Source organism: Sulfitobacter sp. S223, from assembly GCF_025143825.1.
Taxonomy (GTDB): domain Bacteria; phylum Pseudomonadota; class Alphaproteobacteria; order Rhodobacterales; family Rhodobacteraceae; genus Sulfitobacter.
In genome coordinates this window covers 3,660,066-3,773,484 of sequence record NZ_CP083560.1, presented here as the reverse complement: position 1 = coordinate 3,773,484, position 113,419 = coordinate 3,660,066, and the positions used below count along the sequence as shown (strand labels likewise).

The following is a 113,419-nucleotide window of genomic DNA, read 5'->3' as shown; positions in this document are numbered from 1 at the left end:
TTGATGCAAACGCTTCGACGGTTGCCCGCACCTATCACTGCCTCGGCTTTGGTGGATGAGACAGGTGTGTCGCTGCGGACGATCTACCGCGATATTGATGCCTTGCGCGGCTTGGGGGCGGTGATCGATGGCGAAGCTGGTTTTGGATATACTTTGATTGAAGACGCGGCCCTGCCGCCGTTGGGTTTTACCGACGATGAACTTGAGGCGTTGGTGCTGGGCCTGCGCGAAGTGGACGTGATCGGCGATCCGGCGCTGGCATCCGCAGCGCGGACCGCGTTGGCCAAGCTGAAGGCGCGGCTGCCCGCGCGCCAGACCCACCGGTTGCAACATGCGGTTCTTGATGCTGGCCGTTTTGTGCGCCCTCCTGAGCCGTCGATTGACGTCAAAGCGTTGCGCGCAGCCACGTGGGATGAGGCGACAATTGCGTTCAGGTATGAGGATGCAAAAGGCGTAGTATCACACAGGCAGGTCGATCCGCTGAGTATCATGTTTATGCAGAACGCGCATATGCTGGTGGCATGGTGCCATCTACGTCAAGATTTCCGGTCCTTCCGCCTTGACCGGATGGCGGAATTGTCCCTCACAGGTTCGAGCTTTCGACCGCAGCGTGTGCCAATGCTGCGTGACTTTGTGGCGCGGCTGCGCAGCGACGCAATTGAGCGGGCTGAAGATCGCCGGTGAGCAATCTGACCACTTTGCGCCCTGGCTGATTGTCGATAAATTGGAAGCAATTGCAGCAGATAAAGGGCTAGCGATGCGCGGTTTTACTTTTGTTTTGACGATGTTCATGGCCATTCCGGCCTTGGGCGATACCCTAGTATCAGCAGGATTGCGCAGCGAAGCGGGGCTTCAGCAGTGGATTGCAGACTTCAAGCCCAAAGCCTTGGCTGCGGGGATTGAGGTGGGCACCTTTGACGAAGCGATGGCGAATGTCACGTATGCGCCCAAAGTGGTGGAGCGGGACAGGAACCAATCCGAGTTCACAAAGACGATTTGGGACTACCTCAGCACAGCAGTCTCCGATCTGCGGGTAAGCAATGGCAAGGCGGCGATGAAGCGCCAGCAACAAGAGCTTTCAGAGATCGAGTCGCGCTATGGCGTTCCTGCAAGCATCCTTACTGCGATTTGGGGATTGGAGAGCGCCTACGGCACGTTCCGCGGAGGTGATCCGGTGCTGACCTCGATGGCCTCCCTTGCGTATGATGCACGACGCGCAGATTTTTTCGAAGAGCAGGTGATTGCAGCCCTGCGGATTGTCCAAAGTGGGGATACCTCCTTGGAGAACCTTAAGGGAAGCTGGGCAGGTGCCATGGGCCATACGCAGTTTATGCCTGGTTCATTTATCCGCCATGCAGTTGATTGGACCGGTGATGGCAGGCGGGATATCTGGGGGGATGATCCTCTTGACGCGCTTGCGTCTTCAGCGGCCTATCTCAAGGATAACGGCTGGATAACTGGGCAGCCCTGGGGGCGTGAGGTAATTCTGCCCGAAGGTTTCGATTATCTTCTGGCCAACCGTGATGTCTTGAAATTGCCAGCCGAATGGGCGGCGAAGGGTATTCTGGATGTTGATGGACAGCCTGTACCCGATCACGGCCCCGCGTCCATCTTGCTGCCAGCAGGAGCAGAGGGCGCCGCATTCATGGTCTTCAAAAACTTCGAGGTTCTGGAAAGCTACAATACGGCAGATGCATATGTCATCGCGGTTGGCCATCTGGCAGATCGCATCATGGGGGCCGCGCCGTTACAGGGAGATTGGCCACTTGAGGATCGCGCGCTTAGCTATGTTGAGCGGATCGAGTTACAGGAGCGGCTGACAGCGCAGGGGTTTGATACGCAAAAGATCGATGCAAAGATCGGGCCGCTTACCGTGAATGCAGTACGGGGATGGCAGGTGGCGCAGGGAGAGGTGCCTGACGGCTATGCCTCCCCCCGCTTGTTAGAGCGTTTGCGATTAAGTCGGTGACATACCGCGCATCCGCTCTGAACGGCGCCGCAGAAGTTCGACCACTGTCAGCAGACAGATTGAGATACCTACAAGGATCGTCGCCACGGCGAGGATCGTTGGGCTGATCTGTTCGCGCAGACCGATGAACATCTGCCATGGCAGTGTCTTCTGCCCTGCAGAGCCCACGAACAGCACAACCACAACTTCATCAAACGAGGTGATGAAGGCGAACAGGCCACCGGAAATCACGCCCGGCAAGATCAGCGGCATCTGAACGCGGAAGAAAGTGGTTACAGGGTTCGCGCCCATATTGGCGGCAGCACGCGTGAGAGAGTTGTCGAAGCCGACCAGCGTGGCCGTTACTGTTATAATCACGAACGGAATGCCCAAGGCGGCATGCGCCAGTACCACACCAACATACGTCCCCTGCAACCCTACGCGGCTGTAGAAGAAATACATGCCGGCCGCTGAGATGATCAGCGGTACGATCATTGGTGAGATCAAAATCGCCATGATCGCACGTCGGAAGGGCACATGCGGTTGGCTCAGACCGATGGCGGCCAGTGTACCAAATCCGACTGACAGAAGTGTTGCCACTGGCGCGATACGCAGCGAGTTTTTCATCGCATCCTGCCAGGCATCATTCGTAAAGAAGTCGCGATAATGCTTGAGTGAGTAACCTTCAGGATCAAAACGCAGCATTTCCGGTGTGAAAGTAAAGAAATCTTGCGCGTTAAAGCTTAGCGGCATCACCACCAGAATAGGCGTGATCAAGAAGACAAAGATCGCACCGCAAATGGTCCGGAACGCAAAGTGCCAAAGCACCTGAGCGGGGGTGAGATAGGGCGGGATTTTGGCGCGGTACCGGCCCTCATACAGCCAGAAAGTCAGGAATCCGAAGAACCAGCCAAAGAAAATGCCAATCAAAAGCCCTGGTATGCCTGCAAGAGCAAACCCGCCAAGGGCAACAAGAACAGTTACGGCCCAACGACCGGCACGTTCGTTCTTGATCACTTTTGTAAGTACATAGGCGACAATGGCCATCAGGATGGCGCCGGCCAAGACGCCGATGATCAGGCTCCCCTGACCGGTCCCAATGAATATGCCAAAGAATGCACCGAAGGCCGCGACGACAGGCACGTAAAACGACGGTTCAGTGCGCGAGATGGGTGTGAGTGCTACCATGGGTCCGCTCCTTATCCGAGTTTCACGTTATCGATGCCGACAATCTTGTCGTAGGCGTAGTACAGCAGCAGAACGGCCGCCAAGAGGATCGCACCCAACGCGGCACCCAAGCCCCAATTGAGCGAGCTTGAGATGTGATAGGCGATCCGGTTCGAGATGAAAGTACCTGACGTACCGCCAACAATTTCCGGCGTGATGTAATAACCGATGGCCAGAATGAACACGAGGATACTGCCCGCGCCGATGCCCGGAATGGACTGTGGAAAGTAGACCCGCCAGAACGCGGTCCAGTTCGTAGCACCAAGGCTTTTGGCGGCGCGCAGGTACGTTGGCTGAATGGTCTGCATCACGGAATACAGCGGCAAAATCATAAACGGCAGCAGAATGTGTGTCATTGCGATGATCGTACCCGTTTGGTTGTTGATCAGCGCCAGACGATCATCTGTGCCGACAAGACCAAGCCAAACAAGTGTGTCGTTGATCACACCTTGTTGTTGCAGCATCACTTTCCATGCAGATGTACGCACCAGCAAAGATGTCCAGAAGGGCAGAAGTACAAGGATGAGCAGCAGGTTGGCTTGTCGTGCAGGCAAGTTCGCCAAGATCCATGCAACAGGATAGCCCAGCAGGATACATGACAGGGTAATCGCCACGGACATGACCATCGTACGCCAGAACAGAATACCGTAAATCTGCTGGTTCTCTGGCCGCATTTCGACGCCGTCTACAGATTTCTGCATATCGACAGCGTTCAGGAAATAGCCGTTGGTGTATTTCGGGCTGTAGACCTTGATGGTCTGCCAGACATCCAAATCATGCCAGTCTTTATCGACCTTCTGGAAGGCTTTGGTGTAGTTCACCGTCTCGAACGTTGATGCTGCGGCGGCAGCGGCGGTCAGCTCTGCTGCGGCGGGGCCGTCATAGGACGAAAGACCGTTTTCACCGGTAAGATCGTTGTACAAGGATGAGTAGATAATCGCCCAAGGATCTTCTTTATAGAGATTGTCTTCGTCTACGGTCTGAACGAATTTTGCGAATTGTTTATAAGCGGCAGCAGTTTGCGGGAGTGCTGCTGCGATACCATCGCGCATAACAAACGTCGGCTGTTTGCCATCTGCCTTCTTCCATCCCTCCATAGAAGCAAGCCATTTGTCGCTAGCCATGAAGCTGTTCCAGTTCTCACCAGTCTTCCAGAACCCATCAAGATCCTCAAACTGGTCCTGATAAACTTCACCCATATCCTCGACCCTGCGGCCCGATTTGCGGAACAGGGATGAAACGCCTGTGAGTTCATAGTTCAGGCGGGAACCAAGACGTGTGTGGAGCTTTGCCTCCTGGGCAAAGAACATATCTTTATAAAGCGCCTCAAAGGTCTGCTCATCCGGGATTGTGGTCCCTTTTTCATCCCAGTCTTCCAGCAATTCGACGGTGCGTGGCAGCGTCTCTGAGACGATCTGGTTTTCGACAGAGCGGAACAACATGTCAGCAATGGGTGCGATGAATGTGACAAGCACAAAGATCAACAAAGGCGCGATTAGCGCCAATGCACGCATCTTTTGCAGTCTGAGCGCGCGGTTAAGCGATTTCTTCAACGGTGTGCCGTCGGCGGCCAGCATGGGGCCGGTGTGGGCGGCATCTGCAATTCGCGCTTCGGCGGCAGATGATGATGCTGTCTGGACTGTTGGTGCGTCGCTCATGGTGTCCCCATCGGCTTGGTCGAATTGGCAAATTGACTAACGAATAAAGTGAGGAGAGGGCCGCAATGGGCCCTCTCCCTAAGCCGTTAGAGGCTTATTGTACCAGCCACGCCTGGAATTTGGCGTCGATGTCGTCACGGTAGTCAGCCCAGAACTCGTAGTTGTAGAGGAACGTGTTCTTTGCGTTTTCTGGGTCTGTTGGCATGTGTGGCGCCATATCGATGCCCAGCTCTGCGTGCTTGCCAACCAGTGGTGCGGAAGACTTACGTGCAGGACCGTAGGAGATATACTTTGCCTGATCCGCCAGACGCTGTGTGTCTGTTGCGAACATGATGTAATCCATTGCGCGTGCTTTACGCTCATCGGACAGACCTGTTGGGATGATCCAGCCATCAAGGTCGAACACCTGAGCGTCCCAAAGCATGCCAACTGGCTGCTCTTGCTCAACGATCAGAGAGAAGAGGCGACCGTTGTATGTGGAACCCATGACGACTTCGCCATCAGCCAGCAGCTGTGGCGTGTCGGCACCGGCGGACCACCAGATCACGTCGTCTTTGATTGTCGCAAGCTTATCGAGCGCTTTCTGCTGACCTTCTGCTGTTTCCAGCACGTCATAGATCTCGTCCTTTGCAACGCCGTCACAAAGCAGAGCCCATTCCATGTTGCCAATCGGACGCTTTTCGAGCGAACGCTTGCCTGGATATGCATCGGTGTCGAAGATCGCGCAGATGTCTGTTGGAGGTGTGTCGCCAACTAGGTCGGTGCGGTAACCAACAGTCGTGGAATACACGATTTGTGGGATAAAGCAGTCGCCTACCAGCAGGTCGCCAAAGTCTTCGGAGGCTTTTGTGCCATCAGGCGCATCTGCCAGCATTTCGTCAGGGTCGATTTCCATCGCCAGGCCTTCGTCGCACAGGCGCAGGGCGTCAGATGCAACAACGTCTACGACGTCCCATGTCACGTTGCCCGCTTCGTTCATCGCGCGCAGCTTAGAAACGGCTTCGGCGGAAGATTCATCGTTGATGATCTTTACGCCGGTCATTTCGGAGTAAGGGGTGTGGTAAGCGTTCTGCTGTGAAGCGGAGTATGCGCCGCCCCAGCTGACGATTGTCATCTCGTTTGCCATGTGGCTTTCAGCAAAGGACATGCCGGCTGCTACTGTCAGCGCGGTGGATGCCATCAGTGTTTTTGTGAGGTTCATTAGTATCTCCCAGTTTTTTCCCGTTGGGGTATTTCAAGGCGGCAACAACGGGTTTGGCCGCCGCCTCTTATAGATCACGGCACGCGAAACGTGCCGCGATATGACACACGCGAAGAACCTTAGGCGTCCAGCGCGCGGCAATCTTCGGGCAACCAGCCGATTTCGATCTGGGTCCCGGGTGTCAGGCGTGCCTGATCGGGGGCGTTACGTGTTTTAATGACAAAGTCATCTCTGCCAGCGACCCGCAGGCGCGTCCGGAAAATATCACCCATATAGATGAATTCGAGGACTTCGGCCTTCAGGGTAAAGGCGCCTTCGCGCATACGCTCTTTGTTGTATTCAACACGCTCTGGGCGGATGGATACACGCGTGCGATCACCCGCTTTGTTAACGTTGACTGGCTTGGCTTCAATGATCTCACCGCTGTCCAGCTGGACAAGGGCAACACCGCCTTTGATTTCTTTCACCACGCCTTCAAGGGTGTTATTTTCGCCGATAAACTGCGCGACGAAGCTGTTTTCAGGCTCTTCATATAGTTTGTCTGGCGGCGCGAGCTGCTGAATGCGGCCATCGTCAAACACAGCAACGCGGTCAGACATGGTCAGCGCTTCGGTCTGGTCGTGGGTCACGTAAACAACTGTGATCCCCAGATCATGAGCCAGTTTCGTAATTTCAAACTGCAGTGATTCGCGCAGCTGTTTGTCCAAAGCGCCAAGCGGTTCATCCATCAGAACCAGTTCTGGTTCGAACACAAGCGCGCGCGCCAAAGCGATACGCTGCTGTTGACCGCCCGAAAGCTGCGCGGGACGGCGACCTGCAAAGTCGTTCATCTGCACCATGCCTAGCGCACGCGTGATTTTTTCTTCGCGCTGGGATTTGCCCATCTTGCGGACTTCTAGCGGGAAGGACAGGTTCTCGGCCACTGTCATGTGCGGGAACAGGGCATAGTTCTGAAATACCATGCCAATTCCGCGTTTGTGCGGCGGGATGTTGTTAATGGATACGCCGTCCAGACGAATATCGCCGTAGGTGGCAGTCTCAAAACCGGCCAGCATCATAAGGCAGGTCGTTTTGCCTGATCCCGAGGGCCCGAGCATCGTAAGAAACTCACCCTTTGGCAGACTAAGGTTCAAATCTTTGACGACTAGGTTTTCGCCGTCATAGCTTTTTTGCACACGTTCAAACTCGACGAATGCGTCGCTGTTCTTAGTATTGGCCAAATTGATGGCTCCCCGTGGTCTTTATTTTTTACATTGCCGTAAACTAAACGCAAGGAAGGCCACGTTTGCAACTGGATAAAGACGAATTCGAGGGAAACTATTAAATTCAGGGCGTTTTTACTGAATTTCTGACGATTTCAGTCGATCTGCCTGCTTGATAAGTGTGCTGGACGCAAATTTTTACGTCCAGCAATGTCTTATGAAGCTGCTTTTAGCATGTCGTCATCTTTGAGCGCTTTGTATGTGTCGTCCAGCGCAAGCTTGGCACGCTTGTGGAAAATACTGATTTCTTCGGGTGTAATTACCAGCGGCGGAGAGATGATCATCCTGTCGCCAACATGGCGCATGACCAGATTATTGGCGAAGCATCGTTCGCGACACATGAAACCTGCGGTACCTGCCTCCATCGCGAATTTCGCGCGTGTCTCTTTTTGTGGCGAAAGCGGAAGCGAGGCCATCATACCTTGCACATTCACACCGCCGACCAGAGGATGTTCCGCCAGTTGGTCAAGCGCTTCGCGCAGGGCGGGGGCTGCCACGTTGTTCACGTGATCCAGAATTTTATCGTCTTGCATGATCCGCAGGTTTTCCAGCGCGACAGCGGCGCAAACCGGGTGGCCCGAGTACGTGTAACCGTGGTTGAATTCGATCGCGTTGATGACCTCGGCGATCTCGTCACACACAATCGAGCCGCCAATCGGCATGTAACCGGAGCTGAGACCCTTGGCGATTGTCATGATGTGCGGTTTGATCCCCATTGTGGTTGAGCCAAACCAGTTGCCGGTTCGCCCGAAACCGCAGATCACCTCATCCGCAATGATAAGCACGTTATGCTTCTTACAAATTCGCTGAATCTCTGGCCAATAGGTGCTTGGCGGCACAATCACACCACCAGCGCCCTGTATCGGCTCTGCGATAAACGCGGCAACCTTGTCAGCGCCAAGCTCAAGAATCTTTGCTTCAAGCTCTTGGGCCCGGGCAAGGCCGAACTCTTCGGGTGTGTGGTCACCGCCTTCAGCCCACCAATCAGGTTGGCCGATGTGATGGATGCCTGGGATAGGCATGCCGCCTTGGGCATGCATATAGCTCATCCCGCCCAATGATCCTGAACCAACAGTGGATCCGTGGTAGGCGTTTTTACGGCTGATGATATGGGATTTTTCAGGATGCCCTTTTTCGGCCCAGTATACACGGACCATACGCAGGTTTGTGTCATTTGCTTCCGAACCGGAACCAGCAAAGAAAACATGATTCAGACCTTCAGGAGCAAGCTTGGCCAACTCAGCGGCCAAGGCGATAGCGGGTGTATGTGTGGTGTTGAAGAAGGTGTTGTAGAAGGGCAGTTCTTGCATCTGGCGCGCAGCTACTTTCACCAGTTCTTCGCGTCCGTAACCCAGATTCACGCACCACAAACCGGCCATCGCGTCCAGAATTTCGTTCCCTTCACTGTCACGCAAGTAGATGCCCTTGCCGCTGGTAATCACCCGCGCGCCACGGCTTTCTAGCTCGTCGTTGGTTGTGAATGGGTGCATGTGGTGGGCGGCGTCCAACGCCTGAAGTTCGGCTGTTGGGAGGTGGTTTGATATAATGGTCATGAAGGGCCCCTATCAGGCTGGAGGGATGGCTGTGCCCAAAATATGATCAAATTGCTTTGGGGTCAATCAAGCAGTGTCTAAAGTCGTCGATGCAGCGGCTGTTTTGCACTTATCAACGCTGCAGGAAAGGCGATGCAAATGAATTAGCTTGGCAAGGCGTTCAAAATTTGATCACATCTTTGCCAATGTCGGGGCCAACCCGTCTTCACTCAAGGGAGTACCACAATGATCAAGACACTCTTTACCGGCACAGCCGCTGCCGCTTTGATGGCCAGCGCAGCGCTTGCCGAAGAAGTTCGCGTTTATAATTGGTCTGACTATATCGATGAAGATCTTCTGGCGAAGTTCGAAGAAGAAACCGATATCGATCTGATTTACGACGTGTTTGACAGCAACGAAGTGCTGGAAACTAAAATGCTTGCTGGCGGATCTGGTTATGATGTTGTGGTGCCGTCCGGCACGTTCTTGCAGCGTCAAATCACGGCTGGCGCGTTTCAGAAGCTAGACATGACCAAATTGCCGAACATCACGAACATGTGGGATGTCGTTACAAGCCGCACAGAACAGTATGACCCGGAAAACGCATACTCCATCAACTACATGTGGGGCACCACCGGCATTGGCGTGAACCTTGGAAAGGTGAAGGAGATTCTTGGGGAAGACGCCCCCGTAGATTCACTTGAGCTGGTGTTGAATCCTGACAACATGTCCAAACTTGCCGATTGCGGAGTGCATTTCCTTGATGCGCCTGCCGAGATGCTGCCGATGACGTTGAAGTACATCGGCGAAGACCCCGACAGCCATGATCCAGAGGTCATTGCGAAGGCCGAAGAAGTGATGATGAAGGTGCGCCCTTACATCCAAAAGTTCCACAGTTCTGAATATATTCAGGCACTGGCAAATGGCGATATTTGCGTTGCTGTTGGCTGGTCCGGCGATATCCTTCAGGCGCGTGATCGCGCGGCCGAGGCGGATAACGGTGTTGAAATAGCCTATCATGCCGCCAAGGAAGGTGCGCAGATGTGGTTTGACCAAATGGCCATTCCAGTTGACGCCCCGAACACTGACGGCGCGCACAAGTTCTTGAACTTTATTATGGACGCGCAGAACATGGCGGCTGCTTCTAACTATGTCTACTACGCCAACGGCAACAAAGCTTCGCAAGAGTACCTTGTCGAAGATGTTATTGGCGATCCGGCGATTTACCCTGATGAGGCGACGCTGAACAACCTGTTCACGACCACGCCTTATCCGCCGAAAGTGCAGCGCGTTGTGACCCGTAGCTGGACCAAGATTAAATCCGGTACCTAAGTCCGGAATAATCGGGGCAGGGCCAGTCGGCCCTGTCCTGTTCTTTAAGTTCAACGTGGGGTGGCCCTGTGGCAAAACCGAAATCTGATACTTGGGATAAGGATTTTTCACCTTGGGAGAACCCGAATGAAAAACCCCTGATCCGGTTCAAGAATGTCACCAAACGCTTTGGTGACTTTGTTGCCATCGATGATCTGACCCTTGATATCTACACGCGCGAATTCTTTGCCCTGCTTGGCCCGTCCGGCTGCGGTAAAACCACGATGATGCGCATGCTGGCAGGATTCGAAAACGTGACAGAAGGCTCGATCGAACTTGCCGGTCAGGACATTGCGAACGTACCGCCCAACAAGCGTGCCGTGAACATGATGTTCCAGTCTTACGCACTTTTTCCACACCTGAGCATCTATGAGAATATCGCGTTTGGTCTGCGCCGCGACAAACTGTCAAAAGACAAGATTGATGCACGCGTTGCCGAGATGCTTAAACTTACGCGGCTTGAAAAATTCGCGCGCCGCAAACCTCACCAGATTTCCGGCGGTCAACGCCAACGAGTCGCCTTGGCCCGTAGTCTTGCGAAGGGGCCTAAGCTGCTCCTGCTGGATGAACCTTTGGGCGCGCTCGACAAAAAGCTGCGGCAGGATACGCAGTTTGAGTTAATGGATATTCAGGAAACAACCGGCACAACCTTTGTGATCGTGACCCATGACCAAGAGGAAGCGATGACAGTTGCTTCGCGCGTTGCGGTGATGGACGAAGGGCGGATCATTCAGGTCGCAACCCCCGGAGGCATCTACGAAGCGCCAAACAGCGTTTATGTGGCGGATTTTATCGGGGATGTGAACATCATCAAAGGGACCGCCAAAGCGGCTGGTCCGGATAAATATTTTATAGATTGGGGCGTCAATCAGGCCCCGATCCTTGCTGTGTCTGACCGGCCTTTTTCAGAAGGGCAGGATTGTCACCTAGCCATCCGCCCCGAAAAAATCAGCATCACAAAAGAAATGCCCGAAGAGGCCGAGAATGCGGTGCAAGGTAAAGTGCTTGATATCGCGTATCTGGGTAATCTCAGCACCTATTACGTAGAGCTACCGGGCGGACAGATCATCAAGGCGCAGACAGCCAATACGCGCCGTCTTTCGCGCCGGAACATAACATGGGAAGATCCCGTCTGGATCCGCTGGAACGCAACCGCTGGCGTTTTGCTGGCCGAATGACCCGCCGCATTTCCCTTTTGCATATGCATGATTTCGCACAAATCCCTCTAGGGGAGGTACGCTGATGCGCAGATTTGCACTGATCGCAGTGCCATACACATGGTTGTTGGCGCTTTTTCTTGTTCCGTTTCTGATCGTTTTCAAAATCTCGCTATCGGATATTGATCTCGCGATCCCGCCCTATACGCCCACGATGAAAGATGGCTTTGCTGCGCTGATACAAGGTCTGGATTTCGAGAACTTCGTATTCCTCACCACAGATGATCTTTACTACAAAGCCTACCTTAGCAGCCTCAAGATAGCGTTAATTTCGACGTTCCTGACGCTGCTGGTGGGCTATCCGATGGCCTATTCCATGTCCCGCGCGCCGGAGGAGTGGCGTGCCACGCTGATGATGCTTGTAATTTTGCCATTCTGGACCTCGTTTCTCATACGGGTCTACGCGTGGATCGGGATCCTGAGTAACGAGGGACTGCTTAACCAACTGCTTCTATGGTTAGGGGTGATTTCTGATCCTCTTACCATCCTGAATACCAACACAGCCGTCTACATCGGGATCGTGTATACCTACCTTCCGTTCATGATTCTGCCAATCTATGCAGCACTCGACCGGATGGATGACAGCCTGATTGAGGCCGCCGAAGACCTTGGTTGTTCGCGTCTGTCTGCCTTCTGGCTGGTGACAGTACCGCTGTCGAAGAACGGCATCATTGCGGGCTGCTTCCTTGTCTTCATCCCGGCGCTGGGCGAGTTTGTTATCCCTTCGCTTCTGGGCGGTTCAGGTACGCTGATGATCGGCAAAGTGTTGTTTGAAGAATTCTTCAACAACCGCGACTGGCCGGTCGCATCTGCTGTAGCAGTGATCTTGCTTCTGATCCTGATTATCCCGATCGTATTGTTCCAGCGTAACCAGCAAAAACAAGCGGAGGCAGAAGCATGAAACGTCTCAGTACGTTCAACACCACGGCTCTTACCCTTGGATTTGCTTTCCTTTATCTGCCGATGATTTTGCTGGTGATCTATAGCTTTAACGCATCCAAATTGGTGACCGTTTGGGCAGGTTTTTCAACCAAATGGTACGGCGAATTGCTGCGCGACGAAGCCTTTCTGGATGCAGCTTGGGTTACGATCAAGGTTGCGGTCATGTCGTCTACCCTAGCGACAGTGCTTGGAACGATGGCAGCATACGTACTGGTCAATTCAGGGCGCTTCCTTGGCCGAACCCTATTCTCCGGCATGATCTACGCGCCTTTGGTTATGCCCGAAGTTATCACCGGCCTCTCACTGCTCTTGCTATTCATTGGGATCGGATTGGATCGTGGTGTGCTGACGATTGTTCTGGCTCACACCACTTTTGCCATGTGTTATGTCTCTGTCGTGGTGTCATCACGCCTGGTCAGCTTCGACCGGTCGCTTGAAGAAGCGGCCCTCGATTTGGGCTGCACTCGGTTGGAGGCATTTCGTTTGGTAACCCTTCCTATCATTGCACCAGCGGTTATTTCAGGCTGGCTATTGGCTTTCACCCTTAGCCTTGATGATCTGGTTATTGCTTCTTTCGTTTCAGGCCCATCTTCAACCACCCTACCGATCAAGATTTGGAGCGCGGTGCGCTTGGGCGTGTCGCCAGAGATCAACGCGCTGTCTACGATGATGATAGGCGTTGTAACCATCGGGGTCATCTCGGCCTCGCTCGTCTCGAAGCGTAACTCGGTTCGCGCGCAAAAAGATGCTCAAGCTGCAGAACGCGCGGCGTGAAACGTCTTTTTGATGATTACGCTTACGGTGAAGGGCCGCGCGCGAACTGTTGGTGGGATGCCTCACACGACATCGGTCCGCGTCCGTCATTCAGCGAAAACGGACGCACGGATGTTGCTATCATCGGGGCAGGGTTTACAGGTCTTTCTGCGGCTTTGCATCTTGCACGCGCGGGGATCAGCGTCACGGTACTGGATGCCCAGCGGATCGGTTGGGGTGCATCAGGTCGCAATGGTGGTTTTTGCTGTTTGGGCGGCGGGATGGCGGGCGATTCTTTGCTTGATCGGCGCTTTGGTCGTGACGGGCGCATTGCATTTCGCCGTACTGAACGTGCTGCGATTGAACTGGTCGAAAGCATCATCCAGCAGCATGATATAGAGGTTGATCGCCATTCCAAAGGCGAAACCATGTTGGCGCACCGTCCCAAAGACATGGCCGAACTAGAAGCCCACGCAAAAGCAATCGACGAAAACTACGGAGTTCCTTACCAGCTTCACAAAGCAGAGAGCCTTGCCTCTCTTGGTATGGCGGGGCCATTCCACGGAGGCCTCACGATTGAGACAGGATTCGGGCTTAACCCGCGCAAATACCTTGCTGGACTAACGCAGGCTGCAGAGGCCTCCGGAGCCCGAATTTACGAGCAAAGCGAAGTCACGGGGTTGCGATCTCAGGTAGATGGTTGGGTGTTGGAGGCAAATGGCCACAAGTTACGTGCCGACCGCGTTATTATTGCGACCAACGGATATTCTTCTGAAAATCTACCGAACTGGCTGGCGGGACGCTATCTGCCTAGTCAGTCAAATGTCATCGTCACACGGCCGTTGGATGATAACGAACTGGCTGCCGCTGGATGGTCTAGCGACCAAATGTGTTACGATACGCGCAATCTGCTCCACTACTTTCGCCTTCTACCAAATCGTCGCTTTCTTTTTGGCATGAGAGGCGGCGTGTTTACCGGTGCTGCGGCTGAGGCGAAGGCCACGCAGTGCATCCGGACAGATTTTGAGCGTATGTTCCCAGCTTGGTCTGGTGTCGAAGCGACTCACGGTTGGTCGGGAATGGTCTGTCTCTCCCGTGACTTAATGCCGTTTGTCGGCGAGATTCCGGAACAATCAGGGCTGTACGCAGGGCTGTGTTATCACGGTAATGGCATCGCCACGGGAACCTATAGCGGGGCGTTGCTTGCGCAACTTGTTCAGGATCAACCACCAACGCTGATCCATCCACAGGCGATGCGCGCGCCCTTACGCCGTTTCCCTTTGGGTCGATGGCGCCGTGCGCTACTTCCATTTGCGTATGGTGCTTACGCAATAGCTGACCGCTAGATTGCTTTGCGCAGCGCTGTAATGGCATTTGCTGATGCTTCTGCCCCTCCAGCGAAGATAACCCGCGTTTCATTGCCGTTGTTTTGCACTTCGGTAATACGTGCGTAGGTGGATGCCGTCGCGGCCGGTAGTGGGTTCCCAGCCGAGTCGACTGCCTCCACCTCGAAGCGGTATTGACCAGCGGGCACCGCAGAGCCGTCTTGGCGGACACCTGCCCAAATTACTGGGTTGCTGGAGACCGGAAGTGCACCGCGGTCAACCTCACGACCCTGGGTGTCGTAGACCACCAGCTCCATAGACTTGGCGCCAATCGGAGGATCCGGCAGAATTTCTATAGGCGTGTTCTCAAATGCAACGGGAGCAGTTGTACGTCCTTCCATCCCGATCCATCCGGCCATTTGCCCCATCGTGCTGTTGCCCAACGAATTTGCGAGCGCGGTGAGCAGATCGTTTGACAGTACTTGCTGTTCAACCATCGAAAACTGCGCCAACTGTGCCGCGTACTCTGAACTGTCGAGTGGTTCCAGAGGATCCTGATATTTCGCTTGAGTCGTCAGCATGTTGATAAACGTCTCGAAGTCGGACGACAGGACTGCTTGTGCTTGCGGTGAACTGGCTGCGGTTCCTGCAACACTGTTGTTGGTTGAGTTTGTCAGAGTGGGAGAAATCATATCGGTTCCTTACAGACGGATATCGACACCGCTTGCGGTGGTGGGGGCTACATTGATGATCACAGGAGATTGGTCCTCGTCCGGATGCGCCAGAACTGTTCGGGCTGAGGCATTTTGATCCTTGGGATCAACATCTGCCTGATCCCCATTCCCGGTCCCCTGTCCAAATAGAAATGACACCTGTTCATAGCCTAAACTGCGGAATGACTGACCTAACTGATCTATATGGCGGCGCATCAAGTCCAATGTTTCGGGACGTTCGGCCAGAATGCTAATGGTGATTTTGCCTTCATCGGTCGTGATCCCCATACGTACGCGACCAAGTTCTTCGGGAGAGAGGGCGATCTCAACCGGGCGGCTAGCAGCCGATGGCATCACTTCGGTCAATTGCCGTGCAATCTGCGATACCATTTCCGTACGCTGCACAGGAAGAGGCCCTTGTTGCGCCGAGTTGATGCGATTTGAATTACAATCAACTATTTCGGGCGTCTCGGCTGCGACAAGCAGCGAAGTTGCGGCGTCAGACTTCGCCCCTAATTCAAGCATCAGTTGGGCAGAGCTGGAGGGGTCTGAAATCGGTGCCTGAACTCTTGCGGTTTTCGGGCTCGGCGGGGCCGCTATTTGCGATATGACTGGGGCCGCAACTCTGGTTTCACTATGTCTAGGGTTTGGCCCCTGATTTAAGCGCACACTTGTTTCAGGAAATAGAGAGGACTCTGGTTTGTCACCCATTGCGGTCGACACGGCGGCTGGTTCAACAGGAGAGGCAATATTTCCAATAGACTTGAGGTTGTGGGTGTCCGATGCCGAAAGCGCGGAAAATCCCGATTGTGTTGCCGGCTTGCCTGTTGTTACCGGAGCCGATTTATCGGGCAAAAGTGCCGATGCTTGTGATGGAAGTTGTGGCAATGAAGCCGGGTTGCCACGTATAGGCAAAATACCATTTTCTTGGAGAGCCGCATCAGCTGCCGCCATGCCTTGCGGCAACTTCGCGCGCGCGTTTTCGCTTGAAGCAGGACCACCGAGTAGTTCACGGCCCGTGCTCAACGTTCGACCTTCATTGCGCGCGTTATGGTTTCTTTCTTCAGTCAACTGGACTGCGACCAATTCTAACGGCTCTCCGGCTAATTTATCATTGGTGCGCGCATGGTGTATTCCACCCGTTAGCGGAGCTTCAGCCTGATGCTGAACACCGGGAGCCTTATTTCGCGATTGAGATGGAAGATCAGATGCGGCACTCAGTGCAGCCGTTTGCTGTTCATTCAGGGGTGAAGTGTCCGAACCACGCTGGGGCTGCACCGGTTCCGCAGCAGTACCTGCGTCAGGATTTATGCTGCGGCCCGGCAGATGGAACGCATCTGGGGTAAGATGCTGAGCAACCCTGCTGGGACCTCGATTGGAAACTGCGTTCAGGTCCGAGGGGGTTTTCTTAGCCAAAGACAAAGGCAGGTCTATGTCCACTGCTTCTCTGTCTGTTGACATAGCGGAGCTGTCAGTAACGTCAGCGTCTGTCGACGTTCCAGCACCATCTGGCACTGTTATCTTCTGAAACTGCGTCGGTTCACCGCCAGTACGCGCGGGGTCCGGTAGCGCCGCAAGCAAGCTGGCAAAATCCAAGAGGCCAGTTCTTTTCTCACCATCGTATGTTGGAACTGAGATGTCGTGGCTGTGCGGCGCTACCTTGAGCTGCTCAATTTGGCCACCTTTTCCAATGGGGATATTCATGTGCGCGCCTTTCGGGGGTCTGCCTCGATCTAGGGGGACTATCCGCCTTTTTCCTTACCAGTTGTTTACCGCTTTGCGCTCATGTTCGGGAAAGTCCACGCAATTTGAGGAGTATTTCGAATGATTCTGAACCCCGGCGCTCTACCCGTTGCTGCAGATCACCCGCGCGAAAAGGCGTTGTTGCAAGCCGCGCAAAACCTAGAAGCTTCATTCTTGGCAGAAATGTTGGAATCGGCTGGCCTTGGACAAACGAGCGAAAGCTTCGGCGGGGGCGCTGGCGAGGACCAGTTCAGTTCATTCCTGATCGAAGAACAAGCCAAACACATCGTGCAGACCGGCGGTATCGGGCTGGCACAATCATTATTTGATATCCTGAAGGAGCGCTCCGATGACACGTGAAGTTGTTGATTTCACCAAACTCGATGCCTTGCTAGAGCAGGAGCGTGCGCTCCTGTTAGAAGGCGATCTGGAGGGGTTGGGGACACTCCTCCCGCTCAAGGAGAAAATGGTCGATTTGCTGTTAAGCGATGAGACTTCAAATCGTGCGAAGATTAAGCCGCTTGAGGGCAAACTTCATCGCAACCAATTGCTGCTGGATGGTGCTCTCGAAGGGATACAGACAGTTGCGAACCGCCTTGCCGCATTGCGAGAAGTGCGCAGTAGTTTGGAAACTTATGATGCGCTTGGGCGCAAAAACAGTGTTCCGACACCGACGGCACCTAAAGTAGAGAAAAGAGCGTAACAGTCCGTATTATGGGAGTAAGTCTCCAGTTTTACTGCGTTTGGTGCCAGTTGAATAAAATGCGCAACAGAGCAAACGGGCCACTTAAGACTTTTGTAAGGAGCAACGAGCATGTTGGCCATGCGTCCGATCCCGGATGGCACATTGCCCCTGAGGGGCCGATGTAAAGGTCAGAATGGCATTCCTGTCCGACGTTTGTTCGGGCTTAAACCGGCGTAAAGCGCCGACACGAAAAGGAACATGCTTCAATGTCGAGCATTATCACAAACAACAGTGCAATGGTTGCGCTGCAAACTCTGAAAAGCATCAATTCTAACTTGGCGGATACGCAAAGCGCAATTTCGACAGGTAAGGATGTCAACAGTGCCAAAGACAACGCATCTGTCTGGTCGATTTCCAAAGTGATGGAATCTGATGTGTCTGGTCTGGACGCTGTCAAAGACAGCCTTGCGACAGGCCAGTCAGCGATTGCTGTGGCCAGCGCTGGTGCCGAATTGATCGTTGAAACGATCAAAGAGATGCAGGCACTGGCGGTTTCTGCGCAATCCGAGGGCGCGAACTTTGCCCAGATAAACACGGAGATGACAGCAAAGAAAGAGCAGCTTGATTCGATCGTTGCGGGGTCTCAGTTTAACGGTGTGAACCTGTTGAATACGGACGTTGACGGTGCAGGCGCCGGTACGACATCCATGACTGTCGTGGGCTCCATCAACCGGGTCGGGGCTGCCGCTGCTACAGCAACCACGATCGCTGTGCCTTCAGCTAACCTTGAGGCGACGGTCACCGGCATTACGCTGACAGGCACTGCAACGACCGCTGATGCGTCAGATACCTATGACGAACTGACCACAATGCTGACAGCTGCGATTTCAGGTGCTGCATCTTTGGGCACGTCCGCCAAACGTCTTGATGATCAGTCAAACTTTGTCTCGAAGCTGTCGGATTCTCTGACATCCGGTATCGGTGCGCTTGTCGATGCGGACATGGAAGCAGCATCCGCCAAACTTCAGGCGTTGCAGACACAGCAGCAGCTGGGTGTTCAGGCGCTGTCGATTGCCAACCAGGCACCACAGAGCATCCTGTCTCTCTTCCGTTAAGGATTGGGTTCAAAAAAGGTGGTGGCGCGCGACAGTGCGCCACCAGTACTGTTTTGATGAGTAGGGACACCCATGGATACAATACAACTTGCCCAGCGCGGTTATTCGCCAATAACGGCCCCGCTGAAGTCAGCGCGAAAAGTCGAATATGACGTCATAGCACGTATCACATCGCGGTTAACTTCGGCGATGAAGGCTAAAGATTTCAATAAGCTGATACATGCCTTGCATGAAAACCGTACGCTTTGGCGTAAATTTGCGATGGATGTCGCTCATCCCGATAACTTGCTGCCTGATGAGCTGCGCGCACGCCTGATTTATCTGTCAGAGTTTACAGAACAGCACACCCGTAAGGTGATCAGCCGGGAAGCTGCAGCTACCCCGCTAGTTGAAGTAAACACCGCGATTTTGCGCGGCTTGAAATAGATTGGAATCCAAAATGAGCGGTCTTGTTCTGAAGCTTGGTCCAAAAGAGCGTGTACTCATAAACGGTGCGGTCATTGAAAACGGTGACCGCCGTAGTCGGCTCGCTATCATGACGCCGGACGCTAAGATATTGCGCCTTCGGGATGCAATTCATCCCGAAGATGTGAAGACACCAGTTAGGCGCGCGTTATTCGCTGTGCAGTTGGTTTTATCCGGTGATAAAGACGGGGATAGCGCGCACATTCCTCTGCTGCGGCAGATCGAAGAGCTAAGTCAGGTGTTTACTGACCCAGATAGTCGCCAAGTGCTTGGGGAGGCCAGCCAAGCGATTATTGAAAAGCAGCACTACCGTACATTAAAGGCTTTACGTGCGTTATTGCCTCGTGAGGAGCGGCTGCTGGCCGTGCGGCCGAGCTGATGTTTCAGCCCGTCATCCCTGTTAGCGGACTTGGCGGCTGGCGCTTTCTGCAACAGACCTATGATAGCCAGTTTAAAGCCTTCTCTGAAAGCACACAACTTCAGCGCGACGCAGACTATTTTCGTGAGAATATAGAGCAGGTCGAAACAGCAGACCAACTGGTGGCTGACAGGCGGCTTTTGACTGTTGCGCTGGGGGCTTTCGGCCTTCAAGACGATATCAATAACAAGTTCTTTATTCGAAAAATTCTTGAAGAGGGCAGTGTGAACGATGACGCTCTAGCAAATCGTTTTTCTGACCCTCGGTATAAGGAAATGTCGCAGGCGTTCGGCTTTGGGCCCGGTGAGTATCTGAAGGTAGATCAACCTGTTTTTGCAGAAGCTATCATAGATCGTTTTCGCACGATTGAATTTGAAATAGTAGCGGGTGAGCAGAACGAAGCTATGCGATTTGCCCTTTATGCAGAACGTGAAATGGGCAGTCTGGCTGCAGAAGACATGTCTAATGATGCCAAATGGTACACGCTGATGGGCGAGCCTCCTTTGCGCAATCTTTTCGAAAAGGCGCTGAACCTACCGACTGCATTTGGACAGATCGACTTGGAACAGCAATTGGGGGTTTTTAAAGACCGGGCTAAGAAGGAGTTTGGCTCAGATGATTTGAGCATTTTCGCCGATCAAGCCAAGGTTCAGGATCTAATCACAAAATATATCGTGAGAGATCAAATCTCTCAATTTAACTCCAGCTACTCATCTAATGCGATCGCGTTGACGCTTTTGACGGGCGTTTAGGTCGCGCTTAGCCCTGCGCGCCGCAAGATAAGCTCGAGTTGGCTAAAGCTGCGCTGTGCATCGTCCGGCTCCAGTTTGGCCAAAAACGCTTCAATTTCTGGAAACAGGATGATCGCCTTGTCAATCTCGGGGTCACTTCCGTGAGTATACAGGCCAGCCCGGATCATCATTGCGTTGGTATCATAGAGACTCAGCATTTTCCGTGTCAGGCCCAACAGCTTGTTTTCCCGTGTGTCGGCTGCAGCAGGAAGGCTACGTGAAACTGATCGCAGAACATCAACGGCGGGGAAGCGACCGCGCTCGGCTATGGCGCGATCCAGTACCATATGCCCATCCAGAACGCCGCGTAGGATATCGGCAATAGGCTCGTCCATATCGGACCCAGCCACCAAAACGCTAAACAGAGCTGTGATGTCTCCCTGCGTTGCAGATCCAGGACCAGCACGTTCACATAGGGAGGTAATCAGGTGTGTTGTAGACGGAGGATAGCCTCGCAAGACGGGGGCTTCTCCGGCCGCAACGGCGACTTCGCGGTGCGCCTCGGCGAATCTCGTAATTGAATCCGCAAGAAAGAGAACTGAAAGCCCTTCGTCACGGAAATGTTCGGCGACGGCCATGGCTGTCCAAGCGCAGCGTCGTCGCAACAACGGAGATTGGTCCGAAGTCGCAGCCACCACCACCGCACGTTCCAACCCCTTGGCACCCAACACTTCATCTACGAAGTGACGCAGTTCGCGCCCACGCTCGCCAATCATAGCGATAACAACAACATCGGCAGTCATGTGGCGGGCAAACTGACCAAGCAATGTAGATTTGCCAACGCCGGACCCAGCGAACAAGCCCATGCGTTGCCCCTTAACGATGGGGAGCATCGTATTTGTCACTGCCAGACCTGTACTGAGCCGTTCACCAAACGGGCGTCTATCAGCCGCGTCAGGCGGCGGAGAAAGCAGTCTTCGCGCATAAGGCCCGCGCAAAAGCGGTTTGCCGTCTAGCGGTGCGCCGGCAGGATCAACAATCCGGCCCAGCCATTCATTGGAAGGCGCGATTATACCCGGCGAAAGCAAGGTTACCCTGTCATTTAAGCTGACGCCCTCCGGGGGTTCTTCAGCAAGCATGACAAGCGTATCACCGATTATTTGCACGACCTCACCACGCAATGGTGCACCCCGCTTGCGGTAAACTTGCAGGCCGTCCCCGATAGAGGCGTCTTGCGTAAGCCCCGTAATATGAAGCGATGAACCGTTGGCGCTAGTTATTCTTCCAACAGGCCGCACAGCACGCAAATCGGCTATATGCGCGACAAGACCGTCAATAAGCGAAGCATCTGTCATGGTGTTCCTTTGTCTGCTGCTCACTGTTTCTAAAGGAATCACCATTAAGCCTTCATGAAACCGCAGCAGGGAGAATCCCGATGTTCGAAAATTTAACCATCTTTCAGACCTCCGCAGCCATGGCGCGTTATGCTGGGCAAACGCAGGCGCTGATCTCTCAGAACGTGGCGAATGCAGATACGCCGGGGTACGTCGGGCGGGAAATGCCGCCGTTCTCTACAATGCAACCTGCTGAAATGGCCGGTACCCAGCGTGCCACCCGTTCAGGCCACCTTCACGGGAGTACAACCGTGCATGAGATGGCATCGGTTGAGATGCGCGGCAGTGAAAATCCCAACGAAAACACAATCTCGCTTGAAGCTGAAATGCTGAAAGCTGCCGACGCCAAAAGCGATCATGACCGCGCACTCGCAATATATAAGTCCGCGCTCGATGTGTTGCGAACAGCTGTGAGCACCAGATAGGAGACACCCCAATGACTGATTTTTCTTCAGCTAAATCCGTTTCTGCCAGTGGTATGCAGGCGCAAGCGCAGCGCTTGCGTCATCTGTCAGAGAACATTTCAAACGCCGACACGCCCGGCTATCGCCGCAAGCTCATTTCTTTTCAAACAGCTTTGGGGCAGGGAGAGCAAATTTCCCCGGTGCAAGTTGGGCGCGTCCGGCTGGACCAAAGCGATCTTTCAACAATCTATGATCCTTCTCACCCTCTGGCAGATGAAGCGGGTGAATACGAAGGGTCCAATGTGAACCTTTTGATTGAACTGGCTGACGCACGTGAAGCGCAGCGCAGTTATGAAGCAAATCTCAAAATGTTTGATCAGGCCCGCAATATGTCGAGCAGCCTGATGCAGCTGTTGCGCCGCTAAGGCGCCTCCCGACCCTTTGGTCACACAATAAAAGGAGTTCCAGAATGGAATTGAAGTCTCTCTCAGCGGTTCAAAACTATACCTCGGCCAAGCCGGCGACATCCCCCATAGACGGGGAAGGAGGTGCAGGTGCTACGCTAAAAGGCATCGCCGGCGACTTCGCTGCAACATTGGCAAAGTCCGAACAGACAGCGCAAGAAACGATGATGGGTAACGCTGATCCTCATGCGCTTGTTCAGGCGCTGGCGCAGACGGAACTGGCTGTAGAGACTGCCGTCAACGTTCGCAACAAAGTTGTCGAGGCGTATCAAGAAATTTTGCGGATGCCCGTCTGATGCTGGACGAATTGGTGTTCTTTGACACCATGCGGCAAGGGCTTTGGGTTGCATTCATCATATCATTGCCAATCCTTGTTGCTGCTTTGGTGACAGGCGTTTCGATTGGTTTGGTTCAAGCACTGACATCGGTTCAGGAAATGACACTGACGTTTGTGCCTAAGCTAGCGGCGATTGCCGTCGTGTTCTGGATGTCCATGCACTTCATGACCAACACGCTTGTCGCCTTCTTCCACAACCAGATCATCCCGCTCATCATCGGAGGATAAAGATGGAAAGCACCGGTTATATCACCCTAAGCCGCCAATCCGGTCTGCAACGTGAAATGCAGGTCGTGGCCAACAATATCGCCAATGCCGCAACTACCGGATATCGCGCCGAGGGCATGATTTTCTCCGAGTATGTCAAGCCGGTTGATCGCGCGAACTCCTTGTCCATGGGGCAAGGCAACATCGGCAAAACATCATTTGAGCAGGGCGGCCTTACGCAAACAAATGGCACATTCGATTTCGCTATCGAGGGGGATGGCTATTTTGTGGTTCAGACACCGATGGGCGACAGGCTCACCCGGGCAGGGGCGTTTTCGCCCAGCGCTGAAGGGCAGTTGGTTACACCAGACGGATTTCCGGTACTGGACGCAGGGCGCGCACCGTTGTTTGTGCCCGCCGGTGCAGGCACGCTTGCTGTTTCTTCGGATGGTACGCTTAGCATTAATGGTGCGCCTCTGGGTCAGATGGCGGTCGTGCGCCCGTTAGATCCCCTTAACATGGTCCGTGAAGACGGCGTCATGTTTCGCGCCGATGCCGGTGATGAACCAACTGAAGAGGCGCGCGTTTTGCAGGGTTTTGTTGAGGGGTCAAATGTGAATCCCCTGCTTGAACTTTCGCGCATGATCGAAGTGCAACGAGCATACGAGATGGGTCAAAGTTTTTTACAGACTGAGGACGAGCGTATTCGCGCTGCCGTCAAAACCCTCACCGATTCCAAATAAAGGAGACCGCCCATGCGCGCCCTCAAAATTGCCGCTACCGGAATGAGCGCCCAGCAAATGCGGGTAGAAACGATTTCCAATAACCTCGCTAACATGAGTACCACAGGCTACAACGCCCGACGTGCAGAGTTTGCCGATTTGCACTATCAGCAGATGGCGCGCGCCGGATCGGTGAATGCTTCTGATGGCACAGTGCTGCCAACCGGCGTGCAACTGGGCCTGGGCGTTCGGCCCGCAGCCGTCAGCATGCATCTTCAGCAAGGGTCGCTTTCGGCCACGCAAAGCGATCTTGACGTTGCGATCGAGGGCTTGGGCTATCTCGAAGTGACGTTGCCCAATGGTCAGACCGCCTACACCCGTGATGGCAGTCTGAAGCGAACAGGCGAAGGTCTGATCGTGACGTCCGAGGGTTTCCCTGTTGGGCCGGAAATTACAATACCGGCGGATGCCCGCAGCATCTCCATCAACGCAGATGGAGAGGTTTACGCATACTTTGACCAAGCCGCCGCAGGCCAACTTTTAGGTCAATTCAATTTGACAGGATTCACCAACGCCAAAGGTCTTGAAGCGATTGGCAGTAACATGTTCCTCGAAACCGAGGCGTCTGGTCCCGCTTTGGTGGCAACTCCGGGACAAGACGGCTTGGGCACCCTTCGGCAAGGCTATCTCGAAGACAGCTCGGTTGATGCTGTGCGAGAGATAACAGAGCTGATTGAAGCGCAGCGTGGATATGAAATGAACGCCAAAGTCATCTCGGCAGTGGACCAGATGATGGGCGCGACGACGCAGGTGCGCTGATGAATATTTTTCCTGTAGTTGCAGTGTTGATACTGGCGTCTCCATGTTTTGCCGATACGGTCATTTCGACACGAACAATCCGGCCGAACCAGATCATCACAGAAATGGATGTCGCCTTCGCCGCAGGCGATCTTGCGACAGGATTCTCGCGTCTATCTGATGTGATCGGCCAAGAAGCACGGGTCGCGCTTTATGCGGGTCGTCCAGTTTTGGCGGGTGATATTGGTCCCCCAGCTGTGATCACGCGGAACCAGATTGTACCGCTGAGCTTCAATGCCAACGGTATCAGTATCTCAACCGAAGGACGTGCGCTGGAGCGAGGCGCAGTCGGTGATCGCATCCGTGTCATGAACCTTGGTTCCCGCGCAACGCTATTCGGTCAGGTTTTAGACGATGGCACGATCAAAGTTAGGAATTGAGCATATGCATACACCTTTCAAAATCGGCGGCTTGTTCGCCCTTAGTTTCTCCCTTGCTTGCGCGCGTGCAGATCACATCGGAAGTCCACCAAGCTTTACACCGGCGCAAGAGGCGCCAGAGGCCCGCGCGATGATTGAACCCGGTTTGCCACCAGTCATTCTTGAGCGACGGCCAGTTGATGCAGCGTCCCTTTGGTCGCCCTCCCGTGTTTCGTTGTTGGGTGATCGGCGTGCAGTTATACGTGGCGATATCCTAACTGTGGTGATCGAAATTGATGAACGCGCGGAAATTTCGAATTCAACTGATCGAAGCCGGTCCGGCTCCGAAAACCTTAGCGTTCCAGGTTTGTTTGGTTTGCCTCAACGTCTGGATAACAAGTTGCCCGAAGGCGCATCGTCTGATGAGCTTGTTGGTTTGAGTTCACAAAGCAATTCCTCCGGTGACGGTTCTGTCAAACGTAATGAAAAACTGGAGCTAAGGATCGCAGCCACTGTGATTGACGTTCTACCCAATGGGGTTTTGTCTATTTCGGGCAGCCAGGAATTGCGTGTTAATTTTGAACTGCGCGAATTGTTGGTTACGGGCTTTGTCCGACCTGAAGATGTCTCCCGGCAGAATGAAATCACCTATGATAAAATCGCATCCGCCCGTGTGTCCTATGGTGGGCGCGGGCAGATCAGCGACATGCAGCAACCGCGTATTGGCCAGCAGGTCCTTGACGCCGTACTGCCCTTTTAATCAGGAACTGCGCAGATGAAAAAACTAATACCTCTTCTCTTTTTGCTGGTCGGAGCAGGTGCCGGAGTAGGTGCAGGTATCATGCTTCGACCCGAGGCTGCGCCGGAAACGGCAGGCGCAGCGGACGGCGTCGCGTCTGATAATTTGGCTGCTATTGAGGGCATGGATGAAAATGCAGGCCATGATGGAAAAGAACAGGATGCGGAGCACGAAAACTCAACGCATGACGATGAGAATAGTAGTGAATACGCGAAGCTCAATAACCAGTTCGTAGTACCTGTTGTCTCGGGAGAAAAAGTCACGGCGCTTGTGGTACTGGCGCTTAGCATAGAGGTGGCAGCCGGTCAGACCGATACAGTCTACTTGGGTGAACCCAAACTGCGGGACAGCTTCTTGCAGGTACTCTTTGACCACGCGAACATGGGCGGTTTTGAGGGCAATTTTACCAATGCTCAGGTTTTGAACCGTCTGCGTACAGCCTTGCGGGAAGTGGCGCAAAGAGATCTGGGAAAGAAGCTTATCAAAGATGTCTTGATTATCGAGATCGCCCGTCAGGACTATTGAAAGGATCAGAACATCATCGCAGATATGGCGCGGTCCAGTTGGGACTGCGCTTTTTTCTGTTTATGGGCTTTGCGTAGGTTGCAATGGAGTGCATCGGTAACCAGCACCTTTCCATACGCTTTTTTGACCTGGTCGATATGACGCTCTTTGATTGCTAGTACCTGAGAAAGCTGAATGTTCAATGCACGTTTCTTGCGTCCGATCCAGGACTGCCAGACAACATCAGCTCCTATCGCCTTTTGATATGTATCAGTGTTGCTTCGGCTTTCGGCCAAGTGAAGGTCCAACTGTTGCAATGAATTTCGCAGCCGGTTCTCCTGTTCCATTAATCGCGCGAAGCTTTCCTGCTGCTGGCGGTACTTTACTTCGACCAGCTTCTGCATCATCGCCAGATCATCTATCGTACTCATCTAGAACCTTTCGCGCGTTGCCGCATGTTTTCAGCGAACCTTATAGCCGCTGCGACAGGGGCGTAGTCCTCATGGCGAATCTGATCTCCGATCTCTACCGATGCATGAAGTGCGCGCGCAGTTGGCGGGTCCGAATGGATCGGAACGGCAGCTTCTGAGGCGATGCGCCTGATTGTGGCCGCGATCTCGTCCACGCCTTTGGCAACACAAACCGGTGCCTCGCCCGGCAGGCGGCTCCATTTCAGGGCAACGGCATAGTGGGTCGGATTGACGATGATCACATCAGCTGCCGGCACCTCTTTTATCATCTGGTTTTGCGAAGCCGTCAGAGCGCGCTGACGGCGTTCTTGTTTCAGATGCGGATCGCCTTCGCTTTCCTTGTTTTCATCGGTCAAGTCCTTGCGAGACATCCGGTTCTTGCGCATGTGAGAGGCATGCTGCCACATGGCATCAATACCGCCGATAACGCCTGATACGACAACGACTACGCTTAGAAAACCAGTACAGATTTTGGCAAGCAAGGTGATGGTTGCTTGTGGAGTTGTTTGTAGGGCGCCGATCATCTGGGGAAGCCACGCTCGAATAAATAGTGCAAGACAGGCCGAAAAAATTAGCAGTTTTACAAAGCTCTTCAGAAACTCGAACAGACCGTCACGTCCGAATTTGTTTTTGGCGTTCGAGATCATAGAAATCCGGCTAAGCTTTGGTTCAAGCTTGCTAGGGGCAAACACCCATGCGTTTTGCGCAAAGAGTGCTAGAATCACACCAATCGCAGGAAGAGCAAAGATCGGCGCCATACCCCAAGCTATAGATTTTAACAGCCCGCCAGTTGGTGCTGCCCCACGACCTTCAAAAAATATGGGTCCCAAACTGTCTGACTGATCAATCAGGGTCATCATTGCCGTACCAACTTGATCGAGGCTGCTGGCGCCGACCGTCAGTAATGCAACCAGCAAGCCAAAGTAAGCAGCAGCAGTCAGCAGGTCATTTGACTTGGCGATATCTCCCTTTTTCCGCGCATCAAGAAGCTTTTGTGGCGTGGCGTCAAAGCTCTTGTCCGAGGAATCTTCTGAATCGCTCATGGGACAGAATTTAGTGGATTTTGGATAAAGGTATTCAGGGCATCAAGCCATGTCGCTAGCAAAATAGGGGCTGCAAGACAAAGCAACAAAAGGCCCCCAGCGGTGATGACTGGCGCCCCGACAAAAGCAACCATCAGTTGCGGCATCGCTTTATTGATCACACCAAGGGCGACATTGTAGAGCACCGATAAAACCACGAAAGGTGCGGCCAGCGTGAAGGCCAGCGAAAAAGCACGGCGGATTTGGTCAACTCCCCACTCTGACACATCCGCCCCACTGGGCAGGCGCCCCATAGGCAGCATGTCGTAGGATAAGATCACCATTTCCGCAACGCGGACATGAAGGCCGCCCATCAAAGCAAGGGCAAGCCCCCCCATTACAAGAATATGGCCCATCGCGGGCACGGGTTCTGCCATGGCACCACCCAAAACTTGGGCAAGTGAGGTGGATTGCGCAGCAATCGAGCCGGCGGTCTGAAGCGCCAAGACAAATAACCTGAGCCCGATCCCCAGCAAGATGCCCGCCGTAATCTCGGTCAGGATAAACCAGACTATACTGTCGAATTGTGGTGCCATGGCTGGCGGAGAAACGGCGGGCGTAATGGCCATCGTAAATGCAAATGCAAGCCCGAGCTTTACCCGTGCAGGAACAGTTCGTTCTCCAAAAGCCGGCAAAAGGCTGACCAACGCGCTGACGCGAAGGAAGACCGCGAACCCCTGCCATAGCAGGGAATTCGTTAATTCCATAATTTGTCCGAGGTCCTGCATCATGCTGGCACGACGCCCACCAGAGATGGCCGCGCGTCCAACCCGATTTCCTCGAATGACAAAACTGGAGAGCTAATCCCTTTTGCCCGCATCACTGTGTGCACAAAACGTCGACGCCGAGTGTTTGTTACAATGGCAGGGAAAATGCCATTTCGGTTGGCATCATTGAGTTTCTGCGAAACACCATCGGCCAGCTGATTGAAAAGATCCGGCGGCAGCGCGATGTCTAACCCCCGATCGGCGTCCACTTGATATGCGCTAAATGTGTCCTCCCATTCTGGTGCGAGCTGAACCAATGGGAGCGTTCCGTCGTCACGCCGGATTTCTGCTACCAATTGAAAGCCCAAGCGCTGTCGCACCAGCTCACAGATAGCTTCTGGTTGAGAGTTTTGGCCCCTTGCTTCTGCCGTTGCCTCAAGGATGAGCGGTAGATTACGGATCGAAACCTGCTCGGCCAACAGCAACCGCAGGACAGAGTGAAGCACGTCTATCGGGACTTTGTCCGGGATTAGTTCATCTAGAAGTTTACGGTTCGCCTCGGCGCGTGCGGGAGAAGAAATATTGACCATCTCCTCCAGTATTCTGCGTAAAGATTTAAGTGTCAGCAGACGGGGGAAGTTGCGCTTGACGATTTCTAGCAGATGCGTTGCCAGTACTTCGGCAGGGGTCACAAGGGTGATGCCGCCAATCGCTGCATCCTCTTGATCCTTTTCGTTGATCCAACGCGCAGGGGCGCCGTAGACAGGTTCGACCGTGTCGATGCCTGCAGGCAATGCGTCAGGATTGTCTGGGGCAAGTGCCAGTATCTGGTGCGGACTAAGAACAGCGCGCGCCTGCTCAACACCCTGTATGCGCAGCAGATAGGTTCCATGTGGTAAACTCGGGCTATCTGTCAGCCTGATTTCGGGCAGTATGATGCCGTAGACCGACGCGACATGCGTGCGCATATTTGTAATACGCGCATCAAGTCCGGTACCGGGATCAAGGACCATGCTTACCAGATCGGGGGCGAATTCTACGTGGATATCATCGAGCTCAAGCAGATCCCCAAGGGGTTTCTCACGCACGACCTGATCGGTTTCTTCAGGTATGGCCTCAAGCGGGACCAGACTCTGTTTGCGATACATCCGATAAGACAAATATCCCAATGCCAACGCACCTGCCATAAACGGCACAAATGGCATACCGGGAACCAATGCAAACAAAGTCATCAGGCAGGCCACAGTTGCTAATGCCGCGGGGTGTTTGCTCAACTGGGCAAAGACCGCCAGATCAGTTGATCCTTGCGCCCCACCGCGTGCCAACAGAAGCGCGGAAGCAATGGAAATGATGACAGCAGGAATTTGGGAAACCAACCCGTCGCCTACAGTAAGAATGGCATATGTTTCAAACGCATCACCAATTGGCATACCGTGAACCAGCGTACCCATGATTAATCCGGCCACCAGGTTCAGAAGAGTGATCAGCAGTCCAGCAATCGCATCGCCTTTGACAAATTTCGAAGCGCCATCAAGAGAGCCAAAAAACGTGGTCTCCTGTTGCTCACGCGCGCGACGCTCTTTGGCTTCTTCATGACTAATCGCGCCAGCGGACATATCGCTATCGATTGCCATTTGTTTCCCGGGCATACCGTCCAGCGCAAACCGCGCGCCAACTTCTGCCATTCGGGTCGCGCCTTTGTTGATCACCATGAAGTTCACGATCAACAGGACACAAAAAACTACCAGACCCAGAAAGACAGAGCCGCCCATGACGAACTGCGCAAATCCCTGAATGACATCGCCTGCTGCATCTGTGCCGGTATGACCTTCCCCGATTATCAACTTTGTCGAGGACACGTTGAGAGAGAGCCGCAACATCAGTGATGCCAACAAGATGGTCGGAAAGGCGGAGAAATCCAGCGGCCGTTCGATAAACAAGGTGACTGTAAAAATCAGAATAGCTAATGCGAAAGAAGCGGCCAGACCAGTGTCAAGTATCCAGGCGGGCATCGGTAAGATCATCATTACAATGACCATCATCAAAGCAACGGCAAGAAGGACCGTGGGTTGATAAAGCGCGCGCAACGAGAAATTCATCTCAGCCACCCTGAAGAGAAGTCACGTGGTTGAAAAAATGTCGGTTGGACATCACTGACCGCCCACGGAAACCGATCAAATCGCCTAATGATATGCATTCTGCACCTTTCAATTCCCGCATTCTGCGGATCAGGAACAGATTATGGGTAGGGTGTTTATTTTTCGTCACCAAACATATGGGAAATTTCAGGAATCTGGTGAAATCTGTACAAGGGGATCATTCAGAAACTGCTCTAACGTGCTGCGCGCGTTTCCGCTTTCTTGCAGTGCCTTATTCGCACGACCAAGAGGTCCAAGATTTGTGTCTTTTATCACTGGTTCGACTTCGGCTAATGCTGCTACTGGGCCAAATCCTGGTGTTTGAGCCGAGGTGAGTTCACGCCAATCTTCCGAAAGCCAAGCAGCCTGCGCGGCCTGTGTGGTTGCATTAGAGTTGGCGAATATCTCTGAGGCCTCTCGATACGCTCCAGACATTTCTTTGGCTTCGGCCAGTAGTAGCTGCACTTCTTGTCCATCTATTCCAATAAGAGCTGCTTGCGCTTGAAATGGTTGGCGCAAAGCAAGTGCTGCCCGTGCCGCAAGCAGCTGTCTCGTTTTGTCGTTCCGGGTTTCGGTAACCATTTCGAGCATTAGCTGAACCTGCGCAGCAAAACCCAAATCCATCAGTCGCTTCGCGAGCTGAAGCTTTGTTTGGCTCGGTAGCTTTGCCAACGCTTCTTCACGATGCGCAAAAAGGTGTTCGAGAAAAGTGAAGTCTGCTGCTTTTTGCGTAAGCCTTTCCAAGGCGATCTGTCGCAATTGAGTTGTCGCCTCAGGGGATAGAGATGGACTCAAGGCGTCCAGCGCGGTGAAAGCTTCCTCGAATCGTTCAGACTGGCTTAGTGCAAGTATTTGGGTGCGGCGCAGTTGATTGCCCAACTCGGTACCGCGTAGCTCCTGTGCGTACGCCTCTATCAAAGTAGCTGTCTCGTAGGATAGCTGTTCGTCATTGCTGAGCTTACCTTCCACAAGTTTGATCAACGCTGCGGGTGACTCGAGGCTGTTCGTTTCTATCACGTCCTCAAGGAGGGCTTCAGCAGGTTGCCCCGCGTCGATCGCAATTCCCGCTTGCGCCATGGCGCCCTCTGGCGAAAGGGCTTCTGGTAAGCGTTCAATGCTTCGCATCGAAGCGGCCGCTGCTTCTTGATCACCGTACTGTAAGAAACGTTCACTCAATTGTGGAGCGATAATGGAGCGTAAATTTTTAGGTAGTTTGTTCAACGCACGAAGCACAGCGTTTGTGTCGATCATAATGCCCTGCGGTAGCTGGCGAAAGCTAAGCATTGCCCAGAGTGCAATATCTGATTTGCAATCGGTATAGCTCCCGATCATGTTGTGGCCGTTTACGGCGCCAAACTCCAATATACTGGCGACATTCGCCAAATATCCATTGGCTTCTAACACCGAAGGGTCGAGGCGGAGGGCATCAAGCGCTTCAGCTCCGAAGCCAAAGTAAAGATACAGCTGTGCGAGAGTTCTTGCTGCGTTTATATTGAGCTGATCGCGGGCATTCATGATTGCAGTCCGGGCGGGGCCAATCTGAGCCGAAAATTCGTCTTCGGTTCCCCAAGTGTCTAGCGCCAGCACATCAGCATCAGGGCAAGCCATGTCTGATAATGGCGCTACGCCTAAATGGTTTGGGATCCAGCTAGGCAGGTCCATGCTGCTGGTTATACGCAGGTTCTGGGAAGTCGATTGAGCAGTCTCAGGCAGTTCGGTGCTTGGGGTGTCGGGATTGACATCTGCTTCGCCCATTGGCCTAAGTTGTTTTATGGGGGCGGCATAGCTATTTTCAAGCAAACCAGTGCTTGCAGCAGAGGCAACGCTTTCGCCCAAGTTCTTTTGAATCTCATTGAGAAGAGCAGCACGCTCCTCAATGTTTGGAGCGAGGATTGTTTCGTCGTGAACCGTTCTTGTTGTGCCGTCCGCTATTGCGCTGGCTTCAAAAGAAGAACCGCTGCCGATCCATGGTAGGGATACAGGGCGCACCTTGGCGCTACGCACAGCAGCGTTGGGCCTTTGCACATTAAAAAGTGGGGCACCCATCAGGGGCGGACCAGCGAGCTTTGTGCCTTCATCTGCTACGTCGATAACCAGCAATTCTCCACTGCGAAATGCGGTTCCTCTGCACGCACATTTGACGTGCAATGTAAGCGACTCTTTGGTTGTCGTAATGTGACTGATCCGGTCTCGGGGCATGCGCAAGAACACTTCCGAGATATCGAAACCATCGGAATGCTCAGAGAGCGTCAACTGTATCCCATTTTTAGTTTGGCGGGCTTCCCAATTCTGTGAGGCAGGAACAGGCAGGGTTATGCGACTGAATGTAGGGTGATCTCCCGAACGTAACGACAGCTGTTGTGCCTGCGCCTGCACCGCCGAGATGCACAGCAGCGACATGATAAGACAAAACCTTCTCATGCTGCGTTTTGCTTGAGAGCTTTAAGGGCCTCCTCAAGCTCTCCATAATCAGGCCTGCAGTGCGAAGGTGTATTCTGGCGACCAACCTCTATGCATATGTTGGTCGCGTGGTTGTGAAGGTTTGCGATCAAAACCTCGCGAATGAGTTGGTAAAAGTGCGCCTCATCCTTTGTGACATCGCTCACTTTCGTGGCGAATGGGCCGACCAGCCCGTATGCGAGAAACACACCAAGAAATGTACCAACCAGCGCGCCGCCGATCAATTTCCCCAAAACTTCCGGCGGTTGGTCAATAGATGCCATTGTCTTGATCACACCCAATACCGCAGCCACAATTCCCAAAGCAGGCAGACCGTCAGCCACCACTTGAAGCGCATGGCTTGAGTGCATTGCATGTTCAAGATTCGCTTCCATACGCTTATCAAGTACTTCTTCCACCTGATGCGGATCGTCGTAGTTCATCGAGGCGGAGCGCATGGTATCGCAGATCAATGCAATGGCTTCCTTGTCTTTAAGAATTCTCGGGTATTTGCTGAAAATTGAAGACTCATCAGGCCCTTCGATGTGCTCTTCGACAGCGACTGGATTCTGTCTTGCAAGACGAATTAATTCGAACAGGAGGCACAGAAGGTCAAGGTAATCATCGTGTTTCCATTTGGGCCCTTTGAACACTTTCCCCATGTCTTTCATAGTGTGCTTGATTGCTGGTCCATCATTACTGATTAGAAAGGCGCCCAATGCCGCGCCGCCGATCATGATCATCTCAAATGGTAGAGATTTCAATATGATACCCATTTTGCCACCAGCAAGAAGGTAACCACCAAATACCATGACGAAGATAGTGATAACGCCGATAATGCCGATCATGTCAGCCCCCGATTGTCTATTTGTGACAGTGTTGCATATGGTGGTTAAGGAACTCTCTGCGTGGGCTCAGGTTTTTGGAACATTCGCATTCCGCCCTGCAAGAATCACGCTGATTGAATAGGCCACTTCCGGCGAAAGCCCGGATAGGATTTCGGCGGCGATGTCGGGACGCATGCGGCCCAGAAAACCAGCGGCAAAATTGGGTTCCATCTGTTCAAAAAGGATAGCGGCATCTTTAGGTTTCATATTCTCGTATACCGACGTCAGGCGCAGGATGTCTTTTTCGGATGCCTCATCCGCAAGAGACAGGGTTGCACGCAAAGCTGTCTCTGTTTGTGTGAGTGCTCCAAGGCGTTTCTCGATTTCAGCGTCTGCGACGGACAGCGCACGCATCCGCAGTTCAATTTTCTTTTCCCGCTCTGACACCTGTATCTCGCGTTCGGATAGTGCCGCGATGAGGCCCGATAACTCGCCCCGGTTGGTGGTAGTCGCAAGGAGCGGACTCGTCCCAAAAGAGGCTGAATCTTTCTTCTCTGAGTCGCTTGATGCTCTAGGGTGTTTTGGCGCTGCTGATGGTGCAGACAGAGTAGTAGGCAATTGGCTGTCCTGTGCCCAAACGCTATTTGCGCTTGTGACCACTCGAATTGTCGCAGAGCTGACCAATAACAGAGCGATGACGAGAACGGAGCCGCGGCCAACAGGCCCGGCTGACCGTTTGGATCTGAAAAGAATCATGCTGCGTCTCCTGTCGCCGGGTGGGATCGGCGGGCAAACATCGGAGTGTTTGGATTTGTCGTGACAGGCTTTGAAGCTGGCGGACTAGCTTCTGGACGGGTAGACTGGGGCGCGGGTGTTGACGGTATGTCATGAAGCGCCGCCATCTGTAGTTCCAACCGCCGCGACATATCCTCTGCGCGTTTGGTTAGCTCTGTCAGAGATTTCGCGGAAGTAGCCGCTGTTTGTTGGGCTGCTACAAGGGTGCGGTTGAGGTCATCTACCTGTGCTGACAAAACGGCCACGGCCCCCCCAACGCCTTTTTCGAGATCGTTGAAACGGTTGAGCCTGCGAGCAAGCACGAAACAGTATACACCTGCTCCAATGGCTCCTGCTGCTAGTAGGATATCTGCAATTAGTTCCATGACATGCTCCTTTTAAGTTAGTACAAATTCCATGATCAGGAAGTCATTGACACGGTCCTGACCTGTAACAACCTGAACACGACGCAGCATCTGCGCACGCAGTCGTGTCAGTGCTGTTCGATCTTCCAAATCCGCGACTTCCAATGCTCGCAAATAGCTGTTGAGCACATCAACAACCCGTGGAAGCAGCTTGGTTACGTCTTCTTGATAGTCTTGAGGCACTTCAAGCTGAGCACGAAAGCGGAGAATCCTTCGTTCCGGGCGTGCGTCTACCGAAACCATCATCGGTTCAATTTCTACAAATGCGATATTTGCAAAAGGATTTTTGGCTTTCTCTTTCCCATCGTCCGTATGGATTTCGGCGTCGCCGCCAAGAATCATACCTGAAAGAGCCGCATAGAACCCCCCGCCAGCACCGACCAGCGCCAACATAAGTCCAATGATTAAAGGCGCCTTGGATTTTTTCGGGGAAGCGTCTTCCAACGCTGCTTCATCTTCTGACATGGTGTCTCCAACCTCTGCTATGCAAAATGGTATAGCCGCGATTGCACTAACGGGTTGTTAAGCCCAATCGGTCATTTCTGTTGGAGAAGCCGGACAGAACGTTCGGTGCGACGGAGGCGATTGTGCAGCAGTACCTGAATGTCTGGATGAAGCTTGGGATCAAGCGGCAACTTATTGTAATCGCGGCGACCAGTGCGATGTTCTTTGCGATTCTCGCAATGGCGCGCATGACCACGGCCCCTAGTATGACTCTCCTGTATGCAGGGCTTGAAAGCAGCGCAGCAGGGGACGTTGTCCGTTCACTGGAGCAACGCGGTGTGGTTTTTGAAGTGCGCGGTGGATCAATATTTGTGGACAGTAAGGCACGCGATGAATTGCGCCTTACTTTGGCCAGTGAAGGTCTCCCTGCGAACGGGAACCGCGGGTATGAATTGCTTGATCAGTTGACCGGTTTCGGCACAACAAGCCAGATGTTCGATGCTGCCTATTGGCGCGCGAAGGAAGGTGAACTGGCCCGAACGATCGTAGCAAACCCGGCAATATCTATGGCGCGTGTGCATATCGCAAGTACGGGATCAAACCCGTTTCAGCGAGGGATTACGCCAAAAGCGTCTGTATCTTTGACCCCGAATGGCGGAACCATTTCCCCAGCCCAGGGAAAAGCTGTTCGCTTTTTGGTCGCATCCGCTGTTGCCGGGCTCGCCCCTGAAGACGTGGCGGTGATTGATGCGAATGGGTCTCTCATAGGTGCGACCGAAGAATCGGCCCCCTCTGTCGGAGGTGATGATAAAGCTCAGGTTCTTCGTGATCGGGTACAGCGGTTGCTCGAAGCGCGGGTTGGTTTCGGCAATGCAGTCGTTGAAGTTAGCGTCGATACCGTCACAGAGAGCGAGGCGATTCGCGAGCGTAGTTTCGATCCCGATGGACGGGTTGCTATTAGCAGCGATACCGAAGAGCGCACAAATACCGCCGAGGGTACTGGTGGCGGTAATGTGACCGTTGCAAGCAATCTACCAGATCAGAAGGGCGGCGCGGGCGGCGACAAGTCTTCTTCGCAAAACAGCGAAACGCGAGAACGTATTAACTATGAAGTGTCCGAGACCGAGCGGGAGATCATCCGTGTGCCCGGTGCAGTGAAACGGCTATCTGTTGCTGTATTGGTGAATGAGACCACTGTTTTGAATGATGTTGGTGAGCCTGTCTCGCAACCGCGGGATCCGGCTGAAATGGACGCATTGCGCGAACTTGTCTCATCTGCTGTTGGCTTTGACGCAGAGCGCGGGGATATCATCACACTTAAATCCATGGCGCTGCAAAGCGTGGCGCCTTCGGGCACGGCTGCCAGCGTGTCGCTAGTGGATCAGTTTGATCTCGATCTCCTGTCAGCGATCCAGATGTTAGTCCTTGCGGTCGTTACGTTGATCTTAGGCCTTTTCGTAATCCGGCCTGTTCTGACCAAGCAGCCCGCCGAAGTCCCTGCAATGATTGGGTCTCAATATCTGGAGAATTCTACCAGCGAGGGCGGTGCTATTGCTGAGCTTAGCAGTCTTCCGGCGATGATTGATGCCGAAGACATCGGAAACGCCCAGATGACCGCTGGTTCGGGCGACGTAATAGCGATGCAGAATAGCGACCTTGAGCGTTTGCCCCCCGAAGATCCCGTTGAACGTCTACGCAATATGATTGGGGAGCGTCAGGAGGAGACTGTCGAAATTTTGCGCGGATGGCTTGAGGATAAGGAGGAAAAAGTATGACTTCGATTGCGCATCGCTACGCTGATTTCAGCCCATTGGGCCTAGAAGGAGAGCTTACAGATTCTGTCTCACCCGAACATATAGAAGATCAAAAGCTCAAGGCTTTCGAGGAAGGGTATCAGGCCGGCTGGAGTGATGCTGACAAAAACCATTCCAATGAAAATAGAAATATCGAAGCAGAATTTGTCCACAACTTGCACGATCTTTCTTTTACCTATCAGGAAGCGCTGACCAGGTTGAACCGAGGATTGAAGCCTCTGTTTGAACAAGTGATGACCACTCTGCTTCCCAAAACGATCAGCGCTGCTTTGCGTGGTCATGTGATTGAAGAATTGCTTCAACTAGCGGCAAATCAGACGAAGGCGCAGATCCTTCTCAAGGTGTCAGAGGTCAGCCTACCGATGATTGAAGAGCTGCTAGAAGACGTTGAGTTAAGCATTCCAATCTCTTTGAGTTCCGATCCTACCTTTAGCAGTCATCAACTTTTTGTCGCCCTTGAAACACAGGAGCGTGAGATCAATCTTGATGCGGTGTGTCAGGAAATCACGACAGCCATGACCGCTTTTAATTTCCATACACAATCGGAGTGCCCTGATGCCTGACCAGACAACGCTTGCCACTGATACCTCAAATCCGTTCACTTCTGTCCCAATCGAAATCACTGTTTGCGTTGGAAAAGCACGTCCGTTGTTAAGGGACTTGGTCATGTTGGGCGAGAACGCTGTGCTGACCCTAGACCGGCGTGTGGATGATCCGGTTGAGTTGTACGTCGGCGATAAATTGATTGCGCGTGGCAATTTGGAAGAGGCGGAGGGCGATGGTGCAGGGCAACTTATCGTTCGGCTGACCGAAGTGGTTGATATGCAGCAGGGTCTTTGATGCTGAGACTAATGCCAGTTTGGATTTGGATCGTTATCTTTCTGTTTTTGCCTCAAGTGGCAGAGGCCCAGGAGTTGTCAATTCCGCTAGGAGATGACGGCTCTATCTCAGCGCGGACGATACAGTTGTTCGTTCTAATTACGGTGCTTAGTCTCGCACCGGGACTGGCCATAATGGTGACGTGCTTTCCATTTTTAGTGACGGTTTTATCGATCCTGAGACAAGCCATTGGACTGCAACAATCGCCTCCCAATATGCTTATTGTCAGCTTGGCACTTTTTTTGACCTATTTCATTATGGAGCCGGTATTCACCGCCGCGTGGACGAACGGCATCGGCCCTCTTACACGTGAAGAAATAGGAGTGGAGCAGGCATTTTCTCTGACTTTGGAGCCTTTTCGCAATTTCATGGCAGCGCGGCTGAACCCCGAAACTTTTTTTGCCATGGCAGAGTTGCGACCGGACACAATCGCCGCACAGCCAACACCGGACGCTCCCCTCTCGGTTCTGGTGCCCAGTTTTATGCTGTCCGAGATATCGCGAGCGTTCCAGATCGGTTTTCTGATCTATCTCCCGTTCCTTATTATTGATTTGGTGGTCGCAGCGATCCTGATGTCCATGGGGATGATGATGGTTCCACCCGCTGTGGTGTCGCTGCCCTTCAAGCTAGCCTTTTTTGTAGTGGCAGACGGCTGGGCGCTTATCGCGGGCAGCTTGGTGCGCAGCTATTTTTAGAAAGTTGCGGCAAGAACAAGAACTAAATGCGTTCTACTCTACTCTCTCCAGTTAAGGTTCTGGCCACTCCCTTGTCTTATTCCTGACCCTAATGTCAGGGGTGGCATATAACATGGAGTGGGTTGATGGGTCAGCGATTAAGGCTGTTATTGCAAAGACAGCCGCGCGTGCGCGGTGGCGAATGGGGCGGGGTGTTTCGGTTTGTAACCCGGTTCGTTGATTTGCTTATTTTGCCTTGGGTTCTCGATCCAGAAGTGCTCTGGATTTATCTGGCTGCGCGCTTTGCGTCGTTAAGTATTCCGCTGATACTCATTTTATTTGACGCCAGAGTGGCGCGCGAGCTTTCAAATCTTGCTCAAATTCGAGATAAAAGCCGATTTCAGTCGGCAGCCGCACGTGTGAATATTTGCTATCTTCTGGTTTGTGGCGCCACGGGGGTATTCGTAATTGTTGGCGCACCGAGCTGTGCGATTATTTTGGGCATTCAGGCGACGCCATTCAGTGCGATATTGACTTGGCTGGTAATCGGTCAGTCTGCGCCAGTGTTGTTTGGCGCGACAAGTCTCTTGATGCACGCGGTAGAACGGGGAGCATTTTCTGATTCGCTCCTCGGGCTTACATCACTTTTGTTTCTGATTACGGTTGCAACGTCCGACATGCGCGATGGTGTTGTAATTGCCCAGACCCTTGTTGCAGCGCAGCTGACTCAGGCTGGGTTGTGTGCGCTGTTGCTAACGCAATGTGGCGTATGGCCGGGTGCGACCTCTCTCCTTCACAAAGAGATCAAGCTTTTCTGAAGCGTCATTACCTGACGACAAATTCAGCATGAAGAGCGCCTGCTGCCTTAATGCTTTTGAGTATGTCAATCATATCGCGGGGTGAAACGCCAAGCGCATTCAGGCCAGCAATCAGTTCGGACAATGACGCCCCAGCTGGTATTTCTGCAAGACCGATGCCGGGTTCCTCTTCAATTGCAGCGCGGGTGCGTGGCACCACTACAGTTTCACCTTCAGCAAAGGGGTTAGGCTGAGAGACAAGCGGCTCTTCCTGAATTCGTAAGGTCAAATTCCCCTGACTGACGGCGACACGAGAAATTTGCACGTCTTCGCCCATAACGATCGTGCCAGATCTTTGATCCACAACAACACGAGCTTTCCGTTCGGGCTGGACCTCGATATTCTCGATCCTACCGAGTGCATGAGCAACTGAACGCATTCGGGTCGCTGGTACATCTAGAATAACGGTGCCGCTATCCAGCATCAGTGCCACTCCGCGCCCAAAATCGCGATTTATTGCCTGCTCAATTCGTCCGGCAGTTGTGAAGTCCGCTTCTCTCAAGGCCAGGCGCAAATCGCTAAGAGAGCTAAGCTGAAATTCGATTTCCCGCTCTACTCGCGCGCCGGAAGGGATCGTGCCCGAAGTTGGTACGCCTTGCGTGACCTGCCCGCCGTCTCCTTCTGCGGTGGCCCCACCAGCAATAATGGTCCCTTGGGCGACAGCATATATTTCACCGTCGGCCGCGTTCATTGGTGTCATAATAAGCGTCCCGCCGAGAAGGCTTTTAGCATCGCCGATAGCTGAGACGGTTACGTCAATCTGGCCCCCCGCCCGCGCAAAGGGGGGCAGTGTTGCGGTGACTAATACGGCTGCAACATTTTTTGGGCGAAACTGCTCACCTGTTACGTTCACGCCGAGACGTTCGAGAATATTTGTCATAATATCTTCGGTGAACGGTGCATTTCGTAGCCCGTCGCCAGATCCATCAAGGCCGACGACAAGCCCATAGCCCACCAAATCATTGCCTCGTACACCGTCAAAATCAACAAGATCTTTTATTCTGACAGGGGCTGCATTAGCCGACCCGAAAAGCCCCAGTAGCAGAGTCAAACAAACTGAAAAACACATCAAACCCTTCATAGGTAATTTACCAGTGAAAGCTGGGATGAGCGTGCGGTAATCGCGTAAAGACTTTGTAGTTGAAATTGGACTTGCTCCAGTTCTGTGGCGGCTTCAAACGGATCTACGGACAACAGATTGTTACGCGCCATTTCGAGCGCGCTGCGTTCACTGCTATTTCGTACACTGACAGCCTCGATGTGGGCTTCGGAAGTTCCGATTGAGCCACGTAATTGCGTAATGTCGTCGACGTTAGTGAAGACAGTTATCATCGTCTTTTGCAGCAGTTCACTCTTTTGCGTATTGCTGAGGGCCAAGGCTGGGTCGTCTGCGATTGATATCAGCGCTAGATTGCGAAGCGTGTCTCGAAAAAGAGGGTCGTTTGCCCGAAGCTCAAATTCGACAGCGTCCGTATCGGACAGTGCGACCGGCGCGAGGGGTGTGTCCGAACCAAAGTAAACATCAGTTCCAAACCCTGCCGGATCATCAAACCAAGCTTGTGCTGCAGTGAGGATATCATCGACACTACCCGCACCTGCAACTGCGGCGCTTAGCCCCGCAAGGAGATCTTCAGTTGAGGCAATCGGGTGTACGTCAGTTGCAGTGCCGGCAAAAAGGGTCCGGCCGGAAACTTGGGTATTCAGTGTACTCACGGTCTGACCAAGAAAATCCCTTGCGGTATTCTGAACACTTTCTGTGTTTACTCCTAACGCGGTATTGGTCGCACCTATTAAAGTATCACGGAAGGTCGTGTTTAAATCACTAATTCGGCTCAATGCGGATTGAACGCCATCGGCAAATTGCTGTGCTTCTGATCCAGCCAGTTCATAGCCGGTCAATTTGGTGAGGCTGCGATCTAAGTCGTTCAAATACGCAACATTACCAGCCAGAGCTGTACGAATGTCTGCCACCTGACCTGTTGAGATTTCAAGAGTGAGGCGCTGCATGTCTTGTTTGAGTGCCGCATTTCGGGATTGCATTGCATAGGAGTGGGCCATGTCGCCCCGTGAGCCGATGTTCATAGTCACAACCTCGTCAGTGTTTCAATCATATCATCTGCTGCCTGAATAACACGTGCATTGGCAGCATAGGCCTGCTCAAGAATAAGCAGGTTCTGAAGTTCCTGATCAGTATCAACACCCTGAGACAGCTGTAGGTCAGTCCATTCAGTCAATCGTGCAGCGCTAAATGTTAAGTCCCTTTCCGCGCCCGCACGGGTCGAGGAAAGCACGCCAGAGAAAGAAGAAAACAAATCCGACATGCTTTGGTTGCCGGTGCTGAATCCACCCGAAGCGGGTGCGCGCTGCGCATCTAAAGCATCGCGCATGTCATTGAGTAATGCGGCGTCCCCTGCTGGGCCGGGAGTAGTTGCGGCCAACCCGTCACGTAGGCGCCAGACCTCACCACCTGCGGCAGGATCAACAGCTGCATTTAGGGATAACCTCGCGCTCAAACCGACTTCGTCGATAAGGGAAAAAGCGCCGCCCGCATCTGTGAACAGCCCCGGATCGCCTGTGCCGCGGGTTGCATCAAGTGCTGGATCGGCAAACCGCTCAACCAAGTCGCGGGCGATCGCATCTAGCTGGGTTTGGGCCTGCACGCCATATGTATCCCGAACAGTAAATTGACCGCCCAAGCTACCTCCGGCGAGCGCGCTCATGCGCAAGTCCTGACCATTGAGAGTCAGCCCTGATAAAGTGCCATTATCTATGGTTTGATATGCGGTCACGGTGTTCTGTCTTTGAAAGCCGACGGTTGCTGCGCTGATGTCCAACAAGACCGCGCCCCCGTCGGTGTAAATCGCAACGGAATTGTTATCGCGTGGGACAACATTGATAGGGACAATCGCACCAATCGTGTCCAGCACCGCTTGTCGTTGGTCGAGCAAGCCCGGGGTGCTTCCGCCGCGAGCCTGCGCAGTTATGATTTGTTTATTCAGCTGTTCGACCTGCTGCAAAGCCGTGTTGAGCGTATCAACCTCTTTGGCAATTTGCCCGTCCGCGCGCGTGCGCATATCCTGCACGTCGTTTGACGCGCGCACCAGCCCTTCGATCAGGCGCTTGGCATCAATCACGGTATCCGTCAAACGTTCTGGCGCATCAGGCCTGCTTGTCGCAGTGATCAGGCTTTGCTCAAAGGCGGCAAGGCGCCCGCTCAGACCTTCTGAATCGCCCGCAACTCCCGTCACATTTTCCAATGTTTGAAAGAAATTGACTGCCGTTTGTATGTTCTGATGTGCGGCGTCCGCGAACCGGCGGTCGGCCAGAACGCCTTCGTTAACGTGTCGTGTGGTCCCGTCAATCCTCACACCGCCATTCGCGCCGTAGTTCATAGAAGACAGAGCCAGCTCCCGGCGACCATAGCTTTCTGTCAGCGCGTTCGAGATATTGTTTGAAACAAGCTCTGTCCCCCGCGCGGCGGCGCGCAGGCCTGACATGGCTGCGTTCATGGCTCCGGTTATCGACATAATGTACCCCTTGGATCAGGTGGGGAGGTGCGCCATGCTCCTCCCCCGTGTGGTCTTATCAGCGCTTGATGTTGGTGGTTTCCTGCAACATTTCATCAACAGTCTGGATGACTTTTGCATTGGATGAATAGGCCCGCTGGGTCTGGATCATTGATGTCAGTTCATTCGCGACATCGGTTGTTGATTCCTCGCGGGCAAAAGCGACGATATCACCTGTGGGTCCGTCACTGGCATCCCATAGAAAGAACGATCCGCTATCGACTGACGGCTGATAAGTCTGTGAATCAAGAGCGACCATGCCGTTAGGGTTTGGCAAGTCAACCAGAGGAACCTGATAGATCGTCCGTGTTACGCCTGTATCGAAAGTCGCATGAACGTAGCCATTACCGTCGACATTCACGCTTGTCATATTACCCACAGGAGAGCCGTCTTTGGTGATGGAGACTGGCGCGAATGTATCTGACAATTGTGTAAGTGCGTCGCTTTGCCCGACCACACCGATATCGATCTCGATAGGCCCGCCATCAACATCAACGATCAGCTTGCCGGATGCAGTATCATAGGCACCGCCTGAGATGGTGGATACTGAGGCCAGTGTGCCGCCTGCCGTGCGATTATCTTCAAAGGTCAAAACATATTCGCCGATGGTCACGCCTGGATTGACTGAATCGGTTAATGTCATTGTCCATTCATTCGAAGCCCCGGTTGCGGGCACTGTCGGCGTGAAGGTCACGTTCACGCTCTCCGAGGTGCCGAGGTTGCCATAATACTCAACAGCGAGTTGCTGCGCTTCTACTGCACTACCGGCAACTGTTGCGGTCGCCGGCAGATTGACCCCCAGCGTCATGCGGGTGGTCGGTTCACCGGTAAGCTGGTTAACGTTGATCTGGATCGGTTCCAGTCCTTCATCCGTATCGCGTGAAAAGGTCGGAATGGAACCGTCAGGCTGTGCAGGCCAGCCCAAGAGGACAAGGCCGGATGACGTTGTTAGGTAACCTTCTGCATCAGTAGTGAATGAACCGGTGCTTGTGAGGAGCATGTTCGTATCACCATTGCCAACATTCAGGTCTGTGACTTTGGCGACTGGCAGCATCCCCCGCCCGCGCACGGCTAGATCGGTAGCATTCGATGTGGCGACCAGCGATCCGCCCAGATCAATCTGGCGATTGGTGTTCGCCCGCACGCCGCCAGCTGAATAATTGCCGCCGTTTTTCGAGATCACCATGGATTCAAAATCAGTCTGGACGCGTTTATACCCAAACGTGGAGGAATTCGCGATGTTGTCTGAAATGCTTGCCAGCCGTGTGGCGTTGGCTTGAAGCCCCGCCACACCTGCGTTCAAGGAAGATGAAATTGTCATAGACACGCCTTTCTGCTCTGCCGTTTTCCATTCTGGACCAAGCAATAGCCCGACATGCTTTAATGTCGGGCTAACAGATAAAATGCGTTCTATTTTGTCGCTCATGATTTATCGCGGAGCAGCACAATCTCGATTCTGTCATTTCTAAGTGCCATCGAGTCACGTACCACCGGTTCGCGATCAGCATGTCCCGTTACACGCTGGATTCTTGCGGGCGCGATGTTCTCTCCTTCCAGCAGCAGTCGCATTTGCGTCGCCCGCCGATGAGATAGGTCCCACACATGGCTTTCTTTCAGGACAAGCGGTTGTGCGCGAACATGGCTTCCGATGGCGATATCATTCGTGACAGTTTTGCTTACCTGAGCAATCAATACTGCCAGATCGCGCATCAAGGACGTCGGAGTGTCCGAACCAGGTTCAAAGATTCGTAGATCGTCCCGAGAGAAAATCTCGATCAGCAGGCCTTCATCGGTGATGCGGGTTACTATGTGTTCAAGCGCATTTTCCATGACTGCCGACTCACCACCATGTCCTTGCAGCATCTCATTAACGGTCTCGAAAACTTCATTTTGCGCAGCTGTTTCATCCGTGCCGGGGCTGCTACTGACTACGCCTCGCGCCTTGTCATCGTTTGTGGGCCGGTTGGCCGAAGCACCTGTCCCGTTCTTGGGGAGGACCATCTCGGAAAAAATGCTATCGCCCCCGAAAGAGCCGTCACCCCCACCCGATACCCGTACAACGGGGATGGTTGGAGAAAAATAATCTGCCAACCCTTTGCGTTGTTGTTCTGTCGTCGCGTTCAGCAGCCACATCAACATAAAGAACGCCATCATCGCGGTGACGAAATCGGCATAGGCGACTTTCCATGCACCACCATGGTGCCCGCCGCCTTTGACGATCTTTTTGCGTTTAATAATGACTGGCGCGACGTTTGCCTTCGCACTCATATCCACAACCTTTAATTCACCCAAGGACAGGGATACCGCCAGAGCCGTTAGCAAACCCCTAAGGCGAGGGGGATTGGTTAATAGAAGGTAACGCTTGCAATTGCCGATGCAGCGCGGCCACATCGCAAGATGGACAATCTGATCACCGATAGCCGTTACTCATGGACACGCCTTGCGCTGACATTGTGCGTGGGCACTGTGATCAATGCAGGCATGTGGGCCATCATCGTGATTATGCCCGCCGTCGAGGCAGAGTTCGGCGGTAGCAGGGCGATGGCGTCGCTGCCTTATACGCTTACTATGATCGGATTTGCGACTGGCAACTATGCGATTGGGCGTGCGGTGGACCGCTTCGGGATCACGCTGTCGTTGATCGTGGCGGCAGTGGTTACCGCTTTGGGCTACGGGCTCGCCACAATTTCTGGCTCCCTTGTGTTGCTTTCCTTGGCGCAGTTGATTGTTGGCTTTGCCTCTGCGGTTGGATTTGGCCCACTGATAGCGGACGTATCGCACTGGTTTGTGCGGCGACGAGGCATTGCTGTGGCGATCGCCGCTTCGGGTAATTACCTTTCTGGCGCGATCTGGCCAATCCTTCTGGCGGGTGTGCTGCAGGAAAGCGGTTGGCGGTCTGTCTATTTTGTAATGGCGCTGGCAACGCTGGCTCTTGTCATCCCGCTGGCTTTTACATTGCGCCGTCGTATCCCCGAAGAAGCGCAAGTTGCGGCGGAGCATGCCTCCACATTGAACGCACGCTCTTCTGGTCTTTCGCCGCGGGCTTTACAGTACCTATTGGGGTTCGCGGGTATCGGCTGCTGTGTCGCCATGTCGATGCCGCAGGTGCATATTGTGGCGCTTTGTGTCGGACTTGGGTTTGGTCCAGCTGTAGGTGCGCAAATGCTTGCGCTGATGTTGCTGGGTGGTGTCGCTTCGCGGATTGTGTCCGGTCTGTTGGCAGATCGCTTGGGGGGGGTGCGGACCTTACTTATCGGATCATGTTTACAGTGCCTTGCACTGTTCCTGTACTTACCCGCCGGGGGCATGGTCTCACTCTATCTGGTCAGCCTTGTCTTTGGCCTTAGTCAGGGCGGCATTGTGCCGAGCTATGCATTGATTGTACGTGAATACATGCCCGCTAAGGAAGCTGGCTCCCGCGTCGGATTTGTGATGATGGCAACGATCCTTGGGATGGCGCTGGGCGGTTGGCTGTCAGGGGTCATCTATGACCTAAGCGGCGCTTACAGGTTGGCTTTTATCAACGGCATCGTCTGGAACGGAGCCAATATCGCCATCATGCTGTGGTTGCTTTCAAGAAGCAGGCCACGCGCACCAAGGCCCATCACGGCTTAGCCTACCATTTACGACGTTTGGCAAGTGCCATCTGTTTTTGACGTTCGCGAAAACGCATCTTGTCGTCTTCTGTCGTCTCATCCACGCAGTTGTGGCAACTTACGCCTGCCTCATATCCTTCCCGATCTTTGTCTTCGGGCAGGATGGGCCGACGGCAGCCATGGCATAGCAAGTGCGGGCCCGGTTTCAGCCCGTGTTCCACGCTGACACGGTTGTCAAAAACGAAACAGGAACCGTCCCAGGTGCTTTGGGCCTGCGGGACTTCTTCGAGATACTTAAGAATGCCGCCCTTGAGGTGGTAGACATCCTCAACACCCTGACCGAGTAAGAAGTTAGTCGATTTTTCACAGCGGATACCGCCGGTGCAGAACATCGCGATCTTCTTATTATGAAAGCGATGCTTGTTCGCCTCCCACCACGCGGGAAACTCGCCAAAGCTGGTGGTTTCGGGGTCAACAGCACCTTTGAACGTGCCAATGGCGACTTCGTAGTCGTTGCGCGTATCGATCACGGCAACATCTTCACGGGTAATCAGATCGTTCCAGTCCTGCGGTGCAACGTAGTGTCCGGTGCCTGCCAGTGGGTCGACCTCGGGCTGACCCATTGTCACGATCTCGCGCTTGATACGCACTTTCATCTTGCCAAAAGGGGGCACGTCCGCGTGCGAAATCTTATGTTCCAACTCTGTGCAACCGGGCAGGGCGCGCAGATGGGCAAGCACTCGATCAACGGCTGCCTGGGATGGGCCGGCGATGGTGCCGTTCACTCCTTCGCGCGCCAACAAAAGCGTGCCAGTGATCTTCTCCTCAAGGCAAAGCTTGAGCAAGGATGGCTTCAGCGCCTCTGGGGCATCGAAGCGGGCAAAGTGATAAAGGGCGGCGATGGTATACATGGGTTGCCAAATAGGCCGCGCAGGGGCTGTTGCGCAAGAGGTGTGTAGGGTAAAACCGTCACGAGATGCAATTTGCCACAGCCGCGAGGATCCGCCATGCATGCCCTACTAGTCATCGATGTACAGAATGATTTTTGCCCAGGCGGCGCGCTGGCTGTGTCCGGTGGGAACGAGATCGTCGCAGGTATCAATGCTTTGATGGGCCAGTTTGAAGCTGTGGTATTAACCCAGGATTGGCATCCGGCGGGGCATTCGTCCTTTGCGTCCACACATGCAGGCACCGCGCCGTATGATATGATTGAAATGCCATATGGCCCGCAGGTTCTTTGGCCTGATCACTGCGTTCAAGGCACTGACGGAGCAGCGTTTCATCCATTGTTAGAGACTGATCACGCTGATTTGGTGATCCGCAAAGGGTACAACCCGGCCATTGATAGCTATTCGGCATTCTTCGAGAATGACCACAAAACCCCAACAGGTCTGGCGGGCTATCTGCGCACGCGCGGAATCAAAGAAGTGACTCTTGTTGGTCTCGCGCTGGATTTTTGTGTGAATTACTCTGCGGTCGATGCGGCACAAGCAGGCTTCAAAGTGACAGTGCGCACTGATCTGTGTCGGGCGATTGATCTGAATGGTTCTCTGGACGAAGCTAAAAGCGCGATGCATGGGGCCGGAGTAACGCTCGACTAAAGGCTTGCTCCCATACACCGCATGGGCCACAAAACACCTGCCCAACGGAGCCTTTACCCATGGTTGATATCGCCACACGCGTCTGGAACCACAAATGGAAGATCGACCCCATCGTGCGGTCGCTCATCGATACGGACTTTTACAAGCTCCTGATGTGCCAATCGATTTTCCGGAATAAACCTGATACGCAGGTGACGTTCAGCCTGATCAACCGCTCCAAGCATATTCCGCTGGCCAAGCTGATTGACGAAGGCGAACTGCGAGAGCAGTTGGATCACATCCGGACACTGAGTTTAAGCCGCGGCGAATCCACATGGCTGCGCGGTAATACATTTTACGGCAAGCGGCAGATGTTCCGCTCTGACTTTATGGAATGGTTCGAAAACCTGCGGCTGCCACCTTACCATCTTGAACGCAAAGGCGATCAGTACGAGCTGACGTTCGAGGGTAAATGGCACGAAGTCATGCTGTGGGAAATTCCAGCGTTGGCGGTGTTGATGGAGCTGCGCGGGCGTGCGGTTCTGAACGGGATGGAAAAATTCGAACTTCAGGTGCTGTATGCTCAGGCGATGACACGGGTCTGGGAAAAGGTCGAGGCACTGCGCGATGTACCGGATCTGTCTATCGCGGACTTTGGCACACGTCGTCGGCACAGCTTTCTTTGGCAGGACTGGTGCGTTCAGGCCATGAACGAAGGGCTGGGCAGCAAATTCACAGGCACCTCTAATTGCAAAATTGCCATGAAACGAGAGCTGGAAGCCATCGGGACCAACGCCCACGAACTGCCGATGGTCTATGCGGCCCTTGCCGAAGATGACGAAGCCCTGTTTCAGGCGCCTTACAAGGTTCTTGAGGACTGGCATGATGAACACGAAGGTAACCTGCGGATAATTCTGCCGGACACTTACGGCTCTCAGGGGTTTCTGGATAATGCACCGGATTGGCTCGCGGGTTGGACCGGTATCCGTATCGACAGCGGTGATCCCGCCACTGCGGCGCAACAGGCTATCGACTGGTGGAAATCCCGTGGCGAGGATCCGCGCAGTAAGCGCGTCATTTTCAGTGATGGTCTGGACGTCGCAAAGATCAAAGAACTCCACGCACAATTCGCGGGTAAAACCGCAATTTCCTTTGGTTGGGGCACCTTGCTAACCAATGATTTCCGTGGGCTGGTGCCTGACGATGCGCTCGCGCCTTTCAGCCTTGTCTGCAAGGCCGTCAGTGCCAATGGAAACCCCACCGTGAAGCTATCGGACAACCCAAACAAAGCGATGGGCCCAGCTGACGAGATTGAGCGCTACAAGCGGGTGTTTGGTGTTGGTCAGCAGGATGCGCAAAAGGTGGTGGTATGACCACGACTCATGAGGCCGACGAAGACGCGCGTAATCAGGATATCCTGATCTACGTGAACGGGGAGCTGAAGCCGCGCGCAGAGGCTACCGTGTCAGTCTATGACAGCGGGTTTTTATTAGGAGATGGCATGTGGGAAGGCATGCGGCTCTATGATGGTGTGTGGGCGTTCTTTGAAGAGCACATGGATCGGTTTTTCAACTCCTGCAAAGCGGTATCGTTGGATGTCGGCATGGACAAAGCGGGAATTGCGGAGGCGCTGCGTCAAACTGCAGAGGCCAACGGCATGGTCACAGATGTGCATTGTCGCTTGATGTTGACACGCGGTGTGAAAGTGAAGCCGTTCCAGCATCCGTCCCTGTCGCGGTCCGGCCCGACTTTGGTGATCATCATGGAGCATTCCAAACCGGTAGAAACGCTTAGCACCCGCGGTATCCGTCTTGCGACTGTGCCACAGGTGCGGGGGTTGCCGATGTCACAGGACGCCAAATACAACAGTCACTCAAAGCTCAATTGCGTGATCGCCTGCTTGCAGGCTGAGCAGGCAGGCGCTGACGAGGCGTTGATGCTGGACCCGCATGGATTTGTGAACACCACTAACGCATGCAACTTCTTTATCGTGCGGCGTGGCGAGGTTTGGACATCAACCGGTGACTACTGCATGAACGGCGTTACGCGGCAGAAAGTCATCGATCTATGCCGCGCCGACGGCATTCCCGTATTCGAGAAAAACTATTCTCTGTACGAGGCGTACGGTGCGGATGAGGCGTTCTTGACCGGAACTTTCGGCGCGCAAACGCTAGTGTCAGAGATTGATGGCAAGACCATCGGCGATGGTACCCAACCCGTGACCGAACGCATCCGCAAACTCTATAAGCAAGCGATTGCTTCGGACACTGGCGCAGCGCTTTAAGTGCAGTGTTCGCTCAGGCCTGTCGCTCTGAGGCACGGCGGGTCATGATGTTTGAACGGACAAAGGCGGCAATGAACACCAGCGTCAGGATCAGGATGATTGTCGGCGCCGGTGCGCTATCAATGTAGAAACTGGCATATACACCCAGCACAGATGACAGCATGGTCACAGCCACTGCAATTGGCAGCATCCGCGAGAATTGCTGGGTCAGCAAAAATGCAATCGCACCGGGGGCAATCAAAAGGCCGATCGACAGGATAATCCCGACAGCAGATAGCGTAGCTACGATGGTCAGGGAAATCATGGCCAGCAAGCCGTAGTGCAACCAGCCTACACGCAGACCAACGGCTTGAGCTTGCACCGGATCAAACGCATGCAGCATTAGATCGCGCCGCTTTGCGATGATCATAATCGCCACGAACAGCGCAATCAGCCCCGCCGTCCAAAGATCGGTAGCCCCCACGCCCAACATGTTGCCGAAAAGAATATGATCCAGATGCACGTCGGTCGTTACTTTTGTGTACATCACGATGCCAAACCCGAACATTCCAGAGAAAACGATCCCCATAACCGTGTCTTGTTTGACCCTGCTGTTCTCGGACAGAAATCCGGTTGCCAGCGCGCAAAACATCCCTGCGCAGAACGCTCCGACGATCAATGGAATGCCCAGCAAATAGGCCCCGACCACACCAGGTAGAACCGCGTGGCTGATGGCGTCGCCCATCAATGACCACCCTTTGAGAACGAGGTAGCAAGACAGCAAGCTTGTCGGGACTGCGATCATGATCATGATCAGGAATGCGTTTTGCATGAAGGCAAATTGGAACGGCTGCAAAAGTGTATCAATCATGTCCGCAGCGCCTCCGCCGCTTTGCGCCGCGCAGCGAGATAGCCGTGCTTGGGCGCGAAGATGAAAGCCGTAAGGAAGATGAGTGTTTGAAGGGTCACGATGATACCTCCGGTCGCGCCATCCACAAAGAAGCTCAGGTAAGCGCCAAGAAATGACGTGCCTGCACCGATAAACACGCTCACGATCAACAGTCGCGGGAAGCGGTCGGTCAGCAGATAGGCCGTTGCCCCCGGTGTCACGACCATCGCAATCACCAGAAAAGCACCCACGGTTTGCAGAGCTGCAACGCAGGAGGCTGACAGCAACGTAAAGAAGACAACCTTCAAAAGGTCCGGCTTCAACCCAATGGAACGCGCATGGTTTTCATCAAAGAAGGTGACCATAAAGTCTTTCCACTTTGCCAACAATACTGCCAGCGTGACAAAGCCGATCAGCGCCAGTTGCAACGTGTCCGAGGGGGTGATGGCAAGGATGTTACCCATCGTAATGGTCTGGACGGAAACGGATGTGGGTGAGAGTGAAACCATAAACAGGCCCAACCCGAAAAAGGACGTAAAGATCAGCCCGATGATCGTATCTTCTTTGAGCCCTGAACGCTGGTTGAGAAACAGCATCGCACCGGCCGCCAGCCCACCGGCAGCAAAAGCACCCAAAGCAAACGGCAAGCCCAGCATATATGCGCCTGCCACGCCGGGCACGATGGAATGGCTCAGCGCGTCTCCGATAAGCGACCATCCCTTGAGCATCAGGTAGGCCGACAAGAAAGCGCAAACGCCGCCGACCAGTGCGCTTACCCACATGGCGTTGAACATATACCCGTAACTAAACGGGAGGAGCAGCGTCTCCATCAGCCCACGTCCTCCTTGGAGGCTTCTTCGCCATAGACAATGAAGGGGCGTTCGTCATCCGTGATCACCCTGATCGAGCGCGCATCATCGTCGTCATGTAGGTCTGAGCCGCCCAGCACAAAGTGACGCAGCACACCGCCAAAGGCGAGTTCGAGATTGTCGTGGGTGAAAGTTTCTTCGGTAGTTCCATAGGCAAGGACGGTTTCTTTCACCAGAACGGTCCTGTCACAGAACTCTGGCACAGAGCCAAGGTTGTGGGTGGAGACGAGCATGACCCGGCCTTCGTCCCGCATCTCACGCAAAAGGTCGATAATCTGGTCTTCTGTCTGAACATCAACGCCGGTAAACGGCTCATCCAACAGGATGACCTTGCCCTCTTGCGCCAGTGCGCGCGCTAGAAACACCCGCTTGCGTTGACCGCCGGACAATTCGCCAATCTGGCGATGGCGATACTCGGTCATGTTTACGCGTTTCAACGCATCCGTTACGGCTGCATGATCGGCGGCCTTGGGGCTCCGGAAGAATCCCATATGACCGTAGCGACCCATCATCACAACGTCCTCAACCAGAACCGGAAAAGACCAGTCGACCTCTTCCGATTGAGGAACGTAGGCAACGATGTTCTTCTTAAGCGCTTCTTTGACTGGCATGCCCAAGACCGTGATTTCGCCCTTTGCTACCGGGACAAAACCCATAATTGCCTTGAATAGGGTCGATTTTCCGGCGCCATTCACACCTACCAGCGCTGTAATCGTGCCTTGCGGTATCTCGAAACTGGCGTTGCGCAGGGCAGTGTGGCCGTTGCGGTAGGTGACGGTCACATCGTTTGCAGAGATACCGGTGCTCATTCTGTCAGACCTTTTACAATCGTCTCCGAGGTGACGCGCAGCAAATCCAGATAACTGGGCACCAGCCCGTCTTCTTCGGTCAGGCTATCTACATAAAGCATGCCGCCATACTTTGCCTCAGTCTCGCGTGCGACCTGCTGTGCCGGAGCCTGATCAACGGTCGATTCGCAGAATACGGCGGGGATGTTATTCTGACGCACGGTGTCGATGACCCGGCGCACCTGTTGAGGTGTGCCTTGTTGATCGGCGTTCATTGGCCAAAGATAAATCTCTTTCATGCCGAAGTCGCGGATCAGATAGCTAAATGCACCTTCACAGGTGGCTAGCCAGCGCTGGTCCTCTGGCACCGCCAGAACAGCGTCGCGCAACGGTGCAATTGTCTCGGTGATCCGTGCTTTGTAGGCTTCCGCATTTGCGGTGTAGGCGTCGGCATTGGCGGGGTCGTGCAGCACAAAGGCATCGCGAATGTTGTCCACATAGATCAGCGCATTGGTCAAACCCATCCACGCGTGCGGGTTGGGCTTTCCATCATATGTCCCTGACGAGATGCTGATGGGATCAATCCCTGCACTTACTGTTGCAGAGGGCACATCACGCAGGTTGGACAGGAACTGTTCAAACCACAGCTCAAGGTTCAGGCCGTTCCACAAGATGAGGTCCGCGTCCTGCGCACGAATGATATCGCGTGGCGTCGGCGAGTAGCCGTGGATTTCTGCGCCCGGCTTGGTGATGCTCTCTACCACCGCGACATCCCCGGCCACATTGCGCGCCATGTCGGCAATGACAGTGAAGGTAGTGACGGCTTTGAATTTTTCCTGCGCAATGGCTGCAGAGCCGGGCAACAAGAGAGCGCCCACAATTGCGAGTGTTTTGAGTGATTGTGCAAACATAGAGTCGGATTCATCCTATGATATCGCTTTTTAGAATGGTTATGAGAACCATTCACAACTGTAAATAAGAATGATAACGATTCTCAAAGATAACTTGTGCTTGAGAATATAGGGCGTAAATCATGAGCGGCGAGAGCGACACGACCGAAAAAATGACAGCCGCACTGCGCAAAGCGGGCATTCGCGTGACCCGCCAACGTGTCGCGCTTCTGGGCGTGCTTGCAGAGGCAGACGATCATCCGGACGCAGTTGAACTCCACGAGCGTGCAAAGCTGATTGAGCCTTCTGTATCGCTTGCCACGGTATACCGCACGCTGTCCGTTCTGGAAGAAGGCGGTGTGGTGCATCGCCACGCATTTAAGGGCGGTGGCGCCCGGTTCGAGACGACACACGAAGAGCATCATGACCATATCCTTGATGTGGATACTGGCGAAGTAATCGAGTTCCAGTCAGACAAAATCGAACAGCTTCAGGACCAGATCGCGCGCGAACTTGGCTACGAAGTGGTGCATCATCGGCTTGAGTTATATTGCCGTAAGATACGCTAACGTTATCGACGCTGCTTGAGTTGCCGTTCACGCCAGACAATCAGCAGGCCGCTCATTAGGACCAAAAGCGCGCCGGGGTACAATTCGCTCCATGGTGCTTCGTCGAAGAATAGCCAGCCGAGCGCAAACGCCAGCGGGATGCCAAAGTATTGAAAGGGTGCCAGGTTGCTTTGCTCTGTCATCCGGTAGGCCATGATCAGAAGCAAGACGGCTGAGCCACCGAACCCACCCATCGCAACGATCAGGCCCATGTCGCTTGCTTGCTGAATGGGGGTGAAACCACCTGTGAACAACGCCAACAGGAACGCCCCGAAAAGGGCCGCTGTGCTTGAATAGAGGTTAATCAATGGCGTCGGTACTTCAGGGTCCATCATGCGGGCTGTTACTCCGACCAAAGCGTACCCCATCGCGGCACCCAACGGCAGCAATGCCGCCGGAGAAAACGTGTCAGCGCCGGGCCGAACGATCCAGATCACACCGGCAAAGCCGATTAGTACCGCGCTCCACCTGATTTTGCCTACGTTCTCCCCCAGAATGACGGCTGCAAGAGCCACGGCAAACAGTGAATTGGCGTAGGTAATCGTTGATGCGGTCGCGAATGTCAGAATGCCAAGCGACAAATAGAAAGAAAACTGCGCGAACGTCAGGATAGCGCCGCGTGCCAATGCCATCCGCCATTGCCGCATCTTAAGGGTGCGGCCGCGCGCGTGCCAGTCGCGGGAACTCATCAACACAATCAACGATGGAATCAGTCCAAATACGTTCCGCCATGCCGACAGCTCCGCTGCGCTGTAGCGCGGCGACAAATGCTTGATGATAAGGCCCATGCCGTCAAAAAGGGTAAGTGCGCAGAGCAGTAAAATGATTGCGGGAAGGGTGCGATCGGTCTTCATCGGGCGATGATGTGTCGGGAACGGAACAATGACCAGAAAGGAAACGCTCAAACTGCTGAACTCCCATGAATTGTCTTGCACCTGTCGGCGGAATCCGCGTAACTGAAAATGCTTGGTGTCCTTTTGGGGACCGAAAAAGGGAATTTAGTAGGGCTGCATGGTTTGCCATGTTCCGATCTGAAGCCGCCCCCGCGACTGTAAGCGGTGAGCTTTTGTCAAAACGCCACTTGCCCCCAAAAGGGCTGGGAAGGCAGACAGGGGCCACGACCCGCGAGCCAGGAGACCTGCCGGGCAAGGTGAAATCAACATGTCGTCGGGTGTGACGACGAGGAGAAGACGAAGATGAAAACCGAAGTTAAAGCAGTCGTAGCCAGCCGTACCGCAACCCTTCCAGCCCTTTTTGCTCTGGTACTTGGTGCAGCCATCATCACGATGACAGGCCACCTTCAGGCAAGCACGCTGCATGACGCCGCACACGATGTGCGTCACGCCACTGGCTTTCCCTGCCACTAAGCCATGCTTTCTAAATTGCTGACCAGCGCGTTGTTCGCTGGTGCTGCTGCGGGTCTGATTGCCGGCCTGCTGCAGCTTTTGTTTGTTCAGCCGGTGCTATTGCATGCCGAGCTGTATGAAAGCGGCGAGCTTGTTCACTTCGGATCTATAGCGAGTTCGGCTCATCCTGACCTGCCCGGTTTTGATGCTGTTCGGGATCTGTTGAGCATTGTGTTCAGCATGCTTACCTACACCGGGTATGCGATGATGCTGGTAGCGTTGATGTTAATCGCAGAAGAACGCGGTGCGCATGTCACGGCCCGCACGGGTATAATCTGGGGTATTGCTGGCTTTGTTGCCGCGCATTTTGCGCCTGGTTTTTCCCTTGCGCCCGAATTGCCCGGCTCTGCCGCTGCAGATATTGGCGCACGGCAGGTTTGGTGGTTCGCAACAGTGATCAGCGCGGGTATCGCTATGTGGTTGCTCGCCTTCGGTCGAAATTGGGCGATGTTGGGAAGCGCAGTTATTCTGCTGGCCGCGCCTCATGTGATCGGTGCGCCAATGCCGGATACTCTCACAGGGCCTGTTCCGACAGAGATCGCCAGCCAGTTCACTTCCCGTGCCTACGGGATAGGCATGGTTGCTTGGGTCATGTTGGGCTGTTTCGCAGCCTATTTTCTGGATAAAGAGCAGAGACGTTAGGTAGGGCCGAGATGCGAACATTTATTCTTTTCATCATTGGCATGACTTTTGGCGCAGCAGGCGGTTTTCTTGTGGCTGCTGGAAACGGCATCACTTTTGACGGGCATGACCACGCTGATCCCGCTCATCATGGGGCCGGAATGGATCATGCAACGATGCATGACACTCTGATCGAGGTCGATCCCGCGAATGTGCCAGAGGTGGAGATCACGGTCATGAAGGACCCGATGTCCGGCTATAATCTGCATGTGATGACCGATCGCTTTGCCTTTACGCCTGATGCGGCCAGCAAGGCCCATGTGATTGGCGAAGGCCATGCGCATGTCTACGCAAATGGTGTGAAACTGGCACGCCTCTATGGGTCGTGGATGCACTTGGATAAGCTACCTAAAGGTGAAGTGGAAATCACTGTCTCCCTTAACAGCAATGATCACCATCCCTATGCTAATAACGGTACGCCGATTGAAGCAAAGCAAATGATCACAGTTGACTAATACGGCTGCGCTGCCTGCGCCGCCTCTAACTGAAACCCGTATTAAAGGAGCGGACAATGACAGCTACACTTTACGTCTGCACCACCTGCAAAGTCGGCGAAGTGCACGAAGATGACAGCCAGCGACCCGGTGCACAGCTTTATCGCGCATTAGAAGCCCGAGGCGCGCCAAAAGACGTGAAAATTGTTGGGGTCGAATGCCTTTCCGCCTGTAAGACTGGCGCGGCCATCGCCCTTTCACAGCCCGGTAAATGGACATATGTTTATGGCCATATGACCGTAGACGACGCGCCCGATATCCTAGCCGGTGCCGCGGCATATGCCGCCACACCGGATGGCCTTGTGCCATGGCGCGAACGTCCCGTAATCTTCCGCAAACAAAGTGTTGCGCGGATTCCTGCATTTACCCTTCCACTGGAGGCTGCCGAATGAGCGACCTGTCGAAAATTCCTGTTACCGTCATCACCGGCTTCCTTGGCTCTGGTAAAACCACGCTGATTCGTCACCTGATCAGCAACACAAAGGGCCGTCGCCTTGCCGTTCTGGTGAACGAATTCGGAACAGTTGGCGTGGACGGAGATATCCTGCGGTCTTGCGCGATCCCCGATTGCCCCGCCGAGAACATTGTAGAGCTGGCGAATGGCTGCATTTGCTGCACAGTCGCTGATGATTTCATCCCTACAATTGAAGCGCTGATGGCGATGCCCGTCCGTCCGGATCACATTTTGATTGAAACATCGGGTCTGGCGCTTCCTAAGCCTTTGCTCAAAGCATTTGACTGGCCAGCCATTAGATCAAAGATTACCGTCGACGGCGTGATCGCATTGGCGGATGCCGAAGCGGTCGCCGCAGGCACATTTGCATCCGATGTCCATGCCGTGGACGCACAGCGCAAAGCCGATGAAAGCCTTGATCACGACACGCCTCTCTCTGAAGTTTTCGAAGATCAAATTAGCTGTGCCGACATCATCCTGCTTTCCAAAGCAGATCTTGCCGGTGCCGAAGGTCTGGCAAAAGCCCGCGCCGTGATCGAAGCCGAAAGCCACCGCAAAATCCCGATGCTGGAAATGACAGAGGGCGTTATCGACCCCAACGTCGTTCTGGGCCTGAACGCCCAAGCCGAAGACGATCTGGCGGCACGCCCGTCGCATCACGATGGGCACGAGGATCATGAGCACGACGATTTTGATACCATCGTCGTACCAATGCCAGAAATCGAAGATGCCGCCACATTGGTAGCCGCCATCGAGAAGCTGGCAAATGAACAGCACATCTTGCGCGTCAAAGGCTATGTCGCCGTCAAAGGCAAACCCATGCGTCTGCTGGTGCAGGCTGTGGGTGCACGCGTGCGTCACCAGTTTGATCGGCCTTGGGGCAGTGATCCGCGCAATGGCGCGCTGGTTGTGATCGCCGAACATGACCACGTGGATCCTGCGGCGATCCAGGCTGTATTGGGCGCATAGACCATGCATGTCGTCTTCCGCGAAAGTCATGGGCTGGAGGATACCGAAACCCCCTTCGATCCCGGGCAAACGCCCGCAGATCTGGTGGTGCTTTCTTTTTCTGACAGTGACCTTGGTGCTTTCGCGGCAGGCTGGCACCGTGCAGGCGGACATGAGGGAAAACTGCCCTCGCTTCGTTTGTGCAATCTCACGGCTTTGCGGCATCCTGCTTCGGTCGACAACTATGTGGAACAGACCCTAACAGGCGCAAAGGGCATCCTGATCCGTCTCATCGGCGGCGAAAACTATTGGCCCTATGGCATCATGCAGGTTCAGGATTTCGCCCGCCGCCACGACATCGCTTTGGCCGTTTTGCCAGCTGATGGGCGCGAAGATCCTGCCCTTGATGCTCACTCAACCTTGCCGGTCTCAACGCTGCGCCGACTGCAACATCTTTGTGATGCAGGTGGCGCTGTGGCTGCGCAGGCGGCTCTTGCCCAGCTTGCTTTGGCTGCGGGGCTTTATGCTGGTCCGGTTCTGGGCGCAAAAACGGTGCCAGATTGCGGGTTTTATGACCCTGACAAAGGGGTTTTGCCCTTTGTAGACACGATTGGCGACACCATTGCTGTTACATTCTACCGCAGCTATCTGACTGCCGCTGATACAGCACCGGTTGATGCCCTGATCCGCAGCCTGCGTGCGCGCGGATTAAACGCTATTGGCCTTTTTGCGCCCTCGCTTAAATCCCCTATCGCCCGTGATTTTCTGCCCTCAGCGTTGGCCCAACTTGACCCTCTTGCCATCATCAACGCCACGGCCTTTTCAGGACGCGGAGCTGACGGCACCTCGCCTCTAGATGCGCAGGGATGTCCGGTGTTTCAGGTCGCTCTTTCGACCGCGCGGAAAAAGGATTGGGCGAATTCAGAACGGGGCCTCTCCCCTGCTGATTTAGCGATGCATGTCGTTTTGCCTGAGGTTGATGGCCGAATATTCACCGGCGTGGTCAGCTTTAAAGCACCTGAGAAAAAAGACCCTGATCTGCAGTATTCCCGCTTTTCGCACCGCGCCCATCCAACGCGGATCGAAGCGGCGGTGGACCGGATTAGTGGATGGCTGAAGTTAAGTAAAACAGAGCCTAGTCAACGGAAAATTGCGCTTGTTCTGTCGACCTACCCAGGTCGCGAGGATCAGATCGCCCATGCTGTGGGTCTTGATGCGCTTGCCAGTGCCGAAGATCTTTTGATGACGCTGGCAACGGAAGGCTACTCGGTTATTCCGGCGATCGGTTTTGGCAAATCACTGACGCAAAATCATATCGCTTGGCCGGTCGCTGACTACATCGCGGCGCTTGATGATCTGCCAGTGGCCATGCGAGAAGATCTCCAAACCGCGTGGGGCGCGCCCGACACCGATCCGTTGTTCAAAGACGGGGCCTTTCATTTCCCCGCGCAAATCTGCGGTAACGCCCTTGTTGCGCTTCAGCCAGAGCGGGGCGCCATCGCTGCCCGCGACACGGACTATCACGATCTTGCCCGCGTCCCGCGCCATTCCTATGTCGCGTTCTATCTTTGGCTGCGTGCTATGGGGCATCATGCGTTGGTACATATGGGTGCCCATGGCACGCTGGAATGGCTACCGGGAAAAGCGGTCGCACTATCTGATGAATGTTGGCCCGAAGTCCTAACGGGCGATTTGCCCGTGATTTATCCCTTCATCGTTAACGATCCGGGTGAGGCGGCACAGGCCAAACGACGTATTGGTGCCGTGACGCTTGGCCATGTGCCGCCGCCTATGAAAGACAGCGAAACACCCGATGCGTTGCTGAGGTTGGAACGGTTGCTGGATGAGTATTCCACTGCCGATGGGCTTGATCCCGCGCGCCGCGACCGGCTTGTCAGCACCATTCGGGAAGAGGCGCAAGCAGCAGGGGTCGAACAGGATCTTGGTTTGCTTGAAGATGCGTCAGAGGCAGAAGCGATGACGCGCATTGACCGGTTTGTGTGCGATATCAAAGAAAGCAAGTATGGCGATGGCCTTCATGTCTTTGGTGCGGCAGAAGGTGAGAACGACGGGTTGCTTACCGCGTTGAATGGTCGGCGCGTGCCTTCCGGTCCGTCTGGTTCCCCGTATCGTGGACGGTCCGATGTGCTGCCTACGGGGCGCAATCTGTATTCTGTGGATCCCCGCGCAGTGCCTTCCCGCGTGGCCCATGCGCAAGGGGTCAAGCTTGCTGAAGAGCTGCTGCGCCGCCACCTGCAAGACAATGGCGATTGGCCACGCGGGCTTGTGATTGATCTATGGGGCTCAGCCACCATGCGAACCGCCGGCGAAGAAGTCGCGATGGCGATGCACCTTGCGGGGCTTGCACCAAAATGGGATGAGGGATCGGATCGTATCTCAGGCTTTGAAGTCTTGCCGCTCACGATACTTGACCGTCCCCGCACTGATGTCACCCTGCGCATATCGGGCCTGTTCCGCGATATCTTTCCCGGCCTTGCTGGATTGTTCGAGGCTGGAACCGCGGCGCTTTCTGCCCGTGAAGAAGCGGAGGACATGAACCCTTACAAACAGAAAGCGCCCCGTGTTTTTGGCCCTAAACCGGGCCTTTATGGCATGAATATGGAAAGCGCATTGCAGGACTATTCGCCTGAGGGTCGTTCGGCGGCGGGTGAGGCGTGGCTGAAGGGCTCCGAATGGGCGTTGGATGCCAAGGGTGACGCCTATCAGAACAGAAAGGGCCTTGAAGAAAGGCTGCGCGCGGCAGACGGGTTCGCCCACGTTCAGGACCTGACCGAGACGGACGTTCTATTATCTTCTGACTATGCCACACATGAGGGCGGGTTTGCCGCTGCGATGGCGCATTTGGGTGCGCCTGAACCGGCTCTCTATCATGTTGATAGTACGCGAATGGGCACGCCTCGCGCCCGAACGATGCCAGAAGAGATCGCTCGCGTGGTCCGCGCCCGTGCTGCCAACCCCGATTGGGCAAATGGTATGATGCGACACGGATTTCGCGGAGGCGCAGAAATCGCGGCAACGCTCGACAATCTTGCCGCTTTCGCCCATTTGACACGTAATGTTCCGGCGCATCTGTTCGACCTCTACTATGATGCTACGTTAGGGCGCGATGATCTTGTTGATTTTCTAAAGGCCGAGAACCCAAAGGCTCTGGACGAAATGCGCAATCGTTTCGCCGCGTTGCGTGATGCGGGTTTGTGGGTCACGCGGCGTAATTCAATTTCTGCAGCGATGGAGGCAGCGGAATGAGCGGCCAAGAAACCACCGGCCACGAAGTTAAAGGATGGTGCCCTGGTGCCTTGCGACCGATGATGTCGGGCGACGGTCTGGTGGTGCGTGTGCGCCCCTTTGGCGGCCGCCTGCGGCGCGCGCAAGCGGATGGCATTGCATCGTTGGCAGCAGCCCACGGTAATGGATTCCTTGATGTCTCCAGCCGCGGCAATATCCAGATCCGCGGCGTGACGCAGGAAAAGCATGCTGCACTGATCGAAGGTCTGCGTGCGATGGGCCTTATTGACGCTACGCCGGAAATCGAAAGCCGCCGCAATATACTTGTTGCTCCTTTTTGGCAGCCGGGCGACGAAACTGAATTGATCACCGCCGAGCTGACCGAAAGATTGGCCGCGCCAACTGCGCCAGCCATTCCGGGCAAGTTCGGCTTTGCCGTTGATTGTGGGCGGTCTCCTGTTCTTCAGGCCGCTTCTGCGGACATTCGGTTGGAGCTGGACGCTGGCGGCGGCCTTATTCTGGTGGCAGACGGGATGAATACCGGCAGGCCCGTAACGCAGGAAAACGCGGCCCAAGAGGCCTTGTCGCTAGCGCATTGGTTCGTAGACCATGCCGGCGAAATGACCCGTATGAAGGCGCTTGTCGCGCAAGGTATCACGCCGGAAGGTGCCTTTGTTCCGCGACAGCAAGGCACTTACACCCCCGCACCCGGCTATACGCCGAACGGTGCGATCGTGGGGCTGGCTTTTGGTCAGTTGCGCGTAGAAACACTCTCTACGCTGGCGAAACATGGCGGTCTGCGTCTAACGCCGTGGCGCCTCATTCTTGTCGAAAGCGCGCGCCAATTGCCCAAGATCAACGGGGTCATCACCGATCCTGCTGATCCGCTTTTGCGGATTACTGCCTGTACCGGTGCGCCACGCTGTACACAGGCTTTGGGTAAGACCCGTAGCATTGGCAAAGCGCTTGCGCCTCATCTTGGGGACATCGCGATGCTTCACATCTCGGGTTGTACAAAAGGTTGCGCCCATCCACGCCCTGCACCACTCACTCTGACCGCACAGGCGGAAGGATTTGCCCTAATTAGAGACGGAAAGGCTGGAGATGAACCCACCTTGTCCCGTCTCTCCTCCGATGATCTGAAAGACCACCTGTAATATGCCTCACACATACATCACCGATGGCGCCGAAATCTATCGGCAGTCATTTGCGACCATCCGCGCTGAAGCCGCTCTTGGCCGGTTCACCCCCGAGGAAGAGATCGTCGCAGTGCGCATGATCCACGCCGCAGGCATGGTTGGTCTGGAAGAACATGTTCATTTCACGCCGGATATGGCAATCACCGCGCGTGAGGCGCTGGAGGCTGGCGCGCCGATCCTCTGTGACGCCTATATGGTTAGCGAAGGCATTACCCGTAAACGACTGCCATGCGAAAACGAGGTGATTTGTACACTCCGTGATCCTCGGGTCCCTGCGATGGCACAGGAGATGGCCAACACCCGCTCCGCCGCTGCACTTGAGTTGTGGCGCCCGCATCTGGAGGGCGCGATCGTGGCCATTGGGAATGCACCGACCGCGTTGTTCCATTTGCTAAACATGCTTGAGGACCCTGATTGCCCCCGTCCCGCCGCCATCATCGGCTGTCCGGTTGGGTTCATTGGCGCAGCTGAAAGTAAAGACGCGCTAATGGCAGCACCACCAGTGGCGTCAATGATCGTCAAAGGACGGCTTGGCGGCTCTGCGATTACGGTTGCTGCTATAAACGCGCTTGCCAGCAGGGTGGAGTAAACATGGGAAGAGTTATTTGCGCGGGCCTCGGGCCCGGCGATCCGGACTTGATGAGTGTCAAATCCGACCGCACCATTCGCAACGCGCAACATGTGGCGTATTTCCGCAAAAAGGGCCGTCCGGGACAGGCGCGTACCATCGTGCAAGGCATGTTGCGTGAGGACGTGACTGAATACCCGATGGAGTATCCTGTCACGACAGAACTGCATTTTGGCTCGGACGGGTACAAACAGTTGATGGTAGACTTCTACGCAGAGTGGGCGGACAAGCTTGAGGCTTTGACCGAGCAGCACGACGTTGTTGTTCTATGCGAAGGGGATCCGTTTTTCTACGGCTCCTTCATGCATTTGCACACCCGCCTTCAAGGACGCGCAGAAGTCGAGGTTCTTCCCGCCATTCCTGGCATGGTGGGCTGCTGGAACAGCCTTGATATGCCATTCACTTGGGGGGATGACGTGCTGAGCGTGCTCATGGGCACGCTGCCGCAGCAAGATCTGATCGATCATATGAAGCGATCAGATGCGCTGGTCATCATGAAAACAGGCCGAAACCTACCACGCGTGCGGGCCGCCCTCGCAGCGACTGGCCGTCTGGACGATGCTTGGTTGGTCGAAAAAGGCACAATGCCGCAGCAGCGCGTTGCGAAGTTGGCCGATGTTCCTGAGGGGGATTGCCCCTACTTCGCAATCGTTCTGGTTCATGGACAGGGTCGACGCCCTGAAGCCGAAGAATGAGCGGTTGGGTCTCCATCGTTGGTCTTGGACCTGGTCGAGAGACGTTGGTAACACCGGAAGTCCGCCAAATAATCTCGCAGGCGACCGACGTGATCGGCTATATCCCATACGTCAAACGTATTGCGCCCCGCGATGGGCTGACGCTGCACGCCACAGATAACCGGGTTGAGATTGACCGCGCGACGCATGCGCTGACCCTTGCTCAACAAGGCAGTCGCGTGGTTGTGGTCTCCTCCGGTGATCCGGGCGTGTTTGCAATGGCCTCTGCCGTTTTTGAGGCGCTAGAAGCCCAGCCGCAATTTGAAGGCGTGGAGATTACCGTTCAGCCGGGTATCACTGCCATGCTTGCGGCGGCAGCAGCAGCAGGGGCGCCCTTGGGGCATGATTTTTGCGCTATCAATCTTAGTGATAATCTCAAACCTTGGAGCGTGATCGAACATCGTTTGCGCATGGCATCACGTGCCGATTTTGCGATGGCTTTCTATAATCCCCGGTCGAAATCCCGCCCGCATCAGTTCGGTGAAGCATTGGAAATATTGCGAGAGGAATGCGGCCCGGACCGTCTCATTACTTTTGCCCGCAATGTCACCCACGATGACCAGCGTCTAAATACCGTCACGCTTGGTGAGGCGACTGAGGATATGGCCGACATGCGTACTGTTGTGCTGGTAGGAAATTCGGCAACCCGACGGGTAGGCCCCTATGTCTATACGCCACGTTCAGCATCATGATTAAGCCATGCCAAAACAGTCTCTATATTGGCGGTTTCGGCTATATCCGGCCGCAGTGGCCGATCAATCATGACCACCTGCAATCCAAGGGCGCGCGCGGCGTCAATCTTTGCCACCGCGCCGCTTCCACCGGCATTCTTGGCGATGACATGGGTGATGCGATGTTCTTGCATCAACGCAATATCTTCGGCCACGTTGAAAGGGCCTCGCGCAACGGTGACATGGTGGTCGGGCAAGGTAATCTGGGTTTGCGGGGCGTCAACGAGCCGCAACAGGTAGTGGTGTTCGGGGCGCGCCGCGAACAGGTCCACATGCATCCTGCCAATCGCCAGAAAGACGCGGCACGGATCCGCGGGCAAAGCATCACGGGCACCCGTTATATCAGGCACATGAATCCACTTATCATCCGCCTGCGCGCGCCATGCAGGTCGCGCCAGACGCAGCAGCGGCGTGCCATGTGTGCTACATGCGCGATAGGCGTTTTGCCCCATCGTGTTTGCAAACGGATGCGTAGCGTCAACAACGTGGCTGATCCGTTCGTTCTTCAGGTAGGTCGCCAGACCATCTGCCCCGCCAAAACCGCCTATTCGCACGTCAACGGGCTGCGCTATCGGCGCGTTTGTGCGGCCGGCATAAGAAAAAACAGTCTCTATTCTGGCGGAATGAAGAGCCTGCGCCAACTGGCTGGCCTCTGTGGTCCCGCCCAGCAGAAGGACGCGCATGATGGGTGATCCCTGGCTCAGCATTATTGGTTTGAACGAAGATAGCCTTGACGGCCTGTCACCTGCAAGCCGCGCAGCGCTCGACTCTGCAGATATTGTATTTGGTGGACCACGACATCTGGACCTTGCCAAAGTCGGCCAACGCGGACGTGCTTGGCCGGTGCCATTTTCAACAGGCCCGGTTCTTGCCCTGCGTGGTCAACGGGTCGCTGTGCTCGCCTCTGGCGATCCGTTCTGGCACGGTGCAGGTGGTAGCCTTGTCCGTGATATGGACCGCCGCGAATGGCGCGCATTTCCCGCTCCTTCGACTTTCACTCTGGCTGCATCGGTTCTGGGCTGGCGGATGGAGGACATCACATGTCACGGACTTCACGCGGCCCCGCTTGCCCGACTACGCGGTGTCATGTCACCGTTGGGCCGGATGATCTGTCTGATGCGGGACAAAGACGCGCCCGCTGAATTGGCCGATTGGCTATGCACGCAAGGTGCGGGTAAGGCTACGCTTACGGTCATGGAGCGGTTGGGTGGGCCACATGAACGCCTGCGCGACGTGACGGCTGATGCTTTTGATCTTACTGACATTGCCGCACCCGTTGCTGTGGCGGTTACCTTGCCTGCCAATGTGGGGCTTCCAAAAGCGTCCGGTCTGCCCGATGACTGCTTTGCGCACGACGGGCAGATCACGAAACAACCAGTCCGTGCTTTGACCCTCAGCGCGCTTGCTCCGCGCAAAGATGCTCTCTTGTGGGACATTGGGGCGGGGTCTGGTTCAATTTCGGTAGAATGGTGTTTGGCTGGTGGGCAAGCGATCTCTTTTGAACAGCACCCAGCGCGTATCGCCAATATCACGCGTAATATCGCCGACTTTGGTCTTTTACATAAGATGACGGCCGTGGAAGGGATTGCTGCGGATCAGATACCCAACCAACCTTTACCTGATGTCGTCTTCATTGGGGGCGGTGCCAGAAAGCCCTTGTTAGAGACACTTTATGGTCTTTTGCCCTCGGGCACCCGCCTTGTTGTAAACGGCGTTACACTTGAAACAGAAGCGCTGCTGGCCCAAGCGCATGCGGATAAGGGCGGTACCCTAATGCGGTTTGAGGTCGCCCAAGCAACACCTCTAGGCCCCATGCGCGGCTGGACCGCATCGCGCCCTATCGTGCAGTGGAGTGTAACGCTGTGAGGGTTGCTGGAATTGGGTTTCGAAGCGGTGCTGCAATGGCGTCATTACAGGATGCATTGCTGCGCGCGATTGAGGCTTCAGGCGGCGCACCTGTGCAAGCTTTGGCAACCGAGAGCGCAAAATCTCGTGCTCCGGTGTTTCGCGAACTTGCACAAGCCATGGGCCTGCCCGGTCTTGGAGTACGAACTGAAGATATGGCGCAAATGATGACAACGACACAGTCGCAGCGGATTATTGATACTTTCGGTACGGGAAGCTTGTGCGAAGCAGCTGCTTTGGTGACCTCGGGTCCCCAAGCGCACTTGGTTGCGGTGCGGGTCGTCTCGGGCGATGGTATGGCAACAGCGGCGATTGCCGATGACGTAAAGGAAAACGAGTGACCGTACATTTCATAGGTGCTGGCCCCGGTGCCGCTGACCTGATTACCCTGCGCGGGCGCGATCTGATCGCGGCCTGTCCCGTATGCCTATACGCGGGATCACTGGTGCCGGAGGGTATTCTGGATCACTGCCCAGAGGGCGCGCATATCGTGAACACTGCGCGCCTGTCGCTTGATGAAATCATGGAAGAAATCAGCGCTGCCCATGAACGTGGTCAGGATGTTGCGCGTATCCACTCAGGCGACTTGTCGATCTGGTCTGCAATGGGTGAACAACTGCGCCGACTGCGCGCGTTGGATATCCCTTACGATGTGACGCCTGGTGTGCCCAGCTTTGCCGCCGCAGCGGCCACTCTGGCCGCTGAGCTTACTTTGCCAGGGGTTGTGCAGTCAGTCGTGCTTACGCGTACCTCCGGTCGTGCCACTGCCATGCCAGAAGGTGAGACGCTTGCAAACTTTGCCGCTACGGGCGCCACGTTGGCCATCCATCTTTCTGTGCATGTACTCGATCGTGTGGTTGAGGAGCTGACCCCCCACTATGGGCCTGACTGCCCGGTCGCTGTGGTCTGGCGCGCAAGTTGGCCGGATGAGCGCGTCGTGCGCGCAACGCTCGCTACCCTCAAAACCGAGGTCGGAGAAGAGATGGCGCGCACCGCGTTGATCCTTGTTGGTCATGCGTTGGGCTCAGAGGATTTCGGTGAAAGTAGGCTCTATGCGGGCGATTATGACCGCCGCTTTCGCCCCGTCGGCACTGAACCCCGTTTTCCGGAGGCCGAATGATACCCCCCGGTCTGATGATTTCAGCCCCTGCTTCCGGCACGGGCAAGACAACGCTGATGCTGGGTTTGCTTGCCGCCTTCCGCGCGAAGGGGGTAGAGGTGCAGCCGTTCAAGAGCGGTCCGGATTACATTGATCCTGCGTTCCACACTGCCGCCTCGGGCCGTGCCTCTTACAACATTGACAGCTGGTCGATGGAGGCCGCGCGCATCGACGGGTTGGTGGGGAATGCGCAAGGCGCTGACCTTATCCTTGCTGAAGGCTCAATGGGGCTGTTTGACGGGGTTGCCATACAGGGCGCTTCCGGTAACGGCGCCAGCGCGGATATTGCCGCGAATATGGGTTGGCCTGTCGTGCTGGTGCTGGACGTGTCCGGTGCTGCCCAATCGGTCGCTGCAACGGCGCTTGGTTTTAAGATGATGCGCCCTGATGTCACGCTTGCGGGTGTTGTGCTGAACCGCGTGGCATCTCCGCGTCATGAGGCGCTTGTGCGTGTCGGCATGGAGCAGGCGGGCATCAAGGTCCTCGGCGTGCTTCCGCGCCGATCCGAGGTGACGCTACCTGAACGGCATTTAGGTCTTGTCCAAGCGGGTGAGCAGGAAAATCTTGCCGAAGTTCTTGCCGATGCAGCCTCCTTTGTGGCCGAACATGTGGATATGGACGCCCTTCGCGCCGCAGCAGAAGGCGCGCGTGCGAATATTGCCCCAGCCCTAAAGATAACGCCGCCGGGTCAGCGTATTGCGTTGGCCCAAGACAATGCTTTCGCCTTCGTCTATCCCCACCTGCTCGCCGGTTGGCGCGCGGCTGGCGCAGAGGTAATACCGTTTTCACCATTGCGGGATGAGGCACCCGATAGCAGCGCTGATATTTGCTGGCTGCCAGGGGGCTACCCTGAACTCCATGCTGGGACCCTCGCCGCTGCAGAGACCTTCCGCAGTGGGATGCGTACTTTCGCGGAAACCAACCCCGTGCATGGTGAGTGTGGTGGCTACATGGCTTTGGGCGCAGGTCTGGTTGATAAGGAAGGTAACCGTCACGAAATGCTCGGTCTGCTTGGATTAGAGACCTCTTTCGCTAAGCGTAAGTTCCACCTGGGCTATCGCCGTGCGACCTTGAACGCGGCAATTCCCGGTGCCGGATCGGGTGCGCAACTGCGCGGCCATGAATTCCATTACGCAACAATACTACAGGAACCGGATACGCCTTTGGCGAAAATCACAGACAGCAATGGTCTGACTGTGCCTGAGACAGGCACCTATCGCCGGACGGCGGGCGGCGGTCAGGTTTCAGGCACATTCTTCCATCTGATCGCGGAGGGCGCATGACCGGCTTTGTTTCCTTTGTCTCTTCCGGTCCCGGTGATCCGGAACTGCTGACCGTTCGTGCGGTTAAACGTCTTGAGTCTGCGGATGTGGTGCTGTTTGACGATCTCTCGTCTGGCCCAATCCTGAGCCATGCACGCGCTGACGCTGACCTGATTGGCGTGGGCAAAAGGGCGGGTCGGCCTTCGCCAAAACAGGATCACGTGAGCCGTGTGCTTGTTGAATACGCACAGGCGGGCCTTCAGGTGGTGCGGCTTAAGTCCGGGGACAGTGGTATGTTCGGACGGCTGGAAGAGGAAATCACCGCCTTACGTGGCGCCAGTATCCCATTCGAAATTGTCCCGGGTGTGACCAGCGCCTCCGCTGCTGCTGCCACCGCCGGCATTCCGCTTACCCGCAGGCTGACGGCGCGGAGGGTCCAGTTCATCACCGGCGCCGATGTTACCGGAGATTTGCCGCCAGATGTCAACATGGCCGCGTTGGCTGATCCCTTGGCCACGACGGTGGTCTACATGGGCAAGAAAACCTTCGCAGGATTGGTGGCACGTCTGATCGAACACGGACTGCCCGCAAACACGCCGGCGATGCTTGCCGAAGCGGTCTCGACCCCTGCCGAGCGTCTTGAACGCTTTACGATCGCGACATTGGCCAAGCATCTGGAAGAAACAAAAACCAGCACGCCTGCGTTGATCTTCTATGGCCCGCTTGCGGAGCCAGAGGAATGAACTGCTACATCTGCACCACTTGCACAGCGCAAAGCGCAGATTTTGTCCGAGAGGCCCGTGCCGCGCTCCCACATCTGACAATCTCGTCGGTTGAATGCATGTCGGGCTGCACCCGTGCGCAAACAGTGGCGTTTCGTGCGCAAGGCAAGGTGGCCTACCTCTTTGGGGAAATAACAGCAGCAGATTTCCCCGCGTTAGAGACGTTTTCAAGGCTGTATGAGGCCTCTGATAACGGGACGTTCACGGATGCGCGTGTGCTAGGTGATCTACGCACCAAAGCCATTGCACGGATACCAGCATGAGCCTGCAACTGACCCTTATAGGCATTGGTACCGGCAACCCCGAACACCTGACACTGCAAGCCATTCGCGCGATGAATGCGCAGGACGTCATCCTGATCCCGCGTAAAGGCACGGGAAAAGACGACCTTGCCCAACTGCGGCTTGATATGTGCGATGAGCTTGTCACCAACCACACAACTCGTATCGTCGAATTTGAGCTTCCGGTCCGTAATGAAGCGACGCCGGATTACCGCCAGCGGGTGGATGACTGGCACGACGCCATCGCAACCGTCTGGCAGGATGCGATCGATTCACATGGCAGCGCGAAAAAAGTTGCGCTTCTGGTCTGGGGCGATCCTTCGCTTTATGACAGCACTTTGCGGATCGCAGCGCGGATAAAGCCAGCGCCACAGATTACGGTGATCCCCGGCATTACATCTCTACAGGCGTTAACGGCTGCCCATGCGACGGTTCTGAATGAAATAGGCGCGCCCTTTATCGTCACGACAGGTCGCCGTCTACGCGAAGAGGGCTGGCCAACGGGCGTCGATACGGTTGCGGTTATGCTTGATGCGGGCAGTGCCTTTGAGGCGATATCACCCGACGGTGTCTACATTTGGTGGGGGGCATATGTTGGTATGAAAGAGCAGATTGTTATCGAAGGCCCCCTGTCGGAGGTTGCTGAGCAGATTACGCAAACCCGTGCCCGTGCACGCACGGATCATGGCTGGATTATGGACATCTACCTGCTTAGAAAATTGTGATTTTGCATAGAGGTGCGAACAAATCGGCCTCAATCCGGATCCACTTTACCGCGCATGGCCTTCACCTCACCACGCACTTTTTTCGCTTTCAGGCGCCGCTTTTTCGACCCTAACGTGGGCCGTGTGGCTATCCTGCGCTTCGGCGGGGTCAGTGCTTTTTCAATCAGCTCTTTCAGCCGCGCACGGACAATTTCGCGGTTGCGCGCCTGACTGCGGGTTTCATCACATTGCAGAACTATCGCCCCTTCAGAGGTCCAGCGGCGACCGGCCAGTCGTCTCAGACGGTTTTTCACCGGCAAAGGAAGAGAGGGCGATGTGGCCGCTTCAAAGCGCAATTCCACGGCAGAAGATACCTTGTTCACGTTCTGGCCGCCGGGACCTGACGCACGCATGAAGCTCTCGGTTAGCTCCCAGTCCTGAATGTTTATGGCGTCTGTAATATGCAGCATGATCCTGATCATAGCGCGGATATGGATGAGGTGAAGGGGGGGCTGGTCCAAGATGCGAAATGGGCCGCCCTTATTCAGAGCGGCCCAATCGAATTGTATAGGAGGCGGGATCGGTTAGACCTTAGCCCACTTCGGATTTCAGTTTGTCAGGGACTGCCCTAACAAGTGACCTCCAAAGCTGTTCCGACACCTCGCTCCAGTACCTTTCTTGACACTAGATCACCTCCTTTACATTTTGTTGAACCTGTCATGAGCGTCCCACAGGTTTCAGAATTCGCAAAGCTTTTTCTTGAGGCGGTTTGAACTTTTTCTGCTGGGTGCTTGTTCAGCGAGCACCCAGGCGGGCGGTAATCATCCGGAACGGTATCAATGCGATCAATGCCAAAGACAACTTTACAGCCCAATCCGCGACGGCAAGGGAAACCCAAAGCGGCGCTTCTGGACCGAAGCCCAACATCGGGATAACTTCGGACGCCCAAGAAACGTCTGTTGCTGGATGGACGAAGGACAACGCGCCAGAGAAGGCGACAGAAAAGAAGATGATCGTATCAACAGAGCTGCCTACAAGAGTTGAGACAAGCGGCGCTTTCCACCAGCGTCCGTCGCGGAGGGCTGCAAAGATGCCCACGTCCAGCAGTTGCGCGATAAGGAAAGCCAGACCAGACCCGATAGCAATGCGCACAGTCACCAACGGGCCAAACTCACCCATGATCTGCGTCCCGATGAGCGAACAGACGATACCCACTACAAAGCCTGCCAGCACGACGCGACGGGCTGCGGCGGTACCGTAAACGCGGTTCATCACATCGGTAACAAGGAAGGCGAGGGGGTAGGTGAACGCGCCCCACGTGAGCCAGTTGCCATAAAGAAATTGTACGAGAATATTGGAGGCGACCACGATGGCGGCCATGGCAAGAATGCCGGGAAGATGGGTGCGTGTCATAATTAGAACCGTTTTTTGCAAGGGTGCGGCGACTTGACCTGCGGGGATCGCAGACAGACGGCTCATTAGGTGGCTTTGCGCTCTTTCGCAACCCTATTCAGTTACGCGGTACTCGACGATCTGGGTCCGCAATATCCGTAGAAAGTTGTCGTCGGAGATCATCGTTACATACATTTGACCGCTTGCGTCCTGCCAGACGCTGATCCCTTCAAGGTTATCATATTGCGTATGTACTGTGGTCAAAAGCGTGTGTTCCCGAGGCGCACGCGGGTCTAACACAAACAAACGGACACGGCTGCGGAATCCCAGTGGTGAGACAGACCGCTCTAACAGCCAGAGCCGTCCATTGGCATCAAAATCTGCCCCCACAGGCACGAAAGAGCCGCGTTGCGGAATGCGGGCGCTGACCCGCCATTGCCCGTCCGAGTATGCGTACAATGGAAATGGTGCACGATCCGTAGGCGGGGTTTCGGTGATCGCATAGAGCGTCCCATCAGGCCCAACGGCTAGGGCTTCAACGCCGCCATTCGGTTCCATCGCGTTCTGAAATGGAAGGGCGATGCGATTTGATGTTCGCCCGTTCGAGAGATCAACTTGCATGATCCTGTGCTCGTGCTCGAACGAGATGAAGGCATCGCCGTTGTCTGCAATGGCGAGCCCCTCGGCATCGCTTGCCTTCTTTTCTAAAGGCCCCCCGACAGAGCGGCCAAGCGCGGTAACGTTTTGCACGCCAACGCCAGTGATAAGGCCGTTTGCCCGCTGCAAGCGTGCCGTAGCAAATTGCCCGCGATCGTTAATGACGGTCATTTGCCCGCCTTGGGCGTCGATCTCTATGCCTGACCAGCCCCCGAACCATGGCGCGTCAAGCTGCCAACGCACAGCCCCGTTTGCATGCAGCGTTGGCTCGGCAAGGACGCTCCCACACAGGCAGATTAATACCAGTGCAAGTCTGATCAATTTGCGTCGAGCACGGATTTACACTGTGCCGGAAGATCAGCCAGAACAAGTTCGCGGCGCGGTTTGCTTGGCGTCTTTTTTGCGCCTGGTTTCGGCTTTGGCGGCTTGATGATGTTAGATTGCCATTGACGGGCATCAGCGCAACCATCCCCGGCCGGTGGCGGGTTCTGGTTTACACAGCCGCGCGCGCCCTTCGGGCAGTTCAGCCGTACATGGAAGTGATAGTGATGGCCGTACCACGGTCGAATTTTGCGCAGATAGCTGCGATCACCGCGTTCATCGTCACACATTTGGACTTTTGCCCCCGGGAACACAAAAATGCGTGCCACACGCGGATCTTTTGCAGCAGCCTTTATGATTTCATGATGCGAGCGGGTCCATGAATTGTTCACATAGGCACCGCTGGCCCGACGGGTCGAAATTGAAGAGATATTCTCGCGTTGGCTGCGCGTAAGGCTCAAAGATTTGGGGGGCAGCATCCAGATATCTGCATCCAAGCCCATCTGGTGGCTGCGGTGACCAGTCAGCATAGGGCCGCCACGAGGCTGGCTCATGTCACCGACATAAAGGCCATTCCATCCCGGTTGTTGGGCGGCAACCCGACTGAGCTTTTTGACCATGTCAATTAGTTCGGGATGCCCCCAGTTGCGGTTGCGTGACAGGCGCATCGCTTGCCATGTTGGCCCGCTTTCCGGCAACTGCTCTGCACCGGCCAGACAGCCTTTGGCATAGCTCCCGAACGCACTGGACGTTTGCGATGTCGCGAAAGATTTTGTGCCAAACAGCTTTTTCGCCTGCACATTTGCTAGTGGTCCGGCAAGTTCACCTATGGTGGGCAGTTCTGGCTGCTTTTCCTTGGAACCACTGATGTCACGTGCGCCGCCGCAACTGGCAACTAGAACGCTTAATGCTGTGATTGTTATTAATTTTCTGAAGTTCATTTGTTGAAATCCCCTCTAGATTTAACCCAGAGTAGCAGAACCAGCCCGATAATGAACAGCCCAACAACGGGGCTGACCCCTAATCTTTGACTGCCAGTGATCTGGCTGGTGAAAGCAATAAGCGCGGGCGCAAGAAACGATGTTGCTTTTCCCGAAAGTGCATACAGGCCAAAGGCTTCGGTCATCCGCTCCGGGTTGGCCTGCCGTGTCATCATATTACGCGAGGACGCCTGTAGCGCACCGCCTGCCGCCCCAATTATTGCACCGGCTATGAAAAAGGTCACATCAGGCAGGTTCGATCCTTCGGCAATTGCGATGAAAAGGATTGATTCCGGTGTAATCGTCACAATCAGCAAAGACACAAAAGTCAGCATGAGAACGCAAACGATTATCACTGGCATTGGTCCCACACGGCGGTCGACGCGTCCTGAAATCCAGCAGAACACGGCACCCGAGATGGCGGCCACGATGCCGAAAATGCCAACTTCGGTGATCGACCAACCAAGTACACCCAAGGCATAGACGCCGCCAAAAGTATAAAGCCCGTTAAGTGCATCGCGATAGAACATTGATGATCCCAGATATGCCATCAGCGACGGATGGCGCGGCAATCCTTTCAGCGTTCTTCCCAGATCACGCAGGCTTTGCCCGATTAGGAAAGGTGCGGGGCCTGCTACGCGTGTGTCGCGGGCATAGAGAAAGAAGGGCACCATAAAGACAGCAAACCATATTGCTGCTAGCGGGCCAACGACACGCGTGTCAGCCTTGGTTGCAGGATCAAGTCCAAACAGTGGGGACAGGCCAAACATTGTATTCCCGCTGGGTGTCGCCTGAAAAAGTGCCAACATCACAACAAGGGATAGCACGCCGCCGACGTAGCCGAAGGCCCAGCCGGAACCCGATATGCGCCCCAGTTCTGCCGGATCATCGTGCAGCTCCGGTAAGTAAGAATTGGTGAAAATCGTCGCAAATTCCATTCCGATCAGGCCGATCCCAAAGAAGAACAGGGCCCAAATCACTGAAAATTCCTGCGGAGCAGTCCACCACAGCGCGTAGGAACCAACAAAGTACATCAGCGAGAATAGCCATATCCAAGGCAGCTTGCGCCCCGTGTTGTCAGCGATAGCACCCAATATCGGCGCCAATACCGCGATAAATATGCCCGCAACAGCAAGGCCCCAGCCCCAGTAAGCCTGCGCTTGCGCGCGTGCGGCCTCTTCGGCCATCCCTTCGGCGATCAGATTCCCGGAAAGTGTGCCTGTGAAATAAGGCCCGAAAATAAAGGTAAGCAAAAGCGTGTTGTAAGGCTGGCTGGCCCAGTCAAAAAAATACCAGCCCCAGATACGCTTGCGCTGTGACACTTCCAACATTCATTTGCCCCCCGTTTACGTGACGTAGAGCAGCCTAGGCCTTGTCGCGCAAGGGAGAGCTTTTTATTGACCGCAAACCGTTCTGCGGACATCTTAGTTCGGCCCACAAATTAATATCTATCCTGAGCAATCAAAGTCTTGGGTAATGCGAAAGGATTTCACCTATGATCAGGCTCATGTATTTTAGCACATCGACAACCGATATGTCTCAAAGTGAAGTGGATGCACTGGTTCAGAAATCGGCGGAAAATAACCTTAAACACGGCATTAGTGGCGTACTGGCTTATAACGGACGCAACTTTTGTCAGGTTCTGGAGGGTGAGGCGGATCAGGTGAACAAACTGGTCGCGGTTATCCGTGAGGACAACCGTCACGCAGGCTTCAAAATATTGGGTGAAATTCCGATTGAATCGCGCCGCTTTGCTGAATGGGCCATGACACGTGTGGACGAACTTGATTTCTCCGATGTCATGGACGCGATGCAGCCATAAAGCCTGACTTAGCTGTCTTGCATCGGCGGCCAAGGTCGAGTGGCCTCTGCTTCGGTCCAATTTTTAATCCAATCCGGCATGACAGGAGAGGATACATCCAGCTGTAGCGCGGCCAATATGCGCGGCGGCTTCACGATGCCATCCTTATCGGTCACGGCCGCACGGTATAACACGTGGCTGGCGCATTCACCGTCCCGCTTCCACATGGATTGCTCGATATATAGAAACTTGTCATCCCAACATACTGCACGGCTACGCACTTCGAACCGCTCGAAGCCATGGATGCGACGACGAAAGCGCACGTGTGATCCGGCCATTGTAAGACCCCAACGCTCCTTACGCAGGACTGCGATCAGACCGGCGCGCTGGGCCATTGCGATACGCCCCAAGTCATAAAGCGTCAGCGCGCGCCCGTTGTTGAGCTCAAGAAAAACATCAAGGTCCTGAGGCCAGCAGATGTGCTGTGAGACATGTGTATCGGTCAGCGTTTTAAGGGGTGGTTGGCGTCGCGCCAGATAGACATCTTTGATAAGGCGTATGAACGGGAACATCGGGGTCTCCTTTGTGCTGTTCAAATGCCGCAACTGACATCCGCGTCAACCATGAACCTCGCGGCACTCTTGTCCTTTTTGTGCGGCGCGCTTAACTGCAAGGCAGCGCCACTGAAAAAAAGGACTGCCGCCTGTGACATCCATATTTATGATTTTGATGCTTTTGCTGAACATTTTGTGGTTCTTCATCATCGCCCATGTGGTGATGTCGTGGCTGATCAATTTTCAGGTGCTCAACACGCGCCAGCCTTTGGTTGCGCAGATCTGGTACGGGATTAACCGTTTGCTAGAGCCGATCTATGCCCCAATTCGCAATGTGCTGCCAAATATGGGTGGTCTTGATCTTGCTCCGCTGGTTGTGCTGATTGGTGTAGCGATTGCGCGGATTGTGCTGACCAATAACGCCGCGCTCTTCTACTAAGCAGCTAGCGTAAAAAGGCCGCACGCGCCTGAGAAGCTCTTGCCCCCCTTCCGGCGATATGGGAGTCTGGCAAAGCTGATTTCCCAACTCTAGGTCCTCCTTATGTCCGGCGCTGCCCCGCTGCTAAAAGATGTATTCGGCTTTGAGGGGTTCCGCCCGGGACAGGAAGAAATCGTTGAGGCGGTGACCGCGGGTGAAAACGTGCTGGCGATCATGCCCACGGGCGGCGGCAAGTCGTTGTGTTTCCAGTTGCCCGCACTCATGCGCGAGGGGGTCACCGTGGTGATTTCCCCTTTGATTGCGCTAATGCGTGATCAGGTGCGTGCATTGCAAGAAGTTGGCGTTGGCGCAGGGGCACTTACATCGGGCAACACTCCCGAAGAGACTGATGCAGTCTGGGCAGGGCTTGAGGCTGGAACGCTCAAACTACTTTATATGGCACCAGAGCGGTTGGCCGCTGGATCGGTCATCGGCATGCTCAAGCGTGTGGGCGTCAAAATGATCGCCGTGGACGAGGCGCACTGCGTTAGCCAGTGGGGTCACGACTTTCGCCCCGACTACCTCCGCATCGGAGAATTGAAGCAGACCCTCGGCGTGCCGCTTGCCGCCTTCACAGCTACGGCAGACACTGAAACGCAGGCCGAGATTGTCCAAAAGCTTTTTGACGGCGTTCCTCCCCGCGCATTTTTGCGGGGCTTTGACCGGCCGAATATTCATCTTGCTTTTGCTGCCAAGAATTCGCCGCGTAACCAGATCCTGAATTTCGCAGCTGCGCGGCGCGGACAATCCGGCATTGTTTATTGCGGCACGCGTGCCAAGACGGAAGGTATTGCGCGGGCTTTGAATGAAGCAGGGCAGACCGCCATCCACTACCACGGTGGCATGGAAGCCGAGGATCGCCGCATCGCCGAGCGCCGCTTCCAGCAAGAAGATGGTCTGATTGTTGCGGCGACAGTCGCCTTTGGGATGGGGATCGATAAACCGGACATCCGATGGGTTGCACATGCTGATCTGCCCAAAAGCATCGAAAGTTATTATCAGGAAATCGGTCGGGCAGGTCGTGACGGCGCGCCTGCTGAAACCTTGACTCTGTTTGGACCCGAAGACATCCGCTTGCGCCGAACGCAGATCGACGAAGGGCTTGCCCCGCCAGAGCGGCGCAGCGCCGATCACGCGCGGCTGAACGCTCTGTTGGGTTTGGCGGAGGCATTGGAGTGTCGTCGGACGACATTGCTGGGGTATTTCGACGAAAGTGAGGTCACCTGTGGCCGCTGCGATTTATGTGACAATCCCGTCGACACTTTTGATGGCACAACCGCCGTGCGCAAAGCGCTTTCTGCTATGCTGCGCACTGATGAGTGGTTCGGTGCGGGGCATCTGATTGATATTCTCCTAGGGAACGAGACCGACAAGATCAAACAACGCGGACATCAATCCCTGCCCACCTATGGCGTGGGGACCGAATATTCAAAACCTGAATGGCAAGCTGTATTCCGCCAGATGATGGGCCGCGATCTGGTGCGCCCAGACCCTGCGCGCCACGGCGCGTTACGAATGACTGATGCTGCGCTGCCAATTCTGCGGGACGAGGCGAAAATCACCCTGCGGCGGGATAGCATTAAGGCTGCTGGCAGTGCGAACCGCCGCCCTGCCGTCAAAGCAATGGTGAGCGATGAAGACGCGCCGTTGCTGAGCGCCTTGAAGGCTAAGCGCCGTGGTTTGGCCGAGACGGCGAAAGTGCCGGCTTATATCATCTTCACAGACCGGACATTGATCGAGATGGCCGAAATGCGCCCTGCAAATCTGGATCAGATGGCGCAGGTTAGTGGCATTGGCGCGAAAAAACTGGACAGCTACGGCGCTGCCTTTCTCGAAGTAATAAACGGGGAGGCCCAGCTCATGCATCCGCAGCGACGCAAGCTTGCCGGGCGGGATGCGGGAAGTGTCTATGATCAACTTCTCGAAGTTCAGGCAGAACTTTCGCGAGGCGCGCTGGGCACGGAAAAGCCTCTGAGCTGCTCGGCTTCCCTGCTCGCAAAGGTCGCACAGATGCGCAATGCGGACGCAGATGGCATCGAACGTATATTGGGAGAGCGGCGCGCTGAGCGCTTCGGGACCGCATTTCTGGACGTATTGCGCAGCGCGGACTAAGTACCATGCAGGACAAAGAGGGATACCTATGCTTGTTGTGATATCACCGGCCAAGCGGCTGGATTGGGAAGAACATGATGTGGAAACCAGCGCACCTGATTTTCAGGAAGACGCTGTGCGTCTGGTCAAAACCGCCCGCAACCTGACATTGGGTGACATTAAATCGCTGATGTCCCTAAGCGACAACCTGGCCAAGCTTAATCGTGACCGGTTCAAAGCGTTCGAGGAAGCCCCGGCCGCAGATTTGACGCGCCCGGCAGCATTCGCCTTTGCTGGTGACACATATCAAGGGCTAGAAGCAGATACTCTGGATGCGGACGAACTGGCCTTTGCGCAAGATCATTTGCGCATTCTCTCAGGCCTCTACGGTGTGCTGCGTCCACTCGATGCGATCCAGCCGTACAGGTTGGAGATGGGAAGCAAGCTGAAGACACGCCGCGGTAAGAATTTGTACGAATACTGGGGCAGTGAACTTTCTCGCGCTCTTAATGAACAGGCCGCAGCGACAGGAAGCGAAGTGTTGGTGAACTGCGCAAGTCAGGAATATTTTGGCGCAGTTGATCTGAAAGCGCTTAAATTGCGGGTAATCACGCCGCAGTTTATGGAAGATAAAGGAGACGGCAAGGGGCCGAAGATCGTCAGCTTTTTCGCCAAAAAGGCACGCGGTGCGATGGCGCGATTTGTGATGCAAAATCGGATTTCCGATACCGAAGGGCTGCTTGATTTTGATGCTGGTGGATATGCTTATGCTCCGGCGCTGTCCAAGCCTGATGCGCCTGTCTTCGTGCGACCCTATCCAGCCGCCTGAACCGTAGAATCCCGGACAGGCAGCGTATCTTTCGGCTGCGCCAGCACGATATGCTCTTCTAACACTGCGCGGCGCAGCGGTTTGGTCAGGTAGTGATCCAGACCGGCCTGAAGGATAGTTTTATCATCATCCATAAGCGCGTGAGCCGTCATGGCGACAATGGGGGTATGACCTCCATTCCGGGCCTCAATTTCGCGGATTTTGCGCGTGGCTTGTTTGCCATCCATGCGTGGCATTGAGATGTCCATGAAAACCAAGTCCGGTTTGAAGCTTTCGTAAAATGCGACAGCTTCTTCGCCGTTGGCTGCGAATTGTAGATCAATGTTTAGCGGCTTCAACATCTTGCTGAGAACAAGTTGATTGGTCCGGTTATCTTCTGCAGCAAGCACGCGCATTTTTCGCAAAATCGCTTTCTCTTCGAACTGTGAAGATGATTGTGCGCCCAATGCTTTTAGGGTTGGAGGAGGCGCGACGTTCTGCAGTGCTCTGAACAGTTTTTGCCTTGGCAGGGGCTTTTGCAACATTTCCGCAAATCCTCTGGCGCGCGGGTCATCCTTCATGCCGGTCAGATTTGAGCTGAGCAAAAGCACCGGCACTTCGAACCCTTGCTCTTTTAGATTCTCCGCCAGCGCCAGCGCATCAACCTGCGGAGGCTTGTGATCCGTCACCACCAGATCAATCGTGGCGTCCATCGTCTTTAGCGCTTCGGCACTTGAGGATACTCCGACAGTTTGAAGCTGCAACTGTTCCAGCTGCCGTCGAAGGATGTTGCGGTTGGCGGGTAAGTCTTCAATGATCATCACGCGGCGAATGTCCGCTGCCATTGAGGGATAAGATACATCGATCGGACCGGTGGCGGTCATTTCGATCCTGAAGCCAAAGCACGAACCGGCACCTTCCTCAGAAGTTACCCAGATATCGCCCTTCATCAGCTCGACCAGACGTTTGGTAATAGCAAGGCCCAGTCCCGTGCCGTCGAACTGACGGTTTCGCTCGTTCTCGACCTGATTGAATTCACCAAAGATGTGGTTGGTCATATGGTCGGGAATTCCAATGCCTGTATCTTCCACCGCCATATGAACAGCGACAGTGCCTTTCTCCGCACTGGGCACGCCGGTCACGCGGATTAACACATGGCCCTTTGTCGTGAACTTGATCGCATTGCCGATCAGATTCGTCAAAACCTGACGGAGACGGCCTGCGTCCCCTATCAGGTCCGTTGGGAGAAAGAGGTCATAATCAAGCAAGATCTCAAGCCCTTTTTCCCGCGCCATTGGCTGCAGCAGCATAATGACTTCCTGACAAGCGCGCTCCAGATCGAAGGAGGCGCTGTGTAGTTCGAGCCTGTCCGCTTCGATTTTTGAATAGTCCAGCACGTCGTTGATAATGACCAGCAACGCTTCGCCCGAGTTTTTGATTGTCTGGACGAACAGGCGCTGATCTTCGTCGAGCATGGTATCATCAAGTAGTTCCGCCATACCCACGACTCCGTTCATAGGCGTGCGGATTTCATGGCTCATATTAGCAAGGAAGGCGGACTTTGCGCGGTTGGCCGCTTCGGCCTGTCTGCGTGCAGCATCCAGTTCCCGTTCATACATTACCGAGGCAGTGATATCGAGGCCCAAGGACACAACATCACCCCCCGGTCCGCGTTGATCAATCATCTTGATATAGGTGCCATTCCACAGCTGGATCACTTCCGGTTCCGGGTGGCGGGCCTGAAAACGTGTTAGCATACGTTGGCGCCATTCAGTCGGCTCTACCCCTTGAAGATCGATAATCCCCTCATCGGTAAGAGCTTGTAGAATAGTCACGAAATTCACACCTGGTTTGATGACTTCTAAATCGTCAAACACCGCCAAATAGGCCTGATTGGCCATGATCAGCCTATTGTCCCCGTCGAAGAAGGCAAAGCCGTCTTTAATTGTTTCAATTGAATGCCACAGCCGTCGTTCGACCACTGCGATTTTCTCATGCGCGGCGTTGAGGTCGGATTTTACCTTGCGATTCTCTGCGCCCATGCTTTCGACCAAGGCGCGTGTATCTACAATTTCGTCGCTCAACTGGCGTGCATGGCGGCCGAGCTTTCGGTTTGCTGCAAAAAGCTCCGCTTTCTTGAGCTCCAGCATCCGTTCTGCCGCCAAACGGCCGCGCCGTTCCTCGGTGAGTTTTTGCTGTAGACTCATCCATCCCTCATTGGTCTTATACCGAAGGCCTATATCTGCGCTGATCTGCGTAAACATTCGCTTAAGGCCAACACTCTTGCCTGATGGTTCGGCTCCATGCGACGCTCGAAAAATTAGAAAAAGGGATTCTGTCATGCGTATTTTGCAGATAGTGGCGGGGATTATGATCGGGCTTGTCACTGCCCTTGGGGCTGTCAGCGCACAACCGGTCCTTCCGGATCACCGCTATGTCATTATCCCAGATACCGATTTTTACGGTGCAGATTTAGGGGCGTTGTTTGATACATCCCGCGCGGCCTGTGCGCGGGCCTGTGATGCGCAATCAAGCTGCGTTGCATTCACCTACAACACCCGATCCAAAGCCTGTTTCCCTAAGTCCGACGTGAGCCGGGTCGAGTTTTTCGATGGCGCTGTGTCGGCACGTAAACATCCGACAACGGCTGCGGCGCAAGAACTTGCGTCTCGCCGCAAAGCCGCCCTTGGGGCACTACAAGACAGCGACTATGCGGCAGCGCAAGCCTTGGTTCAAACCAATGCAGACCGCTATCCAGACGGCGGCTTTGCGTTGGATGAGGGGCTTGTTGCCATGCAGGCCGCAATTGAGCGTGGCGATACCGCAGCCGCCGCGCGCCTTGTCGGAACTGCTATTGCGGTAACAGATCGCGGCGATCTTTGGGCTCGGTTGGCTTGGTTGGGCCTGCGACCGCGTGGCAATACCCCACCTGACCTTGCGCGTCAGCTTGAGCGGGAGGCCGTGCCAGCTGCGCTGAACGCTTACCTGCGCGCACCGACAACTGAAGCACAGGTGACCGCGCTTGATCTAATGGCGCGCGCTCTTGAGAAAAACGGTCGTGGGCGCGATATGATTACTTCGCTGCGGTTGGCAATGGCGTTGGAGCCACGCGAAGAGCTGGCTGCAGCCCTTGATAAAGCCATTGGCAAATATGGTTTTCGCGTCACCGACACGCGCGTGGACACCAACAGCGCCCGACCACGCATCTGTGCCGAATTTTCGGAACAATTGGCGCATGGGGGTATCGATTATCAGCCGTTCGTGAATGTTCAGGACCCGACGTTGGTTGTCGAAACGGATGAGCGGTCGCTGTGCATTGATGGTGTCACCCATGGTGCGCGCTACACTGTGACTTTCCGTGCCGGACTGCCCGCCGCCAGCGGCGAGGTCTTGGACAAAGACGTAACCGTGACCCTTTATGTGCGTGATCGCGATCCGTCGGTTCGCTTTAAAGGACGGGCGTATGTGCTGCCTCGTGGGCCAGATGCAGCGCTGCCGGTAGAGACTGTTAACACTGATACTATTACGCTCAAACTGCGCCGTATCAGTGACCGTAACCTGTTGCGTGCCATGCAGGACAGCTATTTCGGAAAGCCGCTAAGCAAGTACGAAGAGGATCAATTTTCCAACACCATTGCGCAGGATGTCTGGAGCGGCATGGGCATCGTTCAAAACACTCTTAATTCGGCCATGACGACGCGTATTCCCCTGACCGAGGCACTGGCGGATCAACCTGCCGGTATTTACGCGCTGACAGCGGGGATCAAAGGAGCAGACCCCTATGATAGCCCTGCTGCAACCCAGTGGTTTATTCTGACTGATCTTGGCCTCAGCACGATTTCCGGCACCGATGGATTGTACGTGACAGTACTAGGCCTTGGTGATGCGGAGCCACGCGCCGGGGTCACGCTGTCGCTGGTCTCGCGTGCCAACGCCGTGCTGGGAGAGACAGTAACTGACGCGGATGGTCGCGCGCATTTCCCCCCGGGTTTGACCCGTGGCAGCGGGTCGGCAGCACCAGCTTTGTTGACGGCATTGGATGCGCAAGGCGATGCGGCGTTCCTATCGCTTACCGACCCCGCCTTTGATCTATCCGATCGTGGTGTTGAAGGGCGTGCGCCAGCTCCCGCAATTGATACATTTCTGACCACTGATCGCGGGGCCTACCGTGCAGGTGAGACTGTTTTTGCCACTGTTCTCACCCGCGACAATGATGGTCGCGCATTGACCGGTTTGCCTTTGGTCGCTGTCTTGAACCGCCCGGATGGTGCTGAATACAGCCGAACTTTAAGCGCAGATTCAGCGGCCGGCGGTCACGTGTTTGCCCTGCCTGTAGCCGAGCAAGCGCCGCGCGGTGCGTGGCGTCTGGATATCTTTGCCGATCCGGCGTTGGCGCCGGTGGCATCGGACACAATTCTGGTAGAAGATTTCCTTCCAGACCGGATTGAATTCGATCTTACCCTTGCTGACGCAGCCATTTCCCTTGGCGACGAACCGTCGGCGCGGGTTGATGCGCGCTATTTGTTCGGCGCGCCTGCTGCTGATCTCGCGGTTGAAGGAGAGTTGCGGTTGCGTACGACGCGAACTCTTGCGGCCCATGCAGGCTATCTTTTTGGGCGCCATGATGAACGGTTTGACACCCGCACGGTATACTTTGATCCGGTCCGCACAAATTCTCTGGGTGAGGCGCAACTCGTTCTCGCTATGCCCGAGCTTGATGAAATTCCGAGCCAGCCGCTCGAATTGGCGTTAACGGCGCGTGTTGCCGAAGGATCGGGTCGTCCGGTGGAAAGGGTGCTTAACCGCCCGCTGACACTTCAAGCAGCGATGATCGGGGTGAAGCCAAAGTTTGATGGCGTCTTGTCCGAGGGCGCAGAAGCACAGTTTGATGTGATTTCTACCGCCGAAAAGATGCCCGTGCGGTGGACTCTCAACAAGATCGAGACCCGCTATCAATGGTACCAAAATGGGGGCGGCTGGGAATGGGAACCTATCACCCGCAGAATCCGCATTGCGAGCGGAGAAATGACATTGACTGATGTCCCAACTGTACTGGCGCAGCCGACAACTTGGGGGCAATTCGAACTTGTCGTCGAACGGACTGACGCGCAATATACTGTTTCGTCGGTCAGTTTTGCTTCCGGTTGGTATGGCGGCGATGATGCTACGGTCACCCCTGACTTTTTAGCCGTGTCACTGGATCAAGATACCTACACGACAGGCGATACTGCCCGTTTGCGCATCGTGGCACCCGAGGCAGGCGTGGCGATGATTTCTGTCCTGTCCAATCGGGTGATTGAACAGAAAACTATGAACGTTGACGAAGGGGAGACTGTGATACCTCTGATTGTGACCAATGACTGGGGCAGCAGCGCATATGTCACCGCTACTTTCATTCGGCCAATGGATGTTCAGGCTGGCCTTAACCCCGCGCGCAGTCTGGGCTTGGCCCACGCGCGCATCGTCCCGGGGGAAAAGCTGCTGTCTGTGGCACTTGAGGCGCCGCAGGACATAGACGGGCAGGCCGGTATTCTTTCTGTACCAGTGAATGTGACGGGGATCAAAGCGGGCGATACTGCCTACGTCACGCTCGCAGCGGTAGATGTGGGTATTCTTAATCTGACGGATTTCAGTGTGCCCGATCCGTCGGATCATTACTTTGGCCAACGCCGTCTTGGAGTCGGCTTGCGTGATGTCTACGGGCGCCTGATTGACGGATTAAGCGGTGCCATGGGCGCAATCCGGTCCGGCGGTGATGCGGTGGCCACAGCCCAGTTGCAATCACCACCACCAACAGAAGCGTTGATGGCTTTCTTCAGCGGTCCAGTGACCGTGGGCGCAGATGGGCGCGCGGTGATCGAAGTTGCGCGGCCTGCGTTCAACGGGACAATTCGTTTGATGGCCGTTGCGTGGACCGAAACTGCGGTTGGAAACGCGACGCAAGACGTTTTGGCACGCGATTCGGTGGTCATGACTGCAAGCCTGCCGCGTCTGCTTGCGCCGCAAGATCAAAGCAGCCTGCTTTTGGAGTTCACCCATACACGCGGCGAAAGTGGTGTCATGGCACTCAATGTGTTTGCTGATGCGGGCGTTGCAATGGGTGCGGTACCTTCGGAAGTTAATATTCTGCAGGACGCTACTTTGCGCCTGCTACTGGATCTGACTGCGCGAGAGATTGGAGATCACGACATTACCGTCGAACTCACAACACCTGAGGGCGCGACCCTGCGCCGAGTGCTCCGTATGCCGGTGCGCAACAACGACCCCGAAGTCGCTACCACCCGCCGCTTTACTCTCGACGCGGGGCAAAGCTTCACCTTTGATGGTGCCGCACTAACAGGATTGCGGGCGGGTACGGCCGAGGCCACCTTGGCCGTCGGCCCATCGGCGCGATTTGATGTGCCCGGTCTGCTGCGCCAGCTTGACCGCTATCCCTATGGCTGCACCGAGCAGGTCACATCGGGTGCGCTTCCGCTGCTTTATCTTGGCGGTTTGGCCCAAGAGGCGGGTCTTGGCGCGCCTGAAAGCATCAATGATAAAGTCGCTGACAGTATTGCGCGGGTTTCCGCGCGACAGGCGGCAAACGGTGCGTTCGGGATGTGGCAGGCAGCAACAGGGGATTTTTGGTTGGACGCTTACGTGAGCGATTTCCTCTGGCGGGCACAGGCCGAAGGTCATGCCGTCGCACCGCGGGTCCTCGCGTCAGCCCTTGATAACTTGCGCAACCGGATCAATTTCGCCCCTGACTTTGATGAGGGAGGTGAGGATATTGCTTATGCGCTGCTGGTTCTTGCCCGCGCGGGTGCTGCACAAATGGGAGATTTGCGCTACTATGCAGACACCAAAGCTGGTGCTTTTGCTACATCAATGAGCGCTGCTCAGTTGGGGGCGGCGCTGGCCGCTTATGGCGATACGCAGCGGGCGGACCGTATGTTCGGCCTTGCTGGCGCGCTGCTGAAGAAATCAGCGGACCGCAGCAAATGGCGGGATGATTTTGGCAGCGGTATACGTGACCGTGCGGCAGTCCTGAAGCTGGCGATCGAAGCTGGAAGCAACGTGCTGGACCTGACCGAAATATCGCACGACTTGCAGCCAGAAAACCGCAGCTTGTCGACACAGGAAGCTGCCCAAGTTGTGCTTGCCGCCCACGCGCTCGATAGCGCAACAGGTACTAGTGGCATTGAGGTGAATGGTTTGCCCGTCGAAGGGGCGGTGGTCCACAGGCTTAGCGACCGCGATCCGCGCGTTGTAGAGGTACACAATACCGGCGCCGAACCAGCTGATCTCACACTCACCAGCTACGGCGTGCCTGAGGTTGCGCCAGAGGCAGGTGGGTACGGATATGCACTGACGCGTCGGTACTTTACGATGGACGGGCAGCCAGTGTCGGGACAGGTCGCCGCTGGTACTCGGTTGGTTACAGTGTTGGATGTTCGCCCCTTTGAGGATATCGGCGCGCGGCTGATGATCGATGATCCACTACCTGGCGGGTTTGAGATCGACAATCCGAGCCTTCTTGCCAGTGGTCAGATCAGCGCGCTGGATTGGTTGGAGCCAGCTGAGCCGCAGAATGTCGAATTTCGTTCGGACCGGTTTCTGGCGGCTGTGGATCATTCCGGAACAGAGGCGTTTCAGCTTGCCTATATTGTGCGGGCAGTGATGCCAGGTACGTATCACCATCCTGCGGCGCTGGTGACGGACATGTACCGCCCCGAATACCGTGCTATCACTGCGACGTCACGTTTGACTGTCACGCCATGAAGCAGATCGCGGCATTCCTGGTGCTGACTGTTATGGTGCTTGGCCTTGCGGCCTACGGTCGTGACACGCTGGATCACTGGATTGACACGACCGAATTGCCGCCTGTCCTGACAGAAGTCGGTGCCGAGGTGCGTGCCCGCGATGGCACGCTCTTGCGGGCCTTTTCGGTAGAGGATGGCCGTGTGCGGCTTGCTGCGCAACTTGAGCAGGTAGACCCAAAATTCATCGAAATGTTGATCGCGTTTGAGGATAAGCGATATTATCACCACAACGGCATTGACTTGTGTGCCGCCGCTAGGGCCGTGTTTCAGGCGGTCCGCCACGGGCGGGTTGTGTCTGGCGGTTCAACACTGACCATGCAGGTGGCACGTCTGTTAGAGAATTCGGGAACGGGTACCGTGACTGGCAAGCTGCGCCAGGTGCGCCTTGCGCTCGCGTTGGAGAGGCAGCTGAGCAAGCAGCAAATTCTTACGCTCTATTTGCACCACGCGCCCTATGGCGGTGCTGTTGAAGGACTGCGTGCTGCGAGCCTGATGTGGTTCGGGAAAGACCCCGCACGTTTGACGCAAACGGAGGCAGCTCTGCTCATCGCGCTTCCTCAATCGCCAGAGGCCCGCAGACCTGACCGCCATCCAGAGGCTGCCCGGGCCGCACGTGCGCGGGTGTTAAACCGCTTGGGCCTGCAACCATATAACCACCAATCCGATGTGCCGCGGAAATTGCGCCCTCTGCCACTGGATGCCCCGCATGTGGCCGCGGGATTGCGCAGTCGCGCCCCTGCTTCTTTGCGCCACGACACGACAATCGATGCGCAATTGCAAAAACAGATGCAGCTGCTGTCACAGCGCGCTGTGGCCGGTCTGGCCAAGGGCATGTCTGCGGCAATACTGGTTGCAGACCATCATACCGGTGAAGTGCTTGCTTACGTCGGGTCGCCCGCGTTCTCTGCGCAGAATGGAACGCTGGGGTTTGTCGATATGGTCACGGCAGTGCGTTCGCCCGGTTCAACCCTTAAGCCTTTGATCTATGGGCTGGCCTTTGACGAAGGCTTGGTTCACCCTGATACACTTATCAATGATGCGCCGATTACCTTTGGCGGTTACGCGCCACAAAATTTCGATGGGCAATATCGCGGGATGCTGACGGTGCGCGATGCACTGACCCTATCGTTGAACATTCCGCCGGTTCTGCTGACGCATGAGCTGGGGCCGGCGCGGTTAATGGCGGGTCTTCGGAGGGCCGGAACGCAGCCCCAATTACCAAGTGGGCAGGCCGGTCTGGCCGTGGCGCTTGGTGGCGTAGGGATGAGTTTGCACGATCTGGTCCAACTCTATGCCGGTATAGCCCAGGGTGGACAAAGCGTGCCGCTAAGCGTGGATATGCATCAGCGCGGCCCAGCATCCAGACGTTTCATGTCGGCAGTCTCGGCGTGGCAGGTATCCCATATCTTGTCGGGTATTGCTCCGCCAAGAGGAGCCGCGGCAAGGGATGGCCAGATCGCTTATAAGACGGGTACTTCATATGGGCACCGTGATGCGTGGTCCGTCGGCTTTGACGGACGTCATGTGATTGGTGTCTGGCTGGGAAGACCGGATGGCACACCAGTACCGGGTGCATTTGGCGGCGCGCTTGCTGCTCCTGTCCTCTTTGAGGCGTTTGACCGGATCGGCCCTGATCGGTCTGCCTTGCCGCTACCCCCCTCCGAAACATTGATCCTTGGAACCGCGCATCTGCCAGAGCCTTTGCGCGTATTCCGCAGCCGTGATGCAGTTTTTGCGGCGAATCCAGATGTGCCGGTTGTTACTTTTCCGCCGGATGGCGCAGTGCTGAGGCGTAGTGGTTTTGGTATTCCGCTTAAACTCCGGTCAGGAAGTTTACCGATCACGGTTCTGGTGAACGGCGTGCCAATGATCCCGCAAATGCATGGGCGGGATGCTGTGTTGCCGTTAGACGCGTTGGGGTTCAACCGCATCTCTGTTGTCGATGCAAAAGGGCACAGTGCAAGCGTGGAAATCCGGCTGGACTAATGCAACATCGGGTGGCACTGGTCTGGCATGTCACTTGTCCTTTCTGTCCTTCCCCTGTTGCTTATTATTGCTGCCGGTTATGCGCTGGCTAAGTCGGCCATTATTCCGCGCGGCCAATGGGCTGCGATTGAGACGCTTTCTTTTCGCGGCCTGATCCCTGCCACTCTAATCCTGGCGATTGCACGCTCGGACCTTTCGCTTGATCGGTTCGGGGGCTTTGGTCTAGCGTTGGTTGGTACGCTGGCGATCATGGCGCTGCTGGCGCTTGCACTTCGGCTGCTACCCCGGCAGCAGCTGGGCAATGCCGCGTTTACGTCTATGTTTCAAAGCAGTATCCGGTGGAACGCATTTGTCGCCCTTGCCGCAGCAGAGCAATTTTTGGACGGTGGGATAGCGGTGATGGCTGTGGCGATTGCCGTGCTTATCCCATTGATCAATATTACATGCATCGTTGTATTGGCGGCTTATGGACCCTCCAAAGCCAGCCTGTCCAAGGTGCTCCGGACGCTTTCGCGCAACCCTTTGGTTCAGGCTTGCGTCATCGGTCTTGCGCTGAATCTGAGCGGTCTTTCATTGCCGCTGCCTGTTGCTGACGCGCTGGATATGATCGGCCGCGGTGCGCTGGGCGTGGGATTGATGGCAGTAGGTGCCGGGATCAGTCTGCGCCGCTTGGCACGGTTGGATTGGCGCGTTTGTCTGGGTGCATTGATACGCCCGGTGTTGGCATCAGCACTTTTTGTAGGGATTGGTTCACTGATGGGTCTGCCCGCAGTTCAGGTGTTTGCCGGTGTGTTGGTATTTGCCGCCCCCGCAGCTTCTAACGGCTATATTGTGGCCAAGCAGATGGGCGGCGATGCGGAGCTGTATGTGGATATTATGACTTGGCAGGTTGTCTTATCGCTGTTGGTTTTGCCAGTCTGGGCGCATGTGCTGTTCTAGAACCTGACGACGAGACCGTGCTTTTCATGCCCCGAGAAGCCCATCTTTTCGTAAAATCCGACAGCGCCCCGCGCGTCACCAGTGAGCAGCATCACCTTGTAGGCACCTTCAGTTCGGGCGCGATCCAATGCATTTTGCATAACGGCGCGGCCAATACCTCTTCCACGATGCGCAGTATCGGTGACAACGTTTTCGATCAGCGCGTAAGGCCTGCCGCCAGAAGTCATGTTGGGTATAAGGTGAAGGGTAACCATTGCGATGATCTGACCGTCCTGTTCCATTCCTATGATGCAGGTGCCGCTGTGTTGAAGGATGGCATCAAATGCGGCACGGTTGTCGCTTACTGGAACGGGATCGCGTGTCAGAACGCGGTAAAGCCTTAGTGCATCGTCGAAGTCATCGCGGTCAAGTATGCGGACAGGCATCCCGCTTAGCTGCGCCCTTCACGCAGCCAGGCGGCGGTGATCAAGCTCGCTGCCAGCAAAAGAACGAGCCACGCGGGCAGGATAGGGGTCTGGCGGACATCGCGGGTCTCATAGGCCGCGCGCGGGGTAAAGCCAATCCAGCCACGTCCAGCAGCAGGGCGACCGGCGCGTACATTACGGATGCTCGGAAGGCCTTCTTCCAAACGGATGATACCACCGCGTAGAGCGCCAACTGTCGGCTCCAAAACATCGGCATTCGCAATCGTTTCGACGAATTCGCGTGGGGCGGCAGGACCAAGGCCGATCACGCTTACCTGATCGCCATTCTCTAGTCGGTAAAGCCCGATCTCGGGGCCAGTGAACATTGCCTCGAACCGGCCGGGCGCGGCGGGGGAAAAGGGCATTTCGGTGACGGTTCCATCTGGGCCAGTGATGGTCAGCGGTGGCACGTCTTCGGTGAGCGTGCGCCGTTCGATCCGCATTGTCTGTCCTTCAGCGCTGGCGGTTAGTGCTTCTTCTTCAAGCTCCGGTTCGCCCATCATCCAATGAGCCAACCGGCGCAGTAATTCCAACTGGGGGCCGCCGCCCTCATACCCACGGTTCCACAGCCACGCGTGATCAGAGGCGAGCAATGCTACGCGGCCTTTCTCTACGCGATCAAGGATCAGTAACGGCCGATCATCAATGCCCGTCATTACGACATTGCCAGAAGTTGCTGTGACATCAATCTGGCGCAGCCAGCGCCCCCAGTCGCCGTTCTGTGGCAAACCTGTTGTGACGGGATGACGGTTGCCCAAATCTGAAACTAAGGGCAAATACGGCTCTTCCAGCACGCGCGCAGACGGGTTGGCCGGCAAGACAGTACCCAAAGGCGTGCGGAAAAGACTGTCGGCGCTGGCAAAGTCAGGCCCGGCAGACACCAGAACCGCGCCGCCATTACGCACATAGTTGGCGATATTCTCAAGATACAGCCCGGGCAAAATTCCGCGTCGTTTGTAGCGGTCAAAAATGATCAGATCGAAGTCCTCGATCTTCTCCATGAACAGCTCCCGCGTCGGGAACGCGATAAGTGACAGTTCGGACACAGGGACACCGTCCTGCTTTTCCGGTGGCCGCAGGATCGTGAAGTGAACCAGGTCCACAGAGCTGTCGGACTTTAGAAGATTGCGCCACGTCCGCCCGCCCGCATGAGGTTCTCCGCTGACCAATAGAACACGCAATCGGTCACGGACGCCGTTTATCTGGATCAGTGCGGAATTGTTCCGATCGGTCAGTTCCCCTTCCGCGTCAGGCAGAGAAAACCGGATCACGTTCCGCCCGCCATGGGGAAGAGTCACCGGCAGCTCAAGGTCTTGACCTATGGGGACACGAAAGCTTTGCGGCTCGTCTCCGTCAATCGAGATGTCCAGATCGGCAAATTCCGCACCGGCAGGAGCCGCGCCAAGATCATCAATGCGCAGGGTCAAAACCACAGGTTCTCCGATGATGGCAAAAGCAGGCGCACCTACGACACTCAGGCGGCGGTCCCAGTCGGTTTCTTCGCCGCTCAGCAGAACGTGGAACGGCGCGGGGAGATCAACCGGAAGATCCGCATCATGTACCCGCCCGTCTGTCAGAGCAACGATCCCTGCCACACGCGCGCGGGGTTCTTCTGCCAATGCTTCTGAAAGGGAGTTCATCAACTCTGTGCCGACGTCGCCTTGGCCGTCAGCAACGGTGATCCGTCGCAGTTCGGTGTTGGGGCGCGCCTCGATTTGGGCGGCAAGCGTATCGGCAGCGGAGCCTGTTTGCTCGGAACGGTCGCCAAGGCGCTGGCTGGCGCTCTCATCCTCCAGCATCAATACAATATCGCTGAGTGGTGCGCGGTCTTCTTGCTGGAAAGAGGGACCAGATAGCGCAGCGAGCAGGACCAGCCCCGCCAGCCCGCGCAACGCCCAGCCGCGCAGACCTCGCACCAACGCCAGCATCACACCGATGGTGGCGATCACGGCGACCATCATTAAAAGCGGCCAAGGGACGAGAGGATCAAATACGATGGTGGATGTCATTGGCCCAACCTGTCCAGCAGAGCAGGCACATGCACCTGATCCGATTTGTAGTTTCCAGTGAGCACATGCATCACCAGATTGATGCCGAAGCGGTAAGCGATTTCGCGTTGCCGTTCACCACTAAAACCGCGACCTACTGGTAGCATCGGTGCGCCGCCTGACGTTACCGCCCATGCAGCAGCCCAGTCATTTCCGCCAATCACAACTGGTGTCACGCCGTCATTCAGATCACGGAACGGCATGCCCTCGACCTGTTCGATGTTGGGGTCTGCGGCTTCTACCCAGATATCGCGGCTGTTATGTCTGCCAGGGAAATCTTGCAGCAGATAAAAGGTACGGGTCATCACATGATCCGCAGGTATCGGCTCTAACGCGGGGATATCCAGCGGGGCCGCCAGCTCCTGCAGTTTGCGGCCATTGGGGCTTGAGGCCCCGAAACTAGCAGTGTCTGCATCGCGGGTATCAAACAGGATCATTCCGCCTGATCTCAGGTAGTCGTTCAGTTTCGAATAGGCCTCTGCGGATGGGGTCGGCTGACCCGGTGTAATGGGCCAGTAGAGCATCGGGAAAAAGGCCAACTCATCCGTCTCAAGGTTTACGCCCATCGGAACAGAAGGCTCTACCGAGGTGCGGAAGAAGAGCGTGTCGCTGAGACCCGTTAAACCGGCGAGAGAAATCTCGTCCACGTTTGGGTCGCCAGTTATGACATGGCCCAATGTCAGCTCGGATGTTGCGGTCAGCGCAAATTCTTCTTCGGCAGTTTGGGCGTCGGTGGGCGCGGCAAACAGCACCAACGCGCCAAAAAGTGCGGCAGCCGTGGCATTGCTGCGACTGAGCAAGCGACCCGACAGCGCCAGCGAGACAACCACATCAGCAAGCAATAGCAAGATCGCAAAACTCAGCAGCCACCCTGCTACCGGCTGTTCCGGCGTAACCGACAGACCGCGAACGGGCACATCTGCGGGCCAAGAGGCGACAGTGATTGTATCGTCAGCCGTTAGTACATTCCGCGCCATCGTCCGGTCACCCGAGGTGTAGAGACCGGGAGGTAGCATCGGGCCTGTAGGTGCGTCAATCAGATCGGGTCCCTCTACGCCAGGCAGGGTCCCTGCCTCACTCAATGTGCCAAATCCGTCTAGAACGCGGCGGGGTATCCATGTGGTATCTTCCAGCGCCGTTGATGTTGCGCTGGCCGCTGAGGATGAGACCGCCAGCCGTTCCAGCATTTCAACGAACAACCCCGAGAGGGGCAGCGTGGACCATTCTGCTGTGGCTGTAACATGGAAGAGGACGATTTGGCCCTGACCTACCGCTTTACGGGTAACGAGCGGTGTCCCGTCACTTAGCGATGCAATCACACGCTCTGCCAGGGTCGGGTCAGGCTGTGCTACAACTTGGGCGCTGACGGTCACGTCATCAGGTACTGTTAGCCCGAAGAAAGGGGACCCGTTGGAGAACGGCGATAGCGCTTTGGGTTCGCCCCAGCTCATCGCGCCGCCTACATTGCGGCCACCCGCACGCAGACGCACAGGCATAAGAGGGTCTTCGTCAACGCGGGATATGTCGGATGCAGCAATGCGCGGACCTGCAAACCGGACCAGCATGCCGCCGCCTTCAATCCAGTCTGTAAGGGGTTGCGCCTCTGCCTCTGACAAAGTCGCCACGTCAGCAAGCACAATCACATCGGGGTTGGCAGGCAGCACGTCGCCTAGGCTGCCATCAATTAGGTCGGCAGTAGGGGCCAGAGCCTGCTCAATGTAGTGAAGCGGGGAAAGAAGTTCGAGCCCTTCGCGGTTTTCGCGCGCTGAAATCAGTGCAACTTCGCGGCGGCGTAGCCCGTCATCGCTCAGGGTGCTCGCGCCGGCAGAGCGTTGGCCTGCAATATCAAACCGGGTGATCCGGGCCCGCAGCTCTGATGGTAGAACAAGGGCGGTCTGCGCCTCTGTCGCGCCTTGTTCGAATGTCGCTGTAGCAGAGGCAAGGATGCGCCCGTTGCCCGCCGGATCGCGACCTTGCGCAACAATCGTAGCCTCGCGCGCTTCGCCTGCGGTGGCACGAAGTATGCGCAACTGAATGGCTCCGTCTTCATAGGTCGCGGGCAAAATCGCTAACACGTTAAGCGCGGTTTGATAGGCCTCAACAGTGCCGCGCGATTGCAGCTCTTCCAGTAGGTTGTCGCGGCCATCGTAGGCCAGCGTGTCGCTGAACCAAAGAGTGTCGAAGGGGCCGACGTCGGCCAACACATCGCGCGCGGTCTGCAACATGTCGGTGTTCGGCTGCCAAGAAGCCGGGCTTAGACCCGCAAGCCTGCTGCGCCATACATCTGCGGACTGGAACACCGGCGCTTCGGGGCGGGTGAGGGTAAGAAAACCGACAGTGCGGCCCAGTCGGCTGGCTCTGGTCAGCTGTGCTTCGATCGCCTCTTGTTGCTGGGGCCAGCGCGTGGCACCTGCCCAAGAGCCATCCAGAACAAACAACAAGGGCCCGTCCCCTTCGGCCTGCTCGGCCTCTGGGTTTAGAACGGGACCGGCGAGGCCGATTATAATCGCGGCAACTGCCAGCATACGAAGCAGCAATAACCACCACGGTGTGCGGTCGGAAACCGTTTCATCGTCCTTGAGACCCAGCAACAAGGCCACACCCGGAAAGCGTCGTTTGACAGGCGCGGGCGGCACAGCACGCAGCAAAAGCCACAGGATCGGAAGGGCAGCCAGGACCAGCAAAAGCCACGGCGCCGTAAAGCCGATACCACCGAGAACCATCATGCCGCCACCGCCTTTGCGTCTAACGCACCATAGAGCCACAACAGACCCGCTTGTGCGGTGGTGTTGGTGTGATGCAGGCCATAGCGCCAACCGGTCAGATTACATAACGATTCCAGCTCTGCCTTACGCTCTGCTAGCCGCTCCATATACCGTTCTTTGAGGTCGCTTGCCTTCAAGGTTTCATGGCTAAGCGTGCCGCCCATGCTTTGGAAAACCGTGCGGCCCGTGAAAGGAAACGCCTCTTCGGCGGGGTCAAGCACATGGCACAGCACGCCGCGCACCCCACGGTCTGCCGCTTTGGTAAGGGCGGTACGCACCCCGTCCAGATCACCCATGAAATCAGAGATAAACAAAGCACGGGCATGGGGTATCATCGCGCGGTGCTCTGGTGGTGCGTAGTCAGCCGTGTCATCGCGACAAAACATCTGTGCCAAGGACATGATCTGCGGGCGCCCCGCGCGGGGAGGTAGCTCTGTGCCGGTAAGACCCACACGTTCGCCCCCACGATTTAAAAGGATCGCAACAGCCAGACCCAACAGGCGCGCACGGTCAATTTTTTGCGGAAATTTGTCCGATGACGAAAACCGCATCGATGCACCCTGATCGACCCAAAGCATGACGGATTGTGCGATCTGCCATTCTCGTTCGCGTACAAATTCAGTGTCGCCTCTGGCAGAGCGGCGGTAATCAATCGCACGGCGACTGTCACCCACCTGCGCTGGACGGTACTGCCAGAAATCATCCCCAGCCCCTGCGCGGCGTCGGCCATGCGCGCCCAACAAGACTGCACCTGCCAAATGCTCTGCCCTTGCCAATAGGTCTGGAAAGGCGGCAGCTTCGGTCTCTGCTCCGGCACGTAAGGACAGGGGATCGCTCACGCGACGGCGGCTTTTGGCGTTGCCAGCGCTGCGGCTGTTTCGTCAATCAGTGCGGATAGGCTGTCGCCGCGCGCACGTGCTGCAAAGTTCAGCGCCATGCGATGCGTCAGGACAGGGCGTGCCATATCAATGACATCCTCAGCGGATGGCGCCAGGCGGCCCTGCAAAAGAGCCCGCGCGCGCACGGCCAGCATCAATGCTTGGGCGGCACGCGGGCCGGGGCCCCATGCAACGGTTTCTTTCACACGCGCGCTTACGCCAGGTTCTTCTGGGCGGAAGGCGCGTACAAGATCGAGGATCATTTCGACAACACTTTCGCCGACAGGCATCCGGCGTAGCAAACGCTGGGCGTCCAGAAGCTCACCTGCGGTGAAAACCTCCACTGATTGCGCCTCGGCCTCTCCTGTGGTTGCGATCAGGATGTCACGCTCTGTCTCACGATCTGGATATTCGATGTCAATTTGTACCAGAAAGCGGTCCAACTGCGCCTCGGGAAGGGGGTATGTGCCTTCCTGCTCAATCGGGTTTTGCGTAGCCAAAACATGGAAGGGTGTGCCAAGAGCCCTGTTTTGCCCCGCAACAGTGACTGTTTTTTCCTGCATGGCCTGCAACAGCGCGGATTGGGTCCGCGGCGAAGCACGGTTGATTTCGTCCGCCATCAACAGCTGACAGAATATAGGCCCTTCAATGAAGCGAAAGTTTCGGTTGCCATTGGCGTCCGTGTCCAGAACTTCAGAGCCAAGGATGTCTGCGGGCATCAGGTCTGGGGTGAATTGCACGCGCTTGCCGTCCAGCCCCATGACTGTGCTCAGTGTCTCAACAAGACGCGTTTTACCCAAACCGGGTAAACCGACCAACAAACCATGCCCGCCACAAAGCAAAGCTGTTAGCGTCAGCTCGACCACGCGTTCTTGCCCGATAAAGCGCGCGGTGATGGATTTCCGCGCCTCACCCAGCTTTTCGCCCAAGGCTTCGATCTGTTCGACCATATCTTCGGCTGCTTGAATCTCGGCTTGGGTCATGACTTCTCCGCTGTGCAGGTTATATCTATACCATGTAAGTGTATCTCGAACTGAGGAAATGGCAAAAGCAATGAGTGGACAAAAAACCGTTACCCCTTCAGCGCAAAGCCTTGCGGAGTCCATAAAAGCAGCCAAATCACGCGGATTACCGCCTGTTGAAAAATGGAATCCACCGTTTTGCGGCGATATCGATATGGAAATTCGCCGTGATGGTACGTGGTTTTACGAAGGTACCCCCATCGGACGGCACGGACTGGTCAAGCTCTTTGCGTCGATTCTGATCCGCGAGGAGGACAAATACTTCCTTGTGACGCCGGTAGAGAAGGTGGGAATTCGTGTGCATGACGCGCCCTTTGTTGCCGTTGATTTCGATGTTGCGGGCGAGGGGGAGGCACAGCAGCTGACTTTCACCACCAACCTCGACGATGTGTCTGAGGCTGGTCCGGACGCACCGTTGCGGTTTGTCCGCGATCCACAAAGCGGAGAGCCTTCGCCCTATGTTCGCATTCGCCGCAATCTTGAGGCGCTGATTGATCGCAAAAGCTTTTACAGGCTGGTTGATTTGGGGGTCCACCATGACGGGTGGTTTGGTGTCTGGTCAGGTGGTGCTTTCTTTGGAATCATTCCTTCCGAGGATCTGCCGACGGAGGCGTGAACATGCGCCCGTTTCGTCAGTTCGCCGCCGGAATGGCGGCAAGTGTGAGGGTAGAGTGCAAACCTTTGCTCGCACCTGATGGTTCGCTTGGGGCCAGTATTGATACAGGAGCAGCTCAATGAAAGCCGCGGCCAACCTTAGCCACTTGTGGCCCGAACTTCCCTATCTTGATCGTTTTGATGCAGCGGCAATGGCAGGTTTTAATGGGGTAGAGGTTTTGTTCCCATATGACGTCGCTGCGACGGAAACGCGCCGCGCATTGGTGCGCGGGGGATTGAAGATGGTGCTGATCAACGCACCGCCGCCCAATTACACTGGCGGGCTTCGCGGCTTTTCTGCGGTGGAAGGTGCCGAAGAGCGGTTCGCCTACGATATGCGCCGTGCGTATCGCTATGCGCAGGAATTGCGCGTACCAATGATCCACGTGATGACGGGAAATGCCGTGGGTGAGGAGGCAAAGCAGCGGGTCATCAGTAATCTACGATTGGCCAGTAAGGCTGCGCCAGAGGGAATTACTCTGACGTTAGAGCCACTTTGCCCGCAATCACAACCGGGGTATTTTCTGAATGATTACGCTCTGGCCGCCGAGATTATTGCCGCTGTAGACGCGCCAAATATACGGCTTCAGTTTGACAGTTTTCATGCGCAAATGATTCATGGGGACGCGGTCTCAGTGTTCAAATCTTACCGCGATTTGATCGTACATGTCCAAGTGGGCGACGCGCCGGACCGTAGTTCACCGGGTAGCGGCACTGTGGACTTTAACGCGCTTTTTGCCGTAATGCGTGACACAGGGTATGACGGCTGGGTAAGTGGAGAGTACACGCCCGGTCCGAATACAAACGCTACTCTTGATTGGATGAAGCTACTATGATCCCTGCACGTTTTGCGCCGATTGTGTTCGGCCTTATTCTGTCCGGCCTAATGTCCAGCATCGTTTCTGGCATTGCGACTTTTCGGGCGCTGGATGCGGCAGACGCGTTTCTGCCTGCTTGGACATCGGCATGGCTGGTTAGCTGGGGTGTGGCCTTTCCGGTCGTGTTGGTCATTGCACCTGTGACGCGCCGCCTTGTGGCGCTGCTGGTGCGTCCGGCTTAGCGTGGTTGCAAAGATAGCTATCAATCTAGCTTAGAGGGGATATACGATCCCTCAAACAGGCACGTTTCAAAGTGGTGACGGCATGAGGTTGGGCCGCTCCGCATGTGAGTGGCCACTTCTGCTGTAATTGGTGACAGATTTTCACACAACCTACGTCTGTAGCCCTAGTGCGCTTCAGCCCAGTTCGCGCCAGTGCCCGCATCCACGCTCAGCTTCACGTCCAGTTTCACGACAGGATCAGATGCGTTCTCCATCACGTCGCGTGCGACTTTGATGAGAGCATCTTCAGCACCCTTGTCCACCTCGAACAGCAATTCATCGTGGACTTGCAGCAGCATCTTGGCGGGCATCCCTTCGATTGCGGCAGGCATCCGGATCATTGCACGACGGATCACATCGGCGGCGGTGCCTTGGATCGGCGCGTTTATCGCGGCGCGGGCGGCAAAACCGGCCCGCGGGCCCTTGGAGGCGATTTCAGGAGTGTTGATCTTGCGACCAAATAGCGTTTGGACATAGCCATGCTCTTTCGCAAAGGCTTTGGTCTTGTCCATATACGTGCGGATGCCGGGGAAACGTTCAAAATAACGGTCGATAAAGCCCTGCGCTTCTGCCCGTGGAATGCGCAGATTGCGAGCAAGGCCAAAACCGGAAATGCCATAGATAACGCCAAAATTAATCGCTTTGGCCTGACGCCGGATATCGGGCGTCATTTCGTCCATTGGCACATCAAACATTTCGGAGGCGGTCATGGCATGGATATCTAGCCCGTCTTTGAATGCTTGTTTGAGTTCAGGAATATCGGCGATATGGGCCAGCAGGCGCAGCTCGATCTGGGAGTAGTCCAGCGCAACCAATACGCGGCCTTCTTCCGCCACAAATGCCTCGCGGATGCGGCGGCCTTCCTCACTGCGGATCGGGATGTTTTGCAGGTTTGGATCGGTCGAGGCGAGGCGCCCAGTGGACGCGCCTGTAATGGAATATGAGGTATGAACGCGGCCGGTATCTTTGTTGATATGGTCTTGTAACGCGTCTGTGTAGGTTGATTTGAGCTTGCTCAGTTGGCGCCAATCCAGAATTCGGCGCGGGAAATCATGTTCGGTTGCAAGGTCTTCAAGAATGTCGGCGCCGGTAGAATACTTTCCGTTCGCGCCCTTCTTTCCGCCCTCAAGGCCCATGTCTTCAAACAGGACTTCACCTACCTGAGCGGGGGAGCCTACGTTGAAACGGCGACCGACAAGCGTGTAGATTTCATCTTCGAGACCGGCCATTTTCTGTGCGAATGCGTTCGACATACGGCTCAGTGTGTCACGGTCGACCTTCACGCCGTAACGTTCCATCTGCGCCAGCACGGGAACCAGCGGACGTTCCATCGTTTCATAGACACGGGTGGTTTGATCGCGGTGCAGGGCGGGTTTGAACTGTTGCCAAAGCCGCAGAGTGATGTCCGCATCTTCGGCGGCGTAGGGCACGGCCTGATCCAGCGGTACTTTGTCAAAGGTAATGGCAGATTTGCCGGAGCCAAGCAGCGGCTTGATCGGAATAGGGGTGTGGTTGAGATAGCGCTCGGACAGCGTGTCCATACCATGACCGTGAATGCCGGCGTGCATGGCATAGCTCATCAGCATGGTGTCATCGATAGGGGCGACAGTGATGCCGATCTGTGCAAAGATTTTGGCATCATATTTCATGTTCTGACCAATCTTGAGGATGGATGGGTCCTCAAGCATCGGCGTGAGCATCTGCAGGGCTTCTTCCAGCCCCATCTGCCCCTCTGCCAGATCATCAGAGCCGAACAGGTCACCGCCGCGGTTGGCTTTGTGGATCAGCGGGATGTAGCAGGCTTCTCCGGCCTCAACGCAAAGCGAAATACCGACCAGATCGACTGTCATCTCATCCAGGCCGGTGGTTTCAGTGTCTACTGCGACATAGCCGCGTTCGTAAATTTTATCGATCCACGTCTGCAGGGCCTGCGCATCGCCAACCATCGTATAGATGGCCTGATCGAACGGAACGGTGTCGATTTGTTCGGGGGCATCGGCGCTTGGCTTTGGCTCGGGAATGGCCGGAGCTTCGATATGAAGTGCGTCGGCGATACGTTTTGTCAGCGTACGGAATTCCATCTTGGAGAGGAACTCCATCAGTTTTTCCGGGTCGGGTTCACGCACTTCGAGATCATCAAGGGTAAAGTCCAGCGGCGTCTTTTCATCCAGTTGCACCAATTGGCGTGACAGGCGAATTTGATCGGCGTTGTCGATCAGGGTTTGACGGCGCTTAGGTTGCTTGATCTCGCTCGCCCGCTCAAGCAAGGCGTCAAGATCACCATATTCGTTGATCAGCAATGCGGCGGTTTTGATGCCGATTCCTGGCGCACCGGGCACATTATCAACCGAATCGCCGGCAAGCGCCTGCACATCTACTACCCGTTCCGGAAAGACGCCGAATTTGGCGTGAACGCCGTCGCGATCGATGGTGTTGTTCTTCATCGCATCGAACATCTCTACGCCGCCGCCGACAAGCTGCATCAGGTCCTTGTCGGATGAGATGATGGTGCAACGGCCACCGGCTTCGCGGGCCTGCACGGCCAAAGTTGCGATGATGTCATCGGCCTCATACCCTTCCTTTTCTTCGCAGGCGATGTTGAAGGCGATGGTGGCTTCACGCGTCAGCGGAATCTGCGGGCGGAGGTCTTCTGGCATCGCTTCGCGATTGGCTTTGTACTGGTCGTACATCTCGTTGCGGAAGGTATGGGAGCCTTTGTCAAAGATTACGGCAACATGGGTCACGTCCCCACCTGCATTACCTTCAACATAACGTTGCAGCATATTGCAAAAGCCGGAAACCGCGCCGATCGGCAACCCGTCGGATTTCCGCGTCAGCGGAGGCAGGGCGTGATAGGCCCGAAATATAAACGCGGAGCCATCGATCAGATGGAGGTGGTGACCTTTGCCGAATGCCATGTGCGTGCGCTCCCTAAATACGGTGGCCCCTCTTTTGCCATGGCACAGTCGGCGTCACCAGAGGGGAAGCGCAAGAACTGGCGATAGAGTTCAGACTTTGCCTTCAAAGTCTTCGTGGATGAACTTGCAATCGCAATACCCACATTCCACCCAACCTTTGTCGGCGGGGATTTGCAGCCAGACGCGCGGATGGCCTAAGGCACCCTCGCCGCCGTCACAGGCCACGCGGAATGTATTTACGATGCGGGTTTCAGGTGCGTTCGCTGTCATGTCAGGCCCTTCGAGCGTGGGAGTAAGCTTTGCGTTGTTATGACCAATGCTGCGCGCGCGGGCAAGGGGGAGGAGGCGACAGGTGGTCTGCGCCAAACGGATAGATATGCAGGCGTCTCACGTTTCAGGCCGATAAATGGTTGATTTGGTCTCGATGGCCCAGAGTCTATTTGTCATGCCGATGATCAAACAGCCATCATGATCCCATAGAAAGATTAGCTTTCACTCTTGCAGATAACCACCGACAGATCAGGTCTGTCCAGAAAATGGTTCCCGTTCGGCCACGGGGTCGGTACAAGGCGCCAAGAAACTATTAGTGCCGGAGCCAGACCGCCCATGTCATCCCAAAAACCAGTTGTATTATGTATTCTTGACGGCTGGGGAATTGGCGCAAGCCCCGAGGGCAATGCCCCGCTTCTGGCTCATACGCCCAATATGGACAGGCTTATGGCGCATGGACCTGCCGCCACTCTCACGACTTTTGGCCCAGATGTTGGGCTTCCTCGGGGGCAGATGGGTAATTCCGAAGTGGGGCACACCAACATCGGAGCGGGCCGTGTCGTGGCGATGGATCTGGGACAGATTGATTTGGCAATCGAAGAGGGAAGCTTTGCCGTTCATGCCCCGATGCAAGATTTTATTGCGTCGCTTAAAGAGACCGGCGGGACAGCCCATCTGATGGGGTTGGTGTCGCAGGGCGGCGTGCATGGTCATATCTCACATATGATCGCGGCCGTGCGCGCGCTTGATGACGCAGGAGTTCCTGTTGTGATCCATGCGCTGACCGACGGCCGTGATGTGGCGCCGCAATCCGCATTGGCTGATTTGGCGCATCTGGAGGAAGTACTGCCTGCTACAGCGCGGATTGTTACGATAACAGGCCGCTATTACGCGATGGACCGCGATAACCGCTGGGAACGGGTGTCTCAGGCATATGGCGCGATTGCACAAGGGCTGGGCGCGCCCGCTGATAACGCGCGTGCAGCCGTGGAAGCATCCTATGCGGAAGACGTTTTTGACGAATTTATCAAGCCGGCGGTGATCGGTGACTATGCGGGCGCTAAGGATGGTGACGGTTTCTTCTGCCTCAATTTCCGTGCAGACCGCGCACGAGAGATTATGGCGGCCCTTGCTGCACCTGAATTTGACGGTTTCGAGCGTGGCGATGCTATCGCTTGGTCGGCCGTGATGGGTATGGCAGAATATTCTTCGCAACACGCGGATTACATGACCACGATGTATCCCAAGCCAGAGATCATCAACACGTTGGGCGCTTGGGTTGCCGCCAAGGGCCTGCGCCAGTTCCGTGTCGCGGAGACAGAGAAATATCCCCATGTCACCTTCTTTCTGAATGGCGGTGCAGAGGAACCCGAGACAGGCGAAGATCGCGCAATGCCTGCTTCGCCTAAGGTTGCAACCTATGATCTACAGCCGGAGATGTCGTGTGAGCAGGTCACAGACCAGTTCGTGAAAGCAATCGAGGCGCGCTACGACCTCATTGTCGTGAACTACGCCAATCCTGATATGGTCGGCCATACCGGCGATCTGGATGCAGCCATTGCGGCTTGCGAGGCAGTCGATGTCGGCCTTGGTCGTGCGTTGGAAGCCTTGGAAAACGTCGGCGGTGCCATGATTGTTACGGCGGATCATGGCAATTGCGAAATGATGATAGACCCAGTCACAGGTGGGCCGCACACGGCGCACACACTGAACCCCGTGCCTGTGGTGGTCGTTGGCGCGCCTGAAGGTTCACAACTGCGCGCAGGTAGGCTTGCCGATCTTGCGCCCACAGTGTTGGCGCTGATGGGGCTGGATAAGCCCGCCGAAATGACCGGAGAGAATCTGCTTTCATGATCCTGCGCGCCGCTCTTTTATCGCTTGCTCTCGCCCTGCCGGCTTTTGCACAAGGTGATGCTGCCGCGCAGGCACGGACGGCGGTCGCGCTGCTTGAGGATGCGGCAGAGCAGATGGACGCGGCAGATGGCGCACGCGACCGTGTGCGCGCGTTAACGGCGACGATCCAAGCGTTCGAGACAGGCCTTGCCGCGATGCGCACAGGATTGCGGCAGGTAGCAATCCGCGAGGCGCAGCTGAGCGCACGCTTGGCTGCACGCGATGGCGAAGTCGGGCAATTACTGGCTGTTTTGCAGGGCATGGGCGAAACGAATCCGACGGCGTTCTTGCACCCCGATGGCCCGACAGGCACTGCGCGCGCAGGTATGTTGTTGGCCGAACTAACCCCGGCATTGGACAAGCGGGCAAACCAGCTCCGCCACGACCTTGAAGATGTGCAAACGTTGCAGCTATTGCAAACTGATGCCGAGGCACGCCTGCGGACCAGTCTTACAGCTGTTCAGGCCGCACGAACGTCACTTAATCAAGCGATGGCAGAGCGCACAGATTTGCCCAAACGCTTTACCGAAGATCCCGTTTCAACCGCGATCCTCATTGCGTCGACCGAAACACTGGACGGGTTCGCTTCGGGCTTGTCGCAAATTGTTACCGATGAAAACATGAGTGTCGAAACCCCGGTGAGCATTGAGGCTCGCGTGGGTGACATTCCCTTGCCGGTACAAAGTATAGTGTTGCGGGGCATGAACGAAGCAGATGCCGCAGGTATCGTGCGCCCCGGCTTGCTGCTGGCAACCCGCCCGCGCGCCATTGTCACATCGCCAACAGCGGCAACAATCCGCTATCAGGGACCCCTGCTGGACTTTGGCAATGTGATGATCCTTGAACCGCGCGCGGATACGTTGTTCGTATTGGCCGGATTAGAGACTGTTTACGGTGAAATAGGCGAAGTGATTGCCGCAGGAACACCCATCGGATTGATGGGCGGGGCTGAGTCTGGCAGTGAATTGTCAACAGATGGTGATGGGACTGGTGCTGCCCGCTCAGAAACGCTCTATATAGAAGTCAGACAGGACAATGTCCCCCAGGATCCCGCATCCTGGTTTAGGACCGACAAGGATGGATAGATAAATGAAGAAGTTTTTGATGGCCGCCGCAGGCGGTACGGTCTTGGGGATCATTGCCACGACCCAGATTGCAGCCCCTTTGCTGGCGCAAGAAGCGGCGAAAACCAACAACGTTTACGAACAGCTTGATCTTTTCGGGGATATCTTCGAACGGATTCGTGCCCAATATGTCGAGGAAGTTGATAGCTCGGCCCTGATCGAAGCGGCGATTGACGGCATGCTGACATCGCTTGATCCGCACTCAAGCTACCTGTCGCCGAAGGATGCCGCAAAGATGCGTGAGCAGACACGCGGCGAATTTGGTGGTCTGGGCATTGAGGTCACACAGGAAGACGGCTTTGTGAAAGTTGTGTCTCCGATTGATGGTACGCCTGCTGATGAGGCCGGCATTGAAGCCGGTGATTTCATCACCCACGTAAATGGCGAAAGCCTGCTTGGTCTGGTGCTGGACGAAGCGGTCGAAATGATGCGCGGGCCTGTCGGCTCCGAAATCGTGATCACCGTTGTGCGCGAAGGTGAGACAGAACCGTTTGATGTTTCCATTACGCGCGACACAATTGAGCTGACAGTGGTCCGTTCGCGCACCGAAGGTGATAGTGTTGTGCTGCGTTTGAGCACGTTCAACGACCAGACATACCCCAAGATGGCCGAGCAACTGGCCGAGAAGGTCGAAGCGGCTGGCGGTATGGATAAGATCAACGGCTTTGTCATTGATCTGCGCAACAACCCCGGTGGCTTGCTTACACAAGCGATCAAAGTTTCCGATGCCTTCCTGAACGAGGGCGAGATCGTGAGCACCCGTGGCCGCGAAGCCTCTGACGGGGACAGGTTCAATGCCAAAATGGGTGATCTGGCTGATGGCAAACCGATTGTTGTATTGATTAACGGCGGCTCTGCTTCCGCCTCTGAAATCGTGGCAGGTGCCTTGCAGGACCACCGCCGTGCAATTGTCATCGGCACAAAAAGCTTTGGTAAGGGGTCAGTTCAGACAGTGATGCCGCTGCGCTCTGAAGGGGCGATGCGTCTGACCACTGCGCGGTATTACACGCCGTCGGGCCGTTCTATTCAATCGCTTGGCGTATCTCCTGATATCGTTGTCGCACAGCCGCCACGCGTTGCGGACGGTGACGAAGAGGAAACACCGGTCCGTCGTGGCCGTTCTGAGGCTGATCTGCGTGGCAGCCTGAACAACGACAGCCTGAGCGATGACGAGATCAAGCAGATTGAAGCAGACCGTGAGAAAGCCGAGAAAGCTGCTGAATTGCGGATTGAGGATTATCAGCTGGCCTATGCCATCGACATCCTCAAAGGCCTGACAGCGCTTGCTCCTAAAGAGTAAGACTCGGATTCATTCATTTGCCAAAGGGCCGCTCTTTCAAAGGAGCGGCCCTTTCTACGTCTTGGAGTGAAAGCGCGGGCTGCTTTCCAGCGAAAGTGACATTCCCAAGTGTGATTGAATTTGGGTCGTCTACCTTGCGCCAAAGCGGAGTGATTTCGATCCTTGGCACATTTGCGAACAGACCATGTCTGTCAAACTGATCGCGACATTTCAGGAAAAACTGAAGGTAGTTTGCGCTGCCTCACTATTTGCAGGACAGCGTGGAACAGGAGTATGACCGATTGTAAGAGGAATGTTGCGTTAGCTCGTTTCAAGGCAATGGCGGCGAAATGCGCGCTTGAGCATATCAAGCTCCGCGCGCAGCAAGTCTACTTCGACGCGCATGTCATCCCCCAGCGCCTCACCGGCAATGAGCGTTATCGATCCCAGCTGTCTGTCGGTATCGGCGTCTGCAATCAAAAGCGTCTGCATCCCGTCCGAGACGGCTTCTGGGGGGATCGGAACACGCAGGGCGTGACCTTCGTCATTTTCCAAGGGCGTTACGCTGACATCTGGCACCGCGGTGCCCTGATGCGTGACAGTGATCTTGGGATGCGTGCCTTTATCTGCGCCGGTCAGCAACCCTTCCCAAACGCCTTGACTCATTTTGGTTTTGGTCAGCAAAAGCTTGGTCATCGTATCCTCCATGGCCCGCCTGCGGACCTAAAACTGTCTTTAAATCTGGGCGCGTGGTCGCCGGGAGAACGTTAAATCTCGCAGCACAACCTGATTCATCTCGGGGCCCTCAAAGATCAGATCGATCCATGCACCTTCAATGCGTCGCTCGTTCAGGGTGGAATATGCCAGATCAAATTCAACAATGATCTGATCTTGCGAAAGATCCAGTTCGCGTACGATCTGTTCGGTATTGGGACCATTCTTGATATTGAGGCGTGCAAAGATTTCGATGTCTTTTTCCAGCTCCACAATCACGTCCATCCGGATGAGATGTGTCCTTTTCAACCCCTCGACCCCTTCCGAAGGAAGATCGACGACAAGGGAAAGGAATGAGCCATCAAACCGGAACACATCCATGCGCAGCCCGTAAGGGGCCAAATCCTGCGCGCGTAGATTGCGGAGCTGTCGCAGGGTCAGTTCGGAGAATTCGCAATCGTGGAACAAGGTGACCTCATTCCCGAGCATGGCACGGTTCTGGACCGACGAAAGACCAGGGTTCGGCAAAGGTCCGCGCCACAATTCAGGGCGCCACGCCCAATCCGCATTATGTGGCTTTGGAAAGCTGGTGGAACCTTCTAGCGGCAAGGCCAGGCGCTCATCCGCGATGTGGATCAGTTCATCTAGATGCGCCTTGAGTTGACGCGCACGATTGCGTTGCCGCCGCAGGCCCGTAAGATCCGCGGAACGCGCCATGCGCGCATTTCGCGCCCATTTGGCAACTGCCCGACTGTAGAAAGCCGCATCCAATAGGTTTCCGCCAATTTTGGCCATTATCTCTGCCCTGCTGCTCACTGCATTTTTATGGCGCATGATAGTGTCATTTGGCTGAACACCTACGCATTTGTACCAAGATGCCACGCATCGGCGGTGTCACGCAAGCGTGGTCATAGCCTTCGATGCAGTCTCTAGCCTGCCTTGGTCTTGTCGGTGGTTCGCTGGATCATTTCCTGCAAAACCTCAGCACCTTCGGCAGACACGGCCCGTCGGCCATCAGGGCCGAACAACGCGGCGCCCATGGTGAATTCGCCAACCGTAGACACAGCCCGCCAGTGCGTTGACGACAGATCATCGGCAGGAGGCGTGCCGCTTGTTCTGAAAATCACGCCGGAGGCATGCTTTTTCGCACTTTCCGGAGCAGCCAGACCGGCGGCGGCAGTGAATTCCTCTGCGGTCGGAGGCTGCTTCTGATTACCGGTGCGGGTAAGGCTGACTGTCATCAAACCGACAGGCGCACCGGACCCTCCGGTGGATGCCCCTAGCGCATCGCACCGTGCCAAAAGTGCAAAGCTTTGATTAAGGCTTTCGGGATCAATGCAATAGCCGTCTGGCGGAACCAACGTAACCTTGCCCCTCATCATCAGGGCTTGCTTTAGGGGGACCGCAGGCAGGGCAGTGTCTGCCGGCGGGGTAAGGCCCGCCAGCAGAGTGCTACCACTGTCCGCAACATCACAAGCGCCCAGCGCCCCTACAAAGCCGAGCGTGACGAGATGTTTAGAGGTCCATGTAGTCATGCCGCTCTTTCTTGGCTCCCGGGTGCGTTACAGCGCCAAGATAAGTTGGGCCTACCAGTTGTGCATATTTCCACAGCGCACCAGAGGCATAGAGGGTCTCGCGCGGGCCTTCCCACGCTGCCTTACGTTCGGCCAGCTCATCGTCTGTCAGATCGACAGATATCGACCCGGTGATTGCGTTCAACGTGATCATGTCGCCGTTCTTCAGCAGACCAATCGGACCGCCCATTGCTGCCTCCGGGCCAACATGGCCGACGCAGAAACCACGCGTCGCACCAGAGAAGCGGCCATCGGTAATAAGTGCGACCTTCTTGCCCATTCCCTGACCCGACAGTGCCGCAGTTGTGGCCAGCATTTCGCGCATGCCTGGACCGCCGCGTGGCCCTTCATTGCGGATGACAAAAACGTCGCCTTCAGAATAGGTGCGGTTCTGTACGGCTTCAAACGCGTCCTGTTCACATTCGAACACCAGCGCTGGGCCTGTAAAGACAATGTCGTCCTCGCTCATGCCGGCGATTTTCACAATCGCGCCCTCAGGTGCCAGATTGCCTTTGAGGCCAACAACGCCGCCCGTCTTGCTGATCGGGTCGGTGATCGCGTGGATCACTTTGCCGTCCGCCTCGCGCGCGATCTTGTCCAGCTCTTCGCCCATTGAATAGCCGGTCACGGTCATGCAGTCTTCGTGGATCAGACCCGCTTTGCGCAGCTCGCGCATGACGACCGGTACGCCGCCAGCTTCATAAAGGTCTTTGGCAACATAGGCGCCACCGGGCTTCATATCAACAAAGTGAGGTGTGTCGCGGAAGATGTCACAAACATCTTCAAGGAAGAATTCGATGCCAGCCTCATGTGCCATTGCTGGCAGGTGGAGGCCTGCGTTGGTCGAACCGCCTGTACAGGCAACGATGCGTGCCGCGTTTTCGAACGCCTGACGCGTGCAGATGTCGCGTGCGCGGATGTTCTTTTCAATCAGATTCATCACGGCCTTGCCGGAAGCAATGGCGTATTCATCACGGCTCTCATACGGGGCAGGCGCGCCGGACGAGTTAGGTAGCGCAAGGCCGATCGCCTCGGACACACAGGCCATTGTGTTGGCTGTGAATTGGCCGCCACATGCACCGGCAGACGGGCAGGCAACGCGTTCAAGCACATCAAGGGCCGCTTCAGACATGGTGCCGCCCTGCCAGTTACCAACCGCTTCGAACATGTCCTGAACTGTCAGGTCGCGGTCTGCAAAAGATGCTGGCACATCTGCGCCTTTGGGTGCTTTGCCCGGCAGGATTGAACCGCCGTACATGAATACCGATGGCACATTGAGACGGATCATCGCCATCATCATGCCCGGCAGTGATTTATCGCAGCCGGCCAGACCGACAAGCGCGTCATAGCAGTGGCCGCGCATGGTCAGTTCAACCGTATCGGCAATCGCTTCGCGTGACGCCAGGGAGGAGCGCATACCCTCATGACCCATGGCGATGCCGTCTGTGACGGTGATGGTGGTGAATTCACGGGGCGTGCCCTGTTCTTCTCTGACACCGATCTTGACCGATTGGGCCTGACGGTTCAGCGCGATGTTACAAGGCGCCGCCTCGTTCCAGCAGGTGGCAACACCCACCAAAGGCTGGTGGATTTCTTCCTCTGTCATGCCCATCGCGTAATAGTAGGAGCGGTGCGGCGCGCGCGCGGGCCCTTCTGTCACATGGCGGCTTGGCAGTTTGGACTTGTCGAAACGGTTGTTGGTAGACATCAGGCTGCGCTCCCTTAAGATTTGTTTGACAACGGCATAATCATGCAACGGCCCTGCTGCAAGCATTTGCATCGCCTTCATACGTTGTCTTGCGGGGGGGCAGCCCCTAGGATAGGAAAGCACTTCCCGATCGAAAGCCCGCCCATGGACAGCAGCCTGTTTGCCTTTATCTGGAAGTATTCAAAGCGAGAGCAGTTGGTATTGCTCGGTTTCACGCTCTTCACCTTTCCGTTTCTCTATGTGTCGCTGGAACTGCCCAAAAGGATCATCAACGACGCCATTGGTGCCGATGATCCAGTCATCAACCTTTATGGGTATGAGCTAAGCCAGATCCAGTTTCTGACGGGTCTATGTATTGCGTATCTGGTCGCAGTGCTTGTGCACGGGTTGCTGAAGATGCGGCTCAATACAATGAAGGGCGTCACGGCAGAGCGGCTTTTGCGGCGGTTTCGCTATAGCCTAATCTCACGGATGATGCGCTTTCCAAAGCGGTATTTCCAAGACACCTCGCAGGGTGAGCTGGTGAGCATGGTTACCTCCGAGGCGGAGCCGATGGGCGGGCTAATGGGGGATTTTATCGCCCAGCCCGTTTTTCAGGCCGGTCAGATGCTGATCATCCTGATCTTCTTGTTCCTGCAATCGTTCTGGTTCGGGTTGGCGGGGATCGCATTGATCCCGTTGCAGGCCTATGTCATCCCGATGTTGCAGCGCCAGATCAACTTGCTGAACAAGGACAGGATCAAGGAAGTACGCCTTCTTTCTGCAGAGATCGGCGAGACAGCTGCGGGCATCACGGATTTGCGGACAAATGGCGGCTGGCGATTCCGACTGGCGGGTTTTACGGACCGGTTGGGCCGTCTGTTTGATATCCGCTTCAGGATCTACCAGAAAAAATTCTTCATGAAGTTTCTGAACAACTTCATCACGCAACTGACCCCGTTCTTCTTCTATTTGGTGGGCGGTATTCTGGCGATCCGCGGCGATATTACTGTTGGTGCTCTTGTTGCTGCCCTTGCTGCCTACAAAGATCTGAGCAGCCCATGGAAAGAGCTTCTGACATATTACAACCAAACGCAGGACATGGCGCTGCGGTGGGAAGTGGTAACAGAGCGGTTCGATCCTGCAGGGATTATCGATGAGGAGCTGTTCGAAGGCGCGCCAGATGAAATTCCGCACCTGAAGGGTGACATCAAGATATCTCATGTATTTGTGCGCAGTGAGAACGGCACGCCGGTGCTGGATGATCTGACGCTTGATATTCCCAAGGGCGCGCAGGTCGCGATCAAGGTATCTTCTGTTGCCGAGCGGCGCGCATTGGCGGAGCTACTGACCCGTGAAGTCATGCCGACGCGTGGCACTGTCATCATGGGCGGCAAAAATATAGCCACGTTGCACCAGGCGGTGATTGCAGCGCGAATCGGCTATGTGCAGGCGCATCCATACCTCTTTTATGGCTCAATCGGAGACAACCTGCTGATGTCCCTTCGGACGTCGCCCAAGACGGTGTTGTGGGATCCCGATCACCGGGACCGCGAAGGCATTGAGGCGCGCCGGTCTGGCAACAGTCTTGATAGTTTGCGGGCGGATTGGCTTGATCCTGCCTTAGCGGGTCTCGACACGCGTGAGGACGTAGACGCGTGGTGGTTCGAGCTG

At 55.4% G+C, this 113,419-nt stretch carries 110 protein-coding genes and 1 riboswitch (2 of these 111 only partly in view); of the genes, 63 read left to right on the top strand and 47 right to left on the bottom strand.

Annotated features, from left to right (window positions below):
* Both K3757_RS18020 and K3757_RS18015 read left to right on the top strand, forming a co-directional pair.
* Window positions 1-684: the 3' portion of a YafY family protein gene (locus K3757_RS18020; protein ID WP_259997885.1), read on the top strand. The gene continues 27 nt to the left of window position 1, outside the view; only the last 684 of its 711 coding nucleotides appear in the window; its start codon lies beyond the left edge, outside the window; its stop codon occupies window positions 682-684.
* Between the two features lie 73 nt (window positions 685-757).
* Window positions 758-1,969, top strand: a complete 1,212-nt coding sequence (locus K3757_RS18015; protein WP_409202557.1) for a lytic murein transglycosylase — start codon at window positions 758-760, stop codon at window positions 1,967-1,969.
* Here the strand turns inward: K3757_RS18015 and K3757_RS18010 are convergent.
* The 5 genes from K3757_RS18010 to K3757_RS17990 form a co-directional block, all read right to left on the bottom strand.
* Entirely contained in the window at window positions 1,958-3,136 is a 1,179-nt protein-coding gene (locus K3757_RS18010) for an ABC transporter permease (protein WP_259997883.1), read from the bottom strand. The genes K3757_RS18015 and K3757_RS18010 overlap by 12 nt on opposite strands.
* Before the next feature lie 11 nt (window positions 3,137-3,147).
* Entirely contained in the window at window positions 3,148-4,833 is a 1,686-nt protein-coding gene (locus K3757_RS18005; RefSeq protein ID WP_409202556.1) for an ABC transporter permease, read from the bottom strand.
* 94 nt (window positions 4,834-4,927) lie between these two features.
* Window positions 4,928-6,034, bottom strand: coding sequence for an extracellular solute-binding protein (locus K3757_RS18000; protein WP_259997881.1), 1,107 nt, complete (start codon window positions 6,032-6,034; stop codon window positions 4,928-4,930).
* Window positions 6,035-6,153: 119 nt separating this feature from the next.
* On the bottom strand, window positions 6,154-7,254 hold the full coding sequence (locus tag K3757_RS17995) for an ABC transporter ATP-binding protein (RefSeq protein ID WP_259997878.1): 1,101 nt from the start codon (window positions 7,252-7,254) through the stop codon (window positions 6,154-6,156).
* A 197-nt stretch (window positions 7,255-7,451) separates the two neighbouring features.
* Entirely contained in the window at window positions 7,452-8,849 is a 1,398-nt protein-coding gene (locus tag K3757_RS17990) for an aspartate aminotransferase family protein (RefSeq protein ID WP_259997876.1), read from the bottom strand.
* A 225-nt stretch (window positions 8,850-9,074) separates the two neighbouring features.
* Here K3757_RS17990 and K3757_RS17985 point away from each other — a divergent pair, with 225 nt between their 5' ends.
* From K3757_RS17985 to K3757_RS17965, 5 genes are all read left to right on the top strand, one after another.
* A complete protein-coding gene (locus tag K3757_RS17985) occupies window positions 9,075-10,160 on the top strand; it encodes a polyamine ABC transporter substrate-binding protein (protein ID WP_259997874.1) in 1,086 nt (361 codons plus the stop codon).
* Between the two features lie 68 nt (window positions 10,161-10,228).
* Window positions 10,229-11,377 (top strand): ABC transporter ATP-binding protein, encoded by a 1,149-nt coding sequence (locus K3757_RS17980; protein ID WP_259997872.1) that lies wholly within the window; start codon window positions 10,229-10,231, stop codon window positions 11,375-11,377.
* A gap of 64 nt (window positions 11,378-11,441) precedes the next feature.
* Window positions 11,442-12,317, top strand: coding sequence for an ABC transporter permease subunit (locus tag K3757_RS17975; RefSeq protein WP_259997870.1), 876 nt, complete (start codon window positions 11,442-11,444; stop codon window positions 12,315-12,317).
* Window positions 12,314-13,132, top strand: a complete 819-nt coding sequence (locus K3757_RS17970) for an ABC transporter permease (RefSeq protein WP_259997868.1) — start codon at window positions 12,314-12,316, stop codon at window positions 13,130-13,132. The genes K3757_RS17975 and K3757_RS17970 overlap by 4 nt, the downstream gene beginning before the upstream one ends.
* Window positions 13,129-14,457, top strand: coding sequence for an FAD-binding oxidoreductase (locus tag K3757_RS17965; protein ID WP_259997866.1), 1,329 nt, complete (start codon window positions 13,129-13,131; stop codon window positions 14,455-14,457). The genes K3757_RS17970 and K3757_RS17965 overlap by 4 nt, the downstream gene beginning before the upstream one ends.
* On the opposite strand, the gene K3757_RS17960 is transcribed toward K3757_RS17965, so the two are convergent.
* Window positions 14,454-15,128, bottom strand: coding sequence for a flagellar hook capping FlgD N-terminal domain-containing protein (locus tag K3757_RS17960; protein WP_259997864.1), 675 nt, complete (start codon window positions 15,126-15,128; stop codon window positions 14,454-14,456). The two genes, K3757_RS17965 and K3757_RS17960, sit on opposite strands and share 4 nt — an antisense overlap.
* Before the next feature lie 9 nt (window positions 15,129-15,137).
* Entirely contained in the window at window positions 15,138-16,853 is a 1,716-nt protein-coding gene (locus K3757_RS17955; RefSeq protein WP_259997862.1) for a flagellar hook-length control protein FliK, read from the bottom strand.
* 120 nt (window positions 16,854-16,973) lie between these two features.
* Here K3757_RS17955 and K3757_RS17950 point away from each other — a divergent pair, with 120 nt between their 5' ends.
* The 6 genes from K3757_RS17950 to K3757_RS17925 all read left to right on the top strand — a co-directional run bounded on the left by K3757_RS17950 (window position 16,974) and on the right by K3757_RS17925 (window position 20,327).
* Window positions 16,974-17,252: a rod-binding protein gene (locus K3757_RS17950; protein WP_259997859.1), complete on the top strand. Its 279-nt coding sequence runs from the start codon at window positions 16,974-16,976 to the stop codon at window positions 17,250-17,252.
* The gene (locus K3757_RS17945; RefSeq protein WP_259997857.1) at window positions 17,242-17,595 is read left to right on the top strand and encodes a hypothetical protein; all 354 of its coding nucleotides are present in this window, start codon (window positions 17,242-17,244) and stop codon (window positions 17,593-17,595) included. Before K3757_RS17950 ends, K3757_RS17945 begins: the two co-directional genes overlap by 11 nt.
* Before the next feature lie 248 nt (window positions 17,596-17,843).
* A complete protein-coding gene (locus K3757_RS17940; RefSeq protein ID WP_259997855.1) occupies window positions 17,844-18,692 on the top strand; it encodes a flagellin in 849 nt (282 codons plus the stop codon).
* 72 nt (window positions 18,693-18,764) lie between these two features.
* Entirely contained in the window at window positions 18,765-19,118 is a 354-nt protein-coding gene (gene flaF, locus K3757_RS17935; protein ID WP_259997853.1) for a flagellar biosynthesis regulator FlaF, read from the top strand.
* Window positions 19,119-19,131: 13 nt separating this feature from the next.
* A complete protein-coding gene (gene flbT / locus K3757_RS17930) occupies window positions 19,132-19,536 on the top strand; it encodes a flagellar biosynthesis repressor FlbT (protein WP_259997851.1) in 405 nt (134 codons plus the stop codon).
* Complete coding sequence (locus tag K3757_RS17925) at window positions 19,536-20,327, top strand: DUF1217 domain-containing protein (RefSeq protein WP_259997848.1); 792 nt, start codon at window positions 19,536-19,538, stop codon at window positions 20,325-20,327. The genes flbT and K3757_RS17925 overlap by 1 nt, the downstream gene beginning before the upstream one ends.
* Here K3757_RS17925 and K3757_RS17920 read toward each other — a convergent pair.
* The gene (locus K3757_RS17920; RefSeq protein ID WP_259997846.1) at window positions 20,324-21,661 is read right to left on the bottom strand and encodes a FliI/YscN family ATPase; all 1,338 of its coding nucleotides are present in this window, start codon (window positions 21,659-21,661) and stop codon (window positions 20,324-20,326) included. The genes K3757_RS17925 and K3757_RS17920 overlap by 4 nt on opposite strands.
* An 80-nt stretch (window positions 21,662-21,741) precedes the next feature.
* Between K3757_RS17920 and K3757_RS17915 the strand changes: the two genes are divergently transcribed.
* From K3757_RS17915 to K3757_RS17875, 9 genes are read left to right on the top strand one after another with little or no spacing between them, the layout of a single operon-like run.
* Complete coding sequence (locus K3757_RS17915; protein WP_259997844.1) at window positions 21,742-22,125, top strand: FlgB family protein; 384 nt, start codon at window positions 21,742-21,744, stop codon at window positions 22,123-22,125.
* Window positions 22,126-22,136: 11 nt separating this feature from the next.
* Window positions 22,137-22,529 (top strand): flagellar basal body rod protein FlgC, encoded by a 393-nt coding sequence (gene flgC / locus K3757_RS17910; protein WP_259997833.1) that lies wholly within the window; start codon window positions 22,137-22,139, stop codon window positions 22,527-22,529.
* 44 nt (window positions 22,530-22,573) lie between these two features.
* The gene (fliE, locus tag K3757_RS17905; protein ID WP_259997831.1) at window positions 22,574-22,864 is read left to right on the top strand and encodes a flagellar hook-basal body complex protein FliE; all 291 of its coding nucleotides are present in this window, start codon (window positions 22,574-22,576) and stop codon (window positions 22,862-22,864) included.
* The gene (locus K3757_RS17900) at window positions 22,864-23,133 is read left to right on the top strand and encodes a flagellar biosynthetic protein FliQ (protein ID WP_259997829.1); all 270 of its coding nucleotides are present in this window, start codon (window positions 22,864-22,866) and stop codon (window positions 23,131-23,133) included. Before fliE ends, K3757_RS17900 begins: the two co-directional genes overlap by 1 nt.
* Before the next feature lie 2 nt (window positions 23,134-23,135).
* Complete coding sequence (locus tag K3757_RS17895; RefSeq protein WP_259997827.1) at window positions 23,136-23,855, top strand: flagellar hook-basal body complex protein; 720 nt, start codon at window positions 23,136-23,138, stop codon at window positions 23,853-23,855.
* A 12-nt stretch (window positions 23,856-23,867) separates the two neighbouring features.
* Window positions 23,868-24,653, top strand: coding sequence for a flagellar basal-body rod protein FlgG (gene flgG, locus K3757_RS17890; RefSeq protein WP_259997825.1), 786 nt, complete (start codon window positions 23,868-23,870; stop codon window positions 24,651-24,653).
* Window positions 24,653-25,072, top strand: coding sequence for a flagellar basal body P-ring formation chaperone FlgA (flgA, locus tag K3757_RS17885; protein WP_259997823.1), 420 nt, complete (start codon window positions 24,653-24,655; stop codon window positions 25,070-25,072). Before flgG ends, flgA begins: the two co-directional genes overlap by 1 nt.
* Before the next feature lie 4 nt (window positions 25,073-25,076).
* Window positions 25,077-25,811 carry a flagellar basal body L-ring protein FlgH gene (flgH, locus tag K3757_RS17880; protein ID WP_259997821.1) on the top strand — a complete coding sequence of 245 codons (735 nt, stop codon included), beginning with the start codon at window positions 25,077-25,079 and terminating at the stop codon, window positions 25,809-25,811.
* 15 nt (window positions 25,812-25,826) lie between these two features.
* Window positions 25,827-26,375, top strand: a complete 549-nt coding sequence (locus K3757_RS17875; protein WP_259997819.1) for a flagellar basal body-associated FliL family protein — start codon at window positions 25,827-25,829, stop codon at window positions 26,373-26,375.
* Between the two features lie 5 nt (window positions 26,376-26,380).
* Here K3757_RS17875 and K3757_RS17870 read toward each other — a convergent pair whose 3' ends face one another.
* The 9 genes from K3757_RS17870 to fliL form a co-directional block, all read right to left on the bottom strand.
* Window positions 26,381-26,761: a hypothetical protein gene (locus K3757_RS17870; RefSeq protein ID WP_259997817.1), complete on the bottom strand. Its 381-nt coding sequence runs from the start codon at window positions 26,759-26,761 to the stop codon at window positions 26,381-26,383.
* A 20-nt stretch (window positions 26,762-26,781) separates the two neighbouring features.
* Entirely contained in the window at window positions 26,782-27,867 is a 1,086-nt protein-coding gene (flhB, locus tag K3757_RS17865) for a flagellar type III secretion system protein FlhB (protein WP_259997815.1), read from the bottom strand.
* Window positions 27,864-28,613 (bottom strand): flagellar biosynthetic protein FliR, encoded by a 750-nt coding sequence (locus K3757_RS17860; protein WP_259997813.1) that lies wholly within the window; start codon window positions 28,611-28,613, stop codon window positions 27,864-27,866. Before K3757_RS17860 ends, flhB begins: the two co-directional genes overlap by 4 nt.
* Before the next feature lie 20 nt (window positions 28,614-28,633).
* The gene (flhA, locus tag K3757_RS17855; protein WP_259997811.1) at window positions 28,634-30,712 is read right to left on the bottom strand and encodes a flagellar biosynthesis protein FlhA; all 2,079 of its coding nucleotides are present in this window, start codon (window positions 30,710-30,712) and stop codon (window positions 28,634-28,636) included.
* A gap of 186 nt (window positions 30,713-30,898) precedes the next feature.
* A complete protein-coding gene (locus tag K3757_RS17850) occupies window positions 30,899-33,172 on the bottom strand; it encodes a hypothetical protein (RefSeq protein WP_259997808.1) in 2,274 nt (757 codons plus the stop codon).
* On the bottom strand, window positions 33,169-34,038 hold the full coding sequence (motA, locus tag K3757_RS17845; protein WP_259997806.1) for a flagellar motor stator protein MotA: 870 nt from the start codon (window positions 34,036-34,038) through the stop codon (window positions 33,169-33,171). The genes K3757_RS17850 and motA overlap by 4 nt, the downstream gene beginning before the upstream one ends.
* Before the next feature lie 66 nt (window positions 34,039-34,104).
* Window positions 34,105-34,464, bottom strand: a complete 360-nt coding sequence (locus tag K3757_RS17840) for a MotE family protein (RefSeq protein WP_259997804.1) — start codon at window positions 34,462-34,464, stop codon at window positions 34,105-34,107.
* A 305-nt stretch (window positions 34,465-34,769) separates the two neighbouring features.
* Complete coding sequence (locus K3757_RS17835) at window positions 34,770-35,177, bottom strand: hypothetical protein (protein ID WP_259997802.1); 408 nt, start codon at window positions 35,175-35,177, stop codon at window positions 34,770-34,772.
* A gap of 12 nt (window positions 35,178-35,189) precedes the next feature.
* Window positions 35,190-35,681: a flagellar basal body-associated protein FliL gene (gene fliL, locus K3757_RS17830; protein ID WP_259997800.1), complete on the bottom strand. Its 492-nt coding sequence runs from the start codon at window positions 35,679-35,681 to the stop codon at window positions 35,190-35,192.
* A 122-nt stretch (window positions 35,682-35,803) separates the two neighbouring features.
* Between fliL and fliF the strand changes: the two genes are divergently transcribed.
* The 5 genes from fliF to K3757_RS17805 all read left to right on the top strand — a co-directional run bounded on the left by fliF (window position 35,804) and on the right by K3757_RS17805 (window position 39,845).
* The gene (fliF, locus tag K3757_RS17825; RefSeq protein WP_259997798.1) at window positions 35,804-37,435 is read left to right on the top strand and encodes a flagellar basal-body MS-ring/collar protein FliF; all 1,632 of its coding nucleotides are present in this window, start codon (window positions 35,804-35,806) and stop codon (window positions 37,433-37,435) included.
* Complete coding sequence (locus K3757_RS17820; protein WP_259997796.1) at window positions 37,432-38,037, top strand: hypothetical protein; 606 nt, start codon at window positions 37,432-37,434, stop codon at window positions 38,035-38,037. The genes fliF and K3757_RS17820 overlap by 4 nt, the downstream gene beginning before the upstream one ends.
* Window positions 38,030-38,314, top strand: coding sequence for a FliM/FliN family flagellar motor C-terminal domain-containing protein (locus tag K3757_RS17815; protein WP_259997794.1), 285 nt, complete (start codon window positions 38,030-38,032; stop codon window positions 38,312-38,314). Before K3757_RS17820 ends, K3757_RS17815 begins: the two co-directional genes overlap by 8 nt.
* An 11-nt stretch (window positions 38,315-38,325) precedes the next feature.
* Window positions 38,326-39,048 carry a flagellar type III secretion system pore protein FliP gene (gene fliP / locus K3757_RS17810; protein ID WP_259997792.1) on the top strand — a complete coding sequence of 241 codons (723 nt, stop codon included), beginning with the start codon at window positions 38,326-38,328 and terminating at the stop codon, window positions 39,046-39,048.
* A gap of 125 nt (window positions 39,049-39,173) precedes the next feature.
* Window positions 39,174-39,845: a hypothetical protein gene (locus tag K3757_RS17805; protein ID WP_259997791.1), complete on the top strand. Its 672-nt coding sequence runs from the start codon at window positions 39,174-39,176 to the stop codon at window positions 39,843-39,845.
* Window positions 39,846-39,852: 7 nt separating this feature from the next.
* Here the strand turns inward: K3757_RS17805 and K3757_RS17800 are convergent, their stop codons facing one another.
* The 5 genes from K3757_RS17800 to K3757_RS17780 all read right to left on the bottom strand — a co-directional run bounded on the left by K3757_RS17800 (window position 39,853) and on the right by K3757_RS17780 (window position 45,718).
* A complete protein-coding gene (locus tag K3757_RS17800; protein WP_409202555.1) occupies window positions 39,853-40,965 on the bottom strand; it encodes a flagellar basal body P-ring protein FlgI in 1,113 nt (370 codons plus the stop codon).
* A complete protein-coding gene (locus tag K3757_RS17795; RefSeq protein ID WP_259997787.1) occupies window positions 40,962-41,966 on the bottom strand; it encodes a flagellin in 1,005 nt (334 codons plus the stop codon). The genes K3757_RS17800 and K3757_RS17795 overlap by 4 nt, the downstream gene beginning before the upstream one ends.
* A gap of 2 nt (window positions 41,967-41,968) precedes the next feature.
* On the bottom strand, window positions 41,969-43,411 hold the full coding sequence (flgK, locus tag K3757_RS17790) for a flagellar hook-associated protein FlgK (RefSeq protein WP_259997785.1): 1,443 nt from the start codon (window positions 43,409-43,411) through the stop codon (window positions 41,969-41,971).
* Window positions 43,412-43,469: 58 nt separating this feature from the next.
* On the bottom strand, window positions 43,470-44,771 hold the full coding sequence (locus K3757_RS17785; RefSeq protein ID WP_259997783.1) for a flagellar hook protein FlgE: 1,302 nt from the start codon (window positions 44,769-44,771) through the stop codon (window positions 43,470-43,472).
* Between the two features lie 101 nt (window positions 44,772-44,872).
* Window positions 44,873-45,718 (bottom strand): flagellar motor protein MotB, encoded by an 846-nt coding sequence (locus tag K3757_RS17780; protein ID WP_259997781.1) that lies wholly within the window; start codon window positions 45,716-45,718, stop codon window positions 44,873-44,875.
* A 129-nt stretch (window positions 45,719-45,847) separates the two neighbouring features.
* Between K3757_RS17780 and K3757_RS17775 the strand changes: the two genes are divergently transcribed.
* On the top strand, window positions 45,848-47,065 hold the full coding sequence (locus K3757_RS17775; protein ID WP_259997779.1) for an MFS transporter: 1,218 nt from the start codon (window positions 45,848-45,850) through the stop codon (window positions 47,063-47,065).
* A gap of 1 nt (window position 47,066) precedes the next feature.
* Here K3757_RS17775 and K3757_RS17770 read toward each other — a convergent pair whose 3' ends face one another.
* Complete coding sequence (locus K3757_RS17770; protein ID WP_259997777.1) at window positions 47,067-47,957, bottom strand: rhodanese-related sulfurtransferase; 891 nt, start codon at window positions 47,955-47,957, stop codon at window positions 47,067-47,069.
* Between the two features lie 96 nt (window positions 47,958-48,053).
* Between K3757_RS17770 and pncA the strand changes: the two genes are divergently transcribed.
* Genes pncA through K3757_RS17755 form a run of 3 tightly spaced genes read left to right on the top strand, consistent with a single transcriptional unit; the run spans window position 48,054 to window position 50,910 of the window.
* Window positions 48,054-48,647 carry a bifunctional nicotinamidase/pyrazinamidase gene (gene pncA, locus K3757_RS17765; RefSeq protein WP_259997775.1) on the top strand — a complete coding sequence of 198 codons (594 nt, stop codon included), beginning with the start codon at window positions 48,054-48,056 and terminating at the stop codon, window positions 48,645-48,647.
* Between the two features lie 59 nt (window positions 48,648-48,706).
* Window positions 48,707-49,999: a nicotinate phosphoribosyltransferase gene (gene pncB, locus K3757_RS17760; RefSeq protein WP_259997773.1), complete on the top strand. Its 1,293-nt coding sequence runs from the start codon at window positions 48,707-48,709 to the stop codon at window positions 49,997-49,999.
* Window positions 49,996-50,910, top strand: a complete 915-nt coding sequence (locus K3757_RS17755; RefSeq protein ID WP_259997771.1) for an aminotransferase class IV — start codon at window positions 49,996-49,998, stop codon at window positions 50,908-50,910. The genes pncB and K3757_RS17755 overlap by 4 nt, the downstream gene beginning before the upstream one ends.
* Before the next feature lie 13 nt (window positions 50,911-50,923).
* Here the strand turns inward: K3757_RS17755 and K3757_RS17750 are convergent, their stop codons facing one another.
* The 4 genes from K3757_RS17750 to K3757_RS17735 are packed head-to-tail and all read right to left on the bottom strand — an operon-like array spanning window position 50,924 to window position 54,346.
* A complete protein-coding gene (locus tag K3757_RS17750) occupies window positions 50,924-51,760 on the bottom strand; it encodes a metal ABC transporter permease (RefSeq protein WP_259997769.1) in 837 nt (278 codons plus the stop codon).
* Window positions 51,757-52,608, bottom strand: coding sequence for a metal ABC transporter permease (locus K3757_RS17745; RefSeq protein ID WP_259997766.1), 852 nt, complete (start codon window positions 52,606-52,608; stop codon window positions 51,757-51,759). Before K3757_RS17745 ends, K3757_RS17750 begins: the two co-directional genes overlap by 4 nt.
* On the bottom strand, window positions 52,608-53,456 hold the full coding sequence (locus K3757_RS17740; RefSeq protein WP_259997763.1) for a manganese/iron ABC transporter ATP-binding protein: 849 nt from the start codon (window positions 53,454-53,456) through the stop codon (window positions 52,608-52,610). Before K3757_RS17740 ends, K3757_RS17745 begins: the two co-directional genes overlap by 1 nt.
* A complete protein-coding gene (locus K3757_RS17735; RefSeq protein WP_259997761.1) occupies window positions 53,453-54,346 on the bottom strand; it encodes a metal ABC transporter substrate-binding protein in 894 nt (297 codons plus the stop codon). The genes K3757_RS17740 and K3757_RS17735 overlap by 4 nt, the downstream gene beginning before the upstream one ends.
* A gap of 122 nt (window positions 54,347-54,468) precedes the next feature.
* Here K3757_RS17735 and K3757_RS17730 point away from each other — a divergent pair, with 122 nt between their 5' ends.
* Window positions 54,469-54,894 carry a Fur family transcriptional regulator gene (locus tag K3757_RS17730; RefSeq protein WP_259997760.1) on the top strand — a complete coding sequence of 142 codons (426 nt, stop codon included), beginning with the start codon at window positions 54,469-54,471 and terminating at the stop codon, window positions 54,892-54,894.
* Window positions 54,895-54,896: 2 nt separating this feature from the next.
* Here the strand turns inward: K3757_RS17730 and K3757_RS17725 are convergent, their stop codons facing one another.
* Window positions 54,897-55,838 carry a DMT family transporter gene (locus K3757_RS17725; RefSeq protein WP_259997758.1) on the bottom strand — a complete coding sequence of 314 codons (942 nt, stop codon included), beginning with the start codon at window positions 55,836-55,838 and terminating at the stop codon, window positions 54,897-54,899.
* 45 nt (window positions 55,839-55,883) lie between these two features.
* A riboswitch (cobalamin riboswitch) is annotated at window positions 55,884-56,094 on the top strand.
* Between the two features lie 35 nt (window positions 56,095-56,129).
* Here K3757_RS17725 and K3757_RS17720 point away from each other — a divergent pair.
* From K3757_RS17720 to cobJ, 10 genes are read left to right on the top strand one after another with little or no spacing between them, the layout of a single operon-like run.
* On the top strand, window positions 56,130-56,300 hold the full coding sequence (locus tag K3757_RS17720; RefSeq protein WP_259997756.1) for a CbtB domain-containing protein: 171 nt from the start codon (window positions 56,130-56,132) through the stop codon (window positions 56,298-56,300).
* A 3-nt stretch (window positions 56,301-56,303) separates the two neighbouring features.
* Window positions 56,304-56,981 carry a CbtA family protein gene (locus K3757_RS17715; RefSeq protein WP_259997753.1) on the top strand — a complete coding sequence of 226 codons (678 nt, stop codon included), beginning with the start codon at window positions 56,304-56,306 and terminating at the stop codon, window positions 56,979-56,981.
* 11 nt (window positions 56,982-56,992) lie between these two features.
* Window positions 56,993-57,475 carry a hypothetical protein gene (locus tag K3757_RS17710; RefSeq protein WP_259997751.1) on the top strand — a complete coding sequence of 161 codons (483 nt, stop codon included), beginning with the start codon at window positions 56,993-56,995 and terminating at the stop codon, window positions 57,473-57,475.
* Window positions 57,476-57,531: 56 nt separating this feature from the next.
* Window positions 57,532-57,906 (top strand): DUF1636 domain-containing protein, encoded by a 375-nt coding sequence (locus K3757_RS17705; RefSeq protein WP_259997749.1) that lies wholly within the window; start codon window positions 57,532-57,534, stop codon window positions 57,904-57,906.
* Window positions 57,903-58,937, top strand: coding sequence for a cobalamin biosynthesis protein CobW (gene cobW, locus K3757_RS17700; RefSeq protein WP_259997747.1), 1,035 nt, complete (start codon window positions 57,903-57,905; stop codon window positions 58,935-58,937). Before K3757_RS17705 ends, cobW begins: the two co-directional genes overlap by 4 nt.
* A gap of 3 nt (window positions 58,938-58,940) precedes the next feature.
* Window positions 58,941-62,183 carry a cobaltochelatase subunit CobN gene (cobN, locus tag K3757_RS17695; protein ID WP_259997744.1) on the top strand — a complete coding sequence of 1,081 codons (3,243 nt, stop codon included), beginning with the start codon at window positions 58,941-58,943 and terminating at the stop codon, window positions 62,181-62,183.
* Window positions 62,180-63,319, top strand: a complete 1,140-nt coding sequence (gene cobG, locus K3757_RS17690) for a precorrin-3B synthase (RefSeq protein WP_259997742.1) — start codon at window positions 62,180-62,182, stop codon at window positions 63,317-63,319. Before cobN ends, cobG begins: the two co-directional genes overlap by 4 nt.
* A 1-nt stretch (window position 63,320) precedes the next feature.
* The gene (locus K3757_RS17685) at window positions 63,321-63,950 is read left to right on the top strand and encodes a precorrin-8X methylmutase (RefSeq protein WP_259997740.1); all 630 of its coding nucleotides are present in this window, start codon (window positions 63,321-63,323) and stop codon (window positions 63,948-63,950) included.
* A 2-nt stretch (window positions 63,951-63,952) separates the two neighbouring features.
* The gene (gene cobI / locus K3757_RS17680; protein ID WP_259997738.1) at window positions 63,953-64,684 is read left to right on the top strand and encodes a precorrin-2 C(20)-methyltransferase; all 732 of its coding nucleotides are present in this window, start codon (window positions 63,953-63,955) and stop codon (window positions 64,682-64,684) included.
* On the top strand, window positions 64,681-65,415 hold the full coding sequence (cobJ, locus tag K3757_RS17675; RefSeq protein WP_259997736.1) for a precorrin-3B C(17)-methyltransferase: 735 nt from the start codon (window positions 64,681-64,683) through the stop codon (window positions 65,413-65,415). The genes cobI and cobJ overlap by 4 nt, the downstream gene beginning before the upstream one ends.
* Here cobJ and K3757_RS17670 read toward each other — a convergent pair.
* Window positions 65,391-66,137 (bottom strand): cobalt-precorrin-6A reductase, encoded by a 747-nt coding sequence (locus K3757_RS17670; protein WP_259997734.1) that lies wholly within the window; start codon window positions 66,135-66,137, stop codon window positions 65,391-65,393. The genes cobJ and K3757_RS17670 overlap by 25 nt on opposite strands.
* Window position 66,138: 1 nt before the next feature.
* Here K3757_RS17670 and cbiE point away from each other — a divergent pair, with 1 nt between their 5' ends.
* The 7 genes from cbiE to cobF are packed head-to-tail and all read left to right on the top strand — an operon-like array spanning window position 66,139 to window position 71,568.
* A complete protein-coding gene (gene cbiE, locus K3757_RS17665; protein ID WP_259997732.1) occupies window positions 66,139-67,320 on the top strand; it encodes a precorrin-6y C5,15-methyltransferase (decarboxylating) subunit CbiE in 1,182 nt (393 codons plus the stop codon).
* On the top strand, window positions 67,302-67,700 hold the full coding sequence (locus K3757_RS17660; RefSeq protein ID WP_311201746.1) for a cobalamin biosynthesis protein: 399 nt from the start codon (window positions 67,302-67,304) through the stop codon (window positions 67,698-67,700). The genes cbiE and K3757_RS17660 overlap by 19 nt, the downstream gene beginning before the upstream one ends.
* Window positions 67,697-68,479, top strand: a complete 783-nt coding sequence (cobM, locus tag K3757_RS17655) for a precorrin-4 C(11)-methyltransferase (protein ID WP_259997727.1) — start codon at window positions 67,697-67,699, stop codon at window positions 68,477-68,479. The genes K3757_RS17660 and cobM overlap by 4 nt, the downstream gene beginning before the upstream one ends.
* A complete protein-coding gene (locus K3757_RS17650; protein WP_259997725.1) occupies window positions 68,476-69,801 on the top strand; it encodes a cobyrinate a,c-diamide synthase in 1,326 nt (441 codons plus the stop codon). The genes cobM and K3757_RS17650 overlap by 4 nt, the downstream gene beginning before the upstream one ends.
* Window positions 69,798-70,523, top strand: coding sequence for a uroporphyrinogen-III C-methyltransferase (gene cobA, locus K3757_RS17645; RefSeq protein WP_259997723.1), 726 nt, complete (start codon window positions 69,798-69,800; stop codon window positions 70,521-70,523). The genes K3757_RS17650 and cobA overlap by 4 nt, the downstream gene beginning before the upstream one ends.
* The gene (locus K3757_RS17640; RefSeq protein WP_259997721.1) at window positions 70,520-70,825 is read left to right on the top strand and encodes a DUF1636 domain-containing protein; all 306 of its coding nucleotides are present in this window, start codon (window positions 70,520-70,522) and stop codon (window positions 70,823-70,825) included. The genes cobA and K3757_RS17640 overlap by 4 nt, the downstream gene beginning before the upstream one ends.
* The gene (gene cobF, locus K3757_RS17635) at window positions 70,822-71,568 is read left to right on the top strand and encodes a precorrin-6A synthase (deacetylating) (RefSeq protein WP_259997720.1); all 747 of its coding nucleotides are present in this window, start codon (window positions 70,822-70,824) and stop codon (window positions 71,566-71,568) included. The genes K3757_RS17640 and cobF overlap by 4 nt, the downstream gene beginning before the upstream one ends.
* Before the next feature lie 29 nt (window positions 71,569-71,597).
* Here cobF and arfB read toward each other — a convergent pair whose 3' ends face one another.
* The 5 genes from arfB to K3757_RS17610 form a co-directional block, all read right to left on the bottom strand.
* Window positions 71,598-72,017: an alternative ribosome rescue aminoacyl-tRNA hydrolase ArfB gene (arfB, locus tag K3757_RS17630; RefSeq protein ID WP_259997718.1), complete on the bottom strand. Its 420-nt coding sequence runs from the start codon at window positions 72,015-72,017 to the stop codon at window positions 71,598-71,600.
* Window positions 72,018-72,342: 325 nt separating this feature from the next.
* Window positions 72,343-72,960, bottom strand: a complete 618-nt coding sequence (locus tag K3757_RS17625) for a queuosine precursor transporter (protein ID WP_259997716.1) — start codon at window positions 72,958-72,960, stop codon at window positions 72,343-72,345.
* A gap of 93 nt (window positions 72,961-73,053) precedes the next feature.
* Window positions 73,054-73,839 carry an esterase-like activity of phytase family protein gene (locus tag K3757_RS17620; RefSeq protein WP_259997714.1) on the bottom strand — a complete coding sequence of 262 codons (786 nt, stop codon included), beginning with the start codon at window positions 73,837-73,839 and terminating at the stop codon, window positions 73,054-73,056.
* A gap of 74 nt (window positions 73,840-73,913) precedes the next feature.
* Window positions 73,914-74,858: a penicillin-insensitive murein endopeptidase gene (gene mepA, locus K3757_RS17615; RefSeq protein ID WP_259997712.1), complete on the bottom strand. Its 945-nt coding sequence runs from the start codon at window positions 74,856-74,858 to the stop codon at window positions 73,914-73,916.
* The gene (locus K3757_RS17610) at window positions 74,855-76,228 is read right to left on the bottom strand and encodes an MFS transporter (RefSeq protein WP_259997710.1); all 1,374 of its coding nucleotides are present in this window, start codon (window positions 76,226-76,228) and stop codon (window positions 74,855-74,857) included. The genes mepA and K3757_RS17610 overlap by 4 nt, the downstream gene beginning before the upstream one ends.
* A gap of 164 nt (window positions 76,229-76,392) precedes the next feature.
* Here K3757_RS17610 and K3757_RS17605 point away from each other — a divergent pair, with 164 nt between their 5' ends.
* A complete protein-coding gene (locus K3757_RS17605; protein WP_259997709.1) occupies window positions 76,393-76,719 on the top strand; it encodes a BLUF domain-containing protein in 327 nt (108 codons plus the stop codon).
* Window positions 76,720-76,727: 8 nt separating this feature from the next.
* Here K3757_RS17605 and K3757_RS17600 read toward each other — a convergent pair whose 3' ends face one another.
* Complete coding sequence (locus K3757_RS17600; protein ID WP_259997707.1) at window positions 76,728-77,270, bottom strand: acyl-CoA thioesterase; 543 nt, start codon at window positions 77,268-77,270, stop codon at window positions 76,728-76,730.
* A gap of 133 nt (window positions 77,271-77,403) precedes the next feature.
* Here K3757_RS17600 and K3757_RS17595 point away from each other — a divergent pair, with 133 nt between their 5' ends.
* The 3 genes from K3757_RS17595 to yaaA all read left to right on the top strand — a co-directional run bounded on the left by K3757_RS17595 (window position 77,404) and on the right by yaaA (window position 80,650).
* A complete protein-coding gene (locus K3757_RS17595; protein WP_259997705.1) occupies window positions 77,404-77,691 on the top strand; it encodes a YggT family protein in 288 nt (95 codons plus the stop codon).
* Between the two features lie 102 nt (window positions 77,692-77,793).
* Window positions 77,794-79,842, top strand: a complete 2,049-nt coding sequence (recQ, locus tag K3757_RS17590) for a DNA helicase RecQ (protein ID WP_259997703.1) — start codon at window positions 77,794-77,796, stop codon at window positions 79,840-79,842.
* A gap of 28 nt (window positions 79,843-79,870) precedes the next feature.
* On the top strand, window positions 79,871-80,650 hold the full coding sequence (yaaA, locus tag K3757_RS17585; RefSeq protein ID WP_259997701.1) for a peroxide stress protein YaaA: 780 nt from the start codon (window positions 79,871-79,873) through the stop codon (window positions 80,648-80,650).
* On the opposite strand, the gene K3757_RS17580 is transcribed toward yaaA, so the two are convergent.
* A complete protein-coding gene (locus tag K3757_RS17580) occupies window positions 80,635-82,836 on the bottom strand; it encodes a response regulator (protein WP_259997699.1) in 2,202 nt (733 codons plus the stop codon). The two genes, yaaA and K3757_RS17580, sit on opposite strands and share 16 nt — an antisense overlap.
* Before the next feature lie 133 nt (window positions 82,837-82,969).
* Between K3757_RS17580 and K3757_RS17575 the strand changes: the two genes are divergently transcribed.
* From K3757_RS17575 to K3757_RS17565, 3 genes are read left to right on the top strand one after another with little or no spacing between them, the layout of a single operon-like run.
* A complete protein-coding gene (locus K3757_RS17575) occupies window positions 82,970-88,390 on the top strand; it encodes an alpha-2-macroglobulin family protein (protein WP_259997698.1) in 5,421 nt (1,806 codons plus the stop codon).
* Window positions 88,387-90,417, top strand: coding sequence for a penicillin-binding protein 1C (gene pbpC, locus K3757_RS17570; RefSeq protein WP_259997697.1), 2,031 nt, complete (start codon window positions 88,387-88,389; stop codon window positions 90,415-90,417). Before K3757_RS17575 ends, pbpC begins: the two co-directional genes overlap by 4 nt.
* Before the next feature lie 27 nt (window positions 90,418-90,444).
* Window positions 90,445-91,356, top strand: coding sequence for an AEC family transporter (locus tag K3757_RS17565; protein WP_259997695.1), 912 nt, complete (start codon window positions 90,445-90,447; stop codon window positions 91,354-91,356).
* Here K3757_RS17565 and K3757_RS17560 read toward each other — a convergent pair.
* Genes K3757_RS17560 through K3757_RS17540 form a run of 5 tightly spaced genes read right to left on the bottom strand, consistent with a single transcriptional unit; the run spans window position 91,353 to window position 98,494 of the window.
* On the bottom strand, window positions 91,353-91,781 hold the full coding sequence (locus K3757_RS17560) for a GNAT family N-acetyltransferase (RefSeq protein WP_259997694.1): 429 nt from the start codon (window positions 91,779-91,781) through the stop codon (window positions 91,353-91,355). The two genes, K3757_RS17565 and K3757_RS17560, sit on opposite strands and share 4 nt — an antisense overlap.
* 5 nt (window positions 91,782-91,786) lie before the next feature.
* On the bottom strand, window positions 91,787-93,829 hold the full coding sequence (locus K3757_RS17555; RefSeq protein WP_259997692.1) for a glutamine amidotransferase: 2,043 nt from the start codon (window positions 93,827-93,829) through the stop codon (window positions 91,787-91,789).
* Window positions 93,826-96,594 carry a DUF4159 domain-containing protein gene (locus tag K3757_RS17550; RefSeq protein WP_259997690.1) on the bottom strand — a complete coding sequence of 923 codons (2,769 nt, stop codon included), beginning with the start codon at window positions 96,592-96,594 and terminating at the stop codon, window positions 93,826-93,828. Before K3757_RS17550 ends, K3757_RS17555 begins: the two co-directional genes overlap by 4 nt.
* Complete coding sequence (locus tag K3757_RS17545) at window positions 96,591-97,472, bottom strand: DUF58 domain-containing protein (RefSeq protein ID WP_259997688.1); 882 nt, start codon at window positions 97,470-97,472, stop codon at window positions 96,591-96,593. Before K3757_RS17545 ends, K3757_RS17550 begins: the two co-directional genes overlap by 4 nt.
* A complete protein-coding gene (locus K3757_RS17540; RefSeq protein WP_259997678.1) occupies window positions 97,469-98,494 on the bottom strand; it encodes a MoxR family ATPase in 1,026 nt (341 codons plus the stop codon). The genes K3757_RS17545 and K3757_RS17540 overlap by 4 nt, the downstream gene beginning before the upstream one ends.
* A gap of 70 nt (window positions 98,495-98,564) precedes the next feature.
* On the opposite strand from K3757_RS17540, the gene K3757_RS17535 reads away from it, so the two are divergent.
* The 3 genes from K3757_RS17535 (at window position 98,565) to K3757_RS17525 (ending at window position 100,247) form a co-directional block, all read left to right on the top strand.
* Window positions 98,565-99,149: a DUF1285 domain-containing protein gene (locus K3757_RS17535; protein ID WP_259997676.1), complete on the top strand. Its 585-nt coding sequence runs from the start codon at window positions 98,565-98,567 to the stop codon at window positions 99,147-99,149.
* Between the two features lie 118 nt (window positions 99,150-99,267).
* The gene (locus tag K3757_RS17530; protein WP_259997674.1) at window positions 99,268-100,023 is read left to right on the top strand and encodes a hydroxypyruvate isomerase family protein; all 756 of its coding nucleotides are present in this window, start codon (window positions 99,268-99,270) and stop codon (window positions 100,021-100,023) included.
* Entirely contained in the window at window positions 100,020-100,247 is a 228-nt protein-coding gene (locus K3757_RS17525; protein WP_259997672.1) for a DUF2798 domain-containing protein, read from the top strand. The genes K3757_RS17530 and K3757_RS17525 overlap by 4 nt, the downstream gene beginning before the upstream one ends.
* Window positions 100,248-100,411: 164 nt before the next feature.
* Here the strand turns inward: K3757_RS17525 and polA are convergent, their stop codons facing one another.
* Window positions 100,412-103,204, bottom strand: coding sequence for a DNA polymerase I (polA, locus tag K3757_RS17520; protein ID WP_259997670.1), 2,793 nt, complete (start codon window positions 103,202-103,204; stop codon window positions 100,412-100,414).
* A gap of 90 nt (window positions 103,205-103,294) precedes the next feature.
* Window positions 103,295-103,474, bottom strand: a complete 180-nt coding sequence (locus K3757_RS17515; RefSeq protein WP_259997668.1) for a zinc-finger domain-containing protein — start codon at window positions 103,472-103,474, stop codon at window positions 103,295-103,297.
* Between the two features lie 336 nt (window positions 103,475-103,810).
* On the opposite strand from K3757_RS17515, the gene gpmI reads away from it, so the two are divergent.
* The 3 genes from gpmI to K3757_RS17500 are packed head-to-tail and all read left to right on the top strand — an operon-like array spanning window position 103,811 to window position 107,791.
* The gene (gene gpmI, locus K3757_RS17510) at window positions 103,811-105,328 is read left to right on the top strand and encodes a 2,3-bisphosphoglycerate-independent phosphoglycerate mutase (protein WP_259997666.1); all 1,518 of its coding nucleotides are present in this window, start codon (window positions 103,811-103,813) and stop codon (window positions 105,326-105,328) included.
* Entirely contained in the window at window positions 105,325-106,452 is a 1,128-nt protein-coding gene (locus K3757_RS17505) for a murein hydrolase activator EnvC (protein ID WP_259997664.1), read from the top strand. The genes gpmI and K3757_RS17505 overlap by 4 nt, the downstream gene beginning before the upstream one ends.
* A 4-nt stretch (window positions 106,453-106,456) precedes the next feature.
* A complete protein-coding gene (locus K3757_RS17500) occupies window positions 106,457-107,791 on the top strand; it encodes a S41 family peptidase (protein ID WP_259997662.1) in 1,335 nt (444 codons plus the stop codon).
* Window positions 107,792-108,091: 300 nt separating this feature from the next.
* Here the strand turns inward: K3757_RS17500 and K3757_RS17495 are convergent, their stop codons facing one another.
* The 4 genes from K3757_RS17495 to ilvD all read right to left on the bottom strand — a co-directional run bounded on the left by K3757_RS17495 (window position 108,092) and on the right by ilvD (window position 111,766).
* Window positions 108,092-108,466: a hypothetical protein gene (locus tag K3757_RS17495; RefSeq protein ID WP_259997660.1), complete on the bottom strand. Its 375-nt coding sequence runs from the start codon at window positions 108,464-108,466 to the stop codon at window positions 108,092-108,094.
* 39 nt (window positions 108,467-108,505) lie between these two features.
* On the bottom strand, window positions 108,506-109,279 hold the full coding sequence (locus K3757_RS17490; protein WP_259997658.1) for a DUF6478 family protein: 774 nt from the start codon (window positions 109,277-109,279) through the stop codon (window positions 108,506-108,508).
* A gap of 134 nt (window positions 109,280-109,413) precedes the next feature.
* Window positions 109,414-110,019 carry a hypothetical protein gene (locus tag K3757_RS17485; protein WP_259997656.1) on the bottom strand — a complete coding sequence of 202 codons (606 nt, stop codon included), beginning with the start codon at window positions 110,017-110,019 and terminating at the stop codon, window positions 109,414-109,416.
* Window positions 110,000-111,766, bottom strand: coding sequence for a dihydroxy-acid dehydratase (ilvD, locus tag K3757_RS17480; RefSeq protein WP_259997654.1), 1,767 nt, complete (start codon window positions 111,764-111,766; stop codon window positions 110,000-110,002). Before ilvD ends, K3757_RS17485 begins: the two co-directional genes overlap by 20 nt.
* Before the next feature lie 144 nt (window positions 111,767-111,910).
* Here ilvD and K3757_RS17475 point away from each other — a divergent pair, with 144 nt between their 5' ends.
* A protein-coding gene (locus K3757_RS17475) for an ABC transporter transmembrane domain-containing protein (RefSeq protein WP_259997652.1) crosses the window boundary here: on the top strand, window positions 111,911-113,419 show its 5' portion. It continues 1,563 nt past the right edge of the window; only the first 1,509 of its 3,072 coding nucleotides appear in the window; the start codon lies at window positions 111,911-111,913; the stop codon falls past the right edge of the window.

What these genes read in the sequence shown, in the direction of transcription:
- K3757_RS18015 (WP_409202557.1), top strand. Translation starts at nt 758, where the DNA reads ATGCGCGGTTTTACTTTTGTTTTGACGATGTTCATGGCCATTCCGGCC.
- K3757_RS18010 (WP_259997883.1), bottom strand. Translation starts at nt 3,136, where the DNA reads ATGGTAGCACTCACACCCATCTCGCGCACTGAACCGTCGTTTTACGTG.
- K3757_RS18005 (WP_409202556.1), bottom strand. Translation starts at nt 4,833, where the DNA reads ATGAGCGACGCACCAACAGTCCAGACAGCATCATCATCTGCCGCCGAA.
- K3757_RS18000 (WP_259997881.1), bottom strand. Translation starts at nt 6,034, where the DNA reads ATGAACCTCACAAAAACACTGATGGCATCCACCGCGCTGACAGTAGCA.
- K3757_RS17990 (WP_259997876.1), bottom strand. Translation starts at nt 8,849, where the DNA reads ATGACCATTATATCAAACCACCTCCCAACAGCCGAACTTCAGGCGTTG.
- K3757_RS17985 (WP_259997874.1), top strand. Translation starts at nt 9,075, where the DNA reads ATGATCAAGACACTCTTTACCGGCACAGCCGCTGCCGCTTTGATGGCC.
- K3757_RS17975 (WP_259997870.1), top strand. Translation starts at nt 11,442, where the DNA reads ATGCGCAGATTTGCACTGATCGCAGTGCCATACACATGGTTGTTGGCG.
- K3757_RS17970 (WP_259997868.1), top strand. Translation starts at nt 12,314, where the DNA reads ATGAAACGTCTCAGTACGTTCAACACCACGGCTCTTACCCTTGGATTT.
- K3757_RS17960 (WP_259997864.1), bottom strand. Translation starts at nt 15,128, where the DNA reads ATGATTTCTCCCACTCTGACAAACTCAACCAACAACAGTGTTGCAGGA.
- K3757_RS17955 (WP_259997862.1), bottom strand. Translation starts at nt 16,853, where the DNA reads ATGAATATCCCCATTGGAAAAGGTGGCCAAATTGAGCAGCTCAAGGTA.
- K3757_RS17950 (WP_259997859.1), top strand. Translation starts at nt 16,974, where the DNA reads ATGATTCTGAACCCCGGCGCTCTACCCGTTGCTGCAGATCACCCGCGC.
- K3757_RS17945 (WP_259997857.1), top strand. Translation starts at nt 17,242, where the DNA reads ATGACACGTGAAGTTGTTGATTTCACCAAACTCGATGCCTTGCTAGAG.
- K3757_RS17940 (WP_259997855.1), top strand. Translation starts at nt 17,844, where the DNA reads ATGTCGAGCATTATCACAAACAACAGTGCAATGGTTGCGCTGCAAACT.
- flaF (WP_259997853.1), top strand. Translation starts at nt 18,765, where the DNA reads ATGGATACAATACAACTTGCCCAGCGCGGTTATTCGCCAATAACGGCC.
- flbT (WP_259997851.1), top strand. Translation starts at nt 19,132, where the DNA reads ATGAGCGGTCTTGTTCTGAAGCTTGGTCCAAAAGAGCGTGTACTCATA.
- K3757_RS17925 (WP_259997848.1), top strand. Translation starts at nt 19,536, where the DNA reads ATGTTTCAGCCCGTCATCCCTGTTAGCGGACTTGGCGGCTGGCGCTTT.
- K3757_RS17920 (WP_259997846.1), bottom strand. Translation starts at nt 21,661, where the DNA reads ATGACAGATGCTTCGCTTATTGACGGTCTTGTCGCGCATATAGCCGAT.
- K3757_RS17915 (WP_259997844.1), top strand. Translation starts at nt 21,742, where the DNA reads ATGTTCGAAAATTTAACCATCTTTCAGACCTCCGCAGCCATGGCGCGT.
- flgC (WP_259997833.1), top strand. Translation starts at nt 22,137, where the DNA reads ATGACTGATTTTTCTTCAGCTAAATCCGTTTCTGCCAGTGGTATGCAG.
- fliE (WP_259997831.1), top strand. Translation starts at nt 22,574, where the DNA reads ATGGAATTGAAGTCTCTCTCAGCGGTTCAAAACTATACCTCGGCCAAG.
- K3757_RS17900 (WP_259997829.1), top strand. Translation starts at nt 22,864, where the DNA reads ATGCTGGACGAATTGGTGTTCTTTGACACCATGCGGCAAGGGCTTTGG.
- K3757_RS17895 (WP_259997827.1), top strand. Translation starts at nt 23,136, where the DNA reads ATGGAAAGCACCGGTTATATCACCCTAAGCCGCCAATCCGGTCTGCAA.
- flgG (WP_259997825.1), top strand. Translation starts at nt 23,868, where the DNA reads ATGCGCGCCCTCAAAATTGCCGCTACCGGAATGAGCGCCCAGCAAATG.
- flgA (WP_259997823.1), top strand. Translation starts at nt 24,653, where the DNA reads ATGAATATTTTTCCTGTAGTTGCAGTGTTGATACTGGCGTCTCCATGT.
- flgH (WP_259997821.1), top strand. Translation starts at nt 25,077, where the DNA reads ATGCATACACCTTTCAAAATCGGCGGCTTGTTCGCCCTTAGTTTCTCC.
- K3757_RS17875 (WP_259997819.1), top strand. Translation starts at nt 25,827, where the DNA reads ATGAAAAAACTAATACCTCTTCTCTTTTTGCTGGTCGGAGCAGGTGCC.
- K3757_RS17870 (WP_259997817.1), bottom strand. Translation starts at nt 26,761, where the DNA reads ATGATGCAGAAGCTGGTCGAAGTAAAGTACCGCCAGCAGCAGGAAAGC.
- flhB (WP_259997815.1), bottom strand. Translation starts at nt 27,867, where the DNA reads ATGAGCGATTCAGAAGATTCCTCGGACAAGAGCTTTGACGCCACGCCA.
- K3757_RS17860 (WP_259997813.1), bottom strand. Translation starts at nt 28,613, where the DNA reads ATGGAATTAACGAATTCCCTGCTATGGCAGGGGTTCGCGGTCTTCCTT.
- flhA (WP_259997811.1), bottom strand. Translation starts at nt 30,712, where the DNA reads ATGAATTTCTCGTTGCGCGCGCTTTATCAACCCACGGTCCTTCTTGCC.
- K3757_RS17850 (WP_259997808.1), bottom strand. Translation starts at nt 33,172, where the DNA reads ATGAGAAGGTTTTGTCTTATCATGTCGCTGCTGTGCATCTCGGCGGTG.
- motA (WP_259997806.1), bottom strand. Translation starts at nt 34,038, where the DNA reads ATGATCGGCATTATCGGCGTTATCACTATCTTCGTCATGGTATTTGGT.
- K3757_RS17835 (WP_259997802.1), bottom strand. Translation starts at nt 35,177, where the DNA reads ATGGAACTAATTGCAGATATCCTACTAGCAGCAGGAGCCATTGGAGCA.
- fliL (WP_259997800.1), bottom strand. Translation starts at nt 35,681, where the DNA reads ATGTCAGAAGATGAAGCAGCGTTGGAAGACGCTTCCCCGAAAAAATCC.
- K3757_RS17820 (WP_259997796.1), top strand. Translation starts at nt 37,432, where the DNA reads ATGACTTCGATTGCGCATCGCTACGCTGATTTCAGCCCATTGGGCCTA.
- K3757_RS17815 (WP_259997794.1), top strand. Translation starts at nt 38,030, where the DNA reads ATGCCTGACCAGACAACGCTTGCCACTGATACCTCAAATCCGTTCACT.
- fliP (WP_259997792.1), top strand. Translation starts at nt 38,326, where the DNA reads ATGCCAGTTTGGATTTGGATCGTTATCTTTCTGTTTTTGCCTCAAGTG.
- K3757_RS17805 (WP_259997791.1), top strand. Translation starts at nt 39,174, where the DNA reads ATGGGTCAGCGATTAAGGCTGTTATTGCAAAGACAGCCGCGCGTGCGC.
- K3757_RS17800 (WP_409202555.1), bottom strand. Translation starts at nt 40,965, where the DNA reads ATGAAGGGTTTGATGTGTTTTTCAGTTTGTTTGACTCTGCTACTGGGG.
- K3757_RS17795 (WP_259997787.1), bottom strand. Translation starts at nt 41,966, where the DNA reads ATGAACATCGGCTCACGGGGCGACATGGCCCACTCCTATGCAATGCAA.
- flgK (WP_259997785.1), bottom strand. Translation starts at nt 43,411, where the DNA reads ATGTCGATAACCGGAGCCATGAACGCAGCCATGTCAGGCCTGCGCGCC.
- K3757_RS17785 (WP_259997783.1), bottom strand. Translation starts at nt 44,771, where the DNA reads ATGACAATTTCATCTTCCTTGAACGCAGGTGTGGCGGGGCTTCAAGCC.
- K3757_RS17780 (WP_259997781.1), bottom strand. Translation starts at nt 45,718, where the DNA reads ATGAGTGCGAAGGCAAACGTCGCGCCAGTCATTATTAAACGCAAAAAG.
- K3757_RS17775 (WP_259997779.1), top strand. Translation starts at nt 45,848, where the DNA reads ATGGACAATCTGATCACCGATAGCCGTTACTCATGGACACGCCTTGCG.
- K3757_RS17770 (WP_259997777.1), bottom strand. Translation starts at nt 47,957, where the DNA reads ATGTATACCATCGCCGCCCTTTATCACTTTGCCCGCTTCGATGCCCCA.
- pncA (WP_259997775.1), top strand. Translation starts at nt 48,054, where the DNA reads ATGCATGCCCTACTAGTCATCGATGTACAGAATGATTTTTGCCCAGGC.
- pncB (WP_259997773.1), top strand. Translation starts at nt 48,707, where the DNA reads ATGGTTGATATCGCCACACGCGTCTGGAACCACAAATGGAAGATCGAC.
- K3757_RS17755 (WP_259997771.1), top strand. Translation starts at nt 49,996, where the DNA reads ATGACCACGACTCATGAGGCCGACGAAGACGCGCGTAATCAGGATATC.
- K3757_RS17750 (WP_259997769.1), bottom strand. Translation starts at nt 51,760, where the DNA reads ATGATTGATACACTTTTGCAGCCGTTCCAATTTGCCTTCATGCAAAAC.
- K3757_RS17745 (WP_259997766.1), bottom strand. Translation starts at nt 52,608, where the DNA reads ATGGAGACGCTGCTCCTCCCGTTTAGTTACGGGTATATGTTCAACGCC.
- K3757_RS17740 (WP_259997763.1), bottom strand. Translation starts at nt 53,456, where the DNA reads ATGAGCACCGGTATCTCTGCAAACGATGTGACCGTCACCTACCGCAAC.
- K3757_RS17735 (WP_259997761.1), bottom strand. Translation starts at nt 54,346, where the DNA reads ATGTTTGCACAATCACTCAAAACACTCGCAATTGTGGGCGCTCTCTTG.
- K3757_RS17730 (WP_259997760.1), top strand. Translation starts at nt 54,469, where the DNA reads ATGAGCGGCGAGAGCGACACGACCGAAAAAATGACAGCCGCACTGCGC.
- K3757_RS17720 (WP_259997756.1), top strand. Translation starts at nt 56,130, where the DNA reads ATGAAAACCGAAGTTAAAGCAGTCGTAGCCAGCCGTACCGCAACCCTT.
- K3757_RS17715 (WP_259997753.1), top strand. Translation starts at nt 56,304, where the DNA reads ATGCTTTCTAAATTGCTGACCAGCGCGTTGTTCGCTGGTGCTGCTGCG.
- K3757_RS17710 (WP_259997751.1), top strand. Translation starts at nt 56,993, where the DNA reads ATGCGAACATTTATTCTTTTCATCATTGGCATGACTTTTGGCGCAGCA.
- K3757_RS17705 (WP_259997749.1), top strand. Translation starts at nt 57,532, where the DNA reads ATGACAGCTACACTTTACGTCTGCACCACCTGCAAAGTCGGCGAAGTG.
- cobW (WP_259997747.1), top strand. Translation starts at nt 57,903, where the DNA reads ATGAGCGACCTGTCGAAAATTCCTGTTACCGTCATCACCGGCTTCCTT.
- cobN (WP_259997744.1), top strand. Translation starts at nt 58,941, where the DNA reads ATGCATGTCGTCTTCCGCGAAAGTCATGGGCTGGAGGATACCGAAACC.
- cobG (WP_259997742.1), top strand. Translation starts at nt 62,180, where the DNA reads ATGAGCGGCCAAGAAACCACCGGCCACGAAGTTAAAGGATGGTGCCCT.
- K3757_RS17685 (WP_259997740.1), top strand. Translation starts at nt 63,321, where the DNA reads ATGCCTCACACATACATCACCGATGGCGCCGAAATCTATCGGCAGTCA.
- cobI (WP_259997738.1), top strand. Translation starts at nt 63,953, where the DNA reads ATGGGAAGAGTTATTTGCGCGGGCCTCGGGCCCGGCGATCCGGACTTG.
- cobJ (WP_259997736.1), top strand. Translation starts at nt 64,681, where the DNA reads ATGAGCGGTTGGGTCTCCATCGTTGGTCTTGGACCTGGTCGAGAGACG.
- K3757_RS17670 (WP_259997734.1), bottom strand. Translation starts at nt 66,137, where the DNA reads ATGCGCGTCCTTCTGCTGGGCGGGACCACAGAGGCCAGCCAGTTGGCG.
- cbiE (WP_259997732.1), top strand. Translation starts at nt 66,139, where the DNA reads ATGGGTGATCCCTGGCTCAGCATTATTGGTTTGAACGAAGATAGCCTT.
- K3757_RS17650 (WP_259997725.1), top strand. Translation starts at nt 68,476, where the DNA reads ATGATACCCCCCGGTCTGATGATTTCAGCCCCTGCTTCCGGCACGGGC.
- cobA (WP_259997723.1), top strand. Translation starts at nt 69,798, where the DNA reads ATGACCGGCTTTGTTTCCTTTGTCTCTTCCGGTCCCGGTGATCCGGAA.
- K3757_RS17640 (WP_259997721.1), top strand. Translation starts at nt 70,520, where the DNA reads ATGAACTGCTACATCTGCACCACTTGCACAGCGCAAAGCGCAGATTTT.
- cobF (WP_259997720.1), top strand. Translation starts at nt 70,822, where the DNA reads ATGAGCCTGCAACTGACCCTTATAGGCATTGGTACCGGCAACCCCGAA.
- arfB (WP_259997718.1), bottom strand. Translation starts at nt 72,017, where the DNA reads ATGCTGCATATTACAGACGCCATAAACATTCAGGACTGGGAGCTAACC.
- K3757_RS17625 (WP_259997716.1), bottom strand. Translation starts at nt 72,960, where the DNA reads ATGACACGCACCCATCTTCCCGGCATTCTTGCCATGGCCGCCATCGTG.
- mepA (WP_259997712.1), bottom strand. Translation starts at nt 74,858, where the DNA reads ATGAACTTCAGAAAATTAATAACAATCACAGCATTAAGCGTTCTAGTT.
- K3757_RS17610 (WP_259997710.1), bottom strand. Translation starts at nt 76,228, where the DNA reads ATGTTGGAAGTGTCACAGCGCAAGCGTATCTGGGGCTGGTATTTTTTT.
- K3757_RS17605 (WP_259997709.1), top strand. Translation starts at nt 76,393, where the DNA reads ATGATCAGGCTCATGTATTTTAGCACATCGACAACCGATATGTCTCAA.
- K3757_RS17600 (WP_259997707.1), bottom strand. Translation starts at nt 77,270, where the DNA reads ATGTTCCCGTTCATACGCCTTATCAAAGATGTCTATCTGGCGCGACGC.
- recQ (WP_259997703.1), top strand. Translation starts at nt 77,794, where the DNA reads ATGTCCGGCGCTGCCCCGCTGCTAAAAGATGTATTCGGCTTTGAGGGG.
- yaaA (WP_259997701.1), top strand. Translation starts at nt 79,871, where the DNA reads ATGCTTGTTGTGATATCACCGGCCAAGCGGCTGGATTGGGAAGAACAT.
- K3757_RS17580 (WP_259997699.1), bottom strand. Translation starts at nt 82,836, where the DNA reads ATGAGTCTACAGCAAAAACTCACCGAGGAACGGCGCGGCCGTTTGGCG.
- K3757_RS17575 (WP_259997698.1), top strand. Translation starts at nt 82,970, where the DNA reads ATGCGTATTTTGCAGATAGTGGCGGGGATTATGATCGGGCTTGTCACT.
- pbpC (WP_259997697.1), top strand. Translation starts at nt 88,387, where the DNA reads ATGAAGCAGATCGCGGCATTCCTGGTGCTGACTGTTATGGTGCTTGGC.
- K3757_RS17565 (WP_259997695.1), top strand. Translation starts at nt 90,445, where the DNA reads ATGTCACTTGTCCTTTCTGTCCTTCCCCTGTTGCTTATTATTGCTGCC.
- K3757_RS17560 (WP_259997694.1), bottom strand. Translation starts at nt 91,781, where the DNA reads ATGCCTGTCCGCATACTTGACCGCGATGACTTCGACGATGCACTAAGG.
- K3757_RS17555 (WP_259997692.1), bottom strand. Translation starts at nt 93,829, where the DNA reads ATGACATCCACCATCGTATTTGATCCTCTCGTCCCTTGGCCGCTTTTA.
- K3757_RS17550 (WP_259997690.1), bottom strand. Translation starts at nt 96,594, where the DNA reads ATGATGGTTCTCGGTGGTATCGGCTTTACGGCGCCGTGGCTTTTGCTG.
- K3757_RS17540 (WP_259997678.1), bottom strand. Translation starts at nt 98,494, where the DNA reads ATGACCCAAGCCGAGATTCAAGCAGCCGAAGATATGGTCGAACAGATC.
- K3757_RS17535 (WP_259997676.1), top strand. Translation starts at nt 98,565, where the DNA reads ATGAGTGGACAAAAAACCGTTACCCCTTCAGCGCAAAGCCTTGCGGAG.
- K3757_RS17530 (WP_259997674.1), top strand. Translation starts at nt 99,268, where the DNA reads ATGAAAGCCGCGGCCAACCTTAGCCACTTGTGGCCCGAACTTCCCTAT.
- K3757_RS17525 (WP_259997672.1), top strand. Translation starts at nt 100,020, where the DNA reads ATGATCCCTGCACGTTTTGCGCCGATTGTGTTCGGCCTTATTCTGTCC.
- polA (WP_259997670.1), bottom strand. Translation starts at nt 103,204, where the DNA reads ATGGCATTCGGCAAAGGTCACCACCTCCATCTGATCGATGGCTCCGCG.
- K3757_RS17515 (WP_259997668.1), bottom strand. Translation starts at nt 103,474, where the DNA reads ATGACAGCGAACGCACCTGAAACCCGCATCGTAAATACATTCCGCGTG.
- gpmI (WP_259997666.1), top strand. Translation starts at nt 103,811, where the DNA reads ATGTCATCCCAAAAACCAGTTGTATTATGTATTCTTGACGGCTGGGGA.
- K3757_RS17505 (WP_259997664.1), top strand. Translation starts at nt 105,325, where the DNA reads ATGATCCTGCGCGCCGCTCTTTTATCGCTTGCTCTCGCCCTGCCGGCT.
- K3757_RS17500 (WP_259997662.1), top strand. Translation starts at nt 106,457, where the DNA reads ATGAAGAAGTTTTTGATGGCCGCCGCAGGCGGTACGGTCTTGGGGATC.
- K3757_RS17495 (WP_259997660.1), bottom strand. Translation starts at nt 108,466, where the DNA reads ATGACCAAGCTTTTGCTGACCAAAACCAAAATGAGTCAAGGCGTTTGG.
- K3757_RS17490 (WP_259997658.1), bottom strand. Translation starts at nt 109,279, where the DNA reads ATGGCCAAAATTGGCGGAAACCTATTGGATGCGGCTTTCTACAGTCGG.
- K3757_RS17485 (WP_259997656.1), bottom strand. Translation starts at nt 110,019, where the DNA reads ATGACTACATGGACCTCTAAACATCTCGTCACGCTCGGCTTTGTAGGG.
- ilvD (WP_259997654.1), bottom strand. Translation starts at nt 111,766, where the DNA reads ATGTCTACCAACAACCGTTTCGACAAGTCCAAACTGCCAAGCCGCCAT.